The following is a 112,547-nucleotide window of genomic DNA, read 5'->3' as shown; positions in this document are numbered from 1 at the left end:
TTGATCGAAGGCAGAATGGTCATGGGCGAACCGCGCTCGCTGACACCGCTGAGCCAGGCCGACTACGAGGCAATCGAAGCCGCGGTCATGGAGACGTCGCGCGGCCGTTGGTTCATGACGGAATACGCCAAGCGCAACCGCCAGGCCGATACGCTCCAGCTCCTCGGTGCAATTCACCGGATCGAGCGGGTCGTCGGGCTCGGCGTGCAGGAGACCAGCCGCGAAACGAACCTGATCGAAGCCGCTGCCCTGATCAGCGATCTGCGCAGCGACCTGGAACGCGTGAGCGGCAAGCCGGACATCCGCTCGTCCGGGCTCGCGGCCCGGATCGAACAGGCAGCCGGCACCGTCCTGTCCGCCACCGAAAGCATCCAGGAGGCGGCCTGGAGCCTGCGCGAGGCGGGCGCCGAGGAAGGGCTCTGCGACAAGCTGGATCAGCACTCTGCCGAGATATCGACCGCGATCGCCGTCGTCGACGGGCTCGTCCAGCGCATCGACAAGATCTCCGACACCATCGCCATGCTGGATTCAAGCCTGCGCGCCTTCGGCGAGGTTTCGCGAGAGCCGAGCACCAGCTTCGAGATCATGGCCGCGGCGGCCGAGGGGAGCATGGCCACCGCGCCGTCCCCGCCGGCGATCCGTCGCGAGTATCGCGACGCAAGCGCCGCCGCGGCAGACGAGCCGCCAGCCCCGTACCAGCTCAACGACCAGGCCGCACCGGAGACGCGCATGGGAACCGTGCATCTCCTCGACGACGACCTCACCTTCGAGGAACCAGTTGCCGCCTCGCCCGAGCCGCAGCGCGTCGCCGCCGGCTATTCGGAGGCCGGCCTGCGCGAGATCGACGCGCTGCAGGCCGATCGCAAGCTCGCTTATTTCGTCTGAAGCGTAGGCGAGGCCACTCCCCGCCAGGTCAGCGTCAGTTCTCGCGCCTGATCGCGCTCTCGTGCCAGCGATGCAGCAGCAGATGGGAGACCAGGCTCGTCGCCAGGAAGATCGCGATGCCCGACAGCGAGATCATCACCAGCGCGGCGAAGACGCGCGGGATCTTGAGCTGATAGCCGGCCTCCAGGATGCGATAGGCGAGGCCCGAGGCGCTGCCGCCCGTGCCTGCGACGAACTCCGCCACCACCGCGCCGATCAGCGCGAGTCCGCCCGAGATCTTCAGCCCCGCCAGGAAATAGGGCAGAGCCGCCGGCAATTTGAGGTAGCGCATCGTCTGCCAGCGCGAGGCGCCGTAGAGCTCGAACAGGTTGACGAGGTTATGGTCGGCCGAATTCAGCCCGAGGATGGTGTTCGACAGGATCGGGAAGAAGGCGACGATCCAGGCGCAGATCAGCAGCGACAAGTCGATATCATTGGCCCAGATGATGATCAGCGGGGCGATGGCGACGATCGGCGTGACCTGCAGGATGACGGCATAGGGCAGCAGCGCCATCTCCAGCCATTTCGACTGGCTGAACAGCACGGCAAGCGTCACGCCGACGACGATGGCCGCCGCCAGCGCCATGAAGGTGATCTTCAGTGTCACCCAGAGCGAGCCGGAGAGCGTGCCCCAATCGGCAACCAGCGTTTGGCCGACCAGGATCGGCCCGGGCAGGACATAAGACGGGATTTCGTTCCAGCGGACGGCAAATTCCCAGAGCGCCAGCACGATCACGCCGATCGCGAGCGGAGCGAGGATGCGCGGCCAGACACCGGCCGGCAGGCCGAGAATGCGGGCTTCGGCCGCAGCGACGGGCAGCGCCTGCGCGTCGGTGCCGTCCGACGCCAGCGTTTCGACGGGCGCGCTCATCGGCCGATCGCCTCCTTGAGCTTGGTGGAGGCGACGCGGCAGAGATGGGCGTATTCGCCGGAGGTCCGGAACAGCTCGTCGCGCGGATAGTCGGCCTCGACGGAGAGGTCGGCCATGACCCGGCCGGGCCTGGCCGCCATCACCACGATCCGCTGCGAGAGATAGACCGACTCGAACACCGAATGGGTGACGAAGACGGCGGTGAAGCGCTCGCGCCACCACAGCTCCAGCAGGTCGTCGTTGAGGCGGTGGCGGGTGATCTCGTCAAGCGCAGCGAAGGGCTCGTCCATCAGCAGGATCTTCGGGCGCATCACCAGCGCGCGGGCGATCGAGACGCGCATCTTCATGCCGCCCGAGAGTTCGCGCGGATAGGACTTTTCGAAGCCTTTGAGGCCGACCAGGGCCAGCATCTGCGCCGCGCGCGCCTCGGCCTCGGCCCGTGGCACGCACTTGAGCTTGAGCGGCAGCATGACGTTGGCGAGGGCATTCGCCCAGGGCATCAGCGTCGGGTCCTGAAAGACGAAGCCGAGATCGCGCGCACCATGGCCGGAGCTGCCCTGCGCGGCGCCCGCCTCGCCCGGCCAGGTGATCGTGCCGGAGGTCGGCGCGCCGAGGCCCGCGATCATGCGCAGCAGCGTCGATTTCCCGCAGCCGGAGGGGCCGAGCAGGCTGACGAACTGCCCTGCCCCGAGTTCGATGTCCACATCGTGGACAGCGAGCGTGCCGTTGGCGAAGCGCTTCGAGACGTGCCGGACCGCCACCAGCGGGTTGCCGGTGGTCTCTTTGCCTGCGGGTGTGCTTAGATAGGCCGTGTCCAAAGCCTGATGATCCAATCTGCGAAATGCCGTCATTCTCGGGCGAAGCGCAGACCCGAGAAGCTCATGAAGAGAAGGCGCTGGTTTCCGAGATGCTCGGGTCGAGCCCGAGCATGACGCGCCCTATGCCTTGCCGATGCCCTTGTTCACGAAGGCAAGGCTGTAGGCCTTCTTGACGTCGACGCCGGCCGGGATCACCCCAGCCTCGGTCATCGTCTTGGCGAAGCTCGCCCAGCGCGCATCGGTCATGGCGCCGATGCCGAGCGTCAGCGCGTCGCCGGAGAGCACGATGCCACGTTCGTTCATCACCTTGAGAGCGTAGTCGATCTTCTCCTGATCCATGTCGGGATTGTCCTTGAGGATCCGGGCATTGGCAGCGGCGATGTTGGGGCCGCCTTTCATGTATTCCGCCCAGCCCTCGAGCGTCGCGTCGACGAAACGCTGCACCAGCTCCTTCTTCTCCTCGGCCATCTTCCGGGAGATCGTGATGGTGGTGTTGTAGTTCTCGAAGCCGGCATCGGCGAGGAGATGGACGACCGGCTCGACGCCCGCCTTGCGGATGACGAAGGGCTCGGAGGACAGGAAGCCCTGCTGCGAGACCTTCTTGTCGGCCAGGAACGGCGCCATGTTGAAGGTGTAGGGGCGGATCTGCTCGTCGCGATAGCCGAACTTGAGCTTCAGGAACGGCCAGAACCCGACGCGCGCCTGCGCGCCGATCAGGATCGGCTTGTCCTTGAGGTCGGCGAGGGTGTCGTTGCCCTGGCCGGGATGCGAGATCAGGACCTGCGGGTCCTTCTGGAAGATCGAGGCGATGCAGAGGAACGGCAGGTTCTCCTGCGCGAAGCTGAGCGCCTCCAGCGAATTGCCCATGATCATGTCGACGCGGCCGCCGAGCAGGAGCTGCGTCGGGTTCTGCTGCGGGCCGCCGGGGCGAATATCGACGTCGATGCCGTACTTCTTGTAGATCCCGTTGGTCGCGGCCAGGTAGAAGCCGCCATGCTCGGTCTGGGCCCGCCAGTTGGTCTGGTAGCTGACTTTGTCGAGCGTCTGTGCGCTGACGCGAGCGCCCGGCACGGGGATGAGCAGGGATGCGGTCGAACCGCCGATCAGCCCGAGCGCTGCGCGCCGGTTCACGCGATATTTCATCGTCGCCATTTCGATATCTCCCCTGCGCCTGCCGCCGGCCGACTACTGGCCCGTCTGCTTATCCCATGCGATAGGACGGCGGGACAATGCAACGCCGTGCCGCCCGCTTTCTGCACAGAAACCAGGCAACCCAGCCGGCTCCTGACAGGCCTGTTCATCATGACCGCACGTTTCTGGGGCGACCTGAAGAGTTCCGATTTCGCCGCGCTCTCGCCCGAAAGCGCCGTGGCAGTGTTGCCGCTGGCGGCGATCGAGCAGCATGGCCCGCATCTGCCGGTCTCGGTCGACACCACCGTCATGAACGCCATGCTTGCCGAGGCGATGCCGCTGGTGCCGGCCGATCTCGACGTGCTCGTCCTGCCTACTCAGGCGGTCTGCAAGTCGAACGAGCATCTGCATTCGCCGGGGACGCTGACGATCGGCTGGGAAAGCGCGATCCGCTCCTGGATCGAGATCGGCGAGAGCGTGAAACGCGCCGGCTTCCGCAAGCTCGTGCTGATCACCTCCCATGGCGGCAATGTCGATCCCATGAAGATCGTCGCGCGGGAGCTGCGTGTCGGCCACGGCATGCTTGCCGTCTGCACCGCCTGGATGTCCTTCGGCCTGCCGGAAGGCATCTTCGACGAACTCGACACCCGCCATGGCATCCATGGCGGCGACGTCGAGACTTCGCTGATGCGGCATTTCCGGCCGGACCTCGTCGACATGAGCAAGGCCGCACTCTTCAAACCGCATACCGTGACCATGGCCGAAGAGGGTTACACGCATCTGCGGCCGACCGGGCCGCATGCCTTCGCCTGGATGGCGCAGGATGTGAACCGCTCCGGCGCCGTTGGCGACGCCAGCCTCGCAACGGCGGAGAAGGGCAAGGCCACCGCGGCACTGCAGGCGAAAGGCTTCGTCCAGCTGATGGCCGATGTCGCGCGGATGCCGCTCGATACGCTCTACAAGGCGGGCTGAACGTCAATCCGGATCGAGGAGGCGCGGACCCGGCCCTTCCTCGCCCAGCCGGTCGAGCGGATTGTGCAGCGGGCAATCGCGCACCGAGAGACAGCCGCAGCCGATGCAGCCGTTGAGATGATCGCGCAACCGCGTCAGCCGGTCGATGCGACGCTCCAGTTCCTCTTTCCAGGCGGACGACAGCCGCGTCCAGTCCGCGACGGTCGGCGTGCGCTCCTGCGGCAGAGCCCTGAAGGCCTCACGGATGGTCTTCAGCGGCATGCCGGCGCGTTGCGCCACCTTGATAATCGCGACCCGGCGCAGCACCTCGCGTGGATAGCGGCGCTGGTTGCCGGGCGCGCGATGGCTGCGGATCAGTCCCTCCGCCTCATAGAAATGTAGCGCCGAGACGGCGAGGCCGCTGCGGCGGGCGACATCACCGACGCTGAGCTCGCCGGGCAAACGCGCCTGCTGGGACATGGAACAAGCCTCTTGACCTTAACCTTAGTTGAGGTTCTATAAGCCCTGCTCCCGTGATGCAAACCGGAGCGTTTCCATGCACCAGAAGGTCGATACACGGATCAGGCTCGCCCTGATCTACGGCAGCAGCCGCGAAGGCCGCTTCTGCGACAAGGTCGCCGGCTGGGCGGTCTCCCAGATCCAGGGCGACGGCCCGTTCGATCTTGCCGTCGTCGACCCCGGCGAGATCGTCCTGCCGCCACGCCATGTCAGCGGCAAGCACCCTGCCCTGGAAGAGCTCAGGCAGATCATCGGCTGGGCCGACGGCTTCGTCGTGGTGACGCCCGAATACAACCGCGGCTATCCGGCGATCCTGAAGTTCCTGATCGACGCGGTCGGGCCGGAATGGCGGGGCAAGCCGGTCGGCTTCGTCTCCTATGGCGGCATCTCGGGGGGCCTGCGCGCCGTCGAGCAGTTGCGTCTCGTCTTCGGCGAGTTGCATGCCGCGCCGATCCGCGACGGCGTCGCCTTCGCCGATGTCTGGTCTCGCTTCGACGCGGAGGGGCAGTTGCTCGACGCCGACCGTGCCGAACAGGCGATGGCGACGATGCTGGCGCAGTTGCATTGGTGGGCGAACGCGCTGCGCAAGGCGCGCGAGAGCGTACCCTACGGCCAGTTCGCGGCGGCGTGAGAGGCTTCCCGATCACGCCAGCCCTCGTCCTGAGGAGCCGCGAAGCGGCGTCTCGAAGGATGCCCCAGATATCTCCAGCACCTCCCTGAGCATCCTTCGAGACGCCATTTCTAACGAAATGGCTCCTCAGGATGAGGGCTGGAGGCATTCTCCAACGGGCGCCGATACGTCACGCGAACGTGGGAACCGCTTCACAAATCCGAACTGGTCTCCTCGTGGTGGGATGCGGAACAATGCCCCTCCTTGATGAGGAGCCGACGGATATGAAGCTCAAACTTCTCCGCAACGCGACGCTGAAACTCGATTATGGCGGCAGGACCTTCCTGATCGACCCCGATTTCGGCCCGCGCCACAGCCGCCGCTCCTTCACCGGGCGTTCGCAGAACCCGATGGTCGACCTGCCCGAACCGATCGAAGACATCATCGCCGGCGTCGACACGGTGATCGTCTCGCATCTCCATGCCGATCATTTCGACGAGGTCGCCAAGCAGCGCGTTCCGAAGAACCTGCCGGTCATCTGCCAGCCCGGCGACGAGGCGGCGATCGCGCAGGCGGGCTTCTCCTCCATCACCGCGATCGACTGCTTCGTCCGGCTCGGGCCGATCGTGCTCAAACGGCATCCGGCCCAGCATGGCACCGGCGCCGTCGCCGAGACGATGGGCCACGTCATGGGTCTGAGCTTCGAGGCGCCGGGCGAGCCGACCATCTACTGGTGCGGCGACAGCGTGCTCTACCCGCCGCTGCGCGACGCGGTGGCAGCAACCGGCCCGGACATCATCGTCACGCATTCCTGCGGCGCGATGTGGGACAACACGCTGATCGTGATGGACGACACGCAGACGCTCGACCTCGCCGAGGCCTTCGCGCTGGCGACGGTGATCGCGACGCATATGGAAGCGCTCGACCACGCCACGGTGACGCGGGCCGCCTTGCGGAAGGCAGCGAAGGAACGCGGCGTGGACATGCAGCGCCTGCGTATTCCCGCCGATGGCGAGACGATCGAACTCGGCGTGCCGGCGATGGTGTGACCCGACTGCGTCAACCGTCATGCTCGGGCTTGACCCGAGCATCTTCTGAACGAGATTCTCGGGTCGAAGCTTCCATTCGCCCGAGAATGACGGAGCGAGCCGCCTACTCGCCGGCCTTCAGCTGCCTGGCGTAGATGTCCTTGTACTGCTCGCGCAGCAGGTTCTTCTGGACCTTGCCCATGGTGTTGCGCGGCAACTCGGCAACGACGAAGACCTGCTTGGGCTGCTTGAACTTCGCGAGCCGCTGCTCCAACGCCTTGGCGATGCCCTTTGCGGTGATCTCGGCGCCCGGCTTGGCGACGACGACGGCCGTGACGCCCTCCCCGAAATCGGGATGCGGCACGCCGATGACGGCGCTCTCGATCACGCCCGGCATCTCGTCGATCTCGGTTTCGACTTCCTTGGGATAGACATTGTAGCCGCCGGTGATGATCAGGTCCTTGCCGCGTCCGACGATATGGACGTAGCCGGCGGGATCGATCTTGCCGAGATCGCCGGTGATGAAGAAGCCATCCGGCCGGAACTCGGCCTTGGTCTTCTCCGGGTTGCGCCAGTAGCCCTTGAAGACGTTGGGTCCCTTGACCTCGATCATGCCGATCTCGTCGCGGGCGAGTTCCTTGGCCGTTTCGGGATCGGTGACGCGCGCCGAGACCCCCGGCAGCGGGAAGCCGACCGTGCCGGCCACCCGATCGCCCTCATAAGGGTTCGAGGTGTTCATGTTGGTCTCGGTCATGCCGTAGCGCTCGAGGATGGCGTGGCCGGTGCGGTCGCGCCATTCGCGGTGCGTCTCGGCCAGCAGCGGCGCCGAGCCGGAGACGAAGAGGCGCATATGCTTCGTCGCTTCCTTCGTCAGTCGCTGATCCTGCAAGAGCCGGACATAGAAGGTCGGCACGCCCATCATGCTCGTCGCCTGCGGCAGGTATTTGAAGACCTGATCCGGATCGAATTTCGGCAGCAGGATCATCGAGGCGCCGGCGAAGAGGATCACATTCGTTGCGACGAAGAGGCCGTGCGTGTGGAAGATCGGCAAAGCGTGGAGCAGCACATCGCCCTTGCCGAAGCACCAGTAATCGACCAGCGCCAGCGCATTGGACGACAGGTTGTCGTGGCTGAGCATCGCGCCCTTGGAGCGCCCGGTCGTGCCGGAGGTGTAAAGGATCGCGGCGAGGTCGTCCGGCCCGCGCGCGACATCGGCGAAGTCGCCCGAAGCGGCATTGGCCTTGTCGAGCAGGCTGCCGTTGCCGACGCCGAGCGTCTCCAGCTTGGCGCCGGCCTTTTCGGCATAGGGACGCAGCGCTTCGGCCTTGGCGGGATCGCAGACGAAGACGGCCGGCTCGGCATCGCCCAGGAAATACTCGATCTCGGCCGGGGTATAGGCGGTGTTGAGCGGCAGGAAGATCGCGCCGGCCCGGACGGTGCCGAGATAGAGCATCAGCGCCTCGAAGCTCTTCTCGACCTGCACCGCGACGCGGTCACCCGGCTTCACGCCGAGCCCGACGAGAGCGTTGGCGAAGCGGGCGGAGACGGCGAGCATGTCGCCATAGGTGAAGCGCCTGCCGTCATCGAGCTCGGCGAAGGGCGCATCCGGCGCCGGCATGCGCGAGCGGATGAGGTCAAACAGGTGATTGCCCATGATTTCGGGTCCTTTCAGGCGTTTCCGTCTTAATTTGCCGCCGGGCGCAGCAGCTTGCGCACGCCGGAGGAGGCCACGACCGTGTTGCGGGTGGCGAAGGCCTCGTGATTGGTCTCGATATCGTCGAGGTCGTAGCGGTAGTTGACCATCACGCCATGCGATTCGCGCAGGCCCCGCGCCGAGAGATTGCCGCCGACATTGATCCGCTCCAGCCTGGCGCCATTGCCGAGATGAAAGCGCGCGACCGGGTCGATGACCCGGCCTGAACTCGTGCGCGCCCTCAGCATGTATTCCGCCGTCATCTGGCCGAGCAGCTTGTCGCGACGCGCCTTCGTCGCATCGTCGAGCGAGATGGTCTCGCCGCCGGGCCGGGCAAGCTCGGAGCGCTCCTCATTGGTGAGAGCGATTTCGCCGGGCTCGGCAGCGACACCGGCGAGCCAGCGCCCGAAGCCGGGCACCGGCGAGAGCGTGACGAAGGTGTCGAGCCCCGGCAGCTCGCGCTTCAGATCCTCCGCCACCTGCTTGATCAGGAAATTGCCGAAGGAGATGCCGCGCAGCCCCTCCTGACAGTTCGAGATCGAATAGAACACCGCGGTCGTCGCCTCCTGCGCCGCCAACACCTCGCGCTCCGGGCTCAGCACCTCGCCGATGCTGCGCGGTATCTCGGTGGTGAGGGCGACCTCGACGAAGATCAACGGCTCGTCGACCAGCTGGGGATGGAAGAAGGCGAAGCAACGCCGGTCCGCCGGCTCCAGCCGGCGCCGGAGATCGTCCCAGCCCTGGATCTCGTGGACCGCCTCGTAGCGGATGATCTTCTCCAGCACATTCGCCGGGGTGCGCCAGTCGATGCGGCGCAGAACGAGGAAGCCTCGGTTGAACCAGGAGCCGAAGAGATGGCGGAAATCGTCGTCGACCGCCTTGAGATCGGCCTGCGTCTCAATCGCCTCGAACAGCGCTTCGCGCATTCGCACGAGCACGGGCGTGCCTTCCGGCGCGAGATTGAGGCGGCGCAGCAGCTCCTGCCGACGCGGCTCCGCAGCAAGATGCAGCGCCGAGGTGGCTGCCGCATCGGGTTTGGCGCGATAGGTCTCGATCGCCTTGTCGAGCCGGGCGTGATCCGGCCCGAAACGCTCCTGCAGCAGATTGAAGAAAGCAAGGCGGCCCGGCTTGTCGAGCCGCTGCCAGGCTTCGAGCACCGCCTGCGCCAGCGCCATCCCGGAGGCCTCCCCCCGGCCGGAGAGCAGATCCTCGCAGAGCCGGTCGATAGGCCGGGCGCGATTGCCGAGGAAGCGCTCGAAACCGATCAGGGCGCGGCCACGATCGGCCACGCTCGTCAGAAGTTCGCCGAGAAACGCCATATCCATGCGGGCTCCCAGTTCGACCCGGCGTCGACTTTCCCGAAAACCGGAAGCCGCTTTCCGGGTCGATGCCCTGATCCTATACGAGATTCAGCGCAGGCAAATCGGGCATCAGCGCAACAGGTTCCAGGCTTTCAGGAAGAAATCCGGGGTGCCGAAATTGCCGGACTTGAGCGCCACGACCATGTCCGGCCCGTCGACCACGCGCGTCCAGGGCACGCCGGGGTCGATTTCCGGGCCGATCTCCAGCGTGCGGATGCCGAGGCCCAGCACGGTCGCACCCGAGGTCTCGCCGCCCGCGACGAGAAGCCGCGTCACGCCGCCCTCCGAGAGGCGCCGCGCCAGCTCAGCGAAGGCGTGCTCGACGATGCTGCCGGCCTTTTCGCGGCCCAGCCTGTCCTGCACGGCGGAGACTTCGGCCGGGTCGTCGCTGGAATAGACGAGGAAAGGCTTGTCCTGCGCCTGAGCCAACGCCCAGGCAGCGAGCCCGGCTGCATCCTGGCTGCCCGCGGCCAACGCCAGCGGATCGACCTTGAGCGCCGGATATCCAGCTTCCAGCGCCGCCTTGATCTGGCCGCGCGTCGCCGTCGAGCAGCTGCCCGAGATGATGCCGGCGCGGCCGGCCGGCGCCTGCAACTCCTGCGGGCCCGGGCGCTCCGGCAGCAGGCCGGCGCGGCGGAAATTCTGCGGCAGGCCCATCGCGATGCCGGAACCTCCGGTCAACAGGACATGCTCGGATACAGCGTGGCCGAGCGTCATCAGGTCCTCGTTGGTGAGGGCGTCGGTGACGGCATAGCGGACGCCGTCGGCCTGCAGCTTGGCGAGGCGCGCCTTCACTGCGGCGGGGCCTGCCAGCACGGCCGTGTAGTCGACGAGGCCGACTTCGGTCATGGCCTGCGCCGCCATCAGCCGCATCAGATTCGAATCCCGCATCGGCGTCAGCGGGTGGTCCTTCATCGAGCTCTCGTGCAGCGGCATGGCGCCGACGAAGAGATAGCCCTGATAGATCGAGCGGCCGTTCGCCGGGAAGGCCGGGCAGACGATGGCAAGCTTCGCACCGAGGCGCTCGGCAAGGGCATTCGCCACCGGGCCGATATTGCCTTCGGCCGTGGAATCGAAGGTCGAGCAGTATTTGAACAGGATCTGGCGCGCGCCGCCCTTCAGCAGCGCCTCGCAGGCGGCGAGCGAATCAGCGACGGCCTCGGCCACCGGATTGGTCCGCGACTTCAGCGCGACGACGACCGCATCGGCTTCCGGCAGCGTGCTGCCGGCCGGCGGCACCCCGATGACCTGCACGGTCCGCATGCCCGCCCGGTTCAGCATCAGCGCGACATCGGTCGCGCCGGTCATGTCATCGGCAATCACGCCCAGCAGCATACGGTCCTCTCCCTCAGCCATCCGCCTTGGTTCTTCACGCCAGTTCTAGCGGCCGATGCGCGGCGAGGCGACCGCCATCACCGCATCCGGCGGTTCCCCTGAAGACATGCGTTCCGGCTTTGCCCGCTCGGCATCCAGCCCTGCCTTTCGATGAGGCAGAGCTGCCCGCGAATTGATGCGGCGCATGATCGACGGCCCCGCCATTCTGAGTCAGGTTGGTGCCATGAGGAACGAATTCGGCGCGGCGGCATTTGCCGGCATCGCCGGGTGCGTCTTCCCAAAACCATCAAAAACGGGGGAAAGCATGAAGCTATTGAAGGTCGCCGTCTCTGCCGCCGCTCTCGCGCTCGCCACCTTGCCGGCGCTCGCGCAGACGCCCTCGACCCTGCGCATCGGGCTGCAGGAAGACCCCGACATGCTCGATCCGCACAAGGCGCGCACCTTCGTCGGCCGCATCGTCTTCATGGGCCTGTGCGACAGGCTCGTCGACATCACGCCGGAGCTGAAGCTGGTGCCACGGCTGGCGACGGAATGGAACTTCTCCGCCGACGGGCTGACGCTGACCATGAAGCTGCGCAGCGATGCGAAGTTCCACGACGGCGAGCCCTTCAACGCGGAAGCTGCCAAGGCCAATCTCGAGCGCGCGATGACCTTGCCGGATTCGCTGCGCAAATCGGAACTGGCCTCGGTCGACAAGGTCGAGGCGCCGGACGCCACGACGCTGTTGCTGAAGCTGAAGCGGCCCGACGCCACGCTGCTGTCGCAGCTGACCGACCGTGCCGGCATGATGCTTTCGCCCAAAAGCCTCTCCGGCGACGTCACCGCGAAGCCGGTCTGCTCCGGCCCCTACAAGTTCGTCGAGCGCGTCCAGAACGACCGCATCGTCCTGGAAAAATTTCGGGAGCATTGGGAGGCGGACAAGTACAATTTCGACCGCATTCTCTACCGCTCGATCCCGGACACGACAGTCCGCCTCGCCAATCTGCGCTCGGGCGAGCTCGACATGCTGGAACGTCTTGCGCCGACCGATGTGAAATCGGCTCAATCAGACAAATCGCTCAAGGTCATGAGCATGGCCAATCTCGGCTATCAGGGCATCACCATCAACACCAACAATGGCGAGGCCGCGAAACAGCCGATGGGGCAGGACAAGCGCGTGCGTCAGGCGCTGTCGCTTGCCATCGATCGCAAGGTGCTGAGCCAGGTCGTGTTCGAGGGGCTCTATGAGCCGATGAACCAGCCGTTCAACCCGGGTAATTTCTACATCAGCGCCGACCTTCCGGTTCCGGCTCGCGACGTCGCCAAGGCCAAAGCCCTGCTCAAGGAAGCCGGACAGCCCAAGGTCTCGGCAGAGCTCTTCGTCACCAACAACCCCGTCGACGCCCAGCTCGGCCAGGTCATCCAGGCGATGGCGCAGGAAGCCGGCATCGACATCCAGATTCGCTCGACCGAGTTCGCCAGTCAGTTGCGCGACCAGCAGCAGGGCAAGTTCCAGATGAGCCGGATCGGCTGGTCCGGCCGCATCGACCCAGACGGCAACATCCATCCCTTCGTCACCACGGGCGGCGGCCAGAACGACGGAAAATACTCCAATCCGGAGGTCGACCGCCTGCTGAACCAGGCCCGCACCGTCTATGAGCCAGCCGAGCGCAAGAAGCTCTACGACGCCGCGCAGAAGATCCTGCAGGACGATCTGCCGATCATCTATCTCTATAACCAGACGGTATTCTTCGCGCTGCGCTCCAACCTGCAGGGCTTCGTGATCAACCCGGACGGGATGATCCGGCTTGCCGGGCTGAAGCGCTCGTGACGGCGCTCATGCCGTGAGGAGTGGCCCATGGCCACGCTCATCATTCGCCGCTTCTTCATCGCGATACCGACGTTGTTCCTGGTATCGCTCTTCGTCTTTGCCTTGCAGCGCGCGCTGCCGGGCGACCCCTTCCTCGTCATCGCAGGCGAGGAGCGCGACCCGGAGGTGATCGCGCGGCTGCGCGAGATCTACCGCATGGACGATCCCATCTTCGTCCAGTTCTTCGCCTGGCTCGGACAAGTGGTCCAGGGCGATTTCGGCCGCTCTTTGCGCACGGGCGAGCCGGTGCTCGGGCTGATCCTGCAGAAGCTGCCGGTGACGATCCAGCTCGCCACCGCCTCGATCCTCGTCGCGATCTCGATCGGCATCCCGATCGGGATCCTGGCGGCGCGGCGCAAGGGCACGATCGTCGACTACTCCGCCAGCGCAGTCGCGCTGTCAGGGCTGTCGATCCCGAATTTCTGGTTCGGGATCATGCTGATCCTGCTGGTGTCGGTGCACCTGAAATGGCTGCCGGCCTCGGGCTATGAATCGATCTTCGTCCACCCCTGGGAGGCGATCCAGCGGCTGATCATGCCCGCCTTCGTGCTCGGCAACGGGCTCGCCGCCTTCCTGATGCGCCATACCCGCTCGGCGATGCTGGAGGTGTTGCGCTCGGACTATGTCCGCACCGCCCGCGCCAAGGGGCTCGACGAGGATACGGTGGTGCATCGCCACGCGCTGCGCAACGCGCTGGTGCCGATCATCACGCTGACGACCCTGCTCTTCGGCGAGTTGCTGGCGGGCGCGGTGCTGACCGAACAGGTCTTTACCATCCCCGGCTTCGGCAAGCTCATCGTCGATGCCGTGTTCAACCGTGACTACGGCGTGGTGCAGGGCGTGGTGCTGTGCACGGCCATCGGCTTCATCCTGATGAACCTCTTGGCCGATATCCTCTACATCCTCGTCAATCCGCGCCTGAGGTCCGGCTGATGGCATCGCTCGATTCCATTTCCGCCGCAGGCTCTGCGAGCGGCGTCACGGCACGTCCGGGCGTGCTCGCCCGGCTCGTCCGCAACAAGTCTGCGCTGATCGGCGGCGGGCTCGTTCTGATCTTCGTGCTGATGGCGGTGTTCGCGCCGATCCTACCGCTGGCCGACCCGTTCAAGTCCAACTTCCTCGCCATCCGCAAGCCGCCCTCGGAGCTCTACTGGTTCGGTACCGACGAGCTGGGGCGCGATCAGGTCTCGCGGCTGTTCTTCGGCGCGCGGGCCTCGCTGCTCGCCGGCATCGTCTCGGTGCTGATCGCGGTGGCGGTCGGCCTGCCCTTCGGAATGTTGGCGGGCTGGTATGGCGGCTGGACCGATATCGTGATCTCCCGCGTCACCGAGGCGCTTCTCGCCTGCCCCTTCCTGATCCTCGCCATCGCCTTCGCCGCCGTGCTCGGTCCGTCGCTGACCAATGCGATGATCGCGATCGGGCTTGCGGCTGTGCCGATCTTCATCCGGCTGGTGCGCGGCCAGGTGATGAGCGTGAAGATGGAGGATTTCGTCGAAGGCGCCCGCGCGGTCGGCGCGCGGGACGCGAGGCTGATGTTCCGCCATGTGCTGCCCAACACCCTGTCCCCCATCGTGGTGCAGTCGACTTTGTTCATGGCGCAGGCGATCATCCTGGAAGCCGCCCTCTCCTTCCTCGGCCTCGGCCAGCAGCCGCCGTCGCCGTCCTGGGGTCAGATGCTCAACGTCGCCAAGAACTTCATGGAGCAGGCGCCGTGGATGTCGGTGGCGCCGGGCGTCTGCATCTTCCTTGCCGTGCTCGGCTTCAACCTCCTCGGCGACGGCCTGCGCGACGCGCTCGATCCGAAAGAAAACTAGGCTTCAGGGATACGCCCATGTTCACAACCCGCCCCGAAATCCTCGGCACTTTCGGTGTCGTCACCTCGACGCACTGGCTCGCCACCGCCTCCGGCATGGCGATGCTGGAGAAGGGCGGCAACGCCTTCGATGCCTGCGCCGCCGCCGCCTTCGTGCTGCAGGTGGTCGAGCCCCATCTCGTCGGCCCGGCCGGCGACATGCCGGCCGTGTTCTATTCGGCTGAAACCCAGAAGGTCGAGACGCTCTGCGCGCAAGGACCTGCCCCGCAGGCGGCGACAATCGCCGCCTACAAGGCGCTCGGCCTCGACCTGATCCCCGGTTCCGGTCTGCTCGCGACCGTGATCCCCGGCGCCTTCGGCGGCTGGATGACGCTGCTGCGCGACCACGGCCGGCTCAAGCTGCGCGAGGTTCTGGAGCCGGCCATCGGCTATTTCGAGAACGGGCATCCGATGCTGCCGCGCGTCTCGGATTCGATCCGGGAACTCACCGACCTCTTCACCAATGAATGGTCGAGCTCGGGAGCCGTCTATCTGCCCGGCGGCAATGTGCCGGAGGCGCGCAAGCTCTTCGCCAACAAGGCGGCAGCCGCGACCTACAAGCGCATCCTGAGCGAGGCGGAGGCCGCAGGCTCCGACCGGCAGGAGCAGATCCAGGCGGCCTATGATTCCTGGTACAAGGGCTTCGTCGCGGAGGCGATGGACCGCTTCTGCCGCACCACCGAAGTCATGGATTCCTCGGGCCGCCGCAACAAGGGCCTGCTGACCGCGCAGGACATGGCAAACTGGCAGCCGACCTACGAGACGCCGACCTCCGTGACCTATCACGACTGGGAGGTCTTCAAGATCGGGCCGTGGGGTCAGGGTCCGGCCTTCCTCCAGACGCTGAAGATCCTTGAAGGCATCGACCTTGCCGGAATGGGGCCGGCGAGCCCCGAATTCGTCCACCATGTCGTCGAGGCGATGAAGCTCGCCTTCGCCGATCGCGAGGCCTATTACGGCGACCCGGATTTCGTGAAGGTCCCGCTCGATACCCTGCTATCGGCCGACTATGCCGCCGCGCGGCGCAGCCTGATCAGCGAGCGCGCCTCGCTGGAGCTGCGCCCCGGCATCGTACCCGGTTACGAGGCGCAGGTCGCGCATGCGCTGAAGGCGCTCGGCGCGATCGCCCAGCCGGGACAGGGCGGCGCCAGCGTCGGCGAGCCGACCATGGCCTCGATGGTCGCGGCCGGGCGCAAGGGCGACACCGTCCATATCGACGTCATCGACAAATGGGGCAACATGATCGCGGCGACGCCCTCCGGTGGCTGGCTGCAATCCTCGCCGGTCATCCCGGAACTCGGCTTCCCGCTCAACTCGCGCGCGCAGATGTTCTGGCTGGACGAGGGCCTGCCCTCCTCGCTGGCGCCGGGCAAGCGTCCGCGCACGACGCTGACCCCGTCGATCGCCTTCGAGAAGGGGCAGCCCCGCCTTGCCTTCGGCACGCCGGGCGGCGACCAGCAGGAACAATGGCAGCTCGGCCTCTTCCTGCGGCGGGTCCATCACGGCCTCAACCTGCAGGAGGCGATCGATCTCCCGCTGTTCCACACGCAGCATTTCCCCTCCTCGTTCTACCCGCGCAGCTCGCGGCCGGGCCACATGATGATCGAGGAGAGCATCGGTGCGGCCGCGCTCGCCGAGCTGGAGCGCCGCGGCCACGCCATCGAAAAGGCGCCGGCCTGGACCGTGGGGCGTCTCACCGCGGCGGAACGCAGCGCCGACGGGCTCTTGCGCGCCGCAGCAACGCCGCGTCTGATGCAGGCCTACGCCGCCGGCCGCTGAGGAACTAGCCGCATGACCTGGTCCATCGTCGCGCGCGACGTCGCCACCGGCGCCTATGGCGTCGCCGTCTCGACCTGTGCCTTCGCCGTCGGATCACGCGTGCCCTATGGCGGCGGCCGGATCGGCGCCATCGCGACGCAGGCCTTCGTCAATCCGCTCTACGGCGTCGACGGCCTGAGGCTCTTGCAAGAGGGGCGTTCGGCCCTCGAGATCGTCGCGACGCTGACGGCGGCCGATGAAGGCCGCGCCCATCGCCAGCTCCATGTCATCGACCGCGACGGCAGGATCGCAGCCCATACGGGCGCGGCCTGTATCGACTGGTGCGGAGCGGTGGACGGGCCGCAGGTCTCGGTCGCCGGCAACATGCTGGCCGGACCGGAGGTCGTGCAGGAGACGCTGAAGGCCTATATCGCCGCCTCGGCGCTCGATTTCGACGAGCGCCTGCTGGTTGCTCTCGAAGCCGGCGAGAAGGCCGGCGGCGACAAGCGCGGCCGGCAATCCGCCGCGATCCGCATCTGGAACGGCGAGCCGGTGCCGAGCTTCGACATCCGCGTCGACGACCATGCCGACCCGCTGGCGGAGCTGCGCCGGCTCTGGCGCGTCGCGCACCAGCGCTACGTGCCGTTCCAGCAGGCGGCGCCCTCGCGCAGCCGGCCGGCGGGCGTTACCGACCGGGCCGAGCTCGACAGGCTATGCGAGGACTATGCCGCCAACTGGAACGCGCGGCACCCGGAAGGCCGATAACCGAGCCAGCGCTTCCGCGACGCGAGCCCGGCATGCTAACCTGACGCTTCGTCACCTCGCCCTTGCCGATGGACAGGAGGCTGCGATGGCCGATGCGGATGTCGATAGCCTTCAGCGGCGCGTCGCAGCGCTCGAGGCCCAGATCGCTCTTCTGACGCAGGCGATCTCGGTCGACAGAGYCGGCAACATGACCATCAGCGCCGCGAGCCGGCTGACGCTTCTGAGCGGCGGCCCTTGTGCGATCCAGGCAGGCAGCACGCTCGCTCTCTCCGTCGGGGGCAGTATGAGCTTCGCCGTCGCCGGACGGCTTCAGATCGCGGGAGGGCAAGGGGTTTCTCTCGATACCCGCTACTGCACTCTGAACGCGACGGTGAATTTCGAGATCGCCAGCGCCAAGACGCTGACGATCAAAGCCGAGCGGGAAATGAACGTCGCTGCGGGCAAGACCCTCACGGCGACGAGTGCAGACGCGGCGCTCCTGAGAAGCGGCGATGCCCGGCTGAACCTGAAGAAGGACGGGACCGCCGAGCTGCACGGCCGCGACATCACGATCCAGGCCAGCGGACGCTTCACGGCAAAAGCGTCCTCCGACATGATCCTGAAGGGGTCGCGGCTTCTACAGAACTGACAATCCCGACGCCAGCCTGCCTTACGTCAGCTTGCCGCGCGCCGCGACCGGCAGCTCGCCGATCAGCTTGTCGCCGCGCACTGTGATCAGCCGGTCGACCATGTTGACGACGACGCAGACATGGTTCGGCACGATGCGCACGACTTCGCCAACCACGGGCCGCTCGTTCGAGCCGGACAGGTCGAGGAAGCCATGCTCCTCGGCGAATTGCGCGATCCGCGCCCGTGGATATTCGAGGATGTAGCCGTGGCCGTCGAGATTGCCCTTGTCGCTGGTCAGCGTCTTCGAGCCTGAATCGAGAATGCCGCGCTCCGGCGCCGCCCGGCTCACCACCGAGGCGTAGACCGTCAGCGCGCAGTCATCGAGCGTGGCGACGCCGGCCGCGATCTGCATGCGGTCGTTGAAGATCGAGGTGCCCGAGCGATGCTCGGTCGCGCCCCTGAGCTTGCCCATGTTGGGGATGTTGGGCGAGCCGCCGGTCGAGATGATATCGGCCTTGAGGCCGGCATCGCGCAGCCCGGCATTGGCGGTGTCGAGGAAGATTTGCGTCCGCTCCCAGCCATCTTCCGGCGGGTACATCAGGAAGCCGGCGAAGCGCAGGCCCGGCGAGGCGTCGATCATCTTGGCGAGTTCGACTGCCTCTGCGGGCGTCTCGACGCCGGCGCGCTTGCGGCCGGTGTCGCATTCCACGACGACTTCGAGGTCGCGACCGGCGATTTCGGCAGCGCGCGGCAGGCCGGAGATCGTGACCGGGTTATCGGCGGCCACGATCATCCGGACGCGACGCTGCAACGCCCCGAGGCGGCCCAGCTTCTCCTCGCCGAGGATGTTGTAGCTGATCATGATGTCGTCGAGGCCGCCATCGGCCATGACCTCGGCCTCGCCGAGCTTCTGGCAGGTGATGCCGCGCGCGCCGGCCTCGATCTGAAGCCGCGCGAGCTCCGGCGATTTATGCGTCTTGATGTGCGGGCGGTTGGCGACGCCGGCTGTGTCGCAGGCGGCCTGGAGCCGGGCGATGTTGGCATCGACCTTGTCGAGGTCAACAACCACGGCCGGGGTGCCGTAGACGCGCGCGATCTCGGCCGCGAGCGGGGTGGCCGCCGGCTGATCGACGGCCGGCGAGGTGGTGGCGGTCACGCTGGTCGAAGCGGCAGTCATGGCAGCACCTTGATGATGACTTCGATCTCGACGGTCATGTTGTTCGGCAGCGACCCCATGCCGACGGCGGAGCGGGCATGGCGGCCGCGATCGCCGAGCACTGCGACGAACAGGTCCGAGCAGCCATTGATGACTTTGGGCTGGTCGGCGAAATCGGGGGCGCCGTTGACCATGCCGAGGAGCTTGACCACCTCGACCTTGTCGAGCGAACCCGTCGCCTTCTTCATCGCCGCGAGCAGGCCGAGGCCGGTCTGCTTGGCATGCTCATAGGCTTCCTCGATCGTGACGTCCTTGCCGACCTTGCCGGTCGGATAGGTGCCGTCGGCCCGCTTCGGCCCCTGGCCGGAGAGATAGACGATGTCGCCGACCTGCTTGAAGCTGACATAGGTGGCGACCGGCGTCGGCACCTCCGGCAGCGTCAACCCCAGTTCCTTCAGCCTGTCCTCGGCGCTCATGGCATTCCTCTCTTCGATTGTCGCCGACGTCTGTCGCGCCGGCGTCTTCTGTCAATTCTGCAAATCGCGGCGCATGTAGCGGGCCGCATCGTCATAGCTCGCAAGCTTGCGGGCAAGGGCGGGGTCATGCACCTCGCGAAAGCCYTGCCGCCGCCAAAAGCCGGTCGAGCCGTTCACGGCGACGAGCGCTAGGCTGGCGAAGCCGGCTCGCATCGCGTGCTGCGCGATCTCGGCCACGATCCGCCCCGCAGCGCCGCCGCCCCTGCCCTCCGGCAAAAGCGCGAGGTCGTGGATATACCAGTTCCGCGTGCCGGGGGGGATCGCGCCGAGCATTGAATTCAGCGCGGGCACCGCACCAACCGGCCAGGGGTGGCTGACGAGGTAGCCTCGAAGCGCCCCGTCATCGGCCGCCAGGACATGGCAGCCCTCAGGCGCCAGACGCAGCCGCTCGGCGAAGACCGGCTCATCCTCAGGGTAGCCCGGATGCACAATGGCCGCGATCGCCATCACCGCCGGAAGATCGGCCGGCGCCATAAGGCGCCAGCCGGCTTCTCGCACGTCATGCTCGGGCTTGACCCGAGCATCTCCTGCCGAGGGAAGCTCCTGCGCGTCAACGTCCCGAGATTCTCGGGTCTGCGCTTCGCTTCGCCCGAGAACGACGCCGCGAGTCCGGCGCGGCAATTAAGCCGCGACCTTCGGGAACTTGCTCGTCCGCTTCGGGTGCCACCACTTGCCCTTGAGCACGACGCCCTCGGAGACGATCTTGCGGTCGCCCGCCAGGTGCTCGCCGACCACGTCCACGTAGTCGAACTTGCCTTCCTTGACGGTGAGGATCGTCGCATCGCCGAGCGAGCCGACCTTGAGCGAGCCGTATTCGGTCCGCTTCAGCGCCATGGCGGCGTTCACGGTCGAGGCGGCGATGACGTTGTTCAGGCTCATGCCCATGCAGAGGAATTTCGACATGGTGGTGACCTGGTCATAGGCCGGACCGTCGATGCAGAGCTTGTGCACGTCGGACGAGATCACGTCCGGTTCGAAGCCGTTGGCGAGCATGGCGCGGGTGGTCTTGAAGGAGAACGAGCCCTTGCCGTGGCCGATATCGAAGATGACGCCGCGCTTGCGGGCGGCGAGCACCTCCGGCTTCACCGTGCCCTGCGCGGTCGAGGGAGCGTTCGGGAAGGGGCGGAAGGCGTGGGTCAGCACGTCGCCCGGCCTGAGCATGCCGATGACTTCCTCATAGGACGGCGGCGGATGGTCGATGTGGCACATCAGCGGCATGCCGACCTCGTTGGCCACCTGCAGCGCGATGTTGAGCGGCACGGTGCCGGAGGTGCCGGAGGCGTGGAGGCCGACACGGACCTTGATGCCGACGATATAGTCGCGGTTCTTGTCGGCGACCTCGGCGCAGTCGATCGGGTTCATCAGGCGCAGATCGCCGCTCTCGCCGACCATGACGCGATGGTCGAAGCCGTAGATGCCGGCGTGCGAGACGTGGAGATAGGCGAGGATGCGCGCCTGGCTCGGCTCGATGACGTGCTTGCGGAAGCCCGCCCAGTTGCCGGGGCCGGCCGAGCCGGTATCGACCGAGGTCGTCACGCCGGAGACGCGGCAGAACTCGTCGGCGTCGATGCCCAGCGAGGTGCCGCCCCAGTAGACATGGGTATGCAGGTCGATCAGGCCCGGCGAGACGATGTAGCCGGAGACGTCGCGGATCTCCTTGGCGTCCTTCAGGTCCTTGCCGAAGCCGGACACCTTTCCGTCCGTGAAGGCCACGTCGAGCACGCCGTCGTGCTTCTGCGACGGGTCGATGACGCGGCCGCCCTTCAGGATGAGATCGTGAGTCATTTTAGTCCTCTGGGGTGATCAAACCGGGGAGACGGCGCCTTTGCGCTCGACGATCAGGCCGTAGGCCTGGGGCTCGCGATGCCTGGCGAAATTGAAGGTCGAGGCCTTATAGCTCTTTCCAAGATCCATGTCGCAACGGGCGACGACGAGTTCGTCGCCTTCGGTCACGGCCTGAGCGACGACCTCGCCGGTCGGCGCGATGATGCAGGAACCGCCGATCTGGTCGACGCCGGCCTCAAGGCCCGCCTTGGCGACGCCGACGACCCAGCTCGCGTTCTGGTAGGCGCCCGCCTGCATCACGAGCTGGTTGTGGAAATTGCCGAGCCGGTCATGGTCCCGCGCCGGCGGGTTGTGCTTGGGCGTGTTGTAACCGAGCACGATCAGCTCGACATCCTGCAGGCCCATGGAGCGGTAGCTCTCGGGCCAGCGGCGGTCGTTGCAGATCATCATGCCGATATTCGCGTCCATCGTCCGCCAGACGGGCCAGCCAAGATTGCCGGTCTCGAAATAGCGCTTCTCGAGATTCTGGAACGGCGCTTCGGGACGATGCTCGGGATGGCCGGGTAGATGGATCTTGCGGTACTTGCCGACGATCGCGCCGGATTTGTCGACCAGGATCGCGGTGTTGAAGCGACGCTTGCGGCCTTCCTCGAAGGCAAGCTCGCAATAGCCGAGATGGAAGCCGACACCGAGGCGCTTGCTCTCCTCGAACAGCGCAGCAGTCTCGTTCGAAGGCATCGCGCTTTCGAAATAGCCGTCGATCTCGGCTTCGTCGTCGATCCACCAATGCGGGAAGAAGGCCGTGAGCGCCGCTTCCGGATAGACGACAAGATCGGCGCCGTGCGCCTTGGCCTGACGCATCAGCTCGACCATGCGAGCCACGGCCGAAGCCCGGCTTTCATCGCGCTGGATGGGGCCGAGCTGGGCGGCGGCGACGGTCAGGATGCGGGTCACGTCATAGGCTCCGGATGAAGATCACCCTGCGGACAAGGCTTTCAAGCACTGAGCCGGCGCGTCAAGCGCCGGCAATGCGGGGCGTGGGTTGTCCCAGTTGCGGGGCTGGTCCTCAGATGGACTTCGCGAGGCGCGGATCGAGCGAGTCGCGCAGGCCGTCACCGAGCATGTTCACTGCGAGAACGGTGAGGGAGAGGAACACCGCGGGGAACAGGATGATGTGCGGGCGGACCTGCCAGAGCGCCCTGCCCTCGGCCATGATGTTGCCCCAGGACGGCGTCGCCGGCGGCACGCCCGCGCCGATGAAGGACAGGATGGCTTCGACGATCATGGCGCTGGCGCAGATATAGGTCGCCTGGACGCTCATCGGCGCGAAGGTGTTCGGCAGGATGTGTCTGATGATGATGCGCGGCACGCGCGCCCCATTGGCCACCGCAGCCTCGACATAGGGCTGTTCGCGCAGCGACAGCACCACGCCGCGCACGAGGCGCGCCACGCGTGGAATCTCGGCGACGGTGATGGCGATGATGACGTTGCCGACTGAGCCCCGGGTCAGCGCCATCAGGGCGATGGCGAGCAGGATCGGCGGGATCGACATCATGCCGTCGATGACGCGCATGATGATGCCGTCGGTCCAGCGCACGAAGCCGGCGAAGAGGCCGATGGTGAGCCCGACGACCGACGACAGGATCGCCACGCTGAAGCCGACGAGCAGCGAGACACGCGCGCCATAGATCACGCGCGAATAGATGTCGCGCCCGAGCATGTCGGTGCCGAACCAGTAGAGTTCGGAGGGCATGCGCGTGCGCCGGCTCGGCGAGATGGCGGTCGGGTCGACCGTGCCGAGCAGCGGCGCGAAGATGCCGATGAGCGCCATCAGGACGAGCAGGCCGCCGCCGATCGCCACGGAAGGGTGCCGGCGCAGATAGCGACGAAAGCGGGCCGAGCGGCTGAGCGCAGCCTTGACCGGCTCAGCGGGAACAGCGACGGCCGGGGCCGGGATGGAGGATTGAGCGGTCAATAGCGGATCCTCGGGTCGACGAGGGTATAGGTCAGGTCGATCAGCAGGTTCACGAGCACGTAGACCAGGCTGAACATCAGCACGACGCCCTGGATGACCGGGTAGTCACGCCGCAGGATGGCATCGACGGTGAGCCGGCCGAGGCCGGGGATGGCGAAGACGCTCTCGGTGACGACGGCTCCGCCGATCAGCAGCGCGATGCCGATGCCGATGATGGTGACGATCGGCACCGCCGCATTCTTCAGCGAATGCAGGAAGAGCACGTCCTTCTGCGACACGCCCTTGGCCTGGGCGGTGCGGACATAGTCCTGCTGCAGCACCTCGAGCATGGTGGCGCGGGTGATGCGGGCGATCAGCGCGATGTAGACGAGGCCGAGGGTGATCGAGGGCAGGATGAGGTTCCGGAGCCAGGGCCATAAGCCCTGCGAAATCGGCGTGTAGCCCTGCACCGGCAGCCAATCGAGCTTCAGCGCGAAGAAATAGGCGAGCAGATAGCCGACGACGAAGACCGGCACGGAGAAGCCGAGTACGGCGAAACCCATCGCGGCCTTGTCGATCCAGCTGCCGGCCTTCCAGGCGGCGATGACGCCCATCGGAACGGCGATGACGACGGCGAAGATCAGCGTCAGCACCATCAGCGAGACGGTGGGCTCGATGCGCTGGGAAATGAGCTGCGTCACCGGCAGGTTGGTGAAGATCGAGGTGCCGAGGTCGCCCTGGATCACGCGGAAGGACCATTCGGCGAAGCGGACCAGATAGGGACGGTCCAACCCCAGGCTGGCGCGGATGCGCTCGACATCGGCTGGGGAAGCCTGGTCACCGGCGATGATGGCCGCGGGATCACCCGGCGCGATATAGAGCAGCGAAAAGACGAACAACGCCACGAAGGCCATCACGGGGATGGTCGTAATGATGCGTCTGACGACGAAAGCAAACATAAAGCCGTGGAACCTCGTTCACGCCGAACCTGGGAACCGCGGCCCGGTCTTCTTCCGGGTCGGGGCGAGGCGAAGTGTCGGAGCCCGGCCGGCCCCGAAAGGCGGAGCGGCCAGGCCGCCCCGCGAAGAGAGGTCAGGCCTTGGCGACGTCCCAGAAGAACGGCAGCGGGCCGCTGACGACGCCCGAGACGTTCTTCCGCCAGGCCTGATAGCCGAGGTAGAAGCCGGTCGGCGCGTAGACGACGTTCTCGACCGCCGCCTTGTTGAGCTTGGCCATCGCCGCCTTCTCGCCGGCCAAATCCTTGGCGTTGAACCAGTTGGTCACCTCGGTCTCGACCGCGGGCACGTCCGGCCAGCCGAACCAGGCCTTCTCGCCATTGGCGCGGATCGCGGTGTAGGCGGCCGGATTGATGCAGTCGGCGCCGGCATGCCAGGTATGGAACATGCTCCAGCCACCCTGCCCCGGCGGTGTCTTCTGGGCGCGGCGCGAACCGACCGTACCCCAGTCGGTGGCGACGAAATCGACATTCATGCCGATGCTCTTGAGCAGCTCGGCCGTGACGTCGCCCATCGACTTGGTGGCGGCCATGTCCTGCGCGACGATGCAGACGACCGGCTCGCCCTTGTAGCCGGACTCGGCGAGGAGCTTCTTGGCTTCGGCGACATTGCGCTTCTTCAGGATGTCGCCGCCCTCTTCCGTGTAGAGCGGCGTGCCGGGGGTGAAGAAGCCCGGCAGCGGCTTCCAGAGCTTGTCGTCGTCGCCGACGACGGCACGCATGTAGTCTTCCTGGTTCAGCGCTGTGAGGACCGCCTGACGCACCTTCACATTGTTGAAGGGCGGGAAGAGGTGGTTCATGCGGAAGGCGCCGATATTGCCGAGTGGATCGCCGATATCGACGTTGATGTCCTTGTGGGCCTTGAGCACCGGCACGAGGTCGGCGAGCGGCGTTTCCCACCAGTCGATCTCACCGTTCTGAAGCGCGGCGGCCGCCGTCGCCGCGTCCGGCATGATCACCCACTCGACCCGGTCGACAAGGATGTTCTTGCCACCGGCGAGCCAATCCGCCTTCTCGGAGCGCGGCTTGTAATCCGCGAACTTCTCGAACACCGCCTTGGCGCCGGGAACCCAGTCGCTGCGCAGGAACTTCATCGGCCCCGAGCCGACATATTCCGTGATCTGGGTGAACGGGTCGGTCTTGGCGATGCGCTCCGGCATGACGAAGGAACAGGGCGCGTTGTTCTTGGCGAGCGCCAGCAGCATCTTCGGGAAGGGCTGCTTCAGCGACCATTTCCAGGTCAGYTCGTCGACGGGCACAAGCTCCACCTGAATGGCGCGGATCATCAGGCCCATCGGATCGCGCGCCGACCAGCGCACCAGGCTCGCGACCACGTCCTTGGAGGTCACCGGTGTGCCGTCATGGAACTTCAGCCCGGAGCGCAGCTTGAAGGTCCAGGTCAGGCCGTCGGAGGAGACCTCCTCGGCCTCGACCATCTGGCGCTGCGGCTGGAACTTGGAATCGATGCCGTAGAGCGTGTCCCACACCAGCGCGGCGGCGTTGCGGACGACGTATTGCGTTCCCCATATCGGGTCGAAGTTCGCGAGATTGGCCTGCGGCACGAAGCGCAGGGTCTTGGTCGCGCCCTGTGCCAGCGCCGGCATCGCCAGCCCGCCCGTTGCCGCGGCCATGCCGGCGCCAGTCGCGGATTTCAGAAACGTCCTGCGATCCATCATGTTCTCCCCTGAAGCGGCGCCTCTGATCGGGCTGCCTTGCCGTAAGTCTGAGCAGAAAAATCCTGCCTGACAACACGCAGCGGCGCCCGATTAAGGCCGCCGAACGCGTGCACGGTTCGTGCCAGACGGAACTTCAGGGACCAGAGCCGGCATTTCCGGCTCCCGGAGCAGCGTTTCGGCTGTTTTTCAGGGATCGCGAAAAAATTCGCGATTAAATCGGTTTGATGGGCAGGTCGACGCGCGCGAACGGCCTGGCCTGCTCGAAGGCAGCGGCTGCCCGCAGCACGAGCGCGTCCTTCCCGAAGGCTCCGACGATCTGGAGCCCCGCCGGCAGCCCCGCCGCGGTCAGGCCGCAAGGCACCGACACCGCCGGCTGCTCGGTGATGTTGAAGGGGTAGGTGAAAGGCGTCCAGCGCGTCCAGTCCTCGCCATAGGCGCCATGCTCGGGCGTGTTGCGTCCGACAGCGAAGGCCGGCAGCGGCAATGTCGGCGTCAGCAGCAGGTCGTAACGCTGATGGAACTGCGCCATGCGGTGAGCCAACGCATTGCGCTGGTTCAGCAGCGCATCGACATAAGTCGAAGCCGGGATACGCTCACCGAACTCCGCGACGGCGACGAGGCCGGGGTCCATCTGTGCCCGCCCGACGGCATCGACACTGCGCAGCGCCAGAGCCGCCCCGGAGGCCCAGATCGTCATCAGCGTCTCAATCGGATCGGCGAAGCCGGGATCGACTTCCTCAACCGTCGCACCGAGTTCGGCAAAGACCTGTGCGGCAGCAGCCGTCAGCGCAGCGATCTCGGGATCGACGATGACATCCTGGCCGAGGCGGGGCGACCACGCCACGCGCAGGCCCCTGACGCCGCCCTTCAACCCGTCGACATAATCGGGCGGACGGTCCGTCAGCGCGGTCATGTCGCGCGCGTCGGGCTGGCCGATCACCTTCATCGCCAGCGCAGTGTCGGCCACCGTGCGGGTCAGCGGACCGAGATGCGCGAGGAAGCCCATGGTCGAGATCGGCCAGGCCGGAACGCGGCCATAGCTCGGCTTCAACCCGACGACGCCTGTGAAGGCGGCGGGGATGCGCACCGAGCCTGCCCCGTCCGTGCCGAGATGGATGCAGCCGAGATTGAGCGCGGCGCAGACCGCCGCGCCGGACGACGAGCCGCCGGGGCCCGTACCCGTGTTCCAGGGATTGCGGGTCATGCCGGAAAGCGGAGAATCGCCGACGCCCTTCCAGCCATATTCCGGCATGGTGGTCTTGCCGAGGAAGACCGTGCCGGCCTCGCGCAGCCGCGCCGTCGCGGGCGAATCCTCCGCGAAGGGCGCCTCGGAAGCCACCGCCGAGCCGCGTCGCATCGGCCAGCCGGCAACGCCGAGATTATCCTTGATGGTAACCGGCACGCCGTCGAGCGGGCCGATCGCCTCGCCCTTCAGCCAGCGCGCCTGAGAGGCTTCCGCCATTGCCAGCGTGATGGCCTCGTCGCGGACGACGAAGGCGTTGACCTGCGGCTCGAAGCGCTCGATGCGCGCCAGCGCATCCTTGGCGACGTCGACGGGCGAGAGTTGCTTGCTGGCGTAGAGCGGTCCGAGTTCGGCGGCGGAAAGCGAGGCGATCGTCGTCATCGAAGGTCCTTTTGCAGCCTCATCGAAAATTTGAGCCCTCATCCTGAGGAGCCGCGCCGGCGGCGTCTCGAAGGATGCTTCAGATGGTTCCAGAGCCTCGGGGAGCATCCTTCGAGACGGCCCTTCCGGGCCTTCTCAGGCTGAGGGCCCATTTTGTTCAAGCGCTTTCAGGCGTTGGCGACGCGCCAGGCTGTGCTGAGCAGAATATTGGCACCGGCGACCATATCCTCGTCGGTGCTGAATTCGGCCGGGTTGTGCGAGAGCCCGCCGATCGAGGGGATGAAGACCATCGCCGTCGGGCAGAGCCGCGCCATCATCTGCGCGTCATGGCCGGCGCCCGAGATCATCCGCCGGATCGGGAGGCCGAATTCGCCGGCACTGCGCTCGACCTCGGCAATCAGGTCCTCGGCGAAAGGCGTCGCCGGGAAACGCGCGAGGTCGCGGAAGGAAATCTCGATGCCGTCGCGTTCCGCGAGCTCGGCGCAGAAGCGGCGCACCGCCTCCTCCGCCTGGGCCAGCGGCGCGTCGAGCGGGTTGCGCAGATCGAGCGTCATGACGACCGTCTCGGGCACGACATTGACGTTGCCGGGCTGTACGCGAATGACTCCGGAATTGGCGAGCTGGTGCGGGATCGTCTTGGTCAGCTCATTGGCGAAGATATTGATGCGCGCAGCGGCGAGGCCTGGGTCCTTGCGATAGGCCATCGGCGTCGTGCCGGCATGGCTCGGTCGGCCCTTGAGGGTGAGTTCCAGCCAGCAGATCGCCTGAATGCCGGTGACGGCGCCAAGGCCGCCGCCTTCGTTCTCAAGGACCGGCCCCTGCTCGATATGGAGTTCGACATAGGCATGAGCCGGCAGGAAACCCGGCCGCTCGGCGCCTTCGTACCCGATGCGCCGCAGCTCGGCGCCGAGACCCACGCCCTCGGAATCGCCTTCCCTGTGGGCCGCCTCGACACTCATGCCGCCGGCCCAGACATAGGAGCCGAGCATGTCGGGATGAAAGCGCGCGCCCTCCTCGTTGGTGAAGGCGATCACGGCCATGTCGCGCTTCGGCGTCAGCCCGGCATCGCGCAAAGCCGCGAGAACCTCGACGCCGGCAACGACGCCGAGCGCCCCGTCGAAGCGTCCGCCGGTGCCGACCGTATCGATATGCGAGCCCATGATCACGGCCGGCCCATCCTGCTGGCCTTTCAGAATGCCGACGATATTGCCGATTGCATCGACGCGGACATCGAGGCCGAGCGCCTTCATCTGACCCACCAGCCAGTCGCGGCCCTGCCGGTCCTCATCGGTCAGGGCGAGCCGGCGGCAACCTCCCTCCGGCGTGGCACCGATCGTCGAGAGTTCCGCCAGGCGCGAGGTCAGCCTCGCGGCGTCGATCCTCAGATTGGTGCTCATCGGTTCAGGCCCTCCAGCAATCGGCGAGGCAAGATGCAGACCGCGGCTGAACTTGTCGACCCGCGTCCAGCGCATCGGCTCCGGGCGTGGTCAGCCATGGGTGTGGCTGTTTCGGCGCTGCAATCGGCGGTAGAAGCGGCGCCCCTGGGAAATCACCGCATGTTGCCTGCCGACGTCTCCAAACCGCTTCATCCCTGGCTCGCGGAAGCGCGCGCCATGCTCGCCCTGAGCTGGCCGATGGTGCTCACCAATGTCGCGCAGACGGCGATGACGGCCACGGACGTCGTGATGATGGGCCATCTCGGTCCACGGGCGCTGGCGGCCGGCGCGCTCGGCGGCAACCTCTACACCGCCTTCCTGATCTTCGGCATCGGCGTGATGAGCGCGGTGTCGCCGATGATCGCGATCGAACTCGGCCGCAACAAGCATGCGGTGCGCGATCTGCGCCGCACCGTCCGGCAGGGCTTCTGGGCCGCCGCGACCATGGTGGGGCCGATGTGGGTTGTCCTCTGGCAGGCCGAATTCATCCTCACGGCGATGGGCCAGGACCCCGCTTTGTCGAAGGCGGCGGCGTCCTACATCCACACGCTGCAATGGGGCCTGCTGCCCTTCTTCCTCTATCTGTGCCTGCGCGGCTTCGTTGCCGCTCTGCAGCGGCCGCGCTGGGCCTTCATCGTCGTGCTCTTCGCCGTCGCCTTCAACGCCTTCGCCAATTGGTGCCTGATGTTCGGACATCTCGGCTTCCCGGCGCTCGGCCTGCCGGGCTCGGGGCTGGCGACGGCGCTATCCTCGACGCTGATGTTCGCCGGCCTCGCGCTCGTCGTCTCGCTCGACCGGCACTTCCGCCGGTATCACCTGCTCGGCCGCTTCTGGGTGCCGGACTGGCCGCGCTACCGGACCTATTGGCGGATCGGCTTCCCGATCGGCCTGACGGTCGCCTTCGAGGTCATCATCTTCAACGGCGCCGCCTTCATGATGGGACTGCTCGGCGAAACCCCGCTCGCGGCGCATGCCATCGCGATCCAGATCGCCTCGCTGACCTTCATGGTGCCGCTCGGCATCGGGCAGGCGGGCACGGTCAGGGTCGGTCGCGCCTTCGGCGCCGGTGACGCCGAGGGCATCCGGCGCGCCGGCGCCATGGCGCTGATCCTCGCCCTGAGCTTCATGGCCTCGACCGCGCTCCTCATGGCGCTCGCGCCGCAATGGCTCGTCGCGCCCTTCCTCGACAGCTCGACCCCCGGAGCCGCCGAAGTCACCGGTCTCGCGATGATCTTCCTGTTCTACGCAGCGGTCTTCCAACTCGCCGACGGGGCTCAGGTCGTGGGCGCCTCGATCCTGCGCGGGCTCGGCGACACGCGCGTGCCCATGATCTTCGCCGGCATCGGCTACTGGGGTATCGGCCTTCCGCTTTCCGCCGCGCTCGGCTTCCTGACGCCCCTCGCGGGGCGCGGCATCTGGATAGGTCTGGTGGTCGGGCTCGCCGTCGTCTCAGCCATGATGCTTGCGCGATGGTGGAGCCGCGAGCGGCTGGGCCTGCTCAAATGGGGGCTGCGGCAGGCAGTCTAGCCGGCTCTGCAGGAAATCGGGCGGGCGCCCGCGCTGTTGCCGATCGGCAACAGAGTTGCACGGCCACAATTTGGTCACTTCCTGTTCACCCCGCGGCCATGACGGACGCCTTGAACGGAAGCCTGCAACGGCGCATGGAACCGCGGCGCCGTCCCACCGTTGACTTCCGCCCCGCACGTAACGCCGAGTTTGCCGTCGATGTCCCCCGCCCGCCCGTCTGCCTCTCCCCTCGCCCGCCCGACACGCCGCGCCTTCGCCGCCCTGACGCCGCTCTTCCTCGCCGCCTGCGTGGGCCAGCGCCAGCAGCCCTACGAGGTTGCTCCCAGGGGCCCGCAGGTCAGCCCCGAATACCTGTCGATGTATGGCGAGCGGCCGGACGAGCTGCACCCGCTGCCGGCAACGGACCTCACCGAGGTCGATCCGCGCTTCCTGCGCCGCATCGTCTCCTATCCGACCCGCGAGCAGCCCGGCACCATCGTCGTCGATACCGACAATCGTTTCCTCTATCTCGTCCAGGAGGGCGGCAAGGCGATCCGCTACGGCATCGGCGTCGGCAAGCAAGGCATGTCCTGGCGCGGCCGCGCAACCATCGCGCGCAAGGCGCAGTGGCCGCGCTGGACGCCCACCCCGGCGATGATCGCCCGCGAGCCGGAGCGCAACCGCCCCTGGGCGGCCGGCATGGCTGGCGGTCTCGAGAACCCGCTCGGCGCGCGCGCCCTCTATCTCTACCAGGGCAACCGCGACACGATGTATCGCATCCACGGCACGTCCGAGCCGTGGTCGATCGGCAAGTCCGTCTCCTCGGGCTGCATCCGCCTGTTCAACCAGGACATCATCGACCTCTATAGCCGCGTGCCGACCGGAACGTCGGTCCTGGTGCTCAACCGCGGCACGCTGCAGCCGGGCTCCGAGGTCGACGAGATGCCGCCGCCGGACGACGATCTCGATGGCAGCATCTGATCCGCGGCAGCTTGCCGCGGCCACGGCCTTGATACTGTCACAGGCCGGTCCCACCTCTTCAACGCGGCGCAACCGCGCCGCGTAACGAGAGGAGATGACGATGACGCCGCAAGAACGCGACGTGATCGCCGGGATTTTCGACCGCCTCAGGCAGGCGGCCAACCAGCCCCGCGACCCCGAGGCTGAAAACTTCATCGCAGAACGCCTGCGCGACCAGCCCTATGCGCCCTATGCCATGGCCCAGGCTGTCTATGTGCAGGAGCAGGCGCTCGCCAATCTGCACCAGCAGGTCGAAGCCCTGCAGGCGCAGCTGCGCGACGCCGAGAAGCGAGCGAGCGAGGCTGCGGCCCAACCGGCTGCCGGCGGCTTCCTGTCCGGCATCTTCGGTGGCGGCAACGTGCCGCGCACCGGGTCGGTACCATCCGTGACGCCGCGAGCCGATGCGCCGGCCCCCTCCGGCGCCTGGAACACGCAGCCGCAGGGCCAGCCTATGCAGGCCGCTCCGATGCAAGCCGCTCCACAGACCGCCGCGCCGATGCAGCCCGGCCCATGGAGCAATCAGCCGCAGCAGGCGCCCGGCCGCGGCGGCGGCTTTATGGCGAGCGCACTGAGCACGGCGGCGGGCGTCGCAGGCGGCGTCGTTCTCGGCAACGTCCTTGCCAACGCCTTCAGTGGCGCGGGCGGGGCTGCGAAGGCCGCAACCCCGGCGGCCGCAGCCGATACGAACGCCAATGCCGGCGCCAATACGCAGCAGGCGGCCTATGATCAGGGCGCCTCGGATCAGGCGGCCTATGATCGCGGCTCGTCCGACCAGGCGGCGCAGGATCGCTCGGATCACGGCCAGGGCTATGACGGCGAGGCCGACACCCAGCAGGCCAATTACAATGACGACGACGATCCCGGCTTCGATTCCGGCGACGACGACAGCTGGGTCTGACGTCAGAGTCTCCGCAACGCCCGCCCAAAAGGCGGGCGTTCTTTTTTGGGGCGAGCCCTTCCCTTTGTAATCCAGAGCTCGTAGATTGGAATTATTCTAATCTACGAGTCTCCCATGAAACGCGTCACCGATCTCAGCGAGGCCGAAATCCTCGCCCTCGCCATTTCGAACGAGGAGGAGGATGCCCGCATCTACCTCTCCTTCGCCCAGCGCCTGCGTGCCAACTATCCGCATTCGGCCGGGATGTTCGAGGAGATGGCGGCCGAGGAGCACGGCCACCGCCATAGTCTGCTTGCCCTTTATGAGAGCCGTTTCGGCAAGGAGCTGCCGCTCATCACACGACAGGACGTGAAGGGCTTCCTCAAGCGCAACCCGGTCTGGCTGCACGAAGACCTGCAGCTCGACGCGGCACGCCGGCATGCCGCCTTGATGGAGCTCGAAGCGAGCCGCTTCTATGCGAGCGCAGCCGAGCGCGCTGTGGACACCGGCACCCGGAAGCTTCTCGCCGACCTTGCCGAGGCGGAACGCGCACATGAGAGCCTCGCCGAGCGGCTCGGCGAAGAACTCAAGACCTCGGGCGCAGCGGATGAGGAAGAGGAGACGCGGAAGCGGCTGTTCGTGCTCCAGATCGTCCAGCCGGCACTCGCCGGGCTGATCGACGGCTCGGTCTCGACGCTGGCGCCGATTTTCGCCGCGGCTTTCGCGACGCATGATTCCTGGAACGCCTTCGTCGTCGGCCTCGCGGCCTCGATCGGCGCCGGCATCAGCATGGGCCTGACCGAGGCACTCTCCGACGACGGCGTGGTCACCGGGCGAGGCCACCCCTGGGTGCGCGGCGGCGCCTGCGGCATCGCGACGACGATCGGCGGGCTCGGGCACACCCTGCCCTATCTCATCCCCGATTTCTGGCTGGCGACCGCCATCGCCGGCGTGATCGTCGCCTGCGAGCTCGTGGTGATCGCCTGGGTGCGCTGGCGCTACATGGATACGCCGTTCGGCTCCGCCATCGTGCAGATCATCCTCGGCGGCCTGCTCGTGCTGGCCGTCGGCATCGCGATCGGCAGTTCCTAACTCAGATCACCAGGACCTTGGCGCCGACGCGGACGCGCTCATAGAGGTCCTGGACGTCGTCATTGGTCATGCGGATGCAGCCCGAAGAAACGGCCTGCCCGATCGTGTTCGGCTCGTTGGTGCCGTGGATGCGGTAAAGCGACGAGCCGAGATACATGGCGCGCGCACCCATCGGATTCTCCGGCCCGCCGGCCATGAAGCGCGGCAGATCGGGGCGGCGCTTGAGCATTTCCGCCGGCGGCGTCCAGCTCGGCCATTCCGCCTTGCGCGAGACCGTCTTCATCCCGGCCCAGGAGAAGCCGGGGCGGCCGACGCCGATGCCATAGCGCAGGGCACGGCCACCCGGCTGCACCAGGAAGAGGAAGCGCTGTGGCGTGTCGATGATGATGGTGCCGGGCTTGTGCGGCCCGTCATAAGCGACTTCCTGCTTACGGAAGCGCGGGTCGACGAGTTGCTGGATGCCCTGCTGCGGCTCGACAGGCTGACCGAGCGCCGCCACACGGCGACCGGCCTCCGGCTGGCGCGCGGCCTCGAAGGGATCGGCCTCGTAGCCGGGGGCAGATCGAACGTTCTGGCCGTAGGCGTACTGACCACCGGGACGGTTATAGACGGCACCGCCGCGGCCATAGGGCGTGGGGTCACGGCCCGTCATCAGCATCTCGATGAAGCCGCCGCCGTAATTCGCGCGGCCGTGCGCCGCTGCCATCGGATCACGGGGCGCGGCATAGCCATAGCCCTGCGCCATGGCTGCGCTGGTGGTGAGGGTGCCGGCAGCGACCAGCAACGGAAGGACAATCGTTCGACGCATGACGCAAGACTCTCGACATCGGCTGCCGAAAACCTGCGGAATGGCCTGAAAGGAATGGTGAATCGCGGAGTTCCAGCACGCGAATCACGCCGAAACCCAGCCAATTCGCGGAATTAACCTTAGCGGGGCATCAAGCCGCAGGGTGAAGGAAGTGTTGCAGCGCGGGTCAGCGCTTTAACCCTTTTCGGGCGAGCCAGCGCAGCTTCAGGCCACTGCGCCAGCGGCCGACATCGCAGGCGAGAATCGCCACCGCATAGGCCAACCCGCCAAGGCCGATCTGGAGCGGCAGCTCCGCCAGAGCCGGCAGGCGGTTCTGCAGCGGCCAGACCACGAGAACCATCACGGCAGCGGCGAGGACGACACAGCCGAGATCGCGCAGCGGCGGCCAGGACGGCAAGCTGCGCAAGGCCACGATTCCCGTCACTGCAAAGGCCGTCACGAAGGCGGCACTTTGCGAAATCGCGATCGTTCCCGGTCCGGAGGCGCCCGGTATTGCGAAGATCGCGGCGAGATTGACGGATAATCCGGCGAGGGCCGCGCAGGTGGCGACAAGGGTGCGCCTTGCCAGCAGGAAGACCGGGTAGATCGCCGCCTGGAACAGCGCGATGGCGGCGAAGCCGGGCAGCAGCAGGGCCATGTAGTAGGCGAAGTGACCTCGGAAGCTGGCCGGCACCACGAGGCGTTCGAAGGCCGGCAGCGTCAGCCAAAAGCCGAGCGCAACGGGCAGCACGACGGCAAGCACGCCCACCATGTTGCGCGCGATGCGCTTCTGGGCGGCAGGGCGGCCGCGCGTCTCGTCGAGGCGAATGACCTCACGCAGCAGCAGGATCTCCAGCATCGAGGCCAGCACCGGAAACAGCCTGAGGCCGATATCGGAGGCGAGCGAGAAATAGCCGGCTTCCGCGAGGCCGAAGCGCTCCGCCAGAATGGCGCGATTGAGCAGCGGGATCAGTGAATAGACGGCGTTTCCGGCCACCAGCGGGAGTGCGTAGCGGGCGAAGCTGCGGGCAAGATCGGCGCGTGCGGCGGCAAGAACCGGCCCCGCATCCGCCAGCCTGCGGCGCACTGCGAGCACCGAGACGATGGTGCTGGCCAGCCCTCCCAGCAGGACGGCCATCGGATCGCGGAGCCACCATGCCGCGCCGACCATCAGCGCGAGGGCAAAGCTGCTCCTGACGAGGACGAGCCGGGCATAGGCAGCGTCGAGGAAGCGCGAGCGGGCGATGGCACCGTGATAGTCGAACCAGCCGGCGCCGACGCCGCCGGCAACGGCCACGGCGAGCAGGGTCATCGGCAGGCCCGTGTCGATTCCGGCGAGCAGCGCCGCCGCCAGGAGCGCGCAAAGGGAAAGGCCGATGCCGGCGAAGAGCAGATCGAGCGTCGCGCGGATGCCGGGGTCGCTTTCGCAGCTCTGCGCCGAATAGAAGCGGACGACCGAGAGCTTCAGCCAGTCGAGCAGTGCCGTGTTGATGAGCACGACGATCGCGGCGCCGATGGCATAAAGGCCGAACGCCTCGGGCCCCAGGAACAGGGCGACGAGCAACCCGAGGACGAAGTTCAGCCCGGCATTGACGATGAAGGGCAGAAGAACGGTCATGTTGTCTCGGTCGCGGCGCCCGTGCGGCAAGGGTCTTTTGACACCGGCAAGCGCAGGAAACCTGCCATGGTCCCTAACAGCCTCTAGGCCATCGGATCGAAAAGTGGAATCGGGTTTCTCGGAACAATCCGATGCTCTAAGTCAATCGCCATGACTGCCTTGCTACCGCCGATCCGCGACGCCCGCGATTCTGATTCCGAACCGCTCGCCAGGCTCATCGCCGCGAGCTTCGCCGAATATCCGAATTGCCATTTCGAATGGTCCGAGTTTCCCGAACTGCGTCGCCCGGCCAGCCACTTCGCAGCCAAAGGCGGAAAACTCTGGATCGCGGATTCGCCCCATGGCGGCATCGCCGGCTCGCTCGGCGTCACGCCGCTGCCGGAGCAGAACGCAATCGAGATCACCAAGGTCTATGCCGATCCGGCCTTTCGCGGTTCGGGCCTGGCGCAGGCGCTCTTCGACGAGGCGCTGCGCTTCGCCGAGGCCGGCAGCTTCAGCGAGATGATGCTATGGTCCGACAGCCGCTTCGCGCGTGGCCACCGCTTCTACGAAAAGCTCGGTTTCGTGCGCTGGCCGGGCGAGCGCTATCTGGCTGACGTCTCCGCGAGCTGGGAATACCATTTCCGCAAGCCGCTTGCCGCGCCGCCGGCATGACCTTGTCCATCGCCCTGCGCGCTGCGCTCGGCATCGCCCTCCTCACCGCCATGGATGCGGTGATCAAGGGCCAGATGCAGCAGCATCCTTTCATCGTCGCGCTGTTCATGCGCTTCCTGATGGGCGGCCTCTGCGCGCTCGCCGTCCTCGCGCTCGCCCGCCCGGCCCGCCCGACCCGCGACAGCATCATCGGCAATGTCGCGCGCGTCCCGCTCGTCGTGCTGACGGCTGGCAGCTTCTTCTATTCGGTCTCGGTGCTGCCGCTCGCCGAAGCACTGACGCTGTCGTTCCTTGCCCCTGTCTTCGTCGCGGTGCTCGGCGGCCTGCTCCTCAAGGAGACGATCGACCGGCGCGTGCTGCAGGCGCTCGCCTTCGGCCTCGCCGGCATGCTGGTCATGGTCTGGCCGCGGTTGCAGGGCCATGTCAGCGGCGCCAGCCTCGGCGTCGCCACGGCGCTGTTCTCGGCGGTGAGCTACGCCTTCAACCTGATCCTGCTGCGGCGCATCGCGGTCCGGGAGCACCCCACGGTCATCGTCGCCTTCCAGAATATCGGGCCGGCGCTGTGCCTCGCCGTCCCGGCATTCCTCGCCTTCGTGCCGATGACATTGGCGGATCTCGCGATCTATCTCTTCGCCGGTGCGCTGGGCGTCGCGGGCCATCTCACGCTTACCTCGGCCTATGCCAAGGCTGCGGCGTCCCGGCTGGCGGCCATCGAATATACCGCCCTGATCTGGGCGAGCCTGCTCGGCTTCTTCCTCTTCGGCGAGGTGCCGCTCTACACGACCTATCTCGGAGCGCTCCTGATCGTGGCCGGCGCCGGCGCGGTCAGCCGGCGCTAGCTTTCGCCGGAAACACCATGCAGGTTTCGGTGCCGTGCGCGAGCAACTTGCCGCGCTCGTCGCGCAGATTGCCTTCCGTCGTGATGACGGAACCGCCACGATGGATCAGCCTGCCTTCGCAGCGCACCGTGCCGGAATCCGGCATCACCGGCCGGACATAGTTCAGCTTCATCTCGAGCGTGGTGTAACCCTCGCCCGGCTTGAGCGTGGAATGGGCGGCGCAGGCCATGGCGGAATCGAGGATCGTCGCGGTCCAGCCGCCATGGATCGTACCGAGCGGGTTGAAGAAGCGCGGGGACGGCCTGCCGACAAAGACGACCCGCCCTTCATCCGCCTCCACCAGATCGAAATCCATGGTCCCGGCGAAGGGCGGGGCCGGGTGCCTGCCGTCGATGATGCCGCGCAGGAAGCTCAGGCCATCGCCCGCGACCAGCACCTCGCGGGACACCACTCCGAACGTTCGATCCATGACCACCCCTCAATTCGTGTATCTGCACGATAGAGAAAGCACGTTGAATGCGTCAACAGAGCCAACGGGAATCGTGCGGAAGGAGCCTCGATATCTCAACGCGGATCGCGCGCGGCGCGGCGCAGCGCCTTCAGCCCGTCGCGGGTCTCGCGCCAGCGCTCCTCGCCGAAGCCGCCTTCGATCTTGTCCTGCGCCGACCGCCAGAAGGGGATGGCAGCCTCGATCGCCGCCCTGCCCTTCTGCGTCACCGCATAGACAGCGGCACGACCGCGGCAGTCGACCGGCTCGACCATGCCCTCGGCGGCAAGGAGCTGGAGATTGCGGGTCAGCGACGTCCGCTCCAGGGCAAAGCGCTCGGCCAGCTCGGTGATCGACTTCCAATGTCCGGTGCTCAGCGCCGAGAGCAGCACGAACTGGGTGATCTTCAACCCGCTCGGCCGCATTGCCTCGTCATAGGCACGGGTGACGGCGCGGGCCGTCATCCGGACATGCAGCGCCACGCAGGATCGGGCGATATCGTCGAGGCGCGGATCGGGCGCAGGCGGGGGAGGGAGTGTCGTCATTCAGCCATCTTAGCGTGTTCTAGCGCGTGCGGCAGCTGGAAGGCGAAGGGCTGCGGTGCCGCATCCGGCGACGTTCACTTTGTTGTCGCAGGCTTCCTTGACTCTCCGGGACCCCGAGCCTATCTCCCCGCCATCTGTTAGCACTCTCATTCGCTGACTGCTAACAGCCTCCCCCGGGTGTCCATCAGCGGCGCCCGAACCGAATAAGACCGAGAGGAAGACAGAACCATGAAGTTCCGTCCGTTGCATGACCGCGTCGTGGTCCGCCGCCTTGACAGCGAAGAGAAGACCAAGGGCGGCATCATCATCCCCGAGACCGCCAAGGAAAAGCCCCAGGAGGGCGAGGTCATCGCCGTCGGCTCCGGCGCGCGTGACGAGGCCGGCAAGCTCGTTGCCCTCGACGTCAAGAAGGGCGACCGCGTCCTGTTCGGCAAGTGGTCGGGCACCGAGGTCAAGATCGATGGTCAGGACCTCCTGATCATGAAGGAATCCGACATCATGGGCGTCGTCGGCTGATAGCCGCCTGACCGCTTTCTCAACTTTTCAATTTCAGTCCAAGGAGTAGCTCTCATGGCTGCCAAAGACGTCAAATTCGGCACTGAAGCCCGCGACAAGATGCTGCGCGGCGTGGATGTCCTCGCCAATGCCGTGAAGGTCACGCTGGGTCCGAAGGGCCGCAACGTCGTGATCGAGAAGTCGTTCGGCGCTCCGCGCATCACCAAGGACGGCGTCACCGTCGCCAAGGAGATCGAGCTTTCCGACAAGTTCGAGAACATGGGCGCCCAGATGGTCCGCGAAGTCGCTTCGCGCCAGAACGACCATGCCGGCGACGGCACCACCACCGCCACCGTTCTCGCCCAGGCGATCGTCCGTGAAGGCGCCAAGTCGGTTGCGGCCGGCATGAACCCGATGGACCTGAAGCGCGGCATCGACCTCGCTGTCGAGGCCATCGTCGCCGATCTCAAGAAGAACTCGAAGAAGGTCACCTCGAACGCGGAAGTCGCGCAGGTCGGCACCATCTCGGCCAACGGCGACTCGTCGGTCGGCGAGATGATCTCGAAGGCCATGCAGAAGGTCGGCAACGAGGGTGTCATCACCGTCGAGGAAGCCAAGACCGCCGAGACCGAGCTCGACGTCGTCGAGGGCATGCAGTTCGACCGTGGCTACCTCTCGCCGTACTTCATCACCAACTCCGAGAAGATGGTCGCCGAGCTCGACGACCCCTACATCCTCGTCTTCGAGAAGAAGCTGTCCTCGCTCCAGGCGATGCTGCCGATCCTCGAGGCCGTCGTTCAGACCGGCAAGCCGCTCCTCATCATCGCCGAGGACGTCGAGGGCGAGGCTCTGGCCACGCTCGTCGTCAACAAGCTCCGTGGCGGCCTGAAGGTCGCGGCCGTCAAGGCTCCGGGCTTCGGTGATCGCCGCAAGGCCATGCTCGAGGACATCTCGATCCTGACCGCCGGCCAGATGATCTCGGAAGACCTCGGCATCAAGCTCGAGACCGTGACGCTCAACATGCTCGGCCGCGCCAAGCGCGTGCGCATCGAGAAGGAGAACACCACGATCATCGACGGCGCCGGCAAGAAGAAGGACATCGAGGCTCGCGTCGGCCAGATCAAGGCCCAGATCGAGGAGACCTCCTCGGACTACGACCGTGAGAAGCTCCAGGAGCGTCTGGCCAAGCTCGCCGGCGGCGTCGCGGTCATCCGCGTCGGCGGCGCGACCGAGGTCGAGGTCAAGGAGAAGAAGGACCGCGTCGACGATGCTCTGAACGCGACCCGCGCTGCGGTCGAAGAAGGCATCCTTCCCGGCGGTGGCGTTGCGCTCCTGCGCGCCCTGTCCTCGGTCAAGGGCATCAAGACCCAGAACGACGACCAGAAGACCGGCGTCGAGATCGTCCGCAAGGCGATCGCCGCTCCGGCCCGCCAGATCGTCGACAACGCCGGCGATGACGGCGCGGTCGTGATCGGCAAGCTGCTCGAGTCGAAGGACTACTCCTACGGCTACAACGCCCAGACCGGCGAGTACGGCGATCTGGTCAAGGCTGGCATCATCGACCCGACCAAGGTCGTGCGCACGGCGATCCAGGACGCGGCTTCGATCGCGGGCCTGCTGATCACCACCGAGGCGATGGTCGCCGACCTGCCGAAGAAGGACGCCCCGATGCCCCCGATGGGCGGCGGCGGCATGGGCGGCATGGACTTCTGAGGAAGTCCAGGCGCTCAAGCGCTTTGACTGCCGAAACCGGGCACGCCCGGTTTCGGTGGCGGCATGGACTTCTGATCCACCGCTCCCGGCGAGACCACGGAAGGCCCGGCGCAAGCCGGGCCTTCTGCGTTTCACGGCGCCGTCATCCACCCGCCATCCAGCCGTCGCCTGATGCATGCACCCAACCGCGGTCAATTCATTCGCGTACCCTGGGAGGCATCATGCCGACACGCCGCTCAGTCCTCGCCGGCCTTGCCGCCACGACCGCCGTCCCTGCTTTCGCGCAGGCGCCGGACTGGCGACAGAGCATCAAGGAGGTGCGCTTCGGCGTCTCTTCCGCCGAGAACGAAGCGGGTGCCGTCGCCCGCACCCAGCCGATGGTCGACTACCTATCGCAGCGTCTCGGCGTGCCCGTGCGGTTCTTCCGAGTTTCGGACTATGCCGGTCTTGTCGAGGCGATGCGGGCCGATCAGGTCGACTTCGCCCGGTTCGGGCCCGCGGTCTACGCGCTCGGGCGCCGCGTGCTGGGCGACAAGCTCCAGCCGCTGCTCCGCGATGTCGATAACCACGGGCAGGAGGGGTACTATTCGGTGCTGCTGGTCCGCGCGGAGAGCCCCTACCAGAACCTTGCCGATCTCAAGGGCAAGGTCATGGCCTTCGCCGATCCGAACTCGACCTCCGGATACGCCTTCCCCGCCTATTTTCTGCGCAAGCAAGGTTTCGACCCGAAAGCTCATTTCAGCGGCACGGTCTTTTCCGGCGGGCACGACAACTCCGTATTGGCGCTGGTGCGGGGCCAGTTCGACGTCGTCGCGACCTATCAGGTCAATACCGAGTCCGGCGTCGCCCAGCGCCTCGCCCAACGCGGCATGATCCAGGCCGGCTCGACCCGCGTGCTCTGGACCTCGCCACTGATCCCCTCCAGCCCGTTTTCGACGCGCGCCAACCTGCCGCAGGGTCTCAAGGACGACTTCGTCGCCGCGATGAGCGCGATGAAAGAGGCCGCTCCGGACGTCTGGAAGACCTTCACCGACGGCCATGTCTCGCGCTATGCGCCCGCGCGCCATGAGGATTATCTTGACGTCATCGCCGTCACCGAAGAGCTGGAGGCTCAGCGCAAGGCGCGGAGCGGCTGAGGCCTTTCCGAGCCACCCGCAAGCTCCCCAAGCCCGCCATGGCATTGCCATGCGTTTGTCGCCGTGCCTGATGAAAATGCGGGCAGTGTCCCTCGGGTCGCCCCTGGCCTATACAGGCGACAAGCGATCCCCGGCGGGATCGCGCGCATAAATTGCATGTCGTAGGGAGATGCAGATGAAAAAGTCCCACTTCCTCTCCGGCGTCGCGCTGGCCGCTACGCTGTTCCTCTCGGCCCAGGCCGCCCAGGCCGACATCACGATCGGCCTCATCGCGCCGCTGACCGGCCCTGTCGCCGCCTATGGCGATCAGGTGAAGAACGGTGCCCAGACCGCCGTCGACGTCATCAACAAGAATGGTGGCGTGCTCGGCGAGAAGCTCGTGCTGAAGCTCGCCGACGATGCCGGCGATCCCAAGCAGGGCGTCTCATCCGCCAACCTCCTCGTCGGCGAGAAGGTCAAGTTCGTGGTGGGTCCGGTGACCTCGGGCGTCGCCATGGCGGTTTCCGACGTGCTCTCCGAAAGCGGCGTGCTGATGGTGACGCCGACCGCAACCTCGCCGGCCCTGACCACGCGCGGCCTGACCAATGTCTTCCGGACCTGTGGCCGTGACGACCAGCAGGCGGAGATCGCCGCCGCCTATGTCCTGAAGAACCTGAAGGACAAGAAGATCGCGATCGTCCACGACAAGGGCACTTACGGAAAGGGCCTCGCCGACGCCTTCCAGAAGGGCATCAATGCCGGCGGGCTCAAGGAAGTCGTCGCGCTGACCGTCAACCCCGGCGACAAGGATCTCTCGGCCGTCGTGACGCGCCTCAAGGCCGCCAATGTCGATCTGATCTATTTCGGTGGCTACCACCCCGAGGGTGGCCTGCTCTCGCGCCAGCTCGCCGATGCCGGCGTCAAGGCCACGATCATCGGCGGCGAGGGTCTCTCCAACACGGAGTTCGCGGCGATCGGCGGCGATCACGCCACGGGCACGCTCTTCACCAACGCCACCGACGCGCTGAAGAACCCGGACTCGGCCCAGGCGGTCGCCGCGCTGAAGGAGAAGGGCATTCCGCCGGAGGCCTTCACGCTCAACGCCTATGCCGCGGTCGAGGTGCTCAAGGCCGCCATCGAGAAGGCCGGCAAGCCGGGCGACGCAAGCGGCGCCGCCAAGGCCTTGCAGGCGGGCACGCCCGTCAAGACGGCCATCGGCACGCTGACCTACGGCAAGACCGGCGACCTGAGTTCGCCGAGCTTCTCGATGTACAAATGGGATGCCGGCAAGATCGTCGCCGCCCAGTGATGCTTGCAGCTAGCGGGCCGCTGTTCCGCTAGGTTTTGCCTTCCGCCCCGGGCGAGCCAAGCTCGTTCCGGGGCGTTTTGCTTGATGGCGCGGCGGCCTGTCTCAGCCTCGCCGCCGCCTCTCCACCAGATGACAATTTGCTCATTCGGGCGCATCGCCATTGAAAGGCCCCATCCGCTGCGACATGGTCCGAATCGTGGAGCCCACTGTTTCCCGCCAGGATCCCTGCCCATGCGTCTGTTGAGCATCCTCGTCGCCGTGTTGGCGGCTGTCACCCTGGTCGTCGGCCAGCAGGCCGGCTCGGCCGGGCTGATCGGCATGGGCGTCGTCGGCCTGCTTCTGGCAGCGGTAACCTTCCGCTCACCGACCCTTCCGTTCTTCCTGCGCATATTCTCTGGCGTCTTCGCGATCGAGTATGTGTTGTTCGGCGCGGCGGCGGTGCTGGCACAGATCGATTGGTGGCCCCCGGCGCTGCAGATTCCGCCGGTGCCGTCCAGCCTGCCGACCACCGTGGGCGTCTTCGCCATCCTGATCTACGCGATCTCCTTCGTGCCGGTGATCGCGCGCATCGCCCGGCTCGCCTCGCCCTATTTCGAATCTAATGAGATCACAACAGCCAATCTCTGGCCAATCGGGCCGTTCAGAATTCGACTCGGAGCCCTGGCTGTTTCGCTGCTCGTCTTGCTGATTGTGATAAACCAGGCGCAGGTCGGCGCATCGCTTCGCCTCTCCTTTTTCAATCGCGACATGTACGACGCATTGCAGAACAAGGACGCGGCGGCGTTCTGGTACCAGCTCTTCTACGTCTTCTGCGTCTGGGCCGGCTTGCTTGTTATTTCCAACCTGATCGAACTTTTCGCCAATTATACGATCCTGATCCGCTGGCGGCAGTTCATGGCGAACGAGTACACCCAGCGGTGGCTCGACCATGCCACTCATTACCGGATCGCGCTCGCCGGAAGCGTCGACAATCCCGACCAGCGCATCGCCGAAGACACCCGCGCCTTCGTCAACCAGACCTATAATTTCGCGCTGCCCCTGCTCTCGCAGGTTTCGACGCTGGTCTCGTTCTCGATCATCCTCTGGAACATCCCCGTCGCATTCACCCTGCCGGGAACCTCCTTCGCGGTGCCGGGCTATATCTTCTGGGTGGCGTTCTTCTATGCCGCGGCGGCCACCTGGTTGACCCACCTCATCGGCCGCCCGCTGATCCGGCTCGAATTCGAGCAGGAGAAGCGCGAGGCGAATTTCCGCTTTTCCCTGGCGCGCCTGCGCGAATATTCAGAGCAGATCGCGCTGATGGTCGGAGAGCCGACGGAGCGCGCACATCTAGCACAGCGCTTCCGCGATATCGTCGAGAACTTCTACCGACTAGTCTGGCGCCGGTTGAAGCTAAACAGCTTTACATGGTCCTATAATCAGCTCAGCGTCGTTCTGCCCTACATCATCCTTGCCCCCTACTACTTCGCGGGCACGATCACGCTTGGCATCATGATGCAGGTGGCCGGCGCCTTCGACCGGGTGCAGACCGCGCTCTCCTTCATCATCAACAGCTATTCCTCGATCGCTTCCTATCTCGCCTCGATCAACCGTCTGACCTCGTTCGAGACAGCGATCGCCGACGCGCAGCACGGCCCGATCAGCGAGGAAGCGCTCAGCCGCGAGACTTCGCGCGACAAGGGCCTGCACATCCGCAACGCGACGCTGCTGCTGCCGAACGGCAAGCCGATCGTGAAGCTCGGCGCGCTCGATTTCGGCAAGGCGCGCTCGACCCTGCTGATCGGCCCGTCCGGCTCGGGCAAGTCGACGCTGTTCCGCGCCATTGCCGGCATCTGGCCCTTCGGCGACGGCAAGGTCGGGATTCCGCCCGACGCGCAGATCATGCTGCTGCCGCAGCGCCCTTATCTGCCGCAAGGATCGCTGCGAGCCGCGCTGGCCTATCCCGCCAAGGAAGGCGCCTATGACGACGCCGCGATCCGCGCCGCAATGGAGAAGGTCAAGCTCGGCCATCTCGCCGACAAGCTCGACGAAATCGATCTCTGGGGGCAGCGGCTTTCGGGCGGTGAGCAGCAGCGGCTGGCCGTTGCGCGGGCGCTGCTGAGCAAGCCGGACTGGCTCTTTCTCGACGAGGCCACCGCCTCGCTCGACGAGAAGCTGGAGGGCGAGATCTACGCCACGATCGACCGGGAGCTCCCGCAGACCCGTATCGTCTCGATCGGCCACCGGACGACGCTGCGCTCCATGCACGACGTCATCGTCACCATGGAACCCAACGCGGACGACACCTTCACCCCCACACCGATGGAAAAAACGCCGGCTGCCTGAGGCAGCCGGCGCCGAAACATCCGGTCGAAGCTGAAGCGATCAGAGCGAGCGGCTGAGGGTCAACTCGCCGGCCGCGCCCTTGATGACGAGGCGGCCATTGACGATGTCCCAGTTGCGCGCTGCGCGCAGGGCGGTGAGGAAGGTGCGCTCGAACTCGAGCAGCCCCTTGTCGCAATCGCGCTTGGTGAGGGCGATCGGCCCCACCGCGATCCCCTGCTGGCGCAGAGGGTAGGCCGAGGCCGAAAAGGTGTTACAGCCGCCGAAACCGGTGCCGCGCAGGTTCTTGTCGATGATCAGCGTCGCCCGGCGATCATAGACGGGCTTGCCATTCAGCTGAACGACGCTCCAGCTCGCGCCGACCGGAAAGGTCTTCTCCTGCTGGGCCTGCGGAATCTCGGTCTGCCCGCCGAGCTCCGTGCGGGACGGCATCTGCTGGCGGCGCTGCGCCATGGCCTCGTCCGGCATCAGCATCGGCACGGCCAGGCCAGCAAGAACGGCCGCAAGGCCAAGGCGTCGGATCATGATCGTCTTACCTGCATTCACTCGCACGGCCGCGCGGCCGGCCGCCAAACCGGTTAACGCCTAGAGGCCAATTGGTTCAGGATCAAGGCTGAACCGCGACGGATACCGTCATTCCGTCGCAGAAAAGCGGCCTCAGATCCGGCCGTTGAGTCGTTCCAGCAGGCGGTTCGACCGGCGGAAGACGTAAGCCAGGGCGGAGACGGTCACATCGTCGGCACCGAGACCGTCGAGATGATCGACCAGCGCGAAGACGGCCTTGTCCGGGCAATGCAGCGTCAGCGGCGCACCGGCCGCCGGCGCACCGAACGGCAGGCGGGCGCCGAAACGCTCCCCGAGAACCGCCAGTACCTCCGGAGACAGATCGAGACGCGCGCGGACCTCGCGGATCGTGCGCCCCTCTTCCTCCGCCGCGATGCGCGAGAGGATGGTCTTCGCCGCTGCCTTGGCACGCTCGCCCCAGGGCGCGCGCATCGAGGCAACGAGATTGGCCTCCGAGGCCAGCATCACGCCGTCGTCCAGCACCTTCAGCGCGTTGGCAGCAAGCGTCGCCCCGGTCGTGGTAATGTCGACGACGATCTCGGCCGTGCCGGCGGCGGGCGCGCCTTCGGTCGCGCCGAGGCTCTCGACGATACGGTAATCGGCGAGGCCGTGCTCAGCGAAGAAGCGGCGGGTCAGATGCACGTATTTGGTGGCAACGCGCAGCTTGCGGCCATGGCGGGCGCGCATATGCGAAGCGACGTCTTCGAGATCGGCCATGCTGCGCACGTCGATCCAGGCCTGCGGCACCGCGACGACGACATTGGCGTGGCCGAAACCGAGCGGCGTCAGCATCTCGACCGCGGCGTCGGCATCGGACAACTGCTCACGGACGAGATCCTCGCCGGTGATGCCGAGATGGGCCGCGCCCGATGCAAGCTGTGAGACGATCTCGGAGGCAGAGAGGAACGCGACCTCGGCGCCATCAACCCCGGCGATCGTGCCGCGATAGCCGCGCTCGCCGCTGGCCTTGACGAATTTCAGCCCGGCGCGGCCGAAGAAGGCGGTCGCGTTCTCCTGCAGGCGACCCTTCGAGGGCACGGCGAGGACGAGGGGGGCATCATTGCCGGATGGCTGGCTCATGCCGCGTCTCCCGTCAGCCGGTCGAGCCAGAGCGAGGCGCCGACGGCCGGGATCGGCCGGCCCGCACCGAGACGGCCGAGGAGGTTGTCGTAGCGGCCGCCGCCGGCGACCGGCTTGCCGTCACCGCGAGTGGTGTCGTGCAGCTCGAAGATGAAGCCGGTGTAGTAGTCGAGATTGCGGGCAAAGCCGGCCGAGAAGCGGATCGTGCCGACATCGACGCCGCGCGCGGCGAGGAAGCCGGTGCGTTCGTCGAAGGCATCGAGCTGGCGGCCAAGATCGAGCGAGGCCTGATCGGCCAGCGCCCGCAGCGCGGCGGACGCGGTGTCGGGATCGCCGGAGACGGCGAGCACCTGCGCGAGCAGCGCCTTGACGTCACCATTGACCGGATTCTCGCGCTCGGCGGCGCGGGCCAGGAAACGTTCCGCGATATCGCCAGCGGTGCGGCCGCCGACGGTCGAGATGCCGGCGATCGACAGCACATCCTCGACGAAGGCGCGCGCGGCCTTGGGGTCCTGCCCTTCAAGCGCCTTGAGCAGGCCGGCATGGGCGGCGTCGCCCTCGGCGGTCGGCGGATCGAGTGCCTCGACGGCCTCCGTGCCCCTGCCCTGCACGATGGCGCGCACGAGGCGGCGTCGCGCGCCCTGCGGCACTGAGAGCCTGTCAAGCAGCGCACCGAGCAGCGCGACATCGCCCATGGCGATGCGGGGCGCCTTCAGCCCGAGAACGGCAGTCGCCTCGATAGTAACTGCCATGATCTCGGCGTCAGCGGCAGTGAAATCGCCACGACCGAAGGATTCGATGCCCGCCTGCTGGAACTCGCCCGGCTCACTGGCACGCATGCGGAAGACCGGGCCGGCATAGGCGTAGGCCGCCGGCTCGGTCGAGCCCGAGGCGATGTGATCGAGCGCGACGGGGATGGTGTATTCGGGGCGCAGGCACCAGTCGCGGCCATCGGCATCCTGCGTCATGAAGATGCGGCGGCGGATATCCTCGCCCGAAAGATCGAGGAAGACGTCGGCGGGCTGGAGGATCGCGGGCTCGGCATGGACATAGCCCTCGCCTGCGAAGAGCGCGATCACGGTCTCAATGCTGGCGCGGCTTGCGGACACGGCTTCCTATCCTGTTGCGAGCGCCGTCCTAGCAGCGGTGCGCCTAATTTTCGAGGGATTTGAGGGAAATGGGTGAACGGGATTTTCCGGTCGTCATGCTCGGGCTTGACCCGAGCATCTCGGGACGATGGAGGCTGCTCTACTCTTCCTGCCCGAGATTCTCGGCTCTCCGCTACGCTTCGGCCGAGAATGGCGATGGGTAAATATCTTCGAACAGATCTCGCCAGTTCGGATTACCATTCTCGATCAGTTCGATTTTCCATTCGCGATTCCAACGCTTCAGACTCGTCTCGCGCTGGATGGCCAGATCGATATGATCGAACGTCTCGAACCAGACGAGCTTGTCGAGATTGTATCGTGCCGTAAACGACCGACTGACAAGCAGCTTATGCTCCGAAATGCGTTTGACCAGATCAGCGGTCACACCAAGATATAACGCGCCTCGCGGCTTGTTCGTCATGATGTAGACGAAGGACGATTCGAGGTTCACGTCATTCTCGGGCGAAGCTAAGCGCAGACCCGAAAATCTCCGGCAAGAGATGCTCGGGTCAAGCCCGAGCATGACGCTGGAGCACGGTCTTCACCCCGTCCACCAATCGATCCACCGGCACGGCGAACTGCGCCTGCGCCTGCTTCGCCTTGTGCTCGGCGGAATCCTTGACGTCGCGGCTGGCGGCAGCGAGCTCGGCGCCGAGGATCAGGTCCTTGATGACGACGGTGCCGGCCTCGCGCTCCGAAGAGCCCTGAATGACAGCGCAGATGGCGCCGCGCCGGTCGGCGTATTTCATCTGCGCGTTGAAGCCGGAGGCGCCGAGATAGAGGTCCGCCCGCAGCAGCGGCTTGCCGTCCGCGTCTTTGGCCTGGCGGAGCGCCGAGACCATCGCCTGATAGCCGGGCATGAACTCCGGCGACTTGTTGTCCATCGCGGTGACGACGACGAGCGGGAGTTCGTTCTTGCTGTCGACGATGGGGGACTTCACCGCCTTCAGCGCCGAATAGAGCCTGGAGACGCCGATAGAAAAGCCGGTCGCCGGCACCGGCTCGGGCCGGAAGCGTCCGACGAGGCCATCATAGCGCCCGCCCCCTGCCACCGAACCGAAACGCACGACCTGTCCGTCGTCATTGGTGACCGGGAAGGTCAGCTCCACCTCGTAGACCGGGCCGGTATAGTATTCGAGGCCGCGGACGACGGAGGGATCGATCTTTATTCGTCCCGGGCCATAGTCGCTTCCTCGAATTAGCCGACACAATTCTTCGAGTTCTTGAACCCCTTGCTCACCAACATCCGATCCGGCAACAGCTTGGCGCAGAAACGAGATTGTCATGCCGTCGGACGGAAAGGTAGCCTCACCCGGCGGATCACCGGCCGGCGCGGGTTCACCTCGACGCTCAGACGCCGAACGTAGCTCAGGCGTCGATTCCCTAAAGCCAATTTGGCTCGTGATCAGCAGAACTCTCGCGGCTTGATCGCCGCTTAGGCCGGCCCCTTTTGTAAAATCTCCGCTTTCGTCCGTACGCCCTTCACAGAGAAGTTTGCGGACCTCTTCTGGTGGGAACTTGTCTGCCTTATCGATTGCGCGAAGCACCGTAAGCCGGCGCCCCGCATTCTCCTCGCCGCCGAGGCCGATGGCTTCCATCACGCCGTCGAGCACCTTGCGGTTGTTGACCTTCACGACATAGTCGCCGCGCTTGATGCCGAGCTTCTCCATCGTGTCGGCGGCGAGCATGCAGATCTCGGCATCGCCCGCGACGGTGCCGCTGCCTACGATATCGGCGTCGAACTGCATGAACTGGCGGAAGCGACCCGGCCCCGGCTTCTCGTTGCGGAAGACGTAGCCGACACGATAGCTGCGATAGGGCTTCGGCAGCGCGTCGAAATTCTCGGCGACATAGCGCGCGAGCGGCGCGGTCAGGTCGTAGCGCAGCGAGAGCCACTGCTCGTCATCGTCCTGGAAGGAGAAAACGCCCTCGTTCGGCCGGTCCTGATCCGGCAGGAATTTTCCGAGCGCATCGGTGTACTCGACGAAGGGCGTCTCGACCGGATCGAAGCCATAGACCGAAAAGCTCTCGCGGATGACGGAAAGCATGCGCTCGGTGGCGGCGACATCGGCCGGGCCACGATCGACGAAGCCGCGCGGCTGGCGGGCCTTCAGCTTGGCAGGGGCGGATTTGTCGGCGGACATGGGCGTTCGAACTCGAATTGGGCCAAATAACCCAGATATGCGTTGGGCAACACAGATGTGGGTTGATGGCGGGTTAGACCGTACGAGCGCGAGGGGCAAGGGTTCGAGCGTCGATAGCTCACTCCGTCATGGTCGGGCTTGTCCCGACCATCCACGTCTTCGTTCGGCGAGCGCGGTGTTCAAGACCTGGATACTCGCCACAAGGGCGAGCATGACGGCGTGCTACTCCGCAGCCGCCAGCGCCTTCTCCCGCAACGGCCGATCCGCGATCCCCGCCCGCGCCAGCTTCTCCGGCAGCGGGCCGCCGGTCGCCCAGTCCAGCAGTTCGGCGGTGTGGACCACCGGAGTGGTCGCGCCCTTGTCGGCAAAACCCTTCGCGAGCTGGGTCATGCAGCCAATATTGCCGGTCGCGACCAGCACCGGCTTGGTGCGCTCGATATTGCCGATCTTGCGCTCGCGCAGGCGGCCGGCGATCTCGGGCTGGAGGATGTTGTAGACGCCGGCCGAGCCGCAGCAGATATGGCCCTCCGGCACCTCCTTGACCTTGAAGCCCGCGCCAGAGAGCAGCCGCTTCGGCCCGTCCTTGAGCTGCTGGCCGTGCTGCATCGAGCAGGCCGAGTGATAGGCGATCGGCATGGCGACATCGCGGACCGCCGCAAGCTCCAGCGTCTCCAGGAATTCGGTGACGTCCTTCGCCAGCGCGGAGACCTTCGCCGCCTTCTCGGCATAATCAGGCTCGCCACGGAACATGAAGCCGTAATCCTTGATCGTCGTGCCACAGCCAGAGGCCGTGATCAGGATGGCGTCGAGCCCCTCGCCTGCGGCCTCCGCCATCCAGGCGTCGATATTCGCGCGGGCGAAGGACAGGGCATCGTGCTCCTGGCCCATATGATGGACGAGCGCGCCGCAGCAGCCCTCCCCCTTCGGCAGCACAACCTCGACGCCGTGCCGGTTGAGCAGACGGATCGTCGCCTCGTTGATGGCGGGATCGAGCACCGGCTGGGCGCAGCCGGAGAGCAGCGCCACGCGCTTCGTCCGTGCCGCAGGCGGGGGGAAGCTCTGCGGCCCCTCCATCGTCGAGCGAGTCGGCAGCCGCACCGGGGCCAGTGCCAGCATCGCCCTCAGCCGCGGCCCGACGACCGGGAGCACGCCGAGGACGGGAGCGAAGGGCTTGCCGATGAGCGCCGCGAGCATCGCCGCGCGGAAGCGGCCGGGATAGGGCAGGATCGCCGCCAGAATCTTGCGCAGCAGCCGGTCATGCCAGGAGCGCACATAGGTTTCCTCGATATGGGCGCGGGCATGGTCGACGAGGTGCATGTAGTGCACGCCCGAGGGGCAGGTCGTCATGCAGGACAGGCAGGAGAGGCAGCGGTCGATATGAGTGACCACCTCCGGCGTCGCCGGCTTGCCGTTCTCCAGCATGTCCTTGATCAGGTAGATGCGCCCGCGCGGGGAATCCAGCTCGTCACCGAGCAGCAGATAAGTCGGGCAGGTCGCGGTGCAGAAGCCGCAATGCACGCAGGTGCGCAGAATCTTCTCCGAGGCCGGCATGCGCGGATCGGAGGCAAGGCGTTCGGGGGTGAAGTTGGTCTGCATGGCTCAGGCTCCGCCCTGCCAGGCTTTGATCCAGTCCATCGGCCAGAGCAGCATGATGACGTTGAGGGTGAGGTTGTCACGGATCAGCCAGCCGACGATCAGCTCCATTGCGAGCGCGCTCGAAACAGTCAGCCAGACAGGCGCCAGCCGCGCGACGAAGAAGCCCAGTACCATGGCCAGGATATCGGAAACCGAGTTCAGGACGCTGTCGCCGTAATAGTCCAGCGAGATCGTGGCGGAACGGTAGTGGTTGATTACCGCGTCGGTGTTCTCGGTGATCTCCCAGGCGCTCTCGATCACGATGGCGAGCAGCAGCGCGAGGCCGAAGGAGAGCGGCAGGCCGGTGAAGCGGCGGATCAGCCAGAACAGGCCGTAGAACAGGAAGCCGTGGATGATGTGAGAGAAGGTGTACCAGTCGGCAATGTGCTGGGAGTTCTCGGAGGACATCACCGTGCCCTGCCAGAGCTTGATGGTCCCGCACTTGCAGATGGGCTCGCGGCCCATCCAGAGCAGGACGGCCGCCGCGCCGACCGTCAGCAGCGCCGCCAGCACGGCGATAACCACTGGGCTCAGACGGCCCGGCGCCCAATTCGCTCCGATCGTAGGCCTCTCGGCGGAAAGCGTATCAGCGAGCGTCATCAGATCCCCGCATACATCCGGCCGGGCTCGAAGATGCCGGCCGGGTCGAAGCTCTTCTTGATGCCGGCCGTGACCCGCATCAGCGGCTCGGCCAGCGGCTGGAACACTTCGACCGAATCGCGCACCGCATCGGGCGCCCGCACCAGCATAGCGTGGCCGCCGAGCGGTTTCAGCGCGGTGCGGATGGCGGCCGTACCGGCATCGCCATCGGCGGAAACCGCCAGCCAGACCAGCCCGCCGCCCCAGTCGTAGAACCAGCGCGCGCCCGGCAGCATCCGCCCGATCGCCGCGGCCGCCTTCGGGCCGTCCGTCGGCTTGAGCGAGAGGCGCCAGACGGCCTCGTCCGTTCCGGCGAAGAAGGCAGCGTCGCGGATATCGCGCCAGAGTTCGGCCATGCCCTCGCCTTCGAGACGGTCGGGCACGCCGTATTCGCCGAGAAGCAGGGCGAGCTCGCCGGCGCGGTATTCGATCGAGTCCGGGAAATTCTCCAGGCGCAGGAGCGTCACGGCTGCCTCCCCAGCGAGGCCAGCAGGAAGATGGGCCGCGGCCATCGGCTCGAAGGGCGAGCCCAGCGCCTTCGATAGAAGAGCAACGCCCTGCGCATCCGACAACCCGCGCCATTGCAGCGTCGCGATCTCCGCCGGCTTCGGAAGCACGCGGAAGGTGACTTCAGTGAGGAAGCCGAGCGTGCCGTGGCTGCCGCTGACGAGCTTCACCAGATCGAGGCCGGTAACGTTCTTCATCACGCGGCCGCCGGATTTGATCATCTCGCCGCGGCCATTGACCATGCGGATGCCGATCAGGGAATCGCGCGCGGCGCCGGCATTGATGCGGCGTGGGCCGGAGATGTTGCAGGCGGCGATGGCGCCGATCGTCGGCTCGCCCTCGGTGCCATAGAGGGCACGGTGGTCCATCGGCTCGAAGGGCAGCATCTGACCGCGCTCGGCGAGCGTCTCCTGCACCAGGGCGAACTGCGTGCCGGCGCGCGCGGCGATAACCATCTCGGCCGGCTCGTAGAGGGTGATGCCGGTGAGGCCCGCGCTGGACAAGGTGCTTGCAGCCTGGGCCGGGCGGCCGAGACCAGCCCGTGTACCGCCGCCGCTCAAGGTCAGCGGCACGCGGGAGTCGATGACCGATTTCACGACGGCGCAGGCCTGCGCCTCAGTGGTGGGGGTGTGGATGATCACGTGCAGGCTCCCCCGTCATTCCGGGGCACGCCAAAGGCGTGAGCCCGGAACCCATAAGCACGACATATGTCATCGTGCGTTGGGCGCCTCCCCTTCCTTGCAACGTCGAGTTCATGGGTTCCGGGATCTTCGCTACGCGAAGCCCCGGAATGACGGGGGCGGTTCACTGCGCCAGTAGCGGATATAGATCCGCCCAATCGGGATTGTTCGCCTCGATCAGGTTGATCTTCCATTGTCGCCGCCACTTCTTGATATCCTTCTCGCGATCGATCGCCTCGGCCGCCGTCGCATGTTCCTCGCACCAGACCAGACGCTCGACCCCGTACCGGCGCGAAAATCCCGGAACCACCTTGCTTTTGTGCTCGTGAACGCGGCGAGCGAGGTTGCGTGTGACTCCTAGGTAAAGCGTTCCCTCGCGTCGGCTCGCCAGCAGGTAGACGTGAAACGGCACCCTCTTCCTCCGCGGTCTTTCCGGAACTTCGCGCAGCGAAGAGCCCGGAACCCATGACCACAACGCCGACGGAAGGTCGCAGATTGAACGATCGATTCAATCCGGAAGCGAGGGTGTCCATGGGTTCAGGGTTCGGCGCTTTGGGCCGCCCCGGAATGACGAAGAGATTCGTCACGCCGCCACCCTGCCTTCCAGCGGAAAAACCTTCGCGGGATTGAGCAGCCAGCGCTCGTCGAACACCGCCCGCACCCGCATCTGCTGGGCAAGATCCGCTTCGTTGAACTGGAAGGTCATCAGGTCGCGTTTCTCGATGCCGACGCCGTGCTCGCCGGTGAGGCAGCCGCCGACCTCAACACAGAGCTTGAGGATGTCCATGCCGGCATCCTCCGCTTTCTGCGCCTCGACCGCGTCGTTGCAATTGTAGAGGATGAGCGGGTGGAGGTTGCCGTCGCCGGCGTGGAAGACGTTGGCGACGCGCAGGCCATAACTCTTCACGATCTCGTCCATGCGCTTGAGCACGTAGGGGAGCTGCCCGGTCGGGATGGTGCCGTCCATGCAGATGTAATCCGCGATGCGGCCGGTGGCGCCGAAGGCCGATTTACGGCCCTTCCAGATCGCGGCCGACTCCATGGCGGACTGGCTCTCCTTCACCGTCTTGACGCCGTGCTCCCTAGCGATGGCGACGATGCGGGCAAGCTGGGCATCCATCTCGGCATCCGAGCCCTCGACCTCGATGATCAGCAGCGCCTCGACATCCATCGGGTAGCCCGCCTTGGCGAAGGCCTCGCAGATCTCGATCGCCGGCTTGTCCATGAACTCCATCGCGACCGGGATGATGCCGGCACCGATGATGGCGGCGACCGCCGCGCCCGCCTGCTCGCTTGTCGGGAAGCCGAACAGCACCGGACGCGCGCCCTCGGCCGAACGCAGGATGCGGACCGTCGCCTCGGTGATGATTCCGAGCTGGCCCTCCGAGCCGTTGATCAGGCCGAGCAGGTCGTAGCCCGGCGAATCGAGATGGCCGCCGCCGATCTCGACGATGCTGCCGTCGAGCATGACAAGCGTCACGCCGAGCACGTTATTGGTGGTGACGCCGTATTTCAGGCAATGCGCGCCGCCCGAATTCATGCCGATATTGCCGCCGATCGAGCAGGCGAGCTGCGAGGACGGGTCGGGCGCGTAGAAGAAGCCCTCCGCCGAAACGGCGCCGGTCACCGCGAGATTGGTGACGCCGGCCTGCACCCTGGCGGTGCGGTTGGAATAGTCGATCTCGAGGATGCGGTTCATCTTGGAGACGCCGATGACGATCGCATCCTCCTGCGGAATCGCGCCGCCGGCGAGCGAGGTGCCGGCGCCGCGCGGCACCACCGGGACGCCCTGCTCAAGGCAATAGCGCAGCACGGCTGCCACCTCCTGCGTGGTCGAGGGCAGAACGACCGCGAGCGGCATGCGGCGATAGGCAGTCAGCGCATCGGTCTCGTAGGGGCGGCGCTCGTCGTCGCTGGTGATCAGGGCGTCCCGCGCCACCAGACCGGCGAGGCCGGCAATGATCGATTCGCGGCGGGCGAGAATGCCGGCATCCGGCACCGGAAAAGCTATCGCGCTCATCACTCCCTCCCATCTCAACGGCACCAGAGCACCGCTCTCGGCGCATTGTTTGCGCTGCAAGATTAGATCAATTCAATGGCTCTTGCAGCGCGGCTAAAGCCAGCCATTATTTCCAGAATGGAAAAGGTGGCGTGCTGATGGACCGATTCGGCGATCTCGATGTGTTTGCGCATGTGGTGACGGCGAAAAGCATGTCGGCGGCAGGCCGCCAGCTCAACCTGTCGCCCGCCGTCATCTCGAAGCGGATTCGCCGGCTCGAGGAGCGGCTCGGCGTGCGCCTGCTCCAGCGCACGACCCGGCAGCTGGCGCTGACCGAAGCCGGACAGGGCTTCTATGAGCGCGTCGTCTCGATCCTGTCCTCGATCGAGGAAGCCGAGGCCTGGGTCGCGAGCGGCGCGGGCCAGGTGCGCGGCACGCTGCGGGTCTCGGCGCCGACCTCCTTCGGGCGCATGCATGTCGCGCCGCATCTCAAGCGCTTCCTCGACGATAACCCACTGGTGACGGTCGAACTCGTCCTGAGCGACGCCTTCGTCGATGTCGTCGGCGAGGGTTTCGATCTCGCCATCCGCATCGCCGACCTGCAGGATTCGAGCCTCGTCGCGAAGCGGCTCGCGCCGAACCATCGCGTGCTCTGCGCCACGCCGGGCTATCTCGCCGCGCATGGCGTGCCGGCGGAGATCGGCGACCTCCCCCGCCATACGCTGATCGCGCATAACGCCGATCACTGGCGACTGGACGGGCCTGAGGGCCCGGTCTCCGTCCGGGTCAACGGCCCGCTCCGGACCAATTCGAGCGAGGTAGTCAGGGAGGCGCTACTGGCCGGCGTCGGCGTCGCGCTGCGCTCGACCTGGGATGTCGGCCCGGAGCTGAAATCGGGCGCGCTGCAGCGGGTACTCCCGGCCTATGCGGTCGGCTCGCGCGTCGCGGTCTACGCGGTCTATCCAAGCCGCCGCCACATGGAACAGAAGGTGCGCGCCTTCGTCGATTATCTCGGAGATCTCTACGGCGCCACGCCTTATTGGGATGCGGGGCTTGCACTCTAGCATTCGCTGGACCGAGATCATGCGGAGCCGTCATGCTCGGGCTTGACCCGAGCATCTCAAGACAAGAGAGCTGCTCCTCTGCCTGAGATTCTCGGGTCTACGCTTCGCTTCGCTCGAGAATGACGATCCGGCAGCAAGGGAGGAATGACATGTTCGGTGTGCTCGAAGGCACGGGGGTCTCGGTGCTCGATCCGCGGTTCCACCGCGTCATCCCCGGCTCGGCCCGGGTCGAGCGCCTGTGGACCGGCGCGCGCTGGTCGGAGGGACCGGCGTGGTTCCCGGCGCACAACTCGCTGGTCTGGTCGGACATCCCGAACAACCGGATGCTACGCTACGATGCGCTTACCGGCCATGTCGGCACCTTCCGTCAGCCGGCGCGCAACTCCAACGGCAACACCGTCGACGCTCAGGGTCGGCTCGTAACTTGCGAGCATGGCGGGCGGCAGGTGACGCGCACCGAGCATGACGGCTCGATCACCGTGCTGGCGAGCCACTATGGCGGGAAGCGGCTGAACTCACCCAACGATGTGGTGGTGAAGTCCGACCGCTCGATCTGGTTCAGCGACCCCGATTACGGCATCCTGACCGACTACGAGGGCGACAAGTCACCGAGCGAGATGGGCGCCTGCAACGTCTACCGCATCGACGGAAATACCGGCGAGATCTCCATCGTCTCCGATGATTTCGTCAAGCCGAACGGGCTCGCCTTCTCCCCGGACGAGAGCATCCTCTACATCGCCGACACCGGCGCCAGCCACGACCCCGAGAACGGGCCGCGGCATATCCGCAGCTTTACGATCGGGAGCGATGGCCGCACGCTCGGCGCTTCCAAGGTGTTCGCCACCTGCACGGCCGGGCTGTTCGACGGCTTTCGCCCCGACGTCGAAGGCCGGATCTGGACGAGCGCGGCCGACGGCGTGCACATCTACCACCCTGATGGCACGCTGATCGGCAAGGTCGCGATCCCCGAGATCGTCGCCAATGTCTGCTGGGGCGGGCCAAAGCTCAACCGCCTGTTCATCTGCGGCACGACTTCGCTCTATTCGGTGATGACGCACACTAACGGGGCGGCGCGGCCGGGCGGCTGAGCCGCCGCGACCTGCCTCAGCGTGGCGGCTCGCTCTTCACCCGCATCAACACCAGCGGCATGGCAAGGCCGATGATGACGAAGCGCACGAGATGGTGAGCACCGACATAAAGCGTGTCGAGCCCCATCGCGAAGGCCAGCATCGCCATCGCCTCCAGCCCTCCCGGCGCAAAAGCGACCATGCCGCTGGCGTAGGATGTACCGGCGAGCCAGGCCGCCGGCCAGGCGAACAGGAAGGCGACACCGATCGAGACGGCGAAGCCGCCGATCGCCAGCGGAAACAGCCCCCTGAGCTCCTTGCGCGGGATATGGGCGATGCGCCCGCCCATGGTCGAGCCCAGCAGGATCTGGACGGCGATCTGGACCGGCTGCGGCAGCGTGCCCTCGATCAGGCCGCTGCCGTGCAGGACCGCGCTGGCGAAGGTCGCGCCGAACATCAGCGGCGCCGCAAGCCCAAGCCGGTCGAGGCCGAGGCCGAGCAGCAGGCCTGCCATCGTCACGCCCAGCATGGTGCCGGGGCTGATCGAGACCGAAGCCGGAATGGGGGCTCCGGCAGAAATGCCGGTCGCCTGCATGAGGCTGGGAAGACAGGCGACCAGGACGAGCAACCGGAACAGCTGAACCACCGAGATGCGTCCGATATTGGCGCCCTTGGCCTGGGCCACGGCGAGCACCGTCGAGAGCGCGCCGGGCGCGGCGGCGAGCAGCGCGTCAATCCACGGCCAACGCGCGACATGGCGCAGATAGGCGCCGGTCGCGAGCATGATCGCGGCGACACCGACGAGGAGCACCGCGAGCGAGGCAGGGTAGCGTGCGGCGGCGGCCAACGCTTCAGGCGTGGCCGAAGAGCCGAGAATGGTGCCGGACAGCACCATCGTCGCGTCGAACCAGGGCCGCCGCAGCGTCGGAAGCGGGCGCACCAGCGCCACGGCCGTGCTCAGCACCATCGAGCCCGAGAGCCAGGCGGCCGGCATGCCGAGCAGCGCAAACAGGCCGCCGCCCACAGCGGCCAATGCAATGACGAGAACCTCCCGCCAGAGGATCGTCAGCCGGTTCGTCGGGTATCCGAAGGGTTTCATTGAGCTCCGGGCGCGCAGATTGGGCCGCGCCGGAGCGTTCATGGCGGCAGGCGCCGCAACGGTCAATCGCGCTCGGCTTGCCCGCGCGCAAGGCAGCCCTGCGCTGCGGGCGCGGCGGCTCAGATCGTCGCCAGAGCCTTCTGCAGCCGGGCAACCGCCTCGACCAGATCGGAGGACTTGCGGGCGAAGCACAGGCGCAGACCCGTCTCGCCACCGGGGCCGAAGGCCGTGCCGGGAGCGAGGCCGACATTGGCCTTGTCGACCAATTCGAGCGCCAGCTTGCGGGAATCGTCGCGGCCATCGACCGAGAAGAACTGGTAGAACGCCCCGACCGGCGCCGAGAGCGTCACGCGGTTCGTCGCCTTCAGGCCCTCGAAGATGATCCGCCGGCCTTCCGCGGCACGCGCGATCTGCTCGGCGACAAAGCTCTCGCCATTGTCCAGCGCTGCGACCGCGCCCCGCTGCACGAAGACCGGCGAGCCGGAGGTCGAGTACTGGATCAGGTTCTCGATGACCTGGCCGAAGGCTTCCGGCGCCTCGATCCAGCCGATGCGCCAACCCGTCATCGCCCAGTTCTTCGAGAAGGTCTGAACGAAGACGACGCGGTCCTCCGGCCCCATGATGTCGTGGAAGGAGGGCGCGCGTTCCGAACCGTCGAAGACGAAGCGGCCATAGATCTCGTCGGCGATGATCCAGATGCCGTGCTTGCGCGAGAGCGCGAGCAGCGCTTCCTGCTCAGCCCGCGTCGCGGTCCAGCCGGTCGGGTTGGAGGGCGAATTGATCAGGATGCCGCGCGTCTTCGGCGTGATCGCAGCTGCGAGCTTGTCGAGATCGAGCGTGAAGCGGCCCTGCGCATAATCCATCGGGACGCAGACCGTGCGCGCGCCGGCAACGCTGACCGCCGCGCCGAAATTCGGCCAGGCGGGGGTCGGGATGATCAGTTCGTCGCCGGGCCCCGCGATCATGCGGACCGCGATCTGGACCGACTGCATGCCCGAGCCGGTGATGAAGAACCGCTCAGGCGAGAAGCTCTGGCCGTAGAGGCGCTCGTGATAGCGCGCCAGCGCCTCGCGCAGCTCGGGAATACCGCGCTGCCAGGTGTAGAAGGTCTCGCCGGCCGCAAGCGAGCGCGCCGCCACATCGCTGATGAAGGACGGGGTGGGCAGATCGCCCTCGCCGACCCACAGCGGAATCAGGCCCGGCCGCAGCCGGCCATAGTTCATGACCTCGACGATGCCGCTTTCCGGCGCGTTGACGGCTTCCGGGCGGAGCTCCGCGACCAGGGTGCTACCGGGCAAAGTGGCGGTGTTCATCAGCATCGACCTCGCGACATTCGATGTCCTGCTTTAGCCGATCGCGGCGCCGCCTGGCATGAAATCGCGAGATCAGGTCGATCGGCGGCCGTGATGAATCGCGGCCGCGGGGACGAAACCGTCAGGCACCCTTCTGCTGTTTGAGCAGGTCCCGGATCTCGGTCAGCAGGGCGACATCGGCGGCGGGCGCGGCCGGGGCCGGCGTAGCTGCTTCCGCGCGGCGCTTGAGCTGGTTGATGCCCTTGACCACGAGGAAGAGGACGAAGGCGATGATCAGGAAGTTGATCGCCACGGTGACGAAGTTGCCATAGGCCAGCACCGCGCCCTGCTTCTTAGCGTCCACCAGAACGGGCGAGGTGACGGCGCGGTTGAGGCCGAAGAAGTAGTTCGAGAAGTCGACGCCGCCGAGCGCGCCGATGAACGGCATGATGATGTCCTGGACGAGAGAATCGACGATCCTGCCGAAGGACGCGCCGATAACCACACCGATGGCGAGGTCGATGACATTGCCTTTCAGTGCGAATTCCTTGAATTCCTTCAGCATGCTGGACCCCTTCTAGTCGACGACACTGCCCCGTCAGCCGGTTTCAGGACGCTAGACCAACCCGGCGGAACAGGAAAAGCCCGAATGCCCGGCAAAATCAGGCGCATCGGAGCTTTTGCAGCAAAGAGCTGGGGATGACTTGCGCCTTTGTCCTATGGCGGGCTCGGGGCACGTCCGATAAACTGTCACAAAACTCGAAGCGACAGCTCATTTCGAAACGGAAGTTCATGGCGATCGGACTCCGGCCTCGTTCGCGCATCGGCACGCCAGGGATCGCGACATGATTCCCGCCTGGTCCGTGATTCTGGTCGCGCTCGCCTATCTGTGCGGCCTGTTTGCCGTGGCCCATATCGCCGACACCTCGGGCCGCAAGCTGATCTCCGGCCGGGCGCGCACCACGATCTATGCGCTCGCACTCGGCGTCTACTGCACCTCCTGGACCTTCTACGGCTCGGTCGGCTTTGCCAATCGCGCCGGCTTCGACTTCCTCGGCATCTATGTCGGGCCAATCCTCGTCATCGGCCTCGGCCACCGCTTCGTCGGGCGCATCGTCAGCATCGCCAAATCCCAGAACATCACCTCGATCGCCGACTTCGTCGGCGCGCGCTACGGCAAGAGCGAGCGGGTCGCGGCGCTGGTCTGCATCGTCGCCGTCATCGGCGCGCTGCCCTATATCGCCCTGCAGCTGAAGGCCGTCGCCAACTCGCTCTCGGTCTTCCTCACCGCGACGGGCGGCCATGCGCTGATGCCGGGCGTCCCGCTGCTGAGCGACCTGCCATTCGTCGTCGCGATCGTGCTCGCCAGCTTCGCCTGCGCCTTCGGCACGCGCCACATCGACGCCACCGAACACCAGGACGGGCTCGTTCTCGCGATCGCTGTCGAATCGCTGATCAAGCTCGTGGCCTTCCTCGTCCTCGGCGTTTTCGTCGTCTACGGGCTGTTCGGCGGGCCGGGCGACCTGCTGGCCCAGGCCGCGAAACCCGCCGAGGGCATGCTGCCGATCTGGGAGCGGACGTCGAGCTGGCCGAACTTCCTGACGCTGACCCTGCTGTCGAGCTGTGCGGCGCTGCTGCTGGCGCGCCAGTTCCACATGACCATCGTGGAAAACCGCGACGTGCGCGACGTGCGGCGCGCAGCCTGGATGTTCCCGCTCTACCTCGTCCTGATCAACCTGTTCGTGCTGCCGCTGGCGGCCGCCGGCGAGATCATGATGCCCGGAAGCGGCGTCGATCGCGACATGACGGTCCTGCTGCTGCCTTTGCAGAGCGAGGCGGGGGTGATCGCGCTCTTCGTCTTCGTCGGCGGCCTATCCGCGGCGACGGCGATGGTGATCGTCGCTTCCGTCGCGCTCGCGATCATGATCTCCAACCACATCGTGATGCCCGTGCTGCTGCGCGTGCGGCGCGCGCTGAGCGACCCCAATCGTTCCGGCCGGCTTTTCAACGGCAGCAGCGACGGCAGCACGGGCGGCGACCTCGGCTCGCAGGTCGTCGTCATCCGCAGGCTCGGCATCTTTCTCGTGATCCTGCTCGGCTATGTCTATTACCGCGCCTCCGGAGAGGCTGCGCTGGTCTCGATCGGCCTGCTCTCCTTCGCGGCGACCGCCCAGATCGCGCCGGCCTTCTTCGGCGGGCTGTTCTGGCGGCGCGGCACGGCGCTCGGCGCGGCGGCGGGGTTGACGATCGGCACCATGGTCTGGGCCTACACCTTGCTGATGCCGAGCCTCGCCCTACCCGGCGGCTGGTGGAGCAGCATCGTCGCGAACGGCCCCTTCGGCGCCGAAACCCTGCGGCCGGAAGCGCTGTTCGGGCTCGACTGGCCGGCGCTGCCGCATGGCGTGTTCTGGAGCCTCGGCCTCAACATCCTCGCCTATGTCGGTTTCTCGCTGCTCAGGCCCGCCAATGCGATGGAGCGGCTGCAGGCCAATGCCTTCGTCGAATCCCAGCCCGCGACGATGGCACAGTCCTTCTCGCTCTGGCGCACCAGCGTCACCGAAGGCGAGTTGCAGGCGACCATCGCGCGTTATCTCGGCCACGAGCGCACCGAACGCGCCTTCGAGGGCTTCAATTCCAGCCGCGGCGAGATGCCGGACCCCAATCGCCATGCCGATATCCACCTGCTGCGCTTCGGCGAGCATCTGCTCTCCTCCGCCATCGGCGCGGCCTCGTCGCGGCTCGTGCTCTCGCTGCTGCTGAAACGGCGCAATCTCTCGACCGAAGCGGCCTTCAAGCTGCTCGACGACGCCTCGGCGGCCCTGCAATATAATCGCGACATCCTGCAGCACGGCCTCGACCATGCCGGCCAGGGCATCACGGTGCTTGACCGGGATCTGCGCATCGTCGCCTGGAACCAGGCCTTTGTAGCGCTATACGACCTGCCGCCCTCGCTGGTGCGCTTCGGCACCGGGCTCGACGAGATCGTGCGCTTCAACGCCGCGCGCGGCGCCTATGGCGACGGTGCGCAGGACGAGCTGATGGCGGCGCGGCTGGAGAGCTTCGTCAAGGACCGCGAGCCGGTGCGCCTCAAGCTCTATCCCTCCAAGAAGGTCATCGAAGTCCGCACCAATGCGCTGCCGGATGGCGGCTTCGTCACGACGTATACCGACATCACCGAGACGGTCGCCGGCGAGGAAGAGCTCGAACGCGCCAATGAGCGCCTGGAGAAACGCGTCGCCGAGCGCACCGAGGAGCTCCTGCACGTCAATGCCGAGCTGCAGCGCGCCAAGGCCGAAGCCGAAGCCGCCAACGCGTCCAAGACGCGCTTTCTCGCCGCCGCCAGCCACGACATCCTGCAACCGCTCAACGCGGCGCGGCTCTATGCGACATCGCTGGTCGAGCGCGACCGCACCGCCGGGGAGCCGGATCTGGCCGAGAACATCGACGCCTCGCTCGACGCGGTCGAGGAGATCCTCACCGCGCTGCTCGAGATCTCCCGGCTCGACGGCGGAGCGCTGAGGCCCGAGCTCTCCTCTTTCCGGCTCGACGAGCTGATGCGCCAGCTCCAGCGCGAATTCGAGCCGAGCGCTCAGGAAAAAGGCCTCAAGCTCGTCTTCATGCCTACCAGCCTGACGCTGCGCTCGGACCGGCGCCTGCTGCGCCGCCTCCTGCAGAACCTGATCTCGAACGCGATCAAATACACGCCGAACGGCAAGGTGCTGATCGGCTGCCGCCGCCGGGGCAATCAGGTGGCGGTCGAGGTGATCGATACCGGGCTCGGCATTCCGCAAAGCAAGCAGAAGACCGTTTTCCGGGAGTTCCAGCGGCTCGACCAAGGCGCCAAGGTGGCGCGAGGCCTGGGTCTCGGGCTCTCGATCGTGCAGCGCATCGCACGCGCCCTCGACCACGGGCTGACGCTTGATTCGGCGCCGGGACGCGGCACGCGCTTCTCGGTCGCGGTGCCGCGCGCGGCGCCGCTGCCGGCCATGGCGACGGGGAGCGCGCCGCGGCAGGCGCCGGCCGGACAGCTCGCCGGAATGCGGCTGCTGGTCATCGACAACGAGCCGGCCATTCTCGACGGCATGAAGCGGCTGCTCGAAGGCTGGGGCTGCCAGGTGCGCACCGCCTCCAGCCTGGAGGAGGCCCTGCCGCATGTCGGCGGCAAGGGCGAGGCCGACGTGCTGATCGCCGATTATCACCTCGACCACGGCAACGGGCTCACCGCGATCAGCGCGCTCAGGGCGCGGGCGCGCACCCCGATGCCGGCGATCCTGCTCACCGCCGACCGGACGCCGCATGTCCGCGAGGCGGCGAATGCGCTCGACGTCTATCTGCTCAACAAGCCGCTGAAACCAGCGGCGCTACGCGCGCTGCTGGCGCAGTGGCGCGCAACACGGCTGGCGGCGGAATAATGTTCTGCCCTGAAAGCCGACGAGCCCTGATCTAAGGAGCGCTCGAAGAGCGCGTCTCGAAGGATGAGGGCTGGAATTCCAGAGAATTCCTCAGCGCTCGCTCGCAGCAGCGCTGCGCATGGCGTCCTCCGAGGCGAGGAAGGCCGCGACCTCGGTGCTCGGCTCCGGGCTTTCCACGCCGATGCCGATCTCGCCGAGCAGGCGGGTGACTGGCACATAGGCCCGGGCGCCCTTGTCGTAGAGCGCCGCCCGGACCAATGCGACGGCCGCGACGATCTCGCCGCCGTCGCGGCCGCGCATCAGCATCCGGTGCTGCATCACCAGCCAGTTGTCGCTCCAGCACAGGATCTTCGTCTCCAGCCGGAAAGGGCGGAACAGGCGCATCTCGCGGCGGAAGCGGATCGTGCCGGCATTGACGACGGGCAGCCAGCGGTGACGCAGCACCGCCCGCCACAGCCCGCTGCGCAGCATCAGATCGAGCCGGCCGAGATCCATCAGCGACCAGTAGCGGCCATTGTTCATGTGCAGGCTGGTGTCGAGATCGTGGAACCAGACGCGGAAAGGCAGGACGGAAGCCTCGCCCGGCAGGTCGAGCCGCGGCCGGAAGCGCGTCGTCAGCAGGAGCCAGATCAGCCGGAGCCAGAGATTCATGGGACGTTTCGCCGTGGCGGGTCGATGGATCGCAGCTTCCATGTCATGGAGACGTCGGCACTGTCGATCATGCTGGATCGCCGCGCGTCCGACAGGACGCGATAACGGCGATCTATCTATTTGTTATCGCATCGGATTTTTCGAAAAGTGGATTCCATTTTTCGGTCCGATGCGATAGCGTCTGCCCCACTGGTTTCGCCCCGAGACACCCGGAGCCGCCCCTTGCCGAGCCTTCACGTTTCCCCGCTGTCCAGACTGGGCGAGACCGTCGCGGCCGTCCGCGCCCGCCATCTGGTGACGCTGATCAATGTCGGCACCGTGGTCGAGCGACCGGCCGGCATCGATGCGGATCGCCATCTCTTCCTGGGCATGTCCGATATCGCCACGCCGCTGGAAGGCCATGTGCTCGCGGGGCAGGACCATATCGAGCGCCTCATCGCCTTCCTCCACGGATGGGACCGCGAGGCGCCCATGGTGGTTCATTGCTGGGCCGGCATCAGCCGCTCGACAGCCGCCGCCTACATCGCCGCCTGCGCGCTCGATCCCGGCCGCGACGAGGAGGAGGCCGCCGACGCGCTACGGATCGCCGCTCCCTCCGCGACGCCCAATGCCCGGCTCGTCGCCCTTGCCGATACGGCGCTTGGCCGCCGCGGCCGGATGATCCGCGCGATCGGACGAATCGGGCGCGGCGCCGACGCCTTCGAAGGCACGCCCTTCGCCATGCCCCTGTAGCATCGGACCGAGAAGCAGCGTCCGTCTTTCGGAAGGATCCGGCGCGATAACAAGGACATAGATCACCGTTATCGCGTCCGATGAGACGCGCGGCGGTCTGGCCTGAATCGGCCGACGCAGCGGCGCATTTTCCTGCGAGGTCAAGCCAAGAAGCTGCGGATGTAAGCGCATCTGCCCAAGATCGGCGCAGAAGATTGCTTGCATCGGACCAATTTTGCGACGATGCATCGCGCGGGAGGTTTCCGCCGTGACCATGATGATCGAGCTCGACTCGCGCGACCGCGCCATCCTGCGACTTCTCCAGCAGGACGGCCGCATCACGAACTCCGACCTCGCCGAGAAGGTGCATCTATCGCCCTCGGCCTGCCTGCGGCGCGTGCGGCAGCTCGAGGAAAGCGGCCTTATCCGCGGCTATGCGATGATGCTCGACGACAAGATCGCGGGCTTTCCCGGCACGGCCTTCGTCTTCGTCACGCTCGACCAGCAGGGCCGGGCTTCGCTGGAGAGCTTCGAGCAGGCGGTCCAGAGCCTGCCCGAGATCCTCGAATGCCATCTGCTCGCCGGCGCGCATGATTATCTGATGCGCGTGATCTACCGCGACAGCGCCGATTTCGAGCGCATCCACACCGACATCATCACGCAATTGCCGGGCGTCACCCGCGTCCAGTCGACACTGACGCTGCGCACCATCAAGAAGACCTCGGCGCTGCCGGTCTGAGGCGAGACAGCGAACTTCCGAGCCCTCATCCTTCGAGACGCCGCTTCGCGGCTCCTCAGGACGAGGGCTGAGCGAATTCAGGCGGGTTGCGGCCGGGCGCGGTCCGGCCGATAAGCTGACGGCAAAGAGGAATCGGTCCGTGAGCCAAGACAGCAAGTCTCAAGACAACCCGAATGCCGATGTCGCCACCTTGCCCTTCGAGGCGGCGATGAAGGAGCTCGAAGGCATCGTCGCGCGGCTGGAGCGCGGCGACGTGCCGCTCGAGGAATCGATCGCCATCTATACGCGCGGCGAGGCGCTGAAGGCACGCTGCGATGCGTTGCTGAAGCACGCGGAAGCCCGCATCGAGCGGATTACGCTGAGCGCCGACGGCAAGCCGACCGGCACGACCCCGCTCGACGTCGACAGCTGAGCCGGAACGGCTGCCGCCCCCCGATAAAGTCTCAGACCGAAAAGTGGAATCCACTTTTCGGAAAACTCCGATGCTTGAACTAAAGACCAGATCGGCACTGCGCGTCCGGTAGGCCGCGCGGCGATCCAGCGGGGCCTTGAGATTGCGCTCCTGCCAGGAGCCGGTTGCAGCCGGCCGGCTTGCCCGCGGGCGCGATCGGGATCACGCTCCGTCCCAACCAAGGAGGCCGCCATGTCGCAACTGCCCGCCGACGACCCGATTCTGGGCGACGCCCGCTCCTGCGAGGCGATCGAGAAGGTGATCGTGCCGCGTACGCATGATCTGGGCGGATTCCAGGTCCGCCGCGCCCTGCCGGCGATCGGCCAGCGCATGGTCGGACCCTTCATCTTCTTCGACCAGATGGGGCCGGCCGAGTTCCATCTCGGCGAGGGGCTCGACGTCCGCCCGCATCCGCATATCGGCCTTTCCACCGTCACCTATCTCTTCGATGGCGAGATCATGCATCGCGACTCGCTCGGCACGGCGCTGGCGATCAAGCCGGGCGCGGTCAACCTGATGACGGCCGGGCGCGGCATCGTCCATTCCGAGCGCACGGGGCTGGAGGCGCGCGCCACCGGGCCGAAGCTCTACGGCATCCAGGCCTGGCTCGCGCTTCCCAGGACGCATGAGGAGATCGCGCCGCAATTCGTGCATCACGGCGCGCCCGAACTGCCGCGCATCGTCGAAGGCGGAAAGCGCATCAGCCTGATCATGGGCTCGGCCTATGGCCAGACCTCGCCGGTGCAGTTCCCCTGGGAAGCGCTCTATGCCGAAGCCGTGCTCTCGCCCGGCTCGATCCTGCCGCTCGACCCCGATTACGACGAGCGCGCGGTCTATATCGTCTCGGGCAAGATCGACATCGCTGGCGAGGAATTCGGCGCCGGCCAGCTCCTCGTCTTCAAGCCGGGCGACCGCATCTCGATCCTCGCAGTCGACCAGAGCCGCCTGATGCTCGTCGGCGGCGAGCCCATGGACGGGCAGCGCTACATCTGGTGGAACTTCGTCTCGTCCTCGAAGGAGCGCATCGAGCAGGCCAAGCAGGAATGGAAGACCGGCCGCTTCGACACCGTCCCCGGTGACGACAAGGAGTTCATTCCGTTGCCCGAGGGCTGAAACAGTCGGCGGATTGCCGCCGCCGCTTCAGGCAATCTCGGACAGATCGCGCAGCCTCGGCACCTGTGAAAAAGCGATCACGAGGAGCTGAACCAGGAAGCCCGCCGTCGCGAGCCCCAGGCACGCGGCGATGCCGAGATGCGCCGCCACGGATGCGCCGATCGCCGCGCCCAGCGGCCTCGCGCCGAAAGTCGCCGTCATGATCAAGGCGGAGACCCGGCCGAGCATCGCATTGGGGGTAACCGCCTGCCGCAATGTCATCGTGGAGATCGTCCAGATGATCGGCCCGACGCCGAACAGGAAGAAGCTCATGCCGACCAGATGGACGGACGGTATCCAGAGCGTCGCGAGCATCACGCCCGCGGCGCAGAAGCCGGCGAGCGGCCCGAGCAAAATCAGCGTTCCGAACGAGACCTGCCGTGCGATATGGGGCGCGAGAACGGCGCCGACGATCATGCCCGCACCGTAGATGCCGAGCGTGACGCCGACCTCGGTCGCACCGAGACCGAGATTCTGGACTGCGTATGCGACATAGACCGCCTGGAAGACGAACCAGGAGACGTTGAAGAAGACCGCTGTCATCAGGATCGGCCTGAGCAGATCGTGCCCGGCCACGAAACGGGCGCCCTCCTTCAGATCATCGAGCAGATCGCGCCGCGGGCTGGACGGAGGCTCGTCCTGCGGGAGTCCGGCGAGCAGGAGCGCAGCGAGGATGGAAAGCCCTGCGGCCAGACCATAGGCCGTCGAGGCACCGAGCCAGCCGACGAGCGCCCCGCCGAGCGCCGGCCCTCCGGCATAGGCGGCGCTGCGCGCCAGCTCCAGCAAGCGATTGGCGTCCGCGAGCTGCGCGCGCGGCACCACGGACGGAACGAAGGCCGGTGCCGCCACGCTGTAGCAGACCGTGCCGACAGCGCCGAGCGCTCCGAGCGCGGCAAGCCATGCCAGGCTGAGGCCGCCCGAAGCAAGAAGCAGCAGAATCGCCAGAAGCGAAAGCGCCCGCAGCGCTTCCGTGCCGACCATGAGCCGGCGCCGCGAGGCACGATCGACCATCAGGCCTGCGGGGATGGAAAGCAGGAGAAATGGCAAGGTCTGCGCCGTCTGCAGCCAGCCGGTTTCAGCCGGCCCGGCCGAGAGCAGGAGAACCGCGGCCAAGGGTGCGGCGGCGAGCGCGATCTGCTCCGAGAACTGGGCGGAGAGATTGGACCAGCCGATGCGCCTGAATGCCGCCGGCAGGGGAGGATTATCGCTCGGGTTCATTGCCTGATGTCCTCAGAAGTCGTCATAAGGACACTGAAAAGCCTTGCCGGCGTGGGAACCACCCGTTTCGTGGGAAGACAGGGCGCCTGCCAATGCCGGGGGCCGATCTCACCCGCGGTTTGCCAGCGCGGCGCGCAGGCACTATTTCAGGACAGAACCATTCCTACGAGCCCGGACAGCCTCGTGCCACGCCCTGCGACTCCTCTGCTCGACACCATCCACGACCCCGCCGATCTGCGAGAACTCGACGATGCCGAGCTTCGGCAGGTGGCGGACGAGCTGCGGCTGGAGACGATCGACGCCGTCTCCGTCACCGGCGGACATCTCGGCGCGGGCCTCGGCGTGGTCGAACTCACGGTGGCGCTGCACCATGTCTTCGACACGCCGCGCGACAAGCTGATCTGGGATGTCGGCCATCAGGCCTATCCCCACAAGATCCTCACCGGCCGCCGCGACCGCATCCGCACGCTGCGCCAGCCGGGCGGCCTCTCCGGCTTCACCAAACGCGCCGAGAGCGCGTACGACCCCTTCGGCGCCGCCCATTCCTCGACCTCGATCTCGGCCGGTCTCGGCATGGCAGTCGGGCGCGATCTCAAGGGCGAGCGCAACAACGTCGTCGCCGTGATCGGCGACGGCGCGATGTCGGCCGGCATGGCCTATGAGGCGATGAACAATGCCGGCGCGCTCGGCTCGCGCCTGATCGTCATCCTCAACGACAACGACATGTCGATCGCCCCGCCGGTCGGCGCGATGTCGGCCTATCTGGCGCGGCTGGTCTCAGGCCGCACCTATCGTTCGCTGCGCGAGGTCGCCAAGCAGCTCGCCGAGAGATTGCCGCGCTTCTTCCACGACAAGGCGAAGCGCACCGAGGAATATGCCCGCGGTTTCTGGACCGGCGGGACGATGTTCGAGGAACTCGGCTTCTACTATGTCGGGCCGATCGACGGGCACAATCTCGACCATCTGCTGCCGGTGCTGCGCAATGTTCGCGACGCCGGGAACGGGCCTATCCTCGTCCATGTCGTGACGCAGAAGGGCAAGGGCTATGCCCCGGCCGAGGCGACCGCCGACAAATACCACGCCGTCGTCAAGTTCGATCCGGTGACGGGCCTGCAGGCCAAGGCGCCGGCCAATGCGCCGAGCTACACCGCCGTCTTCGCCAACGCGCTGATCAAGGAAGCGCGGGAGGACGACAAGGTCGTCGCCGTCACCGCCGCCATGCCGTCGGGCACCGGGCTCGACGCCTTCGGCAAGGAGTTCCCCGCCCGCACCTTCGATGTCGGCATCGCCGAGCAGCATGCGGTGACCTTCGCGGCCGGTCTTGCCACCGAGGGCTACAAGCCCTTCGTCGCGATCTACTCGACCTTCATGCAGCGCGCCTACGACCAGATCGTCCATGACGTGGCGCTGCAGAAGCTCCCCGTCCGCTTCGCGCTCGACCGGGCCGGGCTCGTCGGCGCCGACGGCGCCACCCATGCCGGCTCCTTCGACATTGCCTATCTCGCCTGCCTGCCCGACATGGTGGTGATGGCGGCGGCCGACGAAGCCGAGCTGACCCATATGGTTGCGACCGCCGCCGCCTATGACGAAGGGCCGATCGCCTTCCGCTATCCGCGCGGCGAAGGCGTCGGCGTCGAGATTCCCGATGTCGGCGTGCCCTTGGAAATCGGAAAAGGCCGCATCGTCCGGGAAGGCACCCGCGTCGCGCTGCTTTCGCTCGGCACGCGTCTCGCAGAAGCGCTCAAGGCGGCCGACCTGCTGGCGCAGCGCGGGCTTTCGACCACGGTCGCGGATGCGCGCTTCGCCAAGCCGCTCGACGAGGCGCTGATCCTCAAGCTCGCCCGCGAGCACGAGATCCTGGTCACGATCGAAGAGGGCGCGGTCGGCGGCTTCGGCAGCCATGTGCTGCACCTACTGGCGCGCAGCGGCGCGCTCGATGCCGGGTTGAAGGTCCGGACGCTGACGCTGCCGGACGTCTACCAGGACCACGACAAGCCCGACGCGATGTATGCCGCCGCCGGGCTCGACGCCGCAGGCATCGTCGCCGCCGTCGAGGGGGCGCTCGGGGCGCCCAGCGTCGTCAAGCGCGCCTGATCCGGCGCCAAAAGCCATGTCAGCGATGCCGACATCCTCAGCCCTCATCCTGAGGAGCGATCCAACGGATCGCGTCTCGAAGGATGCTCCAGGAGGTTCCGGAGATATCCGGAGCATCCTTCGAGACGCCATTTCTGACGAAATGGCTCCTCAGGATGAGGGCTGGAGGCAAAGGCTTGCCGATGCGGGCGAAGCACGATGAAAAGCCGCGCGGACCAACTGCTTGTCGAGCGCGGCTTCTTCGAGAGCCGGGCGCGGGCTCAGGCCGCCATTGCCGCCGGGCTCGTCAGCGTCGCCGGCCGGCCGGTACGCAAGGCCTCGGAAATGGTGGCTGATGACGCCGAACTGACCGCCGAAGCGCCTCACCCTTACGTATCGCGTGGCGGCCTCAAGCTGGAAGGCGCCCTCGACTCCTTCGGTTTCGACCCGCAGGGGTTGACCTGCCTCGATGTCGGCTCCTCGACCGGCGGCTTCACCGACCTGCTGCTGAAGCGCGGCGCCCGCCATGTCGTCGCCGTCGATGTCGGGCGCGATCAGCTCCATGCCTCGCTGCGCGCCGATCCGCGCGTCACCAGCTTCGAAGGTCAGGACATCCGCACATTGGCCCCGGAGGCCCTGCCGGAACCGCCATCCTTCGCAGCCATCGACGTCAGCTTCATCTCGCTCAAGCTCGTACTGCCCGCGGTGGCGGCGCTGCTCGCGCCGGCTGCCGGCATAGCCGCGCTGATCAAGCCCCAGTTCGAGGCCGGCCGGGCCGCCCTCAAGAAGGGCATCGTCCGGGACGAGGCGATCCAGCGTCAGGTCTGCGACGAGATCGTCGCGGAATTGCAGGCGCTCGGCTTCACGGTCGATGGGCCGATCCCCTCCCCGATCGAGGGTGGCGACGGCAACCGGGAATTTCTCGTCGGGGCGCGGCGGCAAGCCTGATCAGCGCGCGATCAGCGCATCGATCTGCGCCTGCAAGACCGCATCCTCGAAAACGGCGATGTCGATCGCGCCATTGGCGTTGATAAACTGCGTGGCGCGGGCGATCTGCCGGCGCAGGGCATCGCTCGCGACCTCGACGATCACCGGCAGTTCCTTCGGCTGCGGCGTCTCGACAAGCAGCGCGGTCACAGTCCGCACCAGCCGGGTCATTGATCGGCAGACATCCTCGAAGGCGACCGCGCGGGCGGGCTCGATCCTGTCATAGGCCGCCAGCGCCGAAGCCGCACAACGCAGCGGCGAATTTCGGAAATGCTCGCGATAGCCGACGCTCTGCCAGGCCTGAAGATCGGCGACGAGACTCTCGTCCATGCCGGCCATCTCGATCAGCATCAGGGCCTCGCTGTAGCGGTTCAGAAAATCGGTCGAGAGACGGGGAGCGTCGACGCTTCCAGCCAGTCCCGCCGGCGCCACAGCCAGCACATTCGTCGCGATGGCACTCATCATCCGCCCCGGAATCGGCGCGACTATGTTTGGCCAACCGGAAAGAAAGTGTTGATCTGACCGCCTCGTCTCGACCTAAACAGCCGCCATGTGCGGACGCTATGCGATTACCCTCCCCCCTGTAGCGATGCGCGAGGCCTTCGGCTATCGCGAGCAGCCGAATTTCCCGCCGCGCTACAACATCGCGCCGACACAGCCGGTGCCGGCCGTCCTCCTGCACGATGGAACGCCGCGCTTCCTGCTGATGCGCTGGGGCTTCATTCCCAGCTGGGTGCGGGACGCGAAGGACTTTCCGCTGGTCATCAACGTGCGCAGCGAGAGCGCGGCCGAAAAGCCGTCCTTTCGCAACGCGCTGACACGCCGGCGCTGCCTGCTGCCAGCCGATGCCTTCTATGAATGGCGGCGCAGCGGCACCGGCCGGCAGGCGCAGAGCGAGCCATTCCTGTTTCGCCGGCCGGATCGCGGCCTCTTCGCCTTCGCCGCGCTGTGGGAGACCTGGCATTCGCCGGATGGTTCGGAGATCGACACGGTCGCGATGATGACGGGGCCGGCGAACGGGCTGATGGCCGCGATCCACCACCGCTGCCCGATCATTCTCGATCGGCGCGACTACAATGCGTGGCTCGATCCGCAGGCCACGGCCGAGCAGACCGGGCGTCTGCTCAAGCCGCCACCGGACGAGATGCTGGAGGCCGTCGCCATCGGCAACACCGTCAACAAGGTCGCCAATGACGGGCCGGAAGTGCAGCTGCCTCTGGGCGATCCGCCCCATCGGGAGACTCCCGAAGAGCCCAAGCGCCATGCGCGCAAGGCGACCCGGCCTCCCACGGATGACGGGCAAGGCAGCCTGTTCTAGCGCCGGAATCATGCTCTGATCGCCGCAGAAGACGACGAGGAGACGAGAGATGCACGGCCGCCGCCCCACCATGACCTCTCGCCACGGCATGGTCGCCGCGGCCCATCCACTGGCGGCGCAGGCCGGAGCGCGCATTCTGGCGCAGGGTGGCAATGCCTTCGACGCCGCAGCCGCCACCGCCGCCGCGCTCAATGTCGTCGAGCCGTTCATGTCCGGCCTCGCCGGGATGGGCTTCGCCACGCTATGGGTCGCGGCCGAACAGCGCGTGCGGGTGCTCGATTTCGTGCCGCCGATTCCCGCGAGCTTTCCGGCCGAGCGCTTCAGCAAGCGCACCGACCTCGAGCGCGGCCCGCTCGCCGTCGCTTCGCCGGGCAACCTCGCCGGCTGGTGCGAGCTGGTGAAGACCTACGGTCGCAAAGCCCTGCCGGAGGTTTTCGCGCCCGCCATCGCGCTGGCGCGGGATGGTTTCGCGCTGGCCGAGTTCGGCGCGGCGGAGTTCGAAGAGAACGATCCATTGCTGAAGAATCGCCCCGCGCTCTACCCGGCCTGGTCCCAGAACTATCAGCCCAATGGCGCCCTGCATCTCGGCTCGCTGCTCGTGCAGTCCGACCTCGCGCAGACGCTGAGCGATATCGCCGCCAAGGGGCCGGATCACCTCTATCGCGGCGCCCTCGGCGAGAAGGTCGTCGCCCATCTGCAGGCGCTCGGCGGCTCGATGACGATGGCCGATCTCGCGGCGGTGAAGACGGTGTGGCGCGAACCGCTGGCGGCGAGCTTCCGCGGGCTGACGGTGCATGTGCCGCCGCCGCCTTGCGAGGGCTTCCAGTACCTGCTGACGCTGCGCCTGCTCGACGGGCTCGACCTCGCGGACCTGCCAAAGGACGGGGCTGATCATCTCGACCTCGTCTACCGCGCGATCCGCCTCGCGGCCGGCGAGCGCATCGCCCACAACAACCCCGGTCCTGACAAGCTCGCCGAACTCTTGTCCGACGGCGCGGTGGAGCGCCTGCGCAAGCGCCTCACCGACGGCAAGCCGGTTACGGGACCGACCGAACAGTGGACGCCGCAGGCGAGCGAGGACCCGGCGCATACGACCTCGTTCTCGATCGCCGACAGCGACGGCAACCTGATCTGCATCACGCAGAGCCTCGGCAGCCCCTTCGGCAGCGGCGTCGTCGTGACCGGCACGGGGCTGTGCCTCAACAACTTCCTGTACTGGGCGGACGTCCAGCACGACAGCCCGAACCGCTCCAAGCCCGGCGACGAACTGGCGATGTGCATGTCACCCTCGCTCTCGACGCGGGACGGCAAGCCGGTGCTCGCTCTGGGCACGCCCGGCAGCTACGGCATCATGCAGACCCAGGCGCAGGCCATGGTCCAGCATCTCGTCTTCGGTCTGCCACTGCAGGAGGCGATCGAGGCGCCGCGCGCCCGGCTCTGGGACGGCAGCCTCGTCGAAATCGAGAACCGGATCGGGCCGGAGACCATCGCCGAACTCGTCCGGCGGGGCCATGAGGCGCGCGCCTTCGATGTCGGCTGGACGATGCGCTGCGGTGGCATGCAGGCGGTGGCGGTCGATCCGGTGACCGGCGTGTTCACCGGCGCGGCCGATCCGCGCCGCGACGGCTACGTCGCGACGCCGTAGCTCAGGCGACGATCTCGCCGCGGAAGGCCCAGCGGGTCATCCGCCGCTCGACCAGGGCGCAGAGCGCGTAGAGCGCCATGCCCATGATGGCGATGGAGAACAGGCCGGCGAAGGTCGTCGGCGCGTCGTTGCGCGCGCCGGCCGACAGCATCAGGAAGCCGATGCCGCGATTGCCGCCGACCGTCTCCGACAGCACCGAGCCGACGAAGGCGAGCGTCACCGAGACCTTCAGGCTGGCGAAGAGATAGGGCATCGCGCGGGGAACGCCGACCTTGGTCAGGATTTCCCACTGGCTCGCGCCGAGCGAGCGCATCACGTCGCGCATCTCCGGCTCGATGGTCGCGAGCCCCGTGGCGACGTTCACGACGATCGGGAAGAAGGAGATGACGAAGGCCGTGATCACAGCCGGCAACGCGCCGACGCCGACCCAGATCATCAGGATCGGTACGATCGCGACCTTCGGGATCGCGTTGAAGGCGATCAGCAGCGGATAGAGCCCGGCATAGACGAAGGGCGATGCGCCGATGGCAAGACCGAGCAGCAGGCCGAAGCCGATCGCCATCGCGAAGCCGATCAGCGTGGTCCAGAGCGTCTCCAGGCAGAAGCGCAGCAGGATGTCCCAGCGCAGCACCATGGTCTCGAAGATGCGGCTGGGGCGCGGCGCCAAGATTTCCGGCACGTCGAAGACGATGCAGGCCAGTTCCCAGGCCAGCAGCAAGCCGGCCATAGCCAGCCAGGGCATGGCGATGAGCAGCAGGCGCTTCTGAGGTTCGCTCATCACGCATGCTCCAGATGGATGCGTTCGCGCAGCTCGTGGACGATGTCGACGAACTCGACCGAGAAGGTCGTCTCCAGGGTGCGCGGGCGCGGCAGCTCGACCTTGCGGATCTTGACGATCTTGCCGGGGCGCCGGCTCATCACATAGACGGTGTCGGCGAGATAGACGGCTTCGCGCAGGTCGTGCGTGACGAGCACGGCCGTGAAGCGGCGCTCCATCCAGAGCTTCTGCATCACACCCCAAAGCTCTTCACGCGTGAACGCGTCGAGCGCGCCGAAAGGCTCGTCGAGCATCAGGATATCCGGCTCGTGGACAAGGGCGCGGCACAGGCTGGAGCGTTGCTGCATGCCGCCCGAGAGTTGCCAGGGGAATTTGTCCCCGAAGCCGGCGAGCCCGACCGAGGCAAGCAACGCCTCGACACGCGCGATGTACTCGGCCTTGTTGGATCGAAAACGGCGCTTGTGCGGCTCGACCACCTCCAGTGGCAGCAGGATGTTGTCGCGCGTGGTCCGCCACGGCATCAGGGTCGGCGCCTGAAAGGCCATGCCGACGCCGCGGATCGGCCCCTTCACGACCTGTCCGTGCACGCGGACTTCGCCGCTGGTCGGAGGCAGCAGGCCGGTGACGAGTTTCATCAAGGTCGACTTGCCGCAGCCGGACGGACCGACCACGGCGATGAACTCGCCCTTGTCGATGGAGAGCGTCGCGTCATCCAGCGCCAGCATGCGGTTTGAACCACTGCCATAGGCGAGACCGACTTGCCGCAGTTCGACGAGGGGAGAAGCGGAAGTTTCGGGTATCAAATGCGTCATTCTCGGGCTTGCCCCGAGAATCTCGGGAAGGAAAGGCTCCAAGGAGATGGTCGGGTCAAGCCCGACCATGACGGCTGTATGCGCTACGGCGCGACCATCCGCTCCGCCTTCGGCGGCAGGAACTTGCCCGTGAAGACCTTGTCCGGCTCGGGTGCAGAGGGAAGGCCGAAGGCTTCGGCCACGTCCTTGACCGAGCGGGCGAAGCGGGCGGGATCGACATCGCCCATGCCGTTTTCCTTCACGAAGGGCGTCAGCACGTTCATTTTCAGCGACATGTCGAGGCGCTCGGCCTCCAGCTTCTCGTCGATCAGCGGGTCGCGCTTCTTGGCGGCAGCGATGCCCAGGGCCGGATTGGCGGCGACCTCCTTCCAGGCCTTGGCGGTGGCGCGCAGGAAGCCGGTGACGACCTCCGGCTTCGCGGCGAGCGCCGGCGAGACGATGATACCGTTGCCGTAAACGTCCATCTTGTAGTCGGAGTAGTTGAACGAGACGACGTCCTCCGCCTTCACGCCGCGCGCCTTCAGATCGAGGATCGACGAGAAGTAATGGCCGGAGATGAAGTCGACCGTGCCCTGCACCAGCGACTGCTCGCGCAGCTGCGGCGTCAGGTTGACGTGCTGGACGCTGGCAGCGTCGATGCCGACCTTCTTGGCGAAGGCCGGAAACAGGCGGAAGGAGGCGTCGAAGACCGGCGCGCCCAGCTTCTTGCCGGCGAGGTCTGCGGGCTTGGCGATGCCGCTCTTCTTCAGCGCGTGGACGCCGAAGGGCGGGAAGTCATAGGCCATGAAGACGCAGAGGATTTCCTTGCCCGCGTTCTTGGCGTTGTACTCGATCAGCGAGTTCACATCGGCGAAGCCGATGTCGTAGGCGCCGGTCGCGACGCGCTGGACGGCGCCGGCCGAGCCCTGGCCGGGGTCCATCGTCACATCCAGCCCTTCGGCCTTGTAGTAACCCTTGTCGAGCGCGACGAGGAAGGGCGAGGTCGGCCCCTGGAAGACCCAGTCGAGCGTGAACTTGAGTGGTGTCTGGGCGGTGGCGGGCATCGCCCCGGCCAGCGCGACCGCTCCCACCAAAGCCGCCCCGACAAGACCGCGCCGCGTCGGCCCGAAGCCCGTCATCCGCGCGCAATTCGACAGCATCCGCGTCACGCCGATCATACCAGCCAACCCCTCACGTTCTCGTTATGAGGCCGAAGGCTAGTGACGAGGCAAAAAGCGGTCAATCGAGCGCGGGGACCATCCTGCCAAATTTTTGAGCAGCGAGCACCGACGGCGATGCTTCACGACGCAGCTTGCCGATGGGGCAAGCAGGCCAGTAGCCACCGCGCGTTGGCGTCATTCTCGGGCTGGGCGGAGCGCAGACCCGAGAAGCTCGATCAGGAGATGCTCGGGTCACGCCCGAGCATGACGGGCGTGCTCAGCCCTGCGCCAGCATCGCGCCGGGGTTGAGTATCCCCTTCGGGTCGAGCGTCTGCTTGATGCTGCGCATCAGGTCGAGCTCGACCGCATCCTTCACGCCCGGCAGCAGGTCGCGCTTCAGGCGGCCGATGCCGTGTTCGGCCGAGATCGAGCCGTGCAGCTCCGTGACGATGGCGTGGACCGCCTCGTTCATCTCGTTCCAGCAGGCGAGATACGTCGCCTTGTCGGCGCCGACCGGCTGGCTGACGTTGAAATGGATATTGCCGTCGCCGAGATGGCCGAAAGGCACGGGCCGGCAGCCCGGCACCATCGCCTCGACTACCGGAATTGCCCGCTTCAGGAATTCGGGCGTGGCATGGACCGGCACCGAGACGTCGTGCTTGATCGAGCCACCCTCATAGGTCTGCACTTCCGACATCATCTCGCGCAGCTTCCAGAAATCGGCGCGCTGGGTCAGCGATCCCGCCAACGCCGCATCCGTGACGATGCCCTTCTCAAGGGCATCGCCGAGGAAGGCCTCGACAGCCTCGTCGAGCCCGGCCGCGGACTGAGCGGAGACTTCCATCAGGACGTACCAGGGCGACGGCTCCGAGAGCGGGTCGCGCGCGCCCGAAGCGTGGCGCAGGACGAATTCGAGGCCGATGCGGGGCATCAATTCGAAAGTGGTGAGCGTGCCGCCGGCACCGGCCTTGGCGGCATTCAGCAGCGCGAGCGCCGCTTCAGGGTCCGGCACGGCGAGGAAGGCCGTGGCGCGTGCCGCCGGCAGCGGGAAGAGCTTGAGCACGGCAGCCGTGATGATGCCAAGCGTGCCTTCGGCGCCGATGAAGAGGTCCTTCAGGTCGTAGCCGGTGTTGTCCTTGCGGAGCTGGCGCAGCCCGTTCCAGATGCGCCCGTCGGGCAGCACGACCTCAAGCCCGAGGCAGAGCTCGCGGGCATTGCCATAGGCGAGCACGGCCGTGCCGCCGGCATTGGTCGAGAGGTTGCCGCCGATGGTGCAGGAACCTTCCGAGGCAAGCGAGAGCGGGAAGAGACGGCCGGCCGCCTCGGCCGTGTCCTGCGCGCGCTTCAGCGTGACGCCGGCTTCGACGATCATGGTGTCGCCGTCGGTGTCGACGACGCGGACCTTGTCGAGCCGCTGCAGCGAGAGGATGATCTCCCTGCCCTCCGCAATCGGGATCTGGCCGCCGACGAGGCCGGTATTGCCGCCCTGCGGCACCAGCGTCGTGCCGGTCTCGGCGGCGAGCTTCACCAGCTCCGCCACCTCGGCGGTCGAGCCGGGGCGGACGATGCCTTGCGCCTTGCCGCGGAAGAGATCGCGCCACTCCTTGAGGTAAGGCACCATCGCGTCGGGATCAGTGACGACGTTCTTCGCGCCGACGATGCCGGCCATGCGATCGAGAATTGTGCTCATCCTGAAGCCCTGCCTCGTAAGCCTTTTCGAACCTCAGCCCTCATCCTGAGGAGCAAGCGGAGCTTGCGTCTCGAAGGATGCTCCAGATGGTTTCGGAGCCTCCTGGACCATCCTTCGAGACGCCGCTTCGCGGCTCCTCAGGATGAGGGCTGAGAGATGTTCGAACCGGGATTATCCCTTCCTGCCTCGCCGGAACACGCCGACGAGCTCGACATGGGCGGAATAGCGGAACTGGTCGACCGGCGTCACGGCCTCCAACGCATAACCGCCCGCAACCAGCGTCGCAGCATCGCGGGCGAAACTGCCGGCATCGCAGGAAACGTAGATCACGTCCCTGACCTTGGAGGCGGCCAGCCGCTTGACCTGCGCTTCCGCGCCGGCGCGCGGCGGGTCGAGCACCACGACGTCGAAGCCGTTGAGTTCATGCTCCAGCAGGGGGCGTCGGAACAGGTCGCGCGTCTCGGTGGCGATGGGCTTCAGCCCCTGCGTCGCACCGGCGCCCCTGGCAAGGGCGAGCATCGCCGCGTTCTCGCTCTCCACCGCCAGCACCTGCATGCGCTCGGCCAGCCGGAAGCTGAACGGGCCGCAACCGGCGAAGAGATCGGCGACGCGCTTGCCCTTCGGCAGGGCATCCATCACGAGACCGGCCAGAACCTCCTCGCCCGCTGCCGTCGCTTGGAGGAAACCGCCTGCAGCCGGGGCGACCAGGGCCTTGCCCATGTGCTGCAAGGGTGGCCGGCGCTCGACGACGATTTCGCCATGATTCGAGAGCCGGGCGAGGTCGAGCCGTTCGGCCAGCTGCGTCAGGGCGAGCCTGAGCTTGTCGCCGAGCGGGCCGTGACCGCGCATATCGACGTCGAGTCCGGCTTCCGAAGCGGTGATCTGGATGTCGAGCGGCTTGTTCGCGCCGCCCATGCGGTTCGCCAACATCAGGGCGACGGCAGGCGCTCGATCCAGGCCCGGCACCAGCACCGGGCAAGCCTCGATCGCGATGAGTTCATGGCTGCGCGCAGCCATGAAGCCGACGACCATCGCCTCGCCCTGGCGGCGGGCATGGAAGGTCACACGCCGGCGCCCGGCGCCATGGGCATCGACGAGGCCGGCGACCGGCGCCTCGATGCCGGCGCGGCTCAATGTCGTGACGACCTGCTGGCGCTTCCATTCCCGGTAGAGGCCGGGCTCCATATGCTGCGCCGCGCAGCCGCCGCAGCGGGTGAAGAGCGGGCAGATCGCAGCGATGCGGGATGTGGAGGGCGCTATGATCTCCACGAGTTGCCCGCGCTCGCCGTCGACCACGGCGCGCACGGTTTCGCCCGCCAGAGCATAGGGCACGAACACGGTGCCAGCGGGCGTTCGCACAATACCGTCGCCGCGCTGACCGAGGTGATCGACGACCAGAATTTCATTCATGGCGAGCCTTGGAGAAGAGTTTTCTCCCGGCTGCGGTTTGGCGATTGGCATTGTTGCGAACTCGGGGCGTGCGGCCCGCTTGCTTGGTGACCTTGGCGAGCGTTTCGCCTATCAGGTCAGAGACGAATTGGGAAATCCGGCCATGACCATCCGCGACGGCGTCATCGAAGCGATCGGCAACACCCCGCTCATCAAGCTGCAGCAGGCATCGCGGGAAACCGGCTGCACCATCCTCGGCAAGGCCGAATTCATGAATCCCGGGCAGTCGGTGAAGGACCGCGCCGCGCTCGCCATCATCCGCGACGCAGAGGCGAAGGGGCAGCTCAAGCCCGGCGGCGTGATCGTCGAAGGCACGGCGGGTAATACCGGCATCGGCATCGCGCTGGTCGGCAATGCGCTGGGCTATCGCTCCGTCATCGTCATCCCGGAGACGCAGAGCCAGGAAAAGAAGGACATGCTGCGGCTGGCGGGCGCCACGCTGGTCGAGGTGCCGGCCGCGCCTTATTCCAACCCCAACAACTATGTGAAGGTCTCCGGCCGCCTCGCCGAGGAGCTGGCGAAGAGCGAGCCGAACGGCGCGATCTGGGCCAACCAGTTCGACAACACCGCCAACCGGCAAGGCCATTTCGAGACGACCGGCCCGGAAATCTGGGAGCAGACGGCAGGCAAGGTCGACGGCTTCATCTGCGCGGTCGGCTCGGGCGGCACGCTTGCCGGCGTCGGCATGGCGCTGAAGGCACGCAATCCGAAGGTGACGATCGGCCTCGCCGACCCGATGGGCGCGGCGCTCTATTCCTACTACACATCAGGCGTGCTGAAGGCGGAGGGATCCTCGATCACCGAGGGCATCGGCCAGGGCCGCATCACCGCCAATCTGGAGGACGCGCCGGTCGACGCCGCCTTCCAGATTCCCGATGCCGAAGCGGTGCAGATCGTCTTCGACCTGCTCGAGCAGGAAGGGCTGTGCCTCGGCGGCTCTTCGGGCATCAATGTCGCCGGCGCGATCCGGCTGGCGAAGCAGATGGGTCCCGGCCACACGATCGTGACGGTGCTGTGCGACTACGGCACGCGCTACCAGTCCAAGCTGTTCAACCCCGAATTCCTGCGCTCGAAGAATCTGCCCGTTCCCGGCTGGCTGGAGCGCGACAGCGCGGCGCTGAAGCAGGTCGCCGCCAGGGTGATGGCGTAGAGGTCGACCCGTCGCCGCCACAGCGCTCCTTTTGCCGGAAAAGTGATTTCCAAGGACCAGGAACAGTTCTAGCCTGCCCGCAGGGTGATCTCGCGATCGACGAGGTGATCGCATGACAGTCTCGAACGTCCGGTTTGCCGCCTCCGCGGCTCCAAAACCGCTTCCTCGCGATCCAGGGGCCGAGGGGCAACTTCACGAAGCCGGCGTCGTCGCATCAAGCGTCTATGCTCATGGCGTTCGCATCGCCGACATTCCGGTGGAGGAAGCCGGCGAATGGGCAAACAAGGACGGCCATGTCGTCTGGATCGGGCTCTTCGAACCGGAACCCGCCGTGCTCAAATGCGTGCAGCAGCAGTTCAACCTGCATCCGCTCGCGGTCGAGGATGCCACCAATGCCCATCAGCGCCCGAAGCTCGAGCAATATGGCGACGCCCTGTTCGTGGTGGCGCGCACCGCGCAACTGATCGACGGGCGCATCGCTTTCGGCGAGACGCATATCTTCATCGGCCGCGGCTATATCGTCAGCGTGCGTCATGGCGCCTCGACCTCATATACGTCGGTCCGGCAGCATTGGGAGACCTGCCCGACCTCGCTGGCCAAGGGCGAGGACTTCATCCTCTATGCGATCCTCGACTTCATCGTCGACAATTACATGCCGGTGCTAGAGGCGATCCATGACGAGGTCGAGGAGATCGAGGACAGGGTTCTCGCCAAGCCGATGACGCGCTCCGACATCGAGCGGCTCTACATGCTCCGGCGCGACCTGCTGCGGCTGCGCAATGCCATCGCGCCGCTGGTCGATGTCTGCCAGCGCCTGACCAATGGCAACGTGCCCCAGGTGCGGCCGGCGCTCGCCGCGATGTTCCGAGACGTGACCGACCATGTCCGTACCGTGCAGGAGAAGATCGACAGCCTGCGCGAGGTGCTGGCCTTCGCCTTCGAGGCGAGCCTGCTGGTCGGACAGAGCCAGGAGAACTCCATCACCAAGCGGCTCGCCTCCTGGGCAGCCATCCTGGCGGTTCCGACCGCGGTCGCCGGCATCTACGGCATGAACTTCAAGAACATGCCGGAGCTGGAATTCCAGTACGGCTACTACGTGGTGCTGCTGCTGATCGCCTGCGCCTGCGTGACGCTGTATTGGCGGTTCAAGCGGAACGGCTGGCTCTAGCGCAGCGGCCAGACCAGCAGGATCATCGGCACGGCGAGCAGAATGACGATGAGCGAGAGCGGCGCGCCGAGCCGGGCATAATCGCCGAAGCGATAGCCGCCCGGCCCCATTACCAGCGTGTTGCACTGATGGCCGATCGGCGTGAGGAAGTCGCAGGCCGCGCCGATCGCGACCGCCATCAGGAAGGCGTCGGGATTGTAGCCGAGATTTTTGGCGAAGCCGGCGCCGATCGGCGCCATCACGAGCACTGTCGCTGCGTTGTTCAGGAAGGGGGTCACGGCCATCGCCGCAATGAGGATCAGCGCAACGGAGGCCCAGCCCGGCATGCCACTTCCGGCCGCAGCAAGCCAGGACGCGAAGAGATCGGTCGTGCCCGTCGTCCGCAAGGAGTCGCTGACCGGGATCAGCGCCGCCAGCATCAGCAGGATCGGCGCGTCGATGTTCTGATAGGCCTCGCGCAGCGGCACGCAGCGGAAGGCGATCAGCGATACGGCCGCGGCAAAAAAGACAAGCGGCACCGGAGCGAGCCCGGCCGCGAGCGCGATGATCGCAGCCAGCACGATCGTCACGGTCAGCAGCACACGACGCGTCGAGCCGAGCGGCAGAAGCCGGTCAGCCAGCGGCAGCAGCCCCGTCTCCGAGAGTTTTTCCGGCAGCAGCTTCTCGTCGCCCTGGATGACGACGATATCGCCGGCGCGCAGGCGGATATCGCGCAGTCGCTGGCTGAAGCGCTCGCCGGAGCGGCTGATCGCGATCATGTTGACGCCGAAGCGGCTGTGCAGCGCCAGATCGCCGGCGGATTGTCCGATCAGAACAGAGTCCGGCCCGATGATCGCCTCGGCTATGCGGTCGGGATCGAGCGCATCCTCCTTCTGTGTGGGACGGTTCTTTCCGATCAGGTCCAGCCCGCCCTCGGCGACGACGCGCTCGAGCACGGCCGCATCGCCGCGCAACAGCAGAATGTCCCCTGTTCGCAGGCCCGCATCCGGCAGCGGCGCCTGCACGCGGCGCTCTTTGCGCAGGATCGAGACGATCTCGGCCCCGCCGTCGCCGATCGCCTTGAGGTCCGCCACTGTCTTGCCGGCGAGCGGCGACTTCTCCGCGACCTTCGCTTCGGTGAGGTAATCCTTGATGTCGATAGCCTGATCGAGCGTGACGGCGCCACGACGGTCGCGCGGCAGAAGCCGGTAGCCGACGCTCAGGAAGGCGCAGCCCGCCAGCGCCACAACGATGCCGACCGGCGCGAAATCGAACATCCGGAAGGGCTCGCCGCCAAGCTCCTGCCTGACGCGTGCGACGATGACGTTGGGCGAAGTGCCGACCAGCGTGACGATACCGCCCAGCAATGAGGCAAAGGCCATCGGCATCAGGAAGACCGAGGGCGATCTCCCGCCCTTGCGCGCGAGCTGGTAGGCGATCGGCAGCATCATCGCGAGCGCGCCGATGTTCTTGATGATCGCCGACATGATGGCGACCGCGAAAACGAGCAGGGGCACCTCCAGCTGGGTCGAGGAGAGGCGCGGACCCAGCTTCGAGAACAGGCGCTCGATGATGCGGGAGCGCGCAACCGCCGCGCTCAGCACCAGCGCGCTGCCGACGATGATCACGATGTCATCGGAGAAGCCCTTGAAGGCCTCTGCGGCCGGCACCAGCCCCAGGACCACGGCGAACAACAGCGCCAGCATCGCAACGATGTCGTAGCGCAGCCGCCCCCAGAGGAAGGCGGCCATCATGCCGGCGACGAGGAGAACGGAGAGAAGCTGAGGCTGGGTCATCCGGTCGTCTGGGTAGCCGCCGCAAGCCTGGCGTCAGAGCCATTTCTTCCAGCGAAAGAGCATATAGGGCAGAACAGCGAACAGGATCATCAGCCCGATCGCCATCGGATAGCCCCACTGCCAATCCAACTCCGGCATGGTCTTGAAGTTCATGCCGTAGATCGAGGCGATCAGCGTCGGCGGCATGAGCGCGACCGAAACGACCGAAAACAGCTTGATGATCTTGTTCTGCTCGATCGAGACGAGCCCGAGCGTAGCGTCCATCATGAACTGCAGCTTGTTGGAGAGGAAGGCGGCGTGCTCCTCGATGGCCTGCACGTCGCGCACAGCCGAGCGCCACTCCGCCGAAAATCCGGTCTGCGCCTTCTTCGGCCGGGTATAGTTGGCCGAGAGGAAGAGCAGCACGCGCTCGACCGAAACCATGCTCTCGCGCACATTCGAGATGATGTGCTCGTACTGGCCGATCTTCTGGATGACGATCTGATAGACGCCGCCCCGCTCCACATCCTGTCCCCGCCCGGCGAAGATCCGGCGCGAGGCGATGTCGATCTTGTCGCCGACGCCGCGCAGCACCTCCGCCGCACGATCGACGATCGCCTCGATCAGCCCGTCGAGGACCGCTTCCGGTTGCTCGCCGCAACCGCCCGGCTTGGTCGCGCGGTTGAGGAAGATGTTGAAGGCGCCCGGCTCGTCATAACGCACCGTCACCAGCGCCTTGTCGGTCAGGATGAAGGTGACGTCCGCCAATTTGGGAACGACCGTATCGGACTGGCAGATGATGCGCGCCGTCATGAAGCGCGCGCCATCCTCGGTGTAGATGATCTCGGAAGGCTCGAGATCATGCATCTCCTCGCGCGTCGGGATCGAGATGCCGAGATGCTGCTCGACGCGCTTGTCTTCCTCGGGCGTCGGGTTGAGCAGATCGATCCAGATGGCGTCCGCCGGAAAGGCCTCGCCCGGCCCGAGCGCCGCATGCCGAAGCTTGTCGCGCGAATCGGGGCAGACGCCATGGATAATCAGCATGGGCGCGAATCTCGCTGCACGGTCAGGACAGGTGCCGGCAGGAACTCCGATCCGGGACGCATGTCAAACCGATGACGGCTCAGACGCCACCCTTTACCCCCTGCGGCGGCTTGCTGTCGGCCGGGACGAAGAAATCCGGCATCAGCGGCACGGACGGATCGACCCGATAGGGCGTGAAGTCCGTGACGCCCTCGCCCGCCATGAAGCTGTCGTCGATCAGGAAGTTGCCCGAGAATTCGCGGGACGACTTCGAGAAGATCATATGGGCGGCATCGGCCAGGATTTCGGGCGTGCGGCTCGCCTGCACCATCTTGTCGCCGCCGAGCAGGTTCTGGACGGCGGCGGTCGCGATGGTCGTGCGCGGCCAAAGCGCGTTGACCGCGATGCCTTTCGGCGCCAACTCCCCGGCGAGGCCGAGCACGCACAGGCTCATGCCGTATTTGGCGATGGAATAGGCCAGATGCGGCGCGAACCACTGCGTCTTCATGTCGAGCGGCGGCGAGAGCATCAGGATATGCGGATTCGCGGCCTTCTCCAGATACGGAATCGCATATTTCGAGACCATGAAGGTGCCGCGCGTGTTGATCTGATGCATCAGATCGAAGCGCTTCATGTCGATCATCTGGGTGTTGGCGAGTTGGATCGCGCTGGCGTTGTTCACGACGATGTCGATGCCGCCGAAGGTCTCGGCCGTCTTGGCGATCGCCTCGGCAACGCCCTGCTCGTCGCGGACATCGACCATCAGCGGCAGGCATTTGCCGCCGGCCGCCTCGATCTCGGCCGCGGCCGTATAGATCGTGCCCGGCAGCTTCGGGTGCGGCTCGGCCGTCTTGGCCGCGATGGTCACATTGGCGCCGTCCTTCGCAGCCTTGATCGCGATGGCAAGGCCGATACCGCGCGAGCCGCCGGTGATGAAAAGCGTCTTACCCTTGAGCGACATCGCCGCCTCCCTGTTCGTTCGTGATGACGAAGCGGCCGGGCTGCGAGCCGTCCCGGTCGGTGAAGCCATAGGCGCGCGCCAGATCGGCGACTTGCAGCACCTGTCCGGCGAAGCGAGCAAGTTGCGGGTCGGCGGCGAGCGCGGCGACGGCGCGGCCGGCATAGAGCGGCGTTTCCGTGGTTTCCGCTGCGAGGCCGGCGTCGCGGACGCGCTCGGTCAGGACATAGCCCGGCGAAAGCCCGAGCGCGGTGACGCCGAAGGACTTCAACTCTTCGGCCATCGCAAAGGTCAGCCGATTCATCGCGGCCTTGGCGAGATCGTAGAAGACATCGCCGAGATAGCTGCCTGCCGTGTCGAAACTCACCGTGACGATGAGGCCGGAGCGCATCTGCACCATGGCCGGCGCGACGGCACGTGCGAGAAGGAGCTGGGCATAGACGCCGCTCTCGAAGCTCTCCCCCAGCCTCGCGACCGGGCGGCGCCAGAAGGGAGTGCCGAAGCCCGAGCCGTCCGGGTAGCGCTCGCCGTCATAGCCTTCATTGCCGCCCCAGACCGCATCGACGACGCAGTCGAGCCGGCCGAAGCGGCGCAGGGCCCAGGCGGCGAGCCCGTCGACATCGCGTTCACTGGTGTGGTCGCAGCGATAGGGGTAGCCCTTGCCGCCGGCCGCCTCGACCTCGCGGGCCGTATCCTCGAAGGTTTCCGGGCGCTGATCGGTATGCGGCCCGGCCTCGCTGGAGCGCCCGGTGACGATCACCGTGGCGCCGGCCTCGCCCAAGGCCCTGGCGATGCCGCGCCCGACCCCGCGCGAGGCTCCCGCCACAAGGCAGATGCGGCCGGTGAGTGTCGGCGCGACAGCTTCGCTCATCAGCGCTTCGCCTCTTTCTCGGCTAGCCAGGGCACGTCCGCTGCTCTATAGCCCCGCTCCCCTCGCAACGGAGCAGAACGATGGACAGTGGAGATGTCGCGGCCTGCTGGGAGGCGAATGCCGAGATCTGGACCCAGCATGCGCGGGCCGGCTACGACCTCTATCGCGACGCGCTGAACACGCCGGTCTTCCTGGCGAACCTGCCTGATATCGCCGGGCTGAACGGCCTCGACATCGGCTGCGGCGAAGGCTCGAACACGCGCAAGCTCGCCGAGGTCGGCGGGCGCCTGACGGCAGTCGACATCGCGCCGACCTTCATCCGCCACGCGCAGGAGGCGGAGGCTGAGAAGCCGCTCGGGATCAACTATCTGGAGGGCGACGGCACCGCCCTGCCCTTCCCGGATGCGAGCTTCGACTTCGCCACCGCCTTCATGTCGCTGATGGATATGCCGCGGCAGGACCTCGCCCTTGCGGAAGCCGCGCGCGTGCTGAAGCCCGGCGGCTTCCTGCAGTTCTCGATCCTGCATCCCTGCTTCGCGCCGCCCTATCGCAAGGTGCTGCGCGACGAGGCCGGCAATGTCCGGGCGATCGAAGTCGGCCGCTATTTCGACGGCATCGACGGCGAGGTCGAGACCTGGCGCTTCGGCGCTGCGCCCCCCGAGGTCAAGGCCAGCGTCGGGCCGTTCCGCGTGCCGCGGTTTCACCGCACGCTGAGTGAATGGGTCGCCATGATCGTCGCGGCCGGGCTGACGATCGAGCACATGGCCGAGCCGCGCATCGATGCAGAGCGGGCGCAACGGGAGCCCTATCTGGCCGATACACTGATCGCCCCGCTGTTCCTGCATATCCGCGCCCGCAAGGGCGCGGCCGCCTGAACGGGGCGCTGCTGCGCTCACGCGGCGAAGACCGCCGCCGCGTCGGCGATAGCGCCGGCGCCTTCCGTCACCGCGAGTTCCAGTGCGGGCGCTTCGGTCGCGAGGCATTCGGCATAGAAGCGAGCCGTAGCGAGATCGCCGGTGCCTTCCGCCTCGGCCCGAGTGGCGAGCGCCTTCTTCGCCAGCCCCGTGCCGCCCTGCGCCAGCGCGAAGAGCTTCAGGTAAGGCGTTGCGCCGGCCAGAGCATCGGCCTGGCTCGAACCCAGCGTCGCCAGCATCCACTGCGTTGCGCGCTCCAGCGCATCGACCGCAGCGCCGAGACGCGCAGCCGCATGGCCGAAGCCCGGCGTGTTGGCGCGCTCGACCTCGCCGACCACGGCGCGCATCTCGGCGATCAGCCCCTTGACCGCCTCGCCGCCGGAGAGCGGCAGCTTGCGGGTGACGAGATCGATCGCCTGGATGCCGTTGGTGCCCTCGTAGATCGCGGCGATGCGCGCGTCGCGCAGGTGCTGGGCGGCGCCGGTCTCCTCGATGAAACCCATGCCGCCATGGACCTGCACGCCTGTCGAGGCGACATCGATGCCGATATCGGTGGAATAGGCCTTGGCGACGGGGGTGAGGATGGCGGCGCGCTCGGCAGCGGCCTTGCGCTTCGCCTCGTCCGGCTCGCGGTGTGAGCGGTCGAGCGCCTCGGCAACGAGGTAGGAGATCGCGCGCGCGCCTTGCGTCTTGGCGCGCATGTCCATGAGCATGCGGAGCACATCCGGATGGACGATGATCGGGCTCATCGGCGCGCCCTTCGGCGCGTCGAGCGCAGCGCCCTGCTTGCGCTCGTGAGCGAAGGCGAGCGCCTGCTGATAGGCACGCTCGGCGATGGCGACACCCTGCAGCGCGACATTGAGGCGGGCATTGTTCATCATCGTGAACATGCAGGCGAGGCCGCGGTTCTCCTCGCCGATCAGCCAGCCGACGGCGCCGTCCTCGTCTCCGAAGGCCATGGAGCAGGTCGGCGAGGCATGGATGCCGAGCTTGTGCTCGATGCCGGAGCAGCGGAGGTCATTGTGTTCGCCAAGCGTTCCGTCGGCATTGACCAGATATTTCGGCACGAGGAAGAGCGAGATGCCGCGCGTGCCGGGAGGGGCGTCGGGCAGGCGCGCCAGCACGAGATGGACGATGTTCTCCGTCAAATCGTGCTCGCCATAGGTGATGAAGATCTTCTGGCCGGTGATCCGATAGGTGCCGTCCGGCTGGCGCTCGGCCCTGCTGCGCAGCGCGTTGAGATCGGAGCCCGCCTGGGGCTCGGTGAGGTTCATCGTGCCCATCCACTCGCCGGAGACGAGCTTGGCGAGATAGGTCTCCTTCAGATGGTCGGAGCCATGCGCATAAAGCGCCTCGATGGCGCCGACCGTCAGCAACGGGCCGAGGGCAAAGGCAAAGGCGGCCGAGTTCCACATCTCGATGCAGGCGGATTGCAGAAGCGCCGGCAAGCCCTGCCCGCCATAGGCTTCGGGCGCCGGCAGCGAATTCCAGCCGGCTTCGGCCCAGGCCTTGTAGGCCTCTTTCCAGCCTGGCGGGGTGGTGACGGCGCCGTCCTTCAGCTTCGAGCCGTAGGCATCGCCGACCCGGTTGAGCGGCGCGATGACGTCCGTCGCGAACTTCGCCGCCTCGTCCAACACCGCTTCGGTGACGCCGCCCTCGAGCTCCGGAGCCAGCCCCTCTGCGATCAGCCGGTCGAGGCCTGCGACATGGCGCATGGTGGCGAGCATGTCCGAAACCGGGGCGCGATAGCTCATATGTCGTCTCCCTGAGGCGCGCGGGCCCGAAAGGGCAGCCGCAGCCTGCATTTGCCGTTGCCGCGATGGTAGCGAGGAACTATCGCCTATGCCACGCGCAAGCGAGCGCGACCTTCGTCCCGTGTCGCGCCTGTCAGTTAGTTTATATATAAACCATCTTCGGTCAATCTCGTCGTGAACCAGCCCCTCCCCGCCCTCCGCCAAACGAAGCTTCTTGCTGCCGACGCTGCCGGCATTGCCGAAGCCGCGGCGTTGCTGCGTGCAGGCGGCCTTGTCGCGATGCCGACGGAGACCGTCTACGGCCTCGCGGCTGACGCGACCGAGGGCACCGCCGTTGCCGGCATCTACGCCGCCAAGGAGCGGCCGAGCTTCAACCCGCTGATCTCGCACCTGCCCGATCTGGCAAGCGCGCGCCGGCAAGGCCTTTTCGACGCCAATGCGCTGGCGCTGGCGCAAGCCTTCTGGCCGGGACCGCTGACGCTGGTCGTACCGATATCCTCCGGCTGCACCGTCAGCGAACTGGCGCGGGCGGGGCTCGCCACGGTGGCGCTGCGCGTCCCGGCCCACCCCGTCGCGCATGCCGTTCTCGAAGCGGCTGGGCGCCCGATCGCGGCACCTTCCGCCAATCGCTCCGGCAGGATCAGCGCGACCAGCGCCGCCCATGTCATGGCCGATCTTGACGGGCGCATCGACGCCGTTCTCGATGCCGGCCCGACCGAGGTCGGCGTCGAATCGACCATCGTTGCCTGCCTCGACGGCGCGCCACGCCTGCTCAGGCCCGGCGGCGTGCCGCGCGAGGCGATAGAAGGCGTGATCGGCCGCCCGCTCGTGCTGGCGGGCGAAGCCGGCCAGGCCCCGATCGCGCCGGGCATGCTGACCTCGCACTATGCGCCGGTCGCTGGCGTCAGGCTCGATGCCGGTGCCCCCCGCGATGGCGAGGCCTGGCTGGGCTTTGGGCCGGGGCAGGACTTCCCGGCCTCGCTCAATCTCAGCCCGACCGGCGATCTGCGCGAGGCGGCGAGCCATCTCTTCGGCCATCTGCGCCGGCTGGACGAGATGGGCCTGCGAATGATCGCCGTCGCCCGCATTCCGGAGCAGGGGCTGGGCGAGGCGATCAATGACCGGCTGCGTCGGGCGGCCGCCCCACGCAGCTGATAACGAGCACAGGCGTCGTTCTCGGGCGAAGGGAAGCGCAGACCCGAGGATCTCTTGCAAGATGACGCGCCCTCCTTCCTGAGATGCTCGGGTCGAGCCCGAGCATGACGGCCCCTTCCAACTTGCATCGATGCAAGATTTCGGCTTGCGTGCCGGCCGGAGGACGCGTTGCCGATGAATGCCAAGCTCGCCTGGGACGATTTCCGGCTGATCAAGGCCATCGCCGATCATGCCGGGTTGACCGGGGCCGCAGCGGCGCTGTCGGTCAACCACTCGACGGTGTTCCGCCGCCTCGGCCAGATCGAGGAGATCGTCGGCATGCCGCTCTTCGAGCGGCGCAAGACCGGCTATGTCGCGACAGTGGCCGGCGCGGAGATGACGGCGCTTGCGAGCCGCATGGACGAGGATGTAACCGCCTTCTCCCGGCGTCTCGCCGGACGCGATGTCGCGCCTTCGGGCGAATTGCGAATCACCACGACCGACACTCTCTACCAGAACGTGCTCCTGCCGATCTTCTCGGCCTTCCGCCGCGCCCATCCCTTGATCAGGCTCGATGTCGTCGTCGGCAACCAGGCACTCAACTTGTCCAAGCGCGACGCAGACATTGCGATCCGCGCCAGCGACACGCCCGGCGAGACGCTGGTCGGCCGGCGCATCGCGACCATTGCCTGGGCGATCTATGGCCGCGCGGAAGACGGCATCACGCCTGAGGAAAAAGCGGATCCCACCTTGCTCTACGAGCGGGACTGGGTCGCGCTCGGCGACCAGCTCTCCCATGTGAAGGCGGCCCGCTTCGTGCGCGAGCATGTCGAACCGGAGCGGATCGCCCTGAAGAGCTCGGCCGTGCTCGGCATCGCCGAAGCGGTCGGGCGCGGCCTCGGCATCGGGCCGATGCCGTGCTTCATCGCCGACCAACGGCCAGACCTCATCAGGCTCCTGCCGCCCAATCCCRATTTCGCGACAGGGCTATGGGTGCTCACCCACCCCGACATCCGTCACGTGCCGCGCGTGCGAGCCTTCATGGATTTCTGCAGCTGCGAGCTGGCGCGGCAGCGAGCTCTGTTCGAGGGATAGGGATTAGCCGATCTCAACGACGACGCGGCCCTTCACCTTGCCCTCGACGATAGCCTTGCCCGTTTCGATCACGGCTTCGAGCGGGATCGTCGTGGTGATCAGCGCGAGCTTCTCGCGGTCGAGGTCGCTGGCAAGGCGCTTCCACGCTTCGAGCCGGCGCAGCTTGGGACACATCACCGAATCCACGCCGAGCAGCGCGACGCCGCGGAGGATGAACGGCGCAACCGAGGCCGGCAGGTCCATGCCCTGCGCAAGGCCGCAGGCGGCGATGGCACCACCATATTTCGTCATCGAGAGCAGGTTCGCCAGCGTATGCGAGCCGACCGCGTCCACGCCGGCGGCCCAGCGCTCCCTCCCGAGCGGACGGCCCGGCGCCGAAAGCTCGTTTCGGTCGATGATTTCGGCCGCGCCGAGATCCTTGAGATAATCGGCCTCCTCGGCGCGGCCGGTCGAGGCGATGACGTGCCAGCCGGCCTTGGCCAGCAGCGCGATTGCGACCGAGCCGACGCCGCCGGCAGCACCTGTCACGACGACCGGGCCGTCGGAAGGCTTGAGACCATGCTTCTCGAGCGCGAGAACGCAGAGCATGGCGGTGTAGCCGGCAGTGCCGATCGCCATCGCCTCAGCGGGCGTCAGGCCCTCCGGCAGCGGCACTAGCCAGTCGCCCTTGACCCGGCTCTTCTGGGCGTAGGCGCCCAGATGCGTCTCGCCGGTGCCCCAGCCGTTGAGGACGACGAGATCGCCTGGTTTGAAATCGGGATTGTCGGAGGCCTCGACCCGGCCGGCGAAATCGATGCCGGGGATCATCGGCCAGCGGCGCACCACCGGCGCCTTGCCGGTGATGGCGAGGCCATCCTTGTAGTTCACCGTCGAATGCGTGACGCGGACGGTGACATCGCCCTCCATCAGGTCACCCTCGGCGAAATCGGTGAAGGCGAGGTTCGGCCCGGTCTCGCCCTTGGTTGCCACGAGGGCCTTGAACGTCGTCATCACCATCTCCTCAGCGCTGAAACGCGAAGGCCGACAAGGTTGCAGCGGCAGCCCGCCGCCGCAACCCCATCGGCCGTGCGTCGGATCGTCTTCCGAATCAGGCCGGCTGCACCTGCGGCCGCTGCACCGGCCGCTCGACGATCGGCAGATTGATCAGGGCCGAGGCGATGCCGAGCGCGACCGAGAGCCACCAGACTAGCTGGTAGTTGCCCATCGATTCGTAGAGCACGCCGCCAAGCCAGACGCCGAGGAAGCCGCCGACCTGATGCGAGAAGAAGGCAAAGCCGTAGAGCATCGCCATGTATTTGGTGCCGAACATCAGCATGACCAGCGAAGAAGTCGGCGGCACGGTGGAGAGCCAGAACAGGCCGATGACGACGCCGAAGGTGATCGCGGTCACTGGGCTGGGCGGAAGCATGATGAAGGCAGCGATCGCCACCGCACGGCCAAGATAGATCCAGGCGAGGAGATGGCGCTTCGGCATGCGGGTCGAGAGCCAGCCGGAGGACAGCGAGCCCACGGCATTGGCAAGGCCGATCACCGCGAGAGTCCAGCCGCCGACCCAGGCCGGCAGGCCGGCGTCCTTGAGATAGGCCGGCATGTGGACGGTGATGAAGGCGAGCTGGAAGCCGCAGGTGAAGAAGCCGAGCACGAGCAGGACATAGCTGCGGTGCTTGAAGGCCTCGCTCAGAGCCTGCACCACGGTCTGGTTCGGCAGGTTGGCAGCAGCCGTCGTACCGGCCGAACCGAGCTTGCGCGTCGCCAGCACGATCGAAACCGGGAGGATCGGCAGCAGCGTAAACGCAAAGACGATCAGCGCCTGCTGCCAGCCCAGCGTATCGATCAGGATGTTGCCGATCGGCGGGAACAGGAACTGGCCGAAGGAGCCAGCCGCCGTGCCGGCGCCGAATGCCATCGGCCGCCACTGCTCCGGCAGGAGCTTGCCGAAGGCTGCGAGAACGAGGTTGAAGGAGCAGGCAGAGAGGCCGAAGCCGATCAGCACACCGGCGCCGAAATGGAGCTGCAGCGGCGTGGTGGCATAGGCCATCATGACGAGGCCGGCAGCGTAAAGCACAGCGCCGACGCAAAGCACCCGCACAGTGCCGTAGCGATCGGCGATGGCGCCGGCGAAGGGCGCGCCGAGGCCCCAGAGCAGGTTCTGGATCGCGAGCGCCAGGCCGAAGATGTCACGGCCCCAATGGAACTGCAGCGTCATCGGGATTTGGAAGAGGCCGGCGCTGGCGCGCGGGCCGAAGGTGATCAGGGCGATCAGGCAGCCGGCGGCGACGATGACCTCCGGTGCGTAGCTGCGCGCTGGAGTGGACGACATGGATTTCTCCGGCGAGTCGGGAGTGTCGGAAGTGTGGCTACACGTTATCGCCCTGCCCTCGCGGCAACCAGCGCGATTTCGTGAAATTTGACATCACGGCACCGCATGGAATGCCGGAGCCACGGCGGTGTTAACCGGCGCTCAACCTTACCAAGGCGATAACGGATTCCAACGAAGGCGCGGCGTCGTCTGCTGGGTTTTTCGTTCCGTGCGATCGGGACGGGTGTGTCGCTTTGAGTCATCGGCGTCTTCACAGGCATGGGCGGGGAGCGCGCCCCCTCGGCATCAAATGGGCCGCGAACACGGTCGCGCCCTGGGCGCTGTCGGTCGGGTTGCTTGTGTCCTTCACCGCCTCCGCCGGCCAGAATTTCGGGCCTACCGGCCTGCCCTCCAGCGCCATCGACCGGGTCGCGCCCGGCCCCGCCTCGGAACTGGCCGAAGGCCCCTCGATGCTGGTCGCGGCCAGCGCCTTCCGTCTGCCCGGTCTGGCGCTCACCTCCGCCGTCACCCAGGCCAAGCTCTCCTTCGAGGATCCGGAGCGCCGGATCGTCGTCGACCCCCGCGCGCCGCGCGAGGACATGAAGCGCACCGCCGCCAACTTTCCCGAGGTCGACCGCACCGCCAAGGGCGACATGCTGCCTAGCTTGCGGCCGGGCCTCACCGAACACCCTTCCGTCGAACTGGAGCGCGTCGTCTTCGGAGACACCCAGCCCAAGCTGATTTCAGGGGGCTTCTCGATCGACGCGCTGCGCGCGGCCGAGGCCGTCGATGGCCCGCAGACCGGCTTCGAGGCCTATGCCAACGAGGAGGGCCTGACCGACCCGGCCCTGTCGGATTCCTCTCCCGTCTCGCTCAAGCCGAAGATCACCTCGGCGCGGCAGGCGGAGCTCTTTCTCGAAAGCATCGACGGCTCGTCTCCATCGGTGCCGAAGGCCAACCGGCAATCCTCCTCGACACCGCTCGTCGGCTCGGTCATCGGCACGCTGACGCCCCCCGCCCTGCCCGCGCATGGCGCGCCGCAGCAGCGCAGCCGCATCGCGCTCGCCTCGGCACCGGCCAATCGCGACCTGCGCCTGGCCGAGCCCGGCGTGAAGCAGGATTACACCGGCCTGATCGCACCGGAGGCCATGGCGAAGGAACAGCGCTGCCTGGCTGAGGCGGTCTATTTCGAAGCGCGCTCCGAATCCTTCCAGGGGCAGGCAGCGGTGGCGCAGGTCGTGCTCAACCGCGCCAAGAGCGGGCTTTATCCAAGCAGCGTCTGCGGCGTCGTCTACCAGAACAGCAACCGCTACCTTTCCTGCCAATTCACCTTCACCTGCGAGGGCAAGTCGCTACGCATCACCGAGCCGGGCCCGTGGCGCGATGCGGTCAGGATCGCACGCGAGGTCTATGAGGGCACGACGTACCTGCCCGAAGTCGGCGCCTCCACGCACTACCATGCGCAATATGTGCGGCCGTACTGGGCCAAGAAGCTGCAGAAGATGGACACGATCGGCCAGCACGTCTTCTACCAGCTTCGCCCCGGCCAGACCTGACGGCTGAGGCCGGGCCTCAAACACCCGGAGCGATGGCCGCCCACGCTCGCGGGCTGCTACGACAGGATCCGCAGCGCCATTCGGCAGCGAAGCCGACGCCGGATCTCTGCCGATCCGCGCGCGGTTAAACGTGGTTAATTTTACCTTGTTGCAGCATTTACCTTGCGTTCACCTCTTCGCCCGGGCTTTCTGACCATAACGAACGGCGCGCTGACGCCGGAACCGACAGGTCAGGTCCAACATGGTGCGCTCGCTCCCGTCATCCCGGATCATTGCCGCCTCGGCCTTTGCCACGACGCTGCTTCTTGGCGCCTCCGCTGCCGAAGCCGGTGGCTGCCGCGGCTCCGCCTGCTACAACCTCGTCAACGCGCCGCCGGTCTACGGCACCATCAACGAGACCTATCAGGTTCGCCCGGCGCAGACGCAGCATCGCGTCGTTCCCGCCGAGTACGAAACCGTGACCGATAACGTGATGATCGCGCCGGAGCGGCGTATTGCGCGCCCTCGGGCCGCCGTCTACGAGACCGTGACCGAGACGGTGCTTGTCGCGCCCGCGACGCGGCGCTGGGAAGTGACGCGCGATGCCTGGGGAAATACGGTCGGGTGCTGGGTCGATGTGCCCGCGCAATACGGCTATCGAAACCGCCGGGTCGAGGTTTCGCCGGCGACCGTCGAATACGAGATGGTTCCGGCGGTCTACACGCAGCGTCAGCGCAAGGTGATGGTGCGTCCCACCGAAGTCGTGCGGGAAGAAATCCCCGCCGTCTACGAGACGCGGCAGCGCCAGGTTCTGGTCAGTCCCGGCTCGCAATACTGGTCCCGCGCCGGCTACTGAGCCGACCGGGCAGGAGTTTCACGCAGACCCTTTTTTACCACGGAAATGACCACTTACACCCCGGCCTCGCGCCGGGGTTTTTTTGTGGCGTCCGGTTTTTGGGGTCGCAGTGCGGCGCGACCAGTCCGCTCAGATGTAGCGTTCGCCGAGCAGGAAGATGCAGACCCCGACGACGAAGGCGAGGAAGCGGGCGGGCATGCTGACCAGCGTGCCGGGCGAGCGCCCTGCCGCGTAGCCGATCAGCAGCTCCGCGAGGCCAAGCCCCAGCAGCACGATGACGAAAGGCGGAAAGGCTCCGTCCCGAACGACGAAGCCCGCTTTCGCGCCGTAAGCGACCGCAGCGCCGAGAATGGCGCCAGCGCGATGAAGAGAAGCTCATTCCGCGACAGGCGCATCGGCAGATCGCTCAGCGACGGCGGAAGTTCTGGCGCGGCGGACCGCCGGGGGCCGGGCCGGCCGTCTTCTGGCGGAAGTTGATGCGGCCGCGATCGAGATCGTAAGGCGACATCTCGACGATGACCCGGTCACCCGCGATGGTGCGGATGCGGTTCTTCTTCATCTTGCCGGCCGCATAGGCCAGGATCACATGGTCATTGTCGAGCTTGACCCGGTAGTTGCCGTCCGGGAGCACCTCGACCACGGTGCCGTCGAATTCAAGCAGTTCTTCTTTCGCCATCTGTCGTCCTTCGTGAGCCCTTTGGCGCGGGAGCGGACCACCGTCCGGCAAGTAAGCCGAGATGAGGCCCGCCCTGTTCTGGCCGATCGCGCGTCAGCGCGCGCGCCGCCGGGCGCCGTTGGTGCGTGGTTGCTGTGTTCTTTGCTGCAAGAACGCGACGCCGCCAAGCCCTTCTTTTGCGGAAGCACCGTCTTTTCGCTGCGTCGCCTGCTCGGGACGCGGGGTGCGCTCGGGATTGCGCGGACGTTCGTGGCGCTCCTGACGCGCGCCGCCACCGGCATGGTGGTGGCCGCCCTGCTCGGAACGCTTGCCCGGCTGCCCCTGCGGACGACCCTGCCCCTGCGGGCGGCCTTGCTGCTGGCCGCGCCCGCCGCGATTCTGCTGTGGCTTCTTGGGCGTGCGCCCATCCCAATAGGGCACCTCGCCGATCGGCGTCGGCTTGACGCCGGTGAGCTTCTCGATTGCCGCGAAATCGCCGCGCTCTTCCGGCGTGCAGAAGGCGATGGCCACGCCGGAAGCGCCGGCGCGTGCCGTGCGGCCGATGCGGTGGACATAGCTCTCGGGCACGTTCGGCAGGTCGTAGTTCACGACATGGCTGACGCCGTCGACATCGATGCCGCGGGCGGCGATGTCGGTTGCGACGAGGATGCGCAGCGAACCGTCGCGGAAGGCGCCGAGCGCACGTTCGCGCTGGCCCTGGCTCTTGTTGCCGTGGATCGCCGCCGCCTCGATTCCGGACTGGGCGAGTTGGCGCACGACCTTGTCGGCACCGTGCTTGGTGCGGGTGAAGACGATGGCGCGCTCGAGCTCCGGCACGTTCAGCGTCTTCGCCAGCAGCGCCGGCTTGTCGTTGGGCTCGGTGAAGATGACGCGCTGGTCGATCTTTTCCGCGGTGGTCGCGACCGGCGTCACCGCGACCTCGACCGGATTGGTGAGATAGGCGGAGGCGATATCGCGGATCGGCTTCGGCATGGTCGCCGAGAAGAGCAGCGTCTGGCGCTCCTTCGGGATCAGCGTGGAGATGCGGCGCAGCGCATGGATGAAGCCGAGGTCGAGCATCTGATCGGCTTCGTCGAGGACGAGGAACTCGATCTCGCGCAGCGAAACGGCGCGCTGGTCGACGAGGTCGAGCAGGCGGCCGGGGGTGGCGACGAGGATGTCGATCTTGTCGCCGAGGGCGCGGATCTGCTTGCCGACCGGGACGCCGCCGAAGATCACCGTCGAGCGCAGCGTTGTGAACTGCGCGTAGGTGCGAATCGAGGTCTCGATCTGTGCGGCGAGCTCACGCGTTGGCGAGAGGACGAGGACACGCACGGAGCGGGCCGGCATCTGGCGCGGCTTGCCGAGCAGCCGATGCAGCATCGGCAGCGAGAAGGCAGCCGTCTTTCCGGTGCCGGTCTGGGCTGCACCGAGCAGGTCACGGCCCTGGAGAATGTGGGGGATCGCCTGCGCCTGGATCGGCGTCGGCGTTTCATAGCCCTCGGCCGCGAGCGCCTTGAGCAGCGGCTCGGCGAGGCCAAGATCGGTGAATTTGGTCAAGAAAAGTCTTTCCGGACGCCGCGATGCGAGGGGCGCATGTGGAATTCGGCCGCGCCGCAGGCCCGCATCCGGCCTGATACTGATAGTCGAACCCGCCGGCGAACCGCTAGCCACAGCGCCGGCAGGCTTGTCGTAAGCCGGGCGGCGCGATGCCGTCCCGGCGTTGGTCTGGCTCAGGCGACGACGAGGTTGCCGGCCGAAGTCTTGCCGGTCTTGCGATCGGCAACGAGCTCGAAGGAGACGACCTGGCCGTCGCGCAGCTCGCGCAGGCCGGCGCGCTCGACAGCGCTGATGTGGACGAAAACGTCCTGGCCGCCGTTCTCAGGCGTAATGAAGCCGTAGCCCTTGGTGGTGTTGAACCACTTCACGGTGCCCTTGTTCATGGGGGTAGTCCTTACGTTTCAGATCCGCGTCTATCGTGATGACACGACGGGACGCGCGGACGCCTCGCCATGGCCTTGTAGCGATGTGTGGTGGATCTGATTCGTAACCGCCGACCGGACAAGCAGCCGAACGGAGGGGTGGCCAGAACCCGGCCGCATCTCGTCTTACATCGTGCTCCCTAGCATGGAATGCAAGAAGGGTCCAGTAAGCCGGCAGCAGACATCTCGGAACACTCGGCCCAAGCCGGTGTTTGACTGGCGAATGGAGGCTGCATCATGCCGATTAAGCTGAAGGGCTCATGCCGCTGCGGAGCGGTGCACTTCTCCGTCGAGAGCCATGCACCCGTCCCGTATCAGCTCTGCTATTGCTCGATCTGCCGCAAGACTGCCGGCGGAGGCGGCTTCGCGATCAACCTGTCGGCCATAGCCCAGACGCTGAAGGTCGAGGGCGAAGACGCGATCGGCAGCTTCAGCGCGGAAATCAGAGGTGATGACGGTATTTGCGAGCGCTCGCAAGCGCAGCGCCGCTTCTGTACGGGCTGCGGGACGGCGCTGTGGCTGTTCGATCCGCGCTGGCCGGATCTGCTGCATCCCTTCGCCTCGGCGATCGACAGCCATCTGCCGCGCGCTCCCGAAAAGACCCATATCATGCTGCGCTTCAAGGCCGGTTGGGTCGACCCGGATATCGCTGCGAATGACCAGAGCTTCGAAGACTATCCGGAGGAATCGATCGAGGAATGGCATCGCAGACATGGCCTTTGGGTCGACTGACCCCTGGCACCGCCGGGCTGCGAAACGCTAGCGAAACAGTTTCTCGACAAGGCCCCGCAGAGGGCCAAGGTCCGGTAGTGCATGATAGCGCCCGTGACCGACGGGCTCTTCGGCATGCTCCAGCACCCAGGTCAGCTCATGCGGGACATGTACCGCCCATGAGCCCGCTTCCAGTGCCGGCAGGATATCCGACTTGAGCGAATTGCCGACCATCATCGCCCGCCCCGCTCCGTCGCCGTGACGGGTGAAGATGCGGTCGTAGGTGGCGGCCTTCTTGTCGCTGACGATCTCGACCGCATGGAAGAAATCGCCGAGGCCGGACTGGGCGAGCTTGCGCTCCTGGTCGAAGAGATCGCCCTTGGTGATGAGCACGAGCCGGTAGTCGCCGGACAGGGCCTGAAGGGTCTCTTGGACATGAGGCAGGGTCTCGACCGGATGGGCTGCCATCTCGCGGCCAGCGGCGAGGATCTCGCCGATCACAGCGCCAGGGACCTTCCCCCCGGTGATATCGATCGCAGTCTCGATCATCGAGAGCACGAAGCCCTTGATGCCGAAACCGTAGAAGCGAAGGTTGCGCTTCTCGGCTTCGAGCAGGCGGCCGGAAATCTCGGCCGCCTCGCCATGCTCGCCGAGCAGCGCGACGAAGCGATCCTCCGTCATCCGGAAGAATTGCTCGTTCTGCCAGAGCGTGTCGTCGGCATCGAAGCCGATAGTGGTGAGGTTCAAGGACACGGCCACCTCGTCATGGTCGGGCTTGTCCCGACCATCCACGTCTTGCTTTGGGCAATGCGGTGTTCAAGACGTGGATGCTCGCCACCAGGGCGAGCATGACGGCTTGTATCCCGCGCCTCCCGTCTCAACCATCCTTCGGCTTGATCGCGCCCAGCGCCGCCTGCGCGGCCGCCAGCCGTGCGATCGGCACGCGGAAGGGCGAACAGGAGACATAGTCGAGGCCGACGCTCTCGCAGAAGCCGATCGAGGCCGGGTCGCCGCCATGCTCGCCGCAGATGCCGAGCTTGATGTCGGAGCGGGTCTTGCGGCCGCGCTCGGCGGCGAGCTTCACCAACTCCCCGACGCCGTCCTGGTCGATGGTGACGAAGGGATCGGCGTCGAGCAGCCCCTTGGCGGTGTAGGAGCCAAGGAAGGAGGAGGCGTCGTCGCGGCTGATGCCAAGCGTCGTCTGCGTCAGGTCGTTGGTGCCGAACGAGAAGAACTCGGCGCTCTCAGCGATCTCGGCGGCGCGCAGCGCGGCACGCGGCAGCTCGATCATGGTGCCGACCTGATAGTCGATCCTGGTGCCGCTCTCCTCGATCACGGCCTTGGCCATGGCGTCGATGCGGCCCTTGACCAGATCGAGCTCGGGCTTGCCCATGACGAGCGGAACCATCACCTCCGGGATCACCGGCTTGCCGGTTTCCTTGGCGGCGATGACGGCCGCCTCGAAGATGGCACGGGCCTGCATCTCGGCGATTTCGGGGAAAGCCACCGCCAGACGGCAGCCGCGGAAGCCGAGCATCGGGTTGAACTCGTGCAGTTCGGCGGCACGCTGCCGCAACGCATCGGAGCTGACGCCGAGCGCCGCGGCGACCTCGGCGATCTCCTTCTCGCCATGCGGCAGGAATTCGTGCAGCGGCGGGTCGAGCAGGCGGATCGTGACCGGCAACCCGCTCATGATGGTGAAGAGCTGGACGAAGTCCTGGCGCTGCACCGGCAGGAGCTTGGCGAGCGCGGCGCGCCGGCCCTTGTCGTCCTGGGCGAGGATCATCTCGCGGACGGCCTGGATGCGGTTCTCGTCGAAGAACATGTGCTCGGTGCGGCAGAGCCCGATGCCCTCGGCGCCGAACTCGCGGGCCGTCTTGGCGTCTTCCGGCGTCTCGGCATTGGCGCGGACCTTGAGGCGGCGGACCTTGTCGGCCCAGCCCATCAGCGTCGCGAACTCGCCGGAGAGCTCCGGCTTCTGCATCTTGACCTCGCCGAGCAGCACCTGGCCGTTGCCGCCGTCGATGGTGAGGAAATCACCGGCCTTCAGCGTGGTCGGGCCGATCGAAAGCGTGCCCTTGGCGTAGTCGACGCGGATCTGGCCGGCGCCGGAGACGCAGGGCTTGCCCATGCCGCGCGCCACGACCGCCGCATGCGAGGTCATGCCCCCGCGCGTGGTCAGGATGCCTTCGGCGGCGTGCATGCCGTGGATGTCCTCAGGGCTCGTCTCGACGCGCACGAGGATGACCTTGCGGCCGGCCTTCTTGGCGGCTTCAGCGTCGTCCGAGTTGAAGACGATTTCGCCCGCGGCAGCGCCGGGCGAGGCCGGCAGGCCGGTGGTCAGCACGCGGCGCTCGGCCTTGGGGTCGATGGTCGGGTGCAGGAGCTGGTCGAGGGCAGAAGGCTCGACACGGCCGACCGCCTCCTCCTGCGTGATCAGCCCCTCGGTAGCCAGTTCGACCGCGATCCTCAGCGCCGCCTTGGCGGTGCGCTTGCCGGAGCGGGTCTGCAGCATCCAGAGCTTGCCCTCCTGGATGGTGAACTCCATGTCCTGCATGTCGCGATAGTGCTTCTCAAGGATGCCGTAGATGCGGACGAGCTCCGCATAGGCCTCCGGCATCTCCTTCTCCATCGAAGGCTTGTCGGAGCCCGCCTCCTTCTTCGCCACCTCGGTGATGTCCTGTGGCGTGCGGATGCCGGCGACGACGTCCTCGCCCTGGGCATTGATCAGGAACTCGCCATAGAGCGCGTTCTCGCCGGTCGAGGGGTTGCGGGTGAAGGCGACGCCGGTCGCGGAGGTGTCGCCCATATTGCCGAACACCATCGACTGGACGTTGACCGCCGTGCCCCATGAGGCAGGGATGCTGTTGAGCTCGCGATACTTGATGGCGCGGGCGTTCATCCAGGAGGAGAAGACGGCGCCGACAGCGCCCCAGAGCTGCTTCTGCGGGTCCTGCGGGAAGTCGGCACCGAGCGCCTTCTTCACGATGTCCTTGTACTTGCCGACCAGCACCTTCCAATCGGCGGCCTTAAGGTCGGTGTCGAGGTGCAGGCCCTTGCGCTCCTTGTAGTCCTCCAGCGCTTCCTCGAAGAGGCCGTGGTCGATATCGAGCACGACGTTGGAATACATGGTGATGAAGCGGCGATAGCTGTCCCAGGCGAAGCGCTCGTCATTGGCGGCCTTCGCAACCGCCTCGACCGTCTCGTCGTTGAGGCCGAGATTGAGGACAGTGTCCATCATGCCCGGCATCGAGGCGCGCGCGCCGGAGCGGACGGAGACGAGCAGCGGGTTGGCGGGATCGCCGAAGGTCTTGCCGGTGAGCTTGGCCATGCCGTCGAGCGCGGCCTTGACCTGCCCGTCGAGATCGGCCGGGAAGCTCTTGCCGTTGTCATAATACGAGGTGCAGACCTCGGTGGTGATGGTAAAGCCAGGGGGAACCGGCAGGCCCAGATTGCTCATCTCGGCGAGGTTAGCGCCCTTGCCGCCGAGCAGGTTCTTCATCCCGGCCTCGCCTTCGGCCTTGCCGTCGCCGAAGGTGTAGACCCACTTCCCACCAGCCATCACTTCAACCTCTTGGTTTGCAGCCGGACGCAGCAACGCCGCGGCGATGCGAAAGTTTCGTGTGCATGCCGTCGGTGCCCTGGCGGCCCCGGCGGCGGGACGGGGCGGTCATGCCCAAAAGCACCTGAACAATCAATGAGCAGGTGCAATAAAATGCCCGGCAGCGCACAAACGCCGATGCTTCACTTCGCCTTGCCGCGCGCAGCGCGCGGCCAGCGCAGCGGCCAATTGACGATGCGCTCGGCGACCTCCTCTTCCGGGACCTCGTCCTCCGAGGCGAAGACGCGGCCGCGGACGGATACGCCCGCCGCCACCACCGTTTCGTGATCGCCCGAAACGAGAGGATGCCACCAGGGCAGATCCTTGCCTTCGGCAACGAGGCGATAGGCACAGGTCGGCGGCAGCCAAGGGAGCGTACGCACGTCGTGCGGGGTCAGCGTCACGCAGTCCGGCACCTTGAGCGAGCGGTTCGGATAGTCCTTGCAGCGGCAGGTTCCGGCGTCGAACAGCCGGCAGCCGACGTCGGTCGCGAAAATCCGGCCGGTGTCTTCGTCCTCCAGCTTGACGAGGCAGCAGCGGCCGCAGCCGTCGCAGAGCGATTCCCACTGCTCCACCGACATCGCCTCGAGCGAGGTGGTGCGCCAGAACGGCTCGTCTTTCGGCTGCTTCAGCGTCATGGCGGGCTTATGCGCCGCCGCGCGCCAAGATGGAAGAGCGCCGCGTCGGCGGCAGCTCCCGTATCAGGATGGGACAACGGCACTGGCTCGCTTCCTGCTCACGGGACAGGATTCTTTGCGCCCGTCCCTTATCTGGAGATGGCGCGTAACTATGTGTCCATTCTCGGGCGCAATGCTGTTGCCAAGGCGATCATCGCGCGGCAGGACTGTGCCGGGGGCCATTCGGGAAGCCTGGAACGGCCATGGAGTTCAGGAAGGCGGGCTGGAAGACGCGGCTGAAGCGCTATGCGCTCGCTGCCGATTCATGGCTCGATGCCAGCCTGTGGGGCGCCGGCCGCCGCGCCGGAGACATCTACGAGCGCATCCGCAGCCAGGCCGACCGCCTGACCGTCACCGGCTTCAAGCGCGTCGCGGCCGAGTTCGCCAGCGAAGGGCTGAACGTCGGCATCGTCGGCGCGCTCATCCTGCTGATGCTCGCCCTGCCCGCCTTTCGCATCGGCAATGAGGAAGCCCTGAGGAACCAGGTCCTCGCCGTCACCTTCCTCGACCGCTACGGCCAGCCGATCGGCCATCGCGGGGCGCGTCACGACGATTCCCTCAAGCTGGAGGAGATGCCCGACCATCTGCTCAAGGCCGTGCTGGCGACCGAGGACCGCCGCTTCTACGACCATTTCGGCATCGACGTGATCGGCACTTTCCGGGCGTTGCTGGTCAACACCCGGGCTTCGGGCGTGGTCCAGGGCGGCTCGTCATTGACCCAGCAGCTCGCCAAGAACCTCTTCCTCAACAACGAGCGTTCGCTCGACCGCAAGATCAAGGAAGCCTTCCTGGCGCTGTGGCTGGAGGCCCGGCTAAGCAAGAACGAGATCCTCAAGCTCTATCTCGACCGCGCCTATATGGGCGGGGGCACCTTCGGCGCCGCGGCGGCAGCCGAATACTATTTCGGCAAGTCGGTGAAGGATGTTTCGCTGGCCGAGGCGGCGATGCTGGCCGGCCTGTTCAAGGCGCCGACGAAATATGCGCCGCATGTCAATCTGCCGGCCGCCCGCGCGCGCGCCAACGACGTGCTCAATGCCATGGTCGATGCCGGATTCATGACCGCCGGCCAGGTCGACAGCGCCAAGCGCAATCCGGCGACGCCGGTCGATCGCAAGCGCGATTCCAGCCCCGACTACTATCTCGACTGGGCCTTCGACGCGGTGAAGGAACTGGTGAGCGAGGGCAAGCTCGGGCCCGACCGCGTTCTGCTGGTGAAGACGCCGCATGATTCCGCGATCCAGGCACGCGCGGACGAAGCGATCGAGACGGTTCTGCGCCAGCATGGCCCGGCCTATCGCGTCAAGCAGGCCGCGACCGTCGTCATGGACCCTGACGGGGCGGTGCGCGCCATCGTCGGCGGCCGGGACTACGGCGCGAGCCAGTTCAACCGGGCGACCGCGAGCCAGCGGCAGCCCGGCTCCTCCTTCAAGGCCTATGTCTACGCAGCAGCGCTCTCGACTGGGCTCTACAAGCCGACGACCATGGTCGTCGACCGACCGGTCTGCATCGGCAACTGGTGCCCGAACAATTACGGCCGCTCCTATGCCGGGTCGATACCGCTGACCGTCGCGCTGGCGAAATCGATCAATACCATCCCCGTGCAGATGTCGATCGCCATCGGCCGCGCCACCGGCGAGACCCATGAAGCGCGCGCCGCCGCCATCGGCCGCAAGAAGATCGTCGAGACCGCCCACGCCATGGGCCTGACCACGCCATTGACCGACACGGTCTCGCTGCCGATCGGCGCGGCCGAGGTCACCGTCATCGACCAGGCGGCGGGCTATGCCGTCTTCGCCAATGGCGGCAAACGGGCGAAGCCCTATGCCGCCATCGAGATCGCCAACTCGCAGGGCGAGGTGATCTACCGCCACGACCGGGATGAGCCACCGCCCAAACAGGTGCTGAGCGCGCAGGTGGCGCAGGACATGAACTTTATGCTCTCGAAAGTGCCGACCGAAGGCACCGGCCGCCGCGCGGCGCTGGATGGCGTGGTGACGGCCGGCAAGACCGGCACCACCAACGGCTATAAGGACGCCTGGTATGTCGGCTACTCCGGCAACCTCGTCGCGGCCGTATGGTTCGGCAACGACAACTCGGCCGAGACCGCCAACATGACCGGCGGCTCGCTGCCGGCGATGACGTTCAAGGAGATCATGCAGTTCGCCCATCAGGGTCTCGAACTGAAGCCGATTCCGGGCGTGCCCACCACCGATCCCAAGGCTCTGGTCGTCGCCAAGGCAGCAGCCGCGCCGGATGCCGGCCAGCAGCCGGGGCCCGGCGCCGGGCACATGCCGCGGCAATCCTTCGAGGTGCTGTCGGCCGTCGGCTCGCTGTTCAAGACGATCGAGCGATCGCGCGTGGCGGGCAAGCCGGTGCAGGTCGGCATCCGCGAGGTCTCCGGGGCCCACACGCGGCTGCGCTAGGCGCAGAAGGTTGACGAGCCGGATTCACACGGGTCAATTCGCGCGAGGGGCATCACGCCAGCGGAAGGCAAGCGTGCGGATTCTCGATCTCGCCTATATCCTTGCGCTCGGAGCCGGACTCGGCCTCGGCTCCGCGCATTGGGCCGTGGCCGGCCGGCCCGCTCTCGGCAAGGTCGAGGTCGGGGCGTGGATGGCTTGGCCACGCAGCGGCGGACGCGACATCGACCCCTATATGCGCGCCTATCTCGCCCGCGGCGTCCATCTGCCGCTGGGCTCGGGCGAAGGACTAGAGCTCATCGCCGAGCGCGACGACGACGGACAGCTGCTCGACGGGCGCTGCCGCTACCAGATCTCCGGCGCCACGCCGACGACGCGCGGCTGGACGCTCGGCGTCACCGATATCGACGGGCTGCCCTTCCGACTGCCGCTGGAACGCACGAGCTTCACGGATTCCGAAATTGTCCGTCCCGAGGACGGACAATTGTCGATCGCGGCCGCGGCAACGCCGGTCGCAGGCAACTGGCTTCCCCTGCCGGCGAGCGGGCGCTTCCAGTTCCGCTTACGCCTCTACGATACTCCGATCTCCAGCCAGACCGGCGAGACGCGGGCCACTAACCTGCCCCGCATCGCACGCCTCGACTGCCGATGAGCGCGATCGGACACGACGTGGCGACGCCCCCCGCTCCATCAGCCGCAATTTGGAGAGCCCGGCTGCGCAGCGGCGCCGTGCGCCTTGTCATGACCACGTTGGCCGGGCTGATCCTTGCCGCCATCGTGCATATCGTCACCATCCTGGCCTTGCCCTCGCTGTCCTTGCACGATGCCGCGCACGCCTATCGTGAACTCGGCACCAATGGCCGTGCCGAACTCATCCCGGCGCCCGGCGATGCACGCGGGCTGCCGGCACTGCGCGAAGCCGATCCCGATGTCGTCACGGCGATCTGCAGCTATGACCTCTCCAGCGGGCCGATGCGCGTCGTCGCCAGGACCGGCTTTCTGCCGCTCGGCCTGACCCTGCACCGCCAGGGCGGCGGCGTGATCTACGCGATCACCGACCGGGCGGCGATCCGCGGCGTGCTCGAATTCCTGGTCATGACGGAAGCCCAGCGCGACGAGCGCATCGCGGCCGACGAGGAGGGCGAAACCAGCCGGGAGCTGCGTATCGTCTCCGATACCGATCAGGGGCTGATCGCGGTGCGCGTTCTCGTTCGGCTGCCCTCTGACAAGGCCGACGCCGAGGCGCTCGCGACCGGGGTCGAATGCGGGATGGCGAACTGAGCGAACCCCGGCCGGAAAACTAGCCCTTGTAGACCACGGGCCGCTTGCCCTCACCGAAAGTGCCGTTGAGCGGCATCTGGCAGAGCGGCGCGGACTCGGCCGCCAGCGCCATGATCGCACGTTCCGCCCGGACTGCCTCCCGCGAAGGCATCTCCACGACGAGATTGGTCAGGGCGTAACGATAGCTTCTGATCCGGAAATCCAGGCGCTCGCAGACCCAGTAGATCAGCCCCTCGTTCTCGATCACGCGCGCCATGGCCGGCTCGATCTTGCCCGGAGCGACATCCGGCGATCCCTCGGCAGCCCGCATGCGGACCCGGTCCATGGAGACGACGCGCATCGCGTTGGCCCGAAACGGGCCGATCAGCAGGCGGTCGGCATTCGCGTCTTCCGCGAGGCGGTTATAGCGCGAGGCCTGCGAGGCGAAGGACACCGAAGTCAGCCCGCGGAAGTAGTCCGAAACGTCGTTCGACTGCGCCGCGACCGGCAGGATGCGGCTATGCGCGAAATTCGATATCTCGCCCTGGAAGACGCTGTGCGGGCTGGCGGGCATGACGAAGCGCCAGGCGCGATCGCGCAGTTGCTCCTCGTCATCGGTCAGGCGGAAATAGGACGCTGCCTCGCCTCGCGACGCCGCGGCGAAGAACCCGCTCTCCGGCGCGATGAGCTGCGACCAGACCGTCGGACGCGGGCGACCGAGATCGCCGTCGGTCGCTGTGCAAGCGGTGAGGACAAGCGCGGAAGACAGCGCCAGTGCGGCAATGGCCGGGGACGGCGGTCCGGCCGGCAGCGCTTGATCGGATAGACGTCGTCTCACGCGGGCTGCCTGTGATCCATCTTGCTTGCCGCCTTGCGCGGGCGCCGCGCGGGCCGCGCCTTTGCCGAGGAAGGCTTGGCCTTAAGCGGAGAGGTCTCGGCAGGCCGCTCGTAGCGCACGCCGGTGAAGAACAGGATTTCCGCCACGCGTCGCGGAAACGGGCAGGACCGCGCCTGCGGATAGCGATAGAGCGCGAAGGGGATGATGACGGTCATGCAGCGCCTCCTATCCAGCGCCCGAGTTGCAATCGCGAGAGCCGTCCTGGTGCGTAAGGCCGCACCCTTTGTCGCAGGCCCTCAAAGCCATCAGGCTCCAGCATGGTTAACGTGGCCTTAATGCCTCGGGGATAATCTGAGCGAACCCGTCGGATTCGCAGCCGAGCCAAGCATGCCTGCCCGTATTTCCCAGGAACTCGCCGATCTTGCCCGCCTCGCCCGCGACGGCGACCTCGGTCTCAGCCAGGTCTCGCTGCGGGTGAAGGCCGACCTGCTGATGTCGACCCAACAGCCGCCGCAGGAGGATCTGGCTGCCTTCAGCGAGATGGCGGCGATGCTGATTCCGACCATCGACGAGCCGACCGCGCTGATCCTGGCGCGCAAGCTCGCAGGCTGGCGGCATGCTCCGCTCGCGGTGCTGACAGCGCTGGCCGCCCGTGGCGGCGCGGTTCTGATCGAAATGCTGCGTCACGGCATGCCGCTTTCGCCCGTCGAGCTCGAACGGCTCGCCGAGACCGGCGATACGGCGATGCGTAGCGCGCTCGCTGTCCGCCAGGACCTCACCAATACCGCGGTCCTGCTGCTGGTTTCCGAAGCCGATCGCGCTATCGATCTTACCCTTATCGGCAATCGGGAGGCGCCGCTGCCTCGCGCCGCCGTCGACACGCTGGTCGCGCGCTCGCGGATCGATCCGTCCTATCAGCTCGGCCTTCTCGCACGGGAAGACCTGTCCAATCTCGAACTCGCACCGCTGTTCCTGCGCGCAGGCACGGTGCGCCGCCTCGCCATTCTCGAATCGCTGATGGCGCGCGAGGCCTTGCATCCGAGCGAGCGGCGGCCGGCGGTCGCCAGCTCGACCTTTGCCGACTGGCTCGTCCTTGCAGGCGAAGACCGCGCGAGTGCATTCGCCGCGGTCGCCGGGCATCTCGGCGGCGACGCGCCGCTCGCTGCTGCGATTGCGAGCGATGCCTCGCGCGATCTTGCGGCTCTGAGCCTTATTGCCAGCGGAGCGCGCGTCGAAGACGCAACGCGCTTCCTGATCCGCCTCGGCGACGAGACGGCGCATTCGGTCGAACGGATCTTCGCGCTGGTCGAGCTGATGCGCCTGGCCAAGCCATCGATCGCGCTTCGGCTGGCGATGCTGATTGCCGGCGTGCAGCCGGTGTCCGCACCGCAGCGCAAAGGCCAGCACCAGCCGGCGATGGACCCGAGCGGGACGCCGAGCCGGCCCGGCGCGGCCCGCCCGGACGTTCAGCCCGGCCTCGCCGACGTTCTCGGCCGGATCGGTTCGAAGCGTGAGCGGGGCTGAGAGAAGGGGCTAGCTCTCGGCAAGCTTGAGGCGCGGATCGCCGGTCCGGTTCTCGATCTCGACCAGCCAGAGATCGCTGTCGAAGCGCAGCTCCTTGTCGACCCGATCCTCAACCGTGAGCGGATCGGCATCGATCAGGAGCTGGAAGCGACGCTCGCCGTCATCCTCGGCCATTGATTGCGGCGCCGGCCCATAGAGGGCGGCCGTGCCGTCGAGGCGATCGAGCTTGACGAAAATCGCACCGGCCTCCCGCGCGCCCCGCCGACGCAGCACCGCCACGTGTCCATCGAAGGCGGCCTGCCGAAGGTAGGCCGAGACCCAGAAATCGCTGGTCAGGCGCGCCATCGCCCGGCGCCGCCCGGCTCAGTTCTCGGCCGATCGGCGCGGGGCGGCAGCGGAGCGGGAAGCCGCGCCCTTGACGTCGGCCGGCGGGCGAAGGTCGCCACCGTTGATGAGGTCGGCAATCGGGTCGCGAAGCGGGGCCGCCTTGGGCACCGAAGTCGTCGCCGACTGCGCCGTGCGCGGCTGGCTGGCGACCGGGGCCGGCGGACGCGGCGCCGCCTCGCGCACCGGTTGCGCGCTCGAAAGAT

The 112,547-nt window shown here is 66.7% G+C and carries 103 protein-coding genes and 1 pseudogene; 44 read left to right on the top strand and 60 right to left on the bottom strand.

Going from position 1 to position 112,547, the window contains the following annotated elements:
• Positions 1–21 precede the first annotated feature (21 nt).
• On the top strand, positions 22–885 hold the full coding sequence (locus tag AC1DE3_RS06740; RefSeq protein ID WP_441511085.1) for a hypothetical protein: 864 nt from the start codon (positions 22–24) through the stop codon (positions 883–885).
• A gap of 34 nt (positions 886–919) precedes the next feature.
• Here AC1DE3_RS06740 and AC1DE3_RS06735 read toward each other — a convergent pair whose 3' ends face one another.
• From AC1DE3_RS06735 to AC1DE3_RS06725, 3 genes are all read right to left on the bottom strand, one after another.
• Positions 920–1,795, bottom strand: a complete 876-nt coding sequence (locus AC1DE3_RS06735; protein WP_441511084.1) for an ABC transporter permease — start codon at positions 1,793–1,795, stop codon at positions 920–922.
• On the bottom strand, positions 1,792–2,613 hold the full coding sequence (locus AC1DE3_RS06730; protein ID WP_441511083.1) for an ABC transporter ATP-binding protein: 822 nt from the start codon (positions 2,611–2,613) through the stop codon (positions 1,792–1,794). Before AC1DE3_RS06730 ends, AC1DE3_RS06735 begins: the two co-directional genes overlap by 4 nt.
• Before the next feature lie 120 nt (positions 2,614–2,733).
• Positions 2,734–3,765 carry an ABC transporter substrate-binding protein gene (locus AC1DE3_RS06725; protein WP_441511082.1) on the bottom strand — a complete coding sequence of 344 codons (1,032 nt, stop codon included), beginning with the start codon at positions 3,763–3,765 and terminating at the stop codon, positions 2,734–2,736.
• A gap of 150 nt (positions 3,766–3,915) precedes the next feature.
• On the opposite strand from AC1DE3_RS06725, the gene AC1DE3_RS06720 reads away from it, so the two are divergent.
• Positions 3,916–4,716 carry a creatininase family protein gene (locus AC1DE3_RS06720; protein ID WP_441511081.1) on the top strand — a complete coding sequence of 267 codons (801 nt, stop codon included), beginning with the start codon at positions 3,916–3,918 and terminating at the stop codon, positions 4,714–4,716.
• A gap of 3 nt (positions 4,717–4,719) precedes the next feature.
• Here AC1DE3_RS06720 and soxR read toward each other — a convergent pair whose 3' ends face one another.
• Entirely contained in the window at positions 4,720–5,175 is a 456-nt protein-coding gene (soxR, locus tag AC1DE3_RS06715; protein WP_441511080.1) for a redox-sensitive transcriptional activator SoxR, read from the bottom strand.
• A 76-nt stretch (positions 5,176–5,251) separates the two neighbouring features.
• On the opposite strand from soxR, the gene AC1DE3_RS06710 reads away from it, so the two are divergent.
• Together AC1DE3_RS06710 and AC1DE3_RS06705 are read left to right on the top strand one after the other, a co-directional pair.
• Positions 5,252–5,845, top strand: coding sequence for an NADPH-dependent FMN reductase (locus tag AC1DE3_RS06710; RefSeq protein WP_441511079.1), 594 nt, complete (start codon positions 5,252–5,254; stop codon positions 5,843–5,845).
• 263 nt (positions 5,846–6,108) lie between these two features.
• Positions 6,109–6,873 (top strand): MBL fold metallo-hydrolase, encoded by a 765-nt coding sequence (locus AC1DE3_RS06705; protein WP_441511078.1) that lies wholly within the window; start codon positions 6,109–6,111, stop codon positions 6,871–6,873.
• Positions 6,874–6,976: 103 nt separating this feature from the next.
• Here the strand turns inward: AC1DE3_RS06705 and AC1DE3_RS06700 are convergent, their stop codons facing one another.
• The 3 genes from AC1DE3_RS06700 to otnK all read right to left on the bottom strand — a co-directional run bounded on the left by AC1DE3_RS06700 (position 6,977) and on the right by otnK (position 11,241).
• Positions 6,977–8,506, bottom strand: a complete 1,530-nt coding sequence (locus AC1DE3_RS06700) for a malonate--CoA ligase (RefSeq protein WP_441511077.1) — start codon at positions 8,504–8,506, stop codon at positions 6,977–6,979.
• Positions 8,507–8,535: 29 nt separating this feature from the next.
• Positions 8,536–9,870, bottom strand: a complete 1,335-nt coding sequence (locus AC1DE3_RS06695) for a malonyl-CoA decarboxylase (RefSeq protein ID WP_441511076.1) — start codon at positions 9,868–9,870, stop codon at positions 8,536–8,538.
• 105 nt (positions 9,871–9,975) lie between these two features.
• Positions 9,976–11,241, bottom strand: a complete 1,266-nt coding sequence (gene otnK / locus AC1DE3_RS06690) for a 3-oxo-tetronate kinase (RefSeq protein ID WP_441511075.1) — start codon at positions 11,239–11,241, stop codon at positions 9,976–9,978.
• Between the two features lie 304 nt (positions 11,242–11,545).
• Between otnK and AC1DE3_RS06685 the strand changes: the two genes are divergently transcribed.
• The 6 genes from AC1DE3_RS06685 (at position 11,546) to AC1DE3_RS06660 (ending at position 18,093) form a co-directional block, all read left to right on the top strand.
• On the top strand, positions 11,546–13,051 hold the full coding sequence (locus AC1DE3_RS06685; RefSeq protein ID WP_441511074.1) for an ABC transporter substrate-binding protein: 1,506 nt from the start codon (positions 11,546–11,548) through the stop codon (positions 13,049–13,051).
• A gap of 27 nt (positions 13,052–13,078) precedes the next feature.
• Positions 13,079–14,023, top strand: coding sequence for an ABC transporter permease (locus AC1DE3_RS06680; protein WP_441511073.1), 945 nt, complete (start codon positions 13,079–13,081; stop codon positions 14,021–14,023).
• Positions 14,023–14,904: an ABC transporter permease gene (locus AC1DE3_RS06675; RefSeq protein WP_441511072.1), complete on the top strand. Its 882-nt coding sequence runs from the start codon at positions 14,023–14,025 to the stop codon at positions 14,902–14,904. The genes AC1DE3_RS06680 and AC1DE3_RS06675 overlap by 1 nt, the downstream gene beginning before the upstream one ends.
• Positions 14,905–14,921: 17 nt before the next feature.
• Positions 14,922–16,721, top strand: a complete 1,800-nt coding sequence (locus tag AC1DE3_RS06670) for a gamma-glutamyltransferase family protein (protein ID WP_441511071.1) — start codon at positions 14,922–14,924, stop codon at positions 16,719–16,721.
• A 12-nt stretch (positions 16,722–16,733) separates the two neighbouring features.
• Positions 16,734–17,465 carry a DUF1028 domain-containing protein gene (locus AC1DE3_RS06665; protein ID WP_441511070.1) on the top strand — a complete coding sequence of 244 codons (732 nt, stop codon included), beginning with the start codon at positions 16,734–16,736 and terminating at the stop codon, positions 17,463–17,465.
• A gap of 85 nt (positions 17,466–17,550) precedes the next feature.
• On the top strand, positions 17,551–18,093 hold the full coding sequence (locus AC1DE3_RS06660; protein ID WP_476852275.1) for a DUF2345 domain-containing protein: 543 nt from the start codon (positions 17,551–17,553) through the stop codon (positions 18,091–18,093).
• Positions 18,094–18,114: 21 nt separating this feature from the next.
• Here AC1DE3_RS06660 and AC1DE3_RS06655 read toward each other — a convergent pair whose 3' ends face one another.
• The 10 genes from AC1DE3_RS06655 to AC1DE3_RS06610 form a co-directional block, all read right to left on the bottom strand.
• Complete coding sequence (locus AC1DE3_RS06655) at positions 18,115–19,251, bottom strand: D-TA family PLP-dependent enzyme (RefSeq protein WP_441511068.1); 1,137 nt, start codon at positions 19,249–19,251, stop codon at positions 18,115–18,117.
• Positions 19,248–19,706, bottom strand: a complete 459-nt coding sequence (locus AC1DE3_RS06650; RefSeq protein ID WP_441511067.1) for a RidA family protein — start codon at positions 19,704–19,706, stop codon at positions 19,248–19,250. The genes AC1DE3_RS06655 and AC1DE3_RS06650 overlap by 4 nt, the downstream gene beginning before the upstream one ends.
• Before the next feature lie 51 nt (positions 19,707–19,757).
• On the bottom strand, positions 19,758–20,264 hold the full coding sequence (locus AC1DE3_RS06645; RefSeq protein ID WP_441511066.1) for a GNAT family N-acetyltransferase: 507 nt from the start codon (positions 20,262–20,264) through the stop codon (positions 19,758–19,760).
• A 123-nt stretch (positions 20,265–20,387) separates the two neighbouring features.
• Positions 20,388–21,551, bottom strand: a complete 1,164-nt coding sequence (locus AC1DE3_RS06640; protein ID WP_441511065.1) for an amidohydrolase/deacetylase family metallohydrolase — start codon at positions 21,549–21,551, stop codon at positions 20,388–20,390.
• An 18-nt stretch (positions 21,552–21,569) separates the two neighbouring features.
• Complete coding sequence (locus AC1DE3_RS06635) at positions 21,570–22,505, bottom strand: N-carbamoyl-D-amino-acid hydrolase (RefSeq protein ID WP_441511064.1); 936 nt, start codon at positions 22,503–22,505, stop codon at positions 21,570–21,572.
• Positions 22,506–22,617: 112 nt separating this feature from the next.
• A complete protein-coding gene (locus tag AC1DE3_RS06630) occupies positions 22,618–23,526 on the bottom strand; it encodes an ABC transporter permease (protein ID WP_441511063.1) in 909 nt (302 codons plus the stop codon).
• On the bottom strand, positions 23,523–24,464 hold the full coding sequence (locus AC1DE3_RS06625) for an ABC transporter permease (protein WP_441511062.1): 942 nt from the start codon (positions 24,462–24,464) through the stop codon (positions 23,523–23,525). The genes AC1DE3_RS06630 and AC1DE3_RS06625 overlap by 4 nt, the downstream gene beginning before the upstream one ends.
• Before the next feature lie 133 nt (positions 24,465–24,597).
• Positions 24,598–26,193, bottom strand: coding sequence for an ABC transporter substrate-binding protein (locus AC1DE3_RS06620; RefSeq protein ID WP_441511061.1), 1,596 nt, complete (start codon positions 26,191–26,193; stop codon positions 24,598–24,600).
• Between the two features lie 214 nt (positions 26,194–26,407).
• Positions 26,408–27,820, bottom strand: a complete 1,413-nt coding sequence (locus tag AC1DE3_RS06615; protein ID WP_441511060.1) for an amidase — start codon at positions 27,818–27,820, stop codon at positions 26,408–26,410.
• A 167-nt stretch (positions 27,821–27,987) separates the two neighbouring features.
• Positions 27,988–29,217 carry a M20 family metallo-hydrolase gene (locus AC1DE3_RS06610; protein ID WP_441511059.1) on the bottom strand — a complete coding sequence of 410 codons (1,230 nt, stop codon included), beginning with the start codon at positions 29,215–29,217 and terminating at the stop codon, positions 27,988–27,990.
• Between the two features lie 159 nt (positions 29,218–29,376).
• Here AC1DE3_RS06610 and AC1DE3_RS06605 point away from each other — a divergent pair, with 159 nt between their 5' ends.
• The 4 genes from AC1DE3_RS06605 to mbfA all read left to right on the top strand — a co-directional run bounded on the left by AC1DE3_RS06605 (position 29,377) and on the right by mbfA (position 33,751).
• Positions 29,377–30,783 (top strand): MATE family efflux transporter, encoded by a 1,407-nt coding sequence (locus AC1DE3_RS06605; protein WP_476779820.1) that lies wholly within the window; start codon positions 29,377–29,379, stop codon positions 30,781–30,783.
• Positions 30,784–30,981: 198 nt separating this feature from the next.
• Positions 30,982–31,743 carry a L,D-transpeptidase gene (locus AC1DE3_RS06600; protein ID WP_441511057.1) on the top strand — a complete coding sequence of 254 codons (762 nt, stop codon included), beginning with the start codon at positions 30,982–30,984 and terminating at the stop codon, positions 31,741–31,743.
• A 100-nt stretch (positions 31,744–31,843) separates the two neighbouring features.
• On the top strand, positions 31,844–32,680 hold the full coding sequence (locus tag AC1DE3_RS06595) for a DUF2076 domain-containing protein (protein ID WP_441511056.1): 837 nt from the start codon (positions 31,844–31,846) through the stop codon (positions 32,678–32,680).
• Positions 32,681–32,794: 114 nt separating this feature from the next.
• Positions 32,795–33,751 (top strand): iron exporter MbfA, encoded by a 957-nt coding sequence (gene mbfA / locus AC1DE3_RS06590; protein ID WP_441511055.1) that lies wholly within the window; start codon positions 32,795–32,797, stop codon positions 33,749–33,751.
• A gap of 1 nt (position 33,752) precedes the next feature.
• Here mbfA and AC1DE3_RS06585 read toward each other — a convergent pair whose 3' ends face one another.
• Entirely contained in the window at positions 33,753–34,559 is an 807-nt protein-coding gene (locus AC1DE3_RS06585) for a L,D-transpeptidase (protein WP_441511054.1), read from the bottom strand.
• A 166-nt stretch (positions 34,560–34,725) separates the two neighbouring features.
• Positions 34,726–36,156, bottom strand: coding sequence for a lipopolysaccharide biosynthesis protein (locus AC1DE3_RS06580; protein WP_476852274.1), 1,431 nt, complete (start codon positions 36,154–36,156; stop codon positions 34,726–34,728).
• Positions 36,157–36,306: 150 nt separating this feature from the next.
• Between AC1DE3_RS06580 and AC1DE3_RS06575 the strand changes: the two genes are divergently transcribed.
• Positions 36,307–36,810 carry a GNAT family N-acetyltransferase gene (locus AC1DE3_RS06575; RefSeq protein ID WP_441511052.1) on the top strand — a complete coding sequence of 168 codons (504 nt, stop codon included), beginning with the start codon at positions 36,307–36,309 and terminating at the stop codon, positions 36,808–36,810.
• Positions 36,807–37,649 (top strand): DMT family transporter, encoded by an 843-nt coding sequence (locus AC1DE3_RS06570; RefSeq protein ID WP_441511051.1) that lies wholly within the window; start codon positions 36,807–36,809, stop codon positions 37,647–37,649. Before AC1DE3_RS06575 ends, AC1DE3_RS06570 begins: the two co-directional genes overlap by 4 nt.
• Here AC1DE3_RS06570 and AC1DE3_RS06565 read toward each other — a convergent pair.
• Together AC1DE3_RS06565 and AC1DE3_RS06560 are read right to left on the bottom strand one after the other, a co-directional pair.
• Positions 37,636–38,118, bottom strand: a complete 483-nt coding sequence (locus tag AC1DE3_RS06565; protein ID WP_441511050.1) for a PaaI family thioesterase — start codon at positions 38,116–38,118, stop codon at positions 37,636–37,638. The two genes, AC1DE3_RS06570 and AC1DE3_RS06565, sit on opposite strands and share 14 nt — an antisense overlap.
• Positions 38,119–38,213: 95 nt before the next feature.
• Complete coding sequence (locus AC1DE3_RS06560) at positions 38,214–38,681, bottom strand: MarR family winged helix-turn-helix transcriptional regulator (protein WP_441511049.1); 468 nt, start codon at positions 38,679–38,681, stop codon at positions 38,214–38,216.
• Positions 38,682–38,909: 228 nt separating this feature from the next.
• Here AC1DE3_RS06560 and groES point away from each other — a divergent pair, with 228 nt between their 5' ends.
• The 5 genes from groES (at position 38,910) to AC1DE3_RS06535 (ending at position 45,638) form a co-directional block, all read left to right on the top strand.
• Positions 38,910–39,197, top strand: a complete 288-nt coding sequence (gene groES, locus AC1DE3_RS06555) for a co-chaperone GroES (RefSeq protein WP_047576256.1) — start codon at positions 38,910–38,912, stop codon at positions 39,195–39,197.
• A gap of 54 nt (positions 39,198–39,251) precedes the next feature.
• Positions 39,252–40,889: a chaperonin GroEL gene (gene groL / locus AC1DE3_RS06550; protein WP_441511048.1), complete on the top strand. Its 1,638-nt coding sequence runs from the start codon at positions 39,252–39,254 to the stop codon at positions 40,887–40,889.
• A gap of 221 nt (positions 40,890–41,110) precedes the next feature.
• On the top strand, positions 41,111–42,025 hold the full coding sequence (gene phnD, locus AC1DE3_RS06545) for a phosphate/phosphite/phosphonate ABC transporter substrate-binding protein (protein ID WP_441511047.1): 915 nt from the start codon (positions 41,111–41,113) through the stop codon (positions 42,023–42,025).
• A gap of 175 nt (positions 42,026–42,200) precedes the next feature.
• Positions 42,201–43,313: a branched-chain amino acid ABC transporter substrate-binding protein gene (locus AC1DE3_RS06540; RefSeq protein WP_441511046.1), complete on the top strand. Its 1,113-nt coding sequence runs from the start codon at positions 42,201–42,203 to the stop codon at positions 43,311–43,313.
• 231 nt (positions 43,314–43,544) lie between these two features.
• The gene (locus AC1DE3_RS06535) at positions 43,545–45,638 is read left to right on the top strand and encodes an ABC transporter ATP-binding protein/permease (RefSeq protein WP_441511045.1); all 2,094 of its coding nucleotides are present in this window, start codon (positions 43,545–43,547) and stop codon (positions 45,636–45,638) included.
• A 39-nt stretch (positions 45,639–45,677) separates the two neighbouring features.
• Here AC1DE3_RS06535 and AC1DE3_RS06530 read toward each other — a convergent pair whose 3' ends face one another.
• The 10 genes from AC1DE3_RS06530 to AC1DE3_RS06485 all read right to left on the bottom strand — a co-directional run bounded on the left by AC1DE3_RS06530 (position 45,678) and on the right by AC1DE3_RS06485 (position 56,052).
• Positions 45,678–46,160 carry an META domain-containing protein gene (locus AC1DE3_RS06530; RefSeq protein WP_441511044.1) on the bottom strand — a complete coding sequence of 161 codons (483 nt, stop codon included), beginning with the start codon at positions 46,158–46,160 and terminating at the stop codon, positions 45,678–45,680.
• Positions 46,161–46,292: 132 nt separating this feature from the next.
• A complete protein-coding gene (gene hisG, locus AC1DE3_RS06525) occupies positions 46,293–47,279 on the bottom strand; it encodes an ATP phosphoribosyltransferase (protein ID WP_441511043.1) in 987 nt (328 codons plus the stop codon).
• Positions 47,276–48,388, bottom strand: coding sequence for an ATP phosphoribosyltransferase regulatory subunit (locus tag AC1DE3_RS06520; RefSeq protein WP_441511042.1), 1,113 nt, complete (start codon positions 48,386–48,388; stop codon positions 47,276–47,278). Before AC1DE3_RS06520 ends, hisG begins: the two co-directional genes overlap by 4 nt.
• Positions 48,389–48,560: 172 nt before the next feature.
• Entirely contained in the window at positions 48,561–48,878 is a 318-nt protein-coding gene (locus tag AC1DE3_RS06515) for a GIY-YIG nuclease family protein (RefSeq protein WP_441511041.1), read from the bottom strand.
• A 58-nt stretch (positions 48,879–48,936) separates the two neighbouring features.
• Positions 48,937–50,571 carry a histidine--tRNA ligase gene (gene hisS / locus AC1DE3_RS06510; protein ID WP_441511040.1) on the bottom strand — a complete coding sequence of 545 codons (1,635 nt, stop codon included), beginning with the start codon at positions 50,569–50,571 and terminating at the stop codon, positions 48,937–48,939.
• 222 nt (positions 50,572–50,793) lie between these two features.
• Positions 50,794–52,167 carry a glycolate oxidase subunit GlcF gene (glcF, locus tag AC1DE3_RS06505; protein ID WP_476852273.1) on the bottom strand — a complete coding sequence of 458 codons (1,374 nt, stop codon included), beginning with the start codon at positions 52,165–52,167 and terminating at the stop codon, positions 50,794–50,796.
• 3 nt (positions 52,168–52,170) lie between these two features.
• The gene (locus AC1DE3_RS06500; RefSeq protein WP_441511038.1) at positions 52,171–52,806 is read right to left on the bottom strand and encodes a DUF2585 domain-containing protein; all 636 of its coding nucleotides are present in this window, start codon (positions 52,804–52,806) and stop codon (positions 52,171–52,173) included.
• The gene (locus AC1DE3_RS06495) at positions 52,806–53,993 is read right to left on the bottom strand and encodes an FAD-binding protein (RefSeq protein WP_441511037.1); all 1,188 of its coding nucleotides are present in this window, start codon (positions 53,991–53,993) and stop codon (positions 52,806–52,808) included. Before AC1DE3_RS06495 ends, AC1DE3_RS06500 begins: the two co-directional genes overlap by 1 nt.
• 163 nt (positions 53,994–54,156) lie before the next feature.
• The gene (locus AC1DE3_RS06490) at positions 54,157–54,444 is read right to left on the bottom strand and encodes a GIY-YIG nuclease family protein (RefSeq protein ID WP_441511036.1); all 288 of its coding nucleotides are present in this window, start codon (positions 54,442–54,444) and stop codon (positions 54,157–54,159) included.
• Positions 54,445–54,615: 171 nt separating this feature from the next.
• Positions 54,616–56,052 (bottom strand): FAD-binding oxidoreductase, encoded by a 1,437-nt coding sequence (locus AC1DE3_RS06485; protein WP_441511035.1) that lies wholly within the window; start codon positions 56,050–56,052, stop codon positions 54,616–54,618.
• A gap of 137 nt (positions 56,053–56,189) precedes the next feature.
• Between AC1DE3_RS06485 and AC1DE3_RS06480 the strand changes: the two genes are divergently transcribed.
• Both AC1DE3_RS06480 and AC1DE3_RS06475 read left to right on the top strand, forming a co-directional pair.
• Entirely contained in the window at positions 56,190–57,095 is a 906-nt protein-coding gene (locus AC1DE3_RS06480) for a LysR family transcriptional regulator (protein ID WP_476779857.1), read from the top strand.
• 149 nt (positions 57,096–57,244) lie between these two features.
• Positions 57,245–58,183 carry an SMP-30/gluconolactonase/LRE family protein gene (locus AC1DE3_RS06475; RefSeq protein WP_476852272.1) on the top strand — a complete coding sequence of 313 codons (939 nt, stop codon included), beginning with the start codon at positions 57,245–57,247 and terminating at the stop codon, positions 58,181–58,183.
• A gap of 16 nt (positions 58,184–58,199) precedes the next feature.
• Here AC1DE3_RS06475 and AC1DE3_RS06470 read toward each other — a convergent pair whose 3' ends face one another.
• The 3 genes from AC1DE3_RS06470 to mscL form a co-directional block, all read right to left on the bottom strand.
• Positions 58,200–59,261, bottom strand: a complete 1,062-nt coding sequence (locus tag AC1DE3_RS06470) for an AbrB family transcriptional regulator (RefSeq protein WP_441511033.1) — start codon at positions 59,259–59,261, stop codon at positions 58,200–58,202.
• 119 nt (positions 59,262–59,380) lie between these two features.
• Positions 59,381–60,574, bottom strand: coding sequence for a pyridoxal phosphate-dependent aminotransferase (locus tag AC1DE3_RS06465; protein ID WP_441511032.1), 1,194 nt, complete (start codon positions 60,572–60,574; stop codon positions 59,381–59,383).
• 121 nt (positions 60,575–60,695) lie between these two features.
• The gene (gene mscL / locus AC1DE3_RS06460; RefSeq protein ID WP_441511031.1) at positions 60,696–61,118 is read right to left on the bottom strand and encodes a large conductance mechanosensitive channel protein MscL; all 423 of its coding nucleotides are present in this window, start codon (positions 61,116–61,118) and stop codon (positions 60,696–60,698) included.
• A 280-nt stretch (positions 61,119–61,398) separates the two neighbouring features.
• On the opposite strand from mscL, the gene AC1DE3_RS06455 reads away from it, so the two are divergent.
• The gene (locus AC1DE3_RS06455; protein ID WP_441511030.1) at positions 61,399–64,965 is read left to right on the top strand and encodes a hybrid sensor histidine kinase/response regulator; all 3,567 of its coding nucleotides are present in this window, start codon (positions 61,399–61,401) and stop codon (positions 64,963–64,965) included.
• A gap of 90 nt (positions 64,966–65,055) precedes the next feature.
• On the opposite strand, the gene AC1DE3_RS06450 is transcribed toward AC1DE3_RS06455, so the two are convergent.
• Positions 65,056–65,616: a thioesterase family protein gene (locus tag AC1DE3_RS06450; RefSeq protein ID WP_441511029.1), complete on the bottom strand. Its 561-nt coding sequence runs from the start codon at positions 65,614–65,616 to the stop codon at positions 65,056–65,058.
• Between the two features lie 222 nt (positions 65,617–65,838).
• Between AC1DE3_RS06450 and AC1DE3_RS06445 the strand changes: the two genes are divergently transcribed.
• From AC1DE3_RS06445 to AC1DE3_RS06430, 4 genes are all read left to right on the top strand, one after another.
• On the top strand, positions 65,839–66,348 hold the full coding sequence (locus AC1DE3_RS06445) for a tyrosine phosphatase family protein (protein ID WP_441511028.1): 510 nt from the start codon (positions 65,839–65,841) through the stop codon (positions 66,346–66,348).
• A gap of 253 nt (positions 66,349–66,601) precedes the next feature.
• A complete protein-coding gene (locus AC1DE3_RS06440; protein WP_441468969.1) occupies positions 66,602–67,066 on the top strand; it encodes an Lrp/AsnC family transcriptional regulator in 465 nt (154 codons plus the stop codon).
• A gap of 139 nt (positions 67,067–67,205) precedes the next feature.
• Positions 67,206–67,478, top strand: coding sequence for an exodeoxyribonuclease VII small subunit (locus tag AC1DE3_RS06435; RefSeq protein ID WP_441511027.1), 273 nt, complete (start codon positions 67,206–67,208; stop codon positions 67,476–67,478).
• 231 nt (positions 67,479–67,709) lie between these two features.
• Entirely contained in the window at positions 67,710–68,630 is a 921-nt protein-coding gene (locus AC1DE3_RS06430; RefSeq protein ID WP_441511026.1) for a pirin family protein, read from the top strand.
• Positions 68,631–68,657: 27 nt separating this feature from the next.
• Here the strand turns inward: AC1DE3_RS06430 and AC1DE3_RS06425 are convergent, their stop codons facing one another.
• On the bottom strand, positions 68,658–69,887 hold the full coding sequence (locus AC1DE3_RS06425) for an MFS transporter (protein ID WP_441511025.1): 1,230 nt from the start codon (positions 69,885–69,887) through the stop codon (positions 68,658–68,660).
• A gap of 183 nt (positions 69,888–70,070) precedes the next feature.
• Here AC1DE3_RS06425 and dxs point away from each other — a divergent pair, with 183 nt between their 5' ends.
• Together dxs and AC1DE3_RS06415 are read left to right on the top strand one after the other, a co-directional pair.
• Entirely contained in the window at positions 70,071–71,981 is a 1,911-nt protein-coding gene (gene dxs / locus AC1DE3_RS06420) for a 1-deoxy-D-xylulose-5-phosphate synthase (RefSeq protein ID WP_441511024.1), read from the top strand.
• A gap of 198 nt (positions 71,982–72,179) precedes the next feature.
• On the top strand, positions 72,180–72,908 hold the full coding sequence (locus AC1DE3_RS06415) for a TlyA family RNA methyltransferase (RefSeq protein ID WP_441511023.1): 729 nt from the start codon (positions 72,180–72,182) through the stop codon (positions 72,906–72,908).
• Here the strand turns inward: AC1DE3_RS06415 and AC1DE3_RS06410 are convergent, their stop codons facing one another.
• Complete coding sequence (locus AC1DE3_RS06410; RefSeq protein WP_476852271.1) at positions 72,909–73,409, bottom strand: hypothetical protein; 501 nt, start codon at positions 73,407–73,409, stop codon at positions 72,909–72,911.
• An 88-nt stretch (positions 73,410–73,497) separates the two neighbouring features.
• Here AC1DE3_RS06410 and AC1DE3_RS06405 point away from each other — a divergent pair, with 88 nt between their 5' ends.
• A complete protein-coding gene (locus AC1DE3_RS06405; RefSeq protein ID WP_441511021.1) occupies positions 73,498–74,265 on the top strand; it encodes an SOS response-associated peptidase in 768 nt (255 codons plus the stop codon).
• A 49-nt stretch (positions 74,266–74,314) separates the two neighbouring features.
• Positions 74,315–75,910, top strand: coding sequence for a gamma-glutamyltransferase family protein (locus tag AC1DE3_RS06400; RefSeq protein ID WP_476852270.1), 1,596 nt, complete (start codon positions 74,315–74,317; stop codon positions 75,908–75,910).
• A 1-nt stretch (position 75,911) separates the two neighbouring features.
• Here AC1DE3_RS06400 and AC1DE3_RS06395 read toward each other — a convergent pair whose 3' ends face one another.
• The 5 genes from AC1DE3_RS06395 to AC1DE3_RS06375 form a co-directional block, all read right to left on the bottom strand.
• The gene (locus tag AC1DE3_RS06395; protein WP_441511019.1) at positions 75,912–76,688 is read right to left on the bottom strand and encodes an ABC transporter permease; all 777 of its coding nucleotides are present in this window, start codon (positions 76,686–76,688) and stop codon (positions 75,912–75,914) included.
• Positions 76,688–77,500, bottom strand: a complete 813-nt coding sequence (locus AC1DE3_RS06390) for an ABC transporter ATP-binding protein (protein ID WP_476852269.1) — start codon at positions 77,498–77,500, stop codon at positions 76,688–76,690. The genes AC1DE3_RS06395 and AC1DE3_RS06390 overlap by 1 nt, the downstream gene beginning before the upstream one ends.
• A gap of 83 nt (positions 77,501–77,583) precedes the next feature.
• Positions 77,584–78,657, bottom strand: a complete 1,074-nt coding sequence (locus AC1DE3_RS06385; protein WP_441511192.1) for an ABC transporter substrate-binding protein — start codon at positions 78,655–78,657, stop codon at positions 77,584–77,586.
• Positions 78,658–78,916: 259 nt separating this feature from the next.
• Positions 78,917–80,329: an FAD-binding oxidoreductase gene (locus AC1DE3_RS06380; RefSeq protein ID WP_441511018.1), complete on the bottom strand. Its 1,413-nt coding sequence runs from the start codon at positions 80,327–80,329 to the stop codon at positions 78,917–78,919.
• Between the two features lie 171 nt (positions 80,330–80,500).
• Complete coding sequence (locus tag AC1DE3_RS06375; protein WP_441511017.1) at positions 80,501–81,739, bottom strand: class I SAM-dependent RNA methyltransferase; 1,239 nt, start codon at positions 81,737–81,739, stop codon at positions 80,501–80,503.
• Positions 81,740–81,881: 142 nt separating this feature from the next.
• On the opposite strand from AC1DE3_RS06375, the gene AC1DE3_RS06370 reads away from it, so the two are divergent.
• Positions 81,882–82,928 (top strand): cysteine synthase A, encoded by a 1,047-nt coding sequence (locus tag AC1DE3_RS06370; protein WP_441511016.1) that lies wholly within the window; start codon positions 81,882–81,884, stop codon positions 82,926–82,928.
• 112 nt (positions 82,929–83,040) lie between these two features.
• Positions 83,041–84,096, top strand: coding sequence for a magnesium/cobalt transporter CorA (corA, locus tag AC1DE3_RS06365; protein WP_441511015.1), 1,056 nt, complete (start codon positions 83,041–83,043; stop codon positions 84,094–84,096).
• Here corA and AC1DE3_RS06360 read toward each other — a convergent pair.
• From AC1DE3_RS06360 to AC1DE3_RS06345, 4 genes are all read right to left on the bottom strand, one after another.
• Positions 84,093–85,871: an SLC13 family permease gene (locus AC1DE3_RS06360; protein ID WP_441511014.1), complete on the bottom strand. Its 1,779-nt coding sequence runs from the start codon at positions 85,869–85,871 to the stop codon at positions 84,093–84,095. The genes corA and AC1DE3_RS06360 overlap by 4 nt on opposite strands.
• 33 nt (positions 85,872–85,904) lie before the next feature.
• Positions 85,905–86,894, bottom strand: a complete 990-nt coding sequence (locus AC1DE3_RS06355) for a magnesium transporter CorA family protein (protein ID WP_441511013.1) — start codon at positions 86,892–86,894, stop codon at positions 85,905–85,907.
• Positions 86,895–86,973: 79 nt separating this feature from the next.
• Positions 86,974–87,834 (bottom strand): SDR family oxidoreductase, encoded by an 861-nt coding sequence (locus tag AC1DE3_RS06350; RefSeq protein ID WP_441511012.1) that lies wholly within the window; start codon positions 87,832–87,834, stop codon positions 86,974–86,976.
• Positions 87,818–88,702: an SDR family NAD(P)-dependent oxidoreductase gene (locus AC1DE3_RS06345; RefSeq protein ID WP_441511011.1), complete on the bottom strand. Its 885-nt coding sequence runs from the start codon at positions 88,700–88,702 to the stop codon at positions 87,818–87,820. Before AC1DE3_RS06345 ends, AC1DE3_RS06350 begins: the two co-directional genes overlap by 17 nt.
• Positions 88,703–88,782: 80 nt before the next feature.
• On the opposite strand from AC1DE3_RS06345, the gene AC1DE3_RS06340 reads away from it, so the two are divergent.
• Positions 88,783–89,577 (top strand): class I SAM-dependent methyltransferase, encoded by a 795-nt coding sequence (locus AC1DE3_RS06340; RefSeq protein WP_476779815.1) that lies wholly within the window; start codon positions 88,783–88,785, stop codon positions 89,575–89,577.
• A gap of 17 nt (positions 89,578–89,594) precedes the next feature.
• Here the strand turns inward: AC1DE3_RS06340 and AC1DE3_RS06335 are convergent, their stop codons facing one another.
• On the bottom strand, positions 89,595–91,370 hold the full coding sequence (locus AC1DE3_RS06335) for an acyl-CoA dehydrogenase family protein (protein ID WP_441511009.1): 1,776 nt from the start codon (positions 91,368–91,370) through the stop codon (positions 89,595–89,597).
• A gap of 174 nt (positions 91,371–91,544) precedes the next feature.
• Here AC1DE3_RS06335 and AC1DE3_RS06330 point away from each other — a divergent pair, with 174 nt between their 5' ends.
• Positions 91,545–92,525 (top strand): L-threonylcarbamoyladenylate synthase, encoded by a 981-nt coding sequence (locus tag AC1DE3_RS06330; RefSeq protein WP_441511008.1) that lies wholly within the window; start codon positions 91,545–91,547, stop codon positions 92,523–92,525.
• 174 nt (positions 92,526–92,699) lie between these two features.
• Positions 92,700–93,599 (top strand): LysR family transcriptional regulator, encoded by a 900-nt coding sequence (locus AC1DE3_RS06325; protein WP_476852268.1) that lies wholly within the window; start codon positions 92,700–92,702, stop codon positions 93,597–93,599.
• Between the two features lie 3 nt (positions 93,600–93,602).
• Here the strand turns inward: AC1DE3_RS06325 and acuI are convergent, their stop codons facing one another.
• Together acuI and AC1DE3_RS06315 are read right to left on the bottom strand one after the other, a co-directional pair.
• Entirely contained in the window at positions 93,603–94,589 is a 987-nt protein-coding gene (gene acuI / locus AC1DE3_RS06320) for an acrylyl-CoA reductase (NADPH) (protein WP_441511006.1), read from the bottom strand.
• Between the two features lie 97 nt (positions 94,590–94,686).
• Positions 94,687–95,919 (bottom strand): MFS transporter, encoded by a 1,233-nt coding sequence (locus tag AC1DE3_RS06315; protein WP_441511005.1) that lies wholly within the window; start codon positions 95,917–95,919, stop codon positions 94,687–94,689.
• 338 nt (positions 95,920–96,257) lie between these two features.
• Between AC1DE3_RS06315 and AC1DE3_RS06310 the strand changes: the two genes are divergently transcribed.
• Positions 96,258–97,454 (top strand): cell wall hydrolase, encoded by a 1,197-nt coding sequence (locus AC1DE3_RS06310; RefSeq protein ID WP_476779814.1) that lies wholly within the window; start codon positions 96,258–96,260, stop codon positions 97,452–97,454.
• 241 nt (positions 97,455–97,695) lie between these two features.
• On the top strand, positions 97,696–98,289 hold the full coding sequence (locus tag AC1DE3_RS06305) for a hypothetical protein (RefSeq protein ID WP_441511003.1): 594 nt from the start codon (positions 97,696–97,698) through the stop codon (positions 98,287–98,289).
• Between the two features lie 129 nt (positions 98,290–98,418).
• Here AC1DE3_RS06305 and AC1DE3_RS06300 read toward each other — a convergent pair whose 3' ends face one another.
• From AC1DE3_RS06300 to AC1DE3_RS06285, 4 genes are all read right to left on the bottom strand, one after another.
• Positions 98,419–98,562: a hypothetical protein gene (locus AC1DE3_RS06300; RefSeq protein WP_476852267.1), complete on the bottom strand. Its 144-nt coding sequence runs from the start codon at positions 98,560–98,562 to the stop codon at positions 98,419–98,421.
• 133 nt (positions 98,563–98,695) lie between these two features.
• Positions 98,696–98,965 (bottom strand): translation initiation factor IF-1, encoded by a 270-nt coding sequence (gene infA / locus AC1DE3_RS06295; protein WP_047578165.1) that lies wholly within the window; start codon positions 98,963–98,965, stop codon positions 98,696–98,698.
• Between the two features lie 93 nt (positions 98,966–99,058).
• The gene (locus tag AC1DE3_RS06290) at positions 99,059–100,504 is read right to left on the bottom strand and encodes a DEAD/DEAH box helicase (protein ID WP_441511001.1); all 1,446 of its coding nucleotides are present in this window, start codon (positions 100,502–100,504) and stop codon (positions 99,059–99,061) included.
• A gap of 173 nt (positions 100,505–100,677) precedes the next feature.
• A complete protein-coding gene (locus tag AC1DE3_RS06285; protein WP_441468752.1) occupies positions 100,678–100,887 on the bottom strand; it encodes a cold-shock protein in 210 nt (69 codons plus the stop codon).
• A gap of 276 nt (positions 100,888–101,163) precedes the next feature.
• Between AC1DE3_RS06285 and AC1DE3_RS06280 the strand changes: the two genes are divergently transcribed.
• A complete protein-coding gene (locus tag AC1DE3_RS06280; RefSeq protein ID WP_441511000.1) occupies positions 101,164–101,658 on the top strand; it encodes a GFA family protein in 495 nt (164 codons plus the stop codon).
• Positions 101,659–101,685: 27 nt separating this feature from the next.
• Here AC1DE3_RS06280 and AC1DE3_RS06275 read toward each other — a convergent pair whose 3' ends face one another.
• The 3 genes from AC1DE3_RS06275 to AC1DE3_RS06265 form a co-directional block, all read right to left on the bottom strand.
• Positions 101,686–102,396, bottom strand: a complete 711-nt coding sequence (locus AC1DE3_RS06275) for an HAD family hydrolase (protein WP_441511191.1) — start codon at positions 102,394–102,396, stop codon at positions 101,686–101,688.
• Positions 102,397–102,514: 118 nt separating this feature from the next.
• Positions 102,515–105,199: a pyruvate, phosphate dikinase gene (ppdK, locus tag AC1DE3_RS06270; RefSeq protein WP_441510999.1), complete on the bottom strand. Its 2,685-nt coding sequence runs from the start codon at positions 105,197–105,199 to the stop codon at positions 102,515–102,517.
• Positions 105,200–105,381: 182 nt separating this feature from the next.
• Complete coding sequence (locus AC1DE3_RS06265) at positions 105,382–105,876, bottom strand: YcgN family cysteine cluster protein (protein ID WP_441510998.1); 495 nt, start codon at positions 105,874–105,876, stop codon at positions 105,382–105,384.
• A gap of 242 nt (positions 105,877–106,118) precedes the next feature.
• On the opposite strand from AC1DE3_RS06265, the gene AC1DE3_RS06260 reads away from it, so the two are divergent.
• The 3 genes from AC1DE3_RS06260 (at position 106,119) to AC1DE3_RS06250 (ending at position 109,616) form a co-directional block, all read left to right on the top strand.
• The gene (locus AC1DE3_RS06260) at positions 106,119–108,338 is read left to right on the top strand and encodes a transglycosylase domain-containing protein (RefSeq protein WP_476852266.1); all 2,220 of its coding nucleotides are present in this window, start codon (positions 106,119–106,121) and stop codon (positions 108,336–108,338) included.
• Positions 108,339–108,411: 73 nt separating this feature from the next.
• Positions 108,412–108,987 (top strand): DUF1214 domain-containing protein, encoded by a 576-nt coding sequence (locus AC1DE3_RS06255; protein WP_441510996.1) that lies wholly within the window; start codon positions 108,412–108,414, stop codon positions 108,985–108,987.
• 89 nt (positions 108,988–109,076) lie between these two features.
• A complete protein-coding gene (locus AC1DE3_RS06250) occupies positions 109,077–109,616 on the top strand; it encodes a DUF1254 domain-containing protein (protein ID WP_441510995.1) in 540 nt (179 codons plus the stop codon).
• Positions 109,617–109,635: 19 nt separating this feature from the next.
• Here the strand turns inward: AC1DE3_RS06250 and AC1DE3_RS06245 are convergent, their stop codons facing one another.
• On the bottom strand, positions 109,636–110,433 hold the full coding sequence (locus tag AC1DE3_RS06245; protein WP_476779813.1) for a hypothetical protein: 798 nt from the start codon (positions 110,431–110,433) through the stop codon (positions 109,636–109,638).
• On the bottom strand, positions 110,430–110,648 hold the full coding sequence (locus AC1DE3_RS06240) for a hypothetical protein (protein ID WP_441510993.1): 219 nt from the start codon (positions 110,646–110,648) through the stop codon (positions 110,430–110,432). The genes AC1DE3_RS06245 and AC1DE3_RS06240 overlap by 4 nt, the downstream gene beginning before the upstream one ends.
• 172 nt (positions 110,649–110,820) lie before the next feature.
• Here AC1DE3_RS06240 and AC1DE3_RS06235 point away from each other — a divergent pair, with 172 nt between their 5' ends.
• A complete protein-coding gene (locus AC1DE3_RS06235; RefSeq protein ID WP_441510992.1) occupies positions 110,821–111,957 on the top strand; it encodes a DUF2336 domain-containing protein in 1,137 nt (378 codons plus the stop codon).
• Between the two features lie 9 nt (positions 111,958–111,966).
• Here AC1DE3_RS06235 and AC1DE3_RS06230 read toward each other — a convergent pair whose 3' ends face one another.
• The gene (locus AC1DE3_RS06230) at positions 111,967–112,302 is read right to left on the bottom strand and encodes a DUF1491 family protein (RefSeq protein WP_441510991.1); all 336 of its coding nucleotides are present in this window, start codon (positions 112,300–112,302) and stop codon (positions 111,967–111,969) included.
• An 18-nt stretch (positions 112,303–112,320) separates the two neighbouring features.
• Positions 112,321–112,547, bottom strand: a pseudogene (locus tag AC1DE3_RS06225) (hypothetical protein); the annotation flags it as partial.

The sequence above is a fragment of the Allobosea sp. 10L417 genome (genome assembly GCF_056395485.1).
This window is presented reverse-complemented; position numbering and strand designations above follow the sequence as displayed.

What these genes read in the sequence shown, in the direction of transcription:
- AC1DE3_RS06740 (WP_441511085.1), top strand. Translation starts at nt 22, where the DNA reads ATGGGCGAACCGCGCTCGCTGACACCGCTGAGCCAGGCCGACTACGAG.
- AC1DE3_RS06735 (WP_441511084.1), bottom strand. Translation starts at nt 1,795, where the DNA reads ATGAGCGCGCCCGTCGAAACGCTGGCGTCGGACGGCACCGACGCGCAG.
- AC1DE3_RS06725 (WP_441511082.1), bottom strand. Translation starts at nt 3,765, where the DNA reads ATGGCGACGATGAAATATCGCGTGAACCGGCGCGCAGCGCTCGGGCTG.
- AC1DE3_RS06720 (WP_441511081.1), top strand. Translation starts at nt 3,916, where the DNA reads ATGACCGCACGTTTCTGGGGCGACCTGAAGAGTTCCGATTTCGCCGCG.
- soxR (WP_441511080.1), bottom strand. Translation starts at nt 5,175, where the DNA reads ATGTCCCAGCAGGCGCGTTTGCCCGGCGAGCTCAGCGTCGGTGATGTC.
- AC1DE3_RS06710 (WP_441511079.1), top strand. Translation starts at nt 5,252, where the DNA reads ATGCACCAGAAGGTCGATACACGGATCAGGCTCGCCCTGATCTACGGC.
- AC1DE3_RS06705 (WP_441511078.1), top strand. Translation starts at nt 6,109, where the DNA reads ATGAAGCTCAAACTTCTCCGCAACGCGACGCTGAAACTCGATTATGGC.
- AC1DE3_RS06700 (WP_441511077.1), bottom strand. Translation starts at nt 8,506, where the DNA reads ATGGGCAATCACCTGTTTGACCTCATCCGCTCGCGCATGCCGGCGCCG.
- AC1DE3_RS06695 (WP_441511076.1), bottom strand. Translation starts at nt 9,870, where the DNA reads ATGGATATGGCGTTTCTCGGCGAACTTCTGACGAGCGTGGCCGATCGT.
- otnK (WP_441511075.1), bottom strand. Translation starts at nt 11,241, where the DNA reads ATGCTGCTGGGCGTGATTGCCGATGACATGACCGGCGCGACCGATGTC.
- AC1DE3_RS06685 (WP_441511074.1), top strand. Translation starts at nt 11,546, where the DNA reads ATGAAGCTATTGAAGGTCGCCGTCTCTGCCGCCGCTCTCGCGCTCGCC.
- AC1DE3_RS06680 (WP_441511073.1), top strand. Translation starts at nt 13,079, where the DNA reads ATGGCCACGCTCATCATTCGCCGCTTCTTCATCGCGATACCGACGTTG.
- AC1DE3_RS06675 (WP_441511072.1), top strand. Translation starts at nt 14,023, where the DNA reads ATGGCATCGCTCGATTCCATTTCCGCCGCAGGCTCTGCGAGCGGCGTC.
- AC1DE3_RS06670 (WP_441511071.1), top strand. Translation starts at nt 14,922, where the DNA reads ATGTTCACAACCCGCCCCGAAATCCTCGGCACTTTCGGTGTCGTCACC.
- AC1DE3_RS06665 (WP_441511070.1), top strand. Translation starts at nt 16,734, where the DNA reads ATGACCTGGTCCATCGTCGCGCGCGACGTCGCCACCGGCGCCTATGGC.
- AC1DE3_RS06655 (WP_441511068.1), bottom strand. Translation starts at nt 19,251, where the DNA reads ATGACTGCCGCTTCGACCAGCGTGACCGCCACCACCTCGCCGGCCGTC.
- AC1DE3_RS06650 (WP_441511067.1), bottom strand. Translation starts at nt 19,706, where the DNA reads ATGAGCGCCGAGGACAGGCTGAAGGAACTGGGGTTGACGCTGCCGGAG.
- AC1DE3_RS06640 (WP_441511065.1), bottom strand. Translation starts at nt 21,551, where the DNA reads ATGACTCACGATCTCATCCTGAAGGGCGGCCGCGTCATCGACCCGTCG.
- AC1DE3_RS06625 (WP_441511062.1), bottom strand. Translation starts at nt 24,464, where the DNA reads ATGTTTGCTTTCGTCGTCAGACGCATCATTACGACCATCCCCGTGATG.
- AC1DE3_RS06615 (WP_441511060.1), bottom strand. Translation starts at nt 27,820, where the DNA reads ATGACGACGATCGCCTCGCTTTCCGCCGCCGAACTCGGACCGCTCTAC.
- AC1DE3_RS06610 (WP_441511059.1), bottom strand. Translation starts at nt 29,217, where the DNA reads ATGAGCACCAATCTGAGGATCGACGCCGCGAGGCTGACCTCGCGCCTG.
- AC1DE3_RS06605 (WP_476779820.1), top strand. Translation starts at nt 29,377, where the DNA reads ATGTTGCCTGCCGACGTCTCCAAACCGCTTCATCCCTGGCTCGCGGAA.
- AC1DE3_RS06600 (WP_441511057.1), top strand. Translation starts at nt 30,982, where the DNA reads ATGTCCCCCGCCCGCCCGTCTGCCTCTCCCCTCGCCCGCCCGACACGC.
- AC1DE3_RS06595 (WP_441511056.1), top strand. Translation starts at nt 31,844, where the DNA reads ATGACGCCGCAAGAACGCGACGTGATCGCCGGGATTTTCGACCGCCTC.
- mbfA (WP_441511055.1), top strand. Translation starts at nt 32,795, where the DNA reads ATGAAACGCGTCACCGATCTCAGCGAGGCCGAAATCCTCGCCCTCGCC.
- AC1DE3_RS06585 (WP_441511054.1), bottom strand. Translation starts at nt 34,559, where the DNA reads ATGCGTCGAACGATTGTCCTTCCGTTGCTGGTCGCTGCCGGCACCCTC.
- AC1DE3_RS06580 (WP_476852274.1), bottom strand. Translation starts at nt 36,156, where the DNA reads ATGACCGTTCTTCTGCCCTTCATCGTCAATGCCGGGCTGAACTTCGTC.
- AC1DE3_RS06575 (WP_441511052.1), top strand. Translation starts at nt 36,307, where the DNA reads ATGACTGCCTTGCTACCGCCGATCCGCGACGCCCGCGATTCTGATTCC.
- AC1DE3_RS06570 (WP_441511051.1), top strand. Translation starts at nt 36,807, where the DNA reads ATGACCTTGTCCATCGCCCTGCGCGCTGCGCTCGGCATCGCCCTCCTC.
- AC1DE3_RS06565 (WP_441511050.1), bottom strand. Translation starts at nt 38,118, where the DNA reads ATGGATCGAACGTTCGGAGTGGTGTCCCGCGAGGTGCTGGTCGCGGGC.
- AC1DE3_RS06560 (WP_441511049.1), bottom strand. Translation starts at nt 38,681, where the DNA reads ATGACGACACTCCCTCCCCCGCCTGCGCCCGATCCGCGCCTCGACGAT.
- groES (WP_047576256.1), top strand. Translation starts at nt 38,910, where the DNA reads ATGAAGTTCCGTCCGTTGCATGACCGCGTCGTGGTCCGCCGCCTTGAC.
- groL (WP_441511048.1), top strand. Translation starts at nt 39,252, where the DNA reads ATGGCTGCCAAAGACGTCAAATTCGGCACTGAAGCCCGCGACAAGATG.
- phnD (WP_441511047.1), top strand. Translation starts at nt 41,111, where the DNA reads ATGCCGACACGCCGCTCAGTCCTCGCCGGCCTTGCCGCCACGACCGCC.
- AC1DE3_RS06540 (WP_441511046.1), top strand. Translation starts at nt 42,201, where the DNA reads ATGAAAAAGTCCCACTTCCTCTCCGGCGTCGCGCTGGCCGCTACGCTG.
- AC1DE3_RS06535 (WP_441511045.1), top strand. Translation starts at nt 43,545, where the DNA reads ATGCGTCTGTTGAGCATCCTCGTCGCCGTGTTGGCGGCTGTCACCCTG.
- AC1DE3_RS06530 (WP_441511044.1), bottom strand. Translation starts at nt 46,160, where the DNA reads ATGATCCGACGCCTTGGCCTTGCGGCCGTTCTTGCTGGCCTGGCCGTG.
- hisG (WP_441511043.1), bottom strand. Translation starts at nt 47,279, where the DNA reads ATGAGCCAGCCATCCGGCAATGATGCCCCCCTCGTCCTCGCCGTGCCC.
- hisS (WP_441511040.1), bottom strand. Translation starts at nt 50,571, where the DNA reads ATGTCCGCCGACAAATCCGCCCCTGCCAAGCTGAAGGCCCGCCAGCCG.
- glcF (WP_476852273.1), bottom strand. Translation starts at nt 52,167, where the DNA reads ATGCAGACCAACTTCACCCCCGAACGCCTTGCCTCCGATCCGCGCATG.
- AC1DE3_RS06500 (WP_441511038.1), bottom strand. Translation starts at nt 52,806, where the DNA reads ATGACGCTCGCTGATACGCTTTCCGCCGAGAGGCCTACGATCGGAGCG.
- AC1DE3_RS06485 (WP_441511035.1), bottom strand. Translation starts at nt 56,052, where the DNA reads ATGAGCGCGATAGCTTTTCCGGTGCCGGATGCCGGCATTCTCGCCCGC.
- AC1DE3_RS06480 (WP_476779857.1), top strand. Translation starts at nt 56,190, where the DNA reads ATGGACCGATTCGGCGATCTCGATGTGTTTGCGCATGTGGTGACGGCG.
- AC1DE3_RS06475 (WP_476852272.1), top strand. Translation starts at nt 57,245, where the DNA reads ATGTTCGGTGTGCTCGAAGGCACGGGGGTCTCGGTGCTCGATCCGCGG.
- AC1DE3_RS06470 (WP_441511033.1), bottom strand. Translation starts at nt 59,261, where the DNA reads ATGAAACCCTTCGGATACCCGACGAACCGGCTGACGATCCTCTGGCGG.
- AC1DE3_RS06465 (WP_441511032.1), bottom strand. Translation starts at nt 60,574, where the DNA reads ATGAACACCGCCACTTTGCCCGGTAGCACCCTGGTCGCGGAGCTCCGC.
- mscL (WP_441511031.1), bottom strand. Translation starts at nt 61,118, where the DNA reads ATGCTGAAGGAATTCAAGGAATTCGCACTGAAAGGCAATGTCATCGAC.
- AC1DE3_RS06455 (WP_441511030.1), top strand. Translation starts at nt 61,399, where the DNA reads ATGATTCCCGCCTGGTCCGTGATTCTGGTCGCGCTCGCCTATCTGTGC.
- AC1DE3_RS06450 (WP_441511029.1), bottom strand. Translation starts at nt 65,616, where the DNA reads ATGAATCTCTGGCTCCGGCTGATCTGGCTCCTGCTGACGACGCGCTTC.
- AC1DE3_RS06440 (WP_441468969.1), top strand. Translation starts at nt 66,602, where the DNA reads ATGATGATCGAGCTCGACTCGCGCGACCGCGCCATCCTGCGACTTCTC.
- AC1DE3_RS06430 (WP_441511026.1), top strand. Translation starts at nt 67,710, where the DNA reads ATGTCGCAACTGCCCGCCGACGACCCGATTCTGGGCGACGCCCGCTCC.
- AC1DE3_RS06425 (WP_441511025.1), bottom strand. Translation starts at nt 69,887, where the DNA reads ATGAACCCGAGCGATAATCCTCCCCTGCCGGCGGCATTCAGGCGCATC.
- AC1DE3_RS06415 (WP_441511023.1), top strand. Translation starts at nt 72,180, where the DNA reads ATGAAAAGCCGCGCGGACCAACTGCTTGTCGAGCGCGGCTTCTTCGAG.
- AC1DE3_RS06410 (WP_476852271.1), bottom strand. Translation starts at nt 73,409, where the DNA reads ATGAGTGCCATCGCGACGAATGTGCTGGCTGTGGCGCCGGCGGGACTG.
- AC1DE3_RS06405 (WP_441511021.1), top strand. Translation starts at nt 73,498, where the DNA reads ATGTGCGGACGCTATGCGATTACCCTCCCCCCTGTAGCGATGCGCGAG.
- AC1DE3_RS06400 (WP_476852270.1), top strand. Translation starts at nt 74,315, where the DNA reads ATGCACGGCCGCCGCCCCACCATGACCTCTCGCCACGGCATGGTCGCC.
- AC1DE3_RS06395 (WP_441511019.1), bottom strand. Translation starts at nt 76,688, where the DNA reads ATGAGCGAACCTCAGAAGCGCCTGCTGCTCATCGCCATGCCCTGGCTG.
- AC1DE3_RS06390 (WP_476852269.1), bottom strand. Translation starts at nt 77,500, where the DNA reads ATGACGCATTTGATACCCGAAACTTCCGCTTCTCCCCTCGTCGAACTG.
- AC1DE3_RS06385 (WP_441511192.1), bottom strand. Translation starts at nt 78,657, where the DNA reads ATGATCGGCGTGACGCGGATGCTGTCGAATTGCGCGCGGATGACGGGC.
- AC1DE3_RS06380 (WP_441511018.1), bottom strand. Translation starts at nt 80,329, where the DNA reads ATGAGCACAATTCTCGATCGCATGGCCGGCATCGTCGGCGCGAAGAAC.
- AC1DE3_RS06375 (WP_441511017.1), bottom strand. Translation starts at nt 81,739, where the DNA reads ATGAATGAAATTCTGGTCGTCGATCACCTCGGTCAGCGCGGCGACGGT.
- AC1DE3_RS06370 (WP_441511016.1), top strand. Translation starts at nt 81,882, where the DNA reads ATGACCATCCGCGACGGCGTCATCGAAGCGATCGGCAACACCCCGCTC.
- corA (WP_441511015.1), top strand. Translation starts at nt 83,041, where the DNA reads ATGACAGTCTCGAACGTCCGGTTTGCCGCCTCCGCGGCTCCAAAACCG.
- AC1DE3_RS06360 (WP_441511014.1), bottom strand. Translation starts at nt 85,871, where the DNA reads ATGACCCAGCCTCAGCTTCTCTCCGTTCTCCTCGTCGCCGGCATGATG.
- AC1DE3_RS06355 (WP_441511013.1), bottom strand. Translation starts at nt 86,894, where the DNA reads ATGCTGATTATCCATGGCGTCTGCCCCGATTCGCGCGACAAGCTTCGG.
- AC1DE3_RS06350 (WP_441511012.1), bottom strand. Translation starts at nt 87,834, where the DNA reads ATGTCGCTCAAGGGTAAGACGCTTTTCATCACCGGCGGCTCGCGCGGT.
- AC1DE3_RS06345 (WP_441511011.1), bottom strand. Translation starts at nt 88,702, where the DNA reads ATGAGCGAAGCTGTCGCGCCGACACTCACCGGCCGCATCTGCCTTGTG.
- AC1DE3_RS06340 (WP_476779815.1), top strand. Translation starts at nt 88,783, where the DNA reads ATGGACAGTGGAGATGTCGCGGCCTGCTGGGAGGCGAATGCCGAGATC.
- AC1DE3_RS06335 (WP_441511009.1), bottom strand. Translation starts at nt 91,370, where the DNA reads ATGAGCTATCGCGCCCCGGTTTCGGACATGCTCGCCACCATGCGCCAT.
- acuI (WP_441511006.1), bottom strand. Translation starts at nt 94,589, where the DNA reads ATGACGACGTTCAAGGCCCTCGTGGCAACCAAGGGCGAGACCGGGCCG.
- AC1DE3_RS06315 (WP_441511005.1), bottom strand. Translation starts at nt 95,919, where the DNA reads ATGTCGTCCACTCCAGCGCGCAGCTACGCACCGGAGGTCATCGTCGCC.
- AC1DE3_RS06305 (WP_441511003.1), top strand. Translation starts at nt 97,696, where the DNA reads ATGGTGCGCTCGCTCCCGTCATCCCGGATCATTGCCGCCTCGGCCTTT.
- infA (WP_047578165.1), bottom strand. Translation starts at nt 98,965, where the DNA reads ATGGCGAAAGAAGAACTGCTTGAATTCGACGGCACCGTGGTCGAGGTG.
- AC1DE3_RS06285 (WP_441468752.1), bottom strand. Translation starts at nt 100,887, where the DNA reads ATGAACAAGGGCACCGTGAAGTGGTTCAACACCACCAAGGGCTACGGC.
- AC1DE3_RS06280 (WP_441511000.1), top strand. Translation starts at nt 101,164, where the DNA reads ATGCCGATTAAGCTGAAGGGCTCATGCCGCTGCGGAGCGGTGCACTTC.
- ppdK (WP_441510999.1), bottom strand. Translation starts at nt 105,199, where the DNA reads ATGGCTGGTGGGAAGTGGGTCTACACCTTCGGCGACGGCAAGGCCGAA.
- AC1DE3_RS06265 (WP_441510998.1), bottom strand. Translation starts at nt 105,876, where the DNA reads ATGACGCTGAAGCAGCCGAAAGACGAGCCGTTCTGGCGCACCACCTCG.
- AC1DE3_RS06260 (WP_476852266.1), top strand. Translation starts at nt 106,119, where the DNA reads ATGGAGTTCAGGAAGGCGGGCTGGAAGACGCGGCTGAAGCGCTATGCG.
- AC1DE3_RS06250 (WP_441510995.1), top strand. Translation starts at nt 109,077, where the DNA reads ATGACCACGTTGGCCGGGCTGATCCTTGCCGCCATCGTGCATATCGTC.
- AC1DE3_RS06240 (WP_441510993.1), bottom strand. Translation starts at nt 110,648, where the DNA reads ATGACCGTCATCATCCCCTTCGCGCTCTATCGCTATCCGCAGGCGCGG.
- AC1DE3_RS06235 (WP_441510992.1), top strand. Translation starts at nt 110,821, where the DNA reads ATGCCTGCCCGTATTTCCCAGGAACTCGCCGATCTTGCCCGCCTCGCC.
- AC1DE3_RS06230 (WP_441510991.1), bottom strand. Translation starts at nt 112,302, where the DNA reads ATGGCGCGCCTGACCAGCGATTTCTGGGTCTCGGCCTACCTTCGGCAG.